Source organism: Frigidibacter sp. SD6-1 (genome assembly GCF_030143255.1).
Classification (GTDB): Bacteria; Pseudomonadota; Alphaproteobacteria; order Rhodobacterales; family Rhodobacteraceae; genus TMP-24.
Genome location: NZ_JARJNR010000001.1, coordinates 391,092 through 504,630 on the forward strand (window position 1 = coordinate 391,092; position 113,539 = coordinate 504,630).

At 65.4% G+C, this 113,539-nt stretch carries 108 protein-coding genes and 1 tRNA gene (1 of these 109 running past the window's edge); 62 read left to right on the top strand and 47 right to left on the bottom strand.

Going from position 1 to position 113,539, the window contains the following annotated elements:
• Positions 1–844, top strand: partial view of a carboxypeptidase M32 gene (locus tag P0645_RS01900; RefSeq protein WP_284162859.1) — the 3' portion only. It extends 629 nt beyond the left edge of the window; the window shows 844 of its 1,473 coding nt (coding positions 630–1,473); its start codon lies off the left edge, out of view; it ends in the stop codon at positions 842–844.
• Positions 841–2,022: an MFS transporter gene (locus P0645_RS01905; protein WP_284162860.1), complete on the top strand. Its 1,182-nt coding sequence runs from the start codon at positions 841–843 to the stop codon at positions 2,020–2,022. The genes P0645_RS01900 and P0645_RS01905 overlap by 4 nt, the downstream gene beginning before the upstream one ends.
• Here the strand turns inward: P0645_RS01905 and P0645_RS01910 are convergent.
• Positions 2,019–2,807: an enoyl-CoA hydratase gene (locus P0645_RS01910; protein ID WP_284162861.1), complete on the bottom strand. Its 789-nt coding sequence runs from the start codon at positions 2,805–2,807 to the stop codon at positions 2,019–2,021. The genes P0645_RS01905 and P0645_RS01910 overlap by 4 nt on opposite strands.
• Before the next feature lie 70 nt (positions 2,808–2,877).
• Here P0645_RS01910 and P0645_RS01915 point away from each other — a divergent pair, with 70 nt between their 5' ends.
• Positions 2,878–3,333, top strand: a complete 456-nt coding sequence (locus tag P0645_RS01915; RefSeq protein ID WP_284162862.1) for a PaaI family thioesterase — start codon at positions 2,878–2,880, stop codon at positions 3,331–3,333.
• Between the two features lie 89 nt (positions 3,334–3,422).
• Here P0645_RS01915 and P0645_RS01920 read toward each other — a convergent pair whose 3' ends face one another.
• Positions 3,423–3,647, bottom strand: coding sequence for a hypothetical protein (locus P0645_RS01920; protein ID WP_284162863.1), 225 nt, complete (start codon positions 3,645–3,647; stop codon positions 3,423–3,425).
• A 285-nt stretch (positions 3,648–3,932) separates the two neighbouring features.
• Between P0645_RS01920 and rplM the strand changes: the two genes are divergently transcribed.
• Positions 3,933–4,397, top strand: a complete 465-nt coding sequence (gene rplM, locus P0645_RS01925; protein ID WP_284162864.1) for a 50S ribosomal protein L13 — start codon at positions 3,933–3,935, stop codon at positions 4,395–4,397.
• A gap of 2 nt (positions 4,398–4,399) precedes the next feature.
• Positions 4,400–4,888 carry a 30S ribosomal protein S9 gene (gene rpsI / locus P0645_RS01930; RefSeq protein ID WP_267634619.1) on the top strand — a complete coding sequence of 163 codons (489 nt, stop codon included), beginning with the start codon at positions 4,400–4,402 and terminating at the stop codon, positions 4,886–4,888.
• Positions 4,889–4,952: 64 nt separating this feature from the next.
• Here the strand turns inward: rpsI and P0645_RS01935 are convergent, their stop codons facing one another.
• Positions 4,953–5,762: a PhzF family phenazine biosynthesis protein gene (locus P0645_RS01935; RefSeq protein WP_284162865.1), complete on the bottom strand. Its 810-nt coding sequence runs from the start codon at positions 5,760–5,762 to the stop codon at positions 4,953–4,955.
• A 103-nt stretch (positions 5,763–5,865) separates the two neighbouring features.
• Positions 5,866–6,078, bottom strand: a complete 213-nt coding sequence (locus P0645_RS01940) for a DUF1127 domain-containing protein (RefSeq protein ID WP_284162866.1) — start codon at positions 6,076–6,078, stop codon at positions 5,866–5,868.
• A 110-nt stretch (positions 6,079–6,188) separates the two neighbouring features.
• On the opposite strand from P0645_RS01940, the gene P0645_RS01945 reads away from it, so the two are divergent.
• From P0645_RS01945 to prfB, 11 genes are all read left to right on the top strand, one after another.
• Complete coding sequence (locus tag P0645_RS01945; RefSeq protein WP_284162867.1) at positions 6,189–7,601, top strand: aminotransferase-like domain-containing protein; 1,413 nt, start codon at positions 6,189–6,191, stop codon at positions 7,599–7,601.
• 173 nt (positions 7,602–7,774) lie between these two features.
• Positions 7,775–8,668 (top strand): ABC transporter permease, encoded by an 894-nt coding sequence (locus tag P0645_RS01950; protein WP_284162868.1) that lies wholly within the window; start codon positions 7,775–7,777, stop codon positions 8,666–8,668.
• Entirely contained in the window at positions 8,665–9,477 is an 813-nt protein-coding gene (locus P0645_RS01955; RefSeq protein ID WP_284162869.1) for an ABC transporter permease, read from the top strand. The genes P0645_RS01950 and P0645_RS01955 overlap by 4 nt, the downstream gene beginning before the upstream one ends.
• An 11-nt stretch (positions 9,478–9,488) precedes the next feature.
• Positions 9,489–10,565 carry an ABC transporter ATP-binding protein gene (locus P0645_RS01960; RefSeq protein WP_284163360.1) on the top strand — a complete coding sequence of 359 codons (1,077 nt, stop codon included), beginning with the start codon at positions 9,489–9,491 and terminating at the stop codon, positions 10,563–10,565.
• Positions 10,566–10,732: 167 nt separating this feature from the next.
• Positions 10,733–12,478 (top strand): arginine--tRNA ligase, encoded by a 1,746-nt coding sequence (gene argS, locus P0645_RS01965; protein WP_284162870.1) that lies wholly within the window; start codon positions 10,733–10,735, stop codon positions 12,476–12,478.
• 69 nt (positions 12,479–12,547) lie between these two features.
• Complete coding sequence (locus P0645_RS01970) at positions 12,548–13,579, top strand: SPOR domain-containing protein (RefSeq protein WP_284162871.1); 1,032 nt, start codon at positions 12,548–12,550, stop codon at positions 13,577–13,579.
• Positions 13,576–14,592: a glycoside hydrolase family 3 N-terminal domain-containing protein gene (locus P0645_RS01975; protein ID WP_502854205.1), complete on the top strand. Its 1,017-nt coding sequence runs from the start codon at positions 13,576–13,578 to the stop codon at positions 14,590–14,592. Before P0645_RS01970 ends, P0645_RS01975 begins: the two co-directional genes overlap by 4 nt.
• A 7-nt stretch (positions 14,593–14,599) precedes the next feature.
• A complete protein-coding gene (locus tag P0645_RS01980; RefSeq protein WP_284162873.1) occupies positions 14,600–15,388 on the top strand; it encodes a segregation and condensation protein A in 789 nt (262 codons plus the stop codon).
• 86 nt (positions 15,389–15,474) lie between these two features.
• Positions 15,475–16,053, top strand: coding sequence for an SMC-Scp complex subunit ScpB (scpB, locus tag P0645_RS01985; RefSeq protein WP_284163361.1), 579 nt, complete (start codon positions 15,475–15,477; stop codon positions 16,051–16,053).
• 3 nt (positions 16,054–16,056) lie between these two features.
• Complete coding sequence (locus tag P0645_RS01990) at positions 16,057–16,245, top strand: hypothetical protein (RefSeq protein ID WP_284162874.1); 189 nt, start codon at positions 16,057–16,059, stop codon at positions 16,243–16,245.
• A gap of 81 nt (positions 16,246–16,326) precedes the next feature.
• Positions 16,327–17,454: a peptide chain release factor 2 gene (gene prfB / locus P0645_RS01995; protein WP_284162875.1), complete on the top strand. Its 1,128-nt coding sequence runs from the start codon at positions 16,327–16,329 to the stop codon at positions 17,452–17,454.
• A 113-nt stretch (positions 17,455–17,567) separates the two neighbouring features.
• On the opposite strand, the gene P0645_RS02000 is transcribed toward prfB, so the two are convergent.
• Genes P0645_RS02000 through P0645_RS02015 form a run of 4 tightly spaced genes read right to left on the bottom strand, consistent with a single transcriptional unit; the run spans position 17,568 to position 20,890 of the window.
• Positions 17,568–18,701 carry a Gfo/Idh/MocA family protein gene (locus P0645_RS02000; RefSeq protein ID WP_284162876.1) on the bottom strand — a complete coding sequence of 378 codons (1,134 nt, stop codon included), beginning with the start codon at positions 18,699–18,701 and terminating at the stop codon, positions 17,568–17,570.
• Positions 18,698–19,498, bottom strand: coding sequence for a 3-methyl-2-oxobutanoate hydroxymethyltransferase (locus P0645_RS02005; protein WP_284162877.1), 801 nt, complete (start codon positions 19,496–19,498; stop codon positions 18,698–18,700). Before P0645_RS02005 ends, P0645_RS02000 begins: the two co-directional genes overlap by 4 nt.
• Positions 19,498–19,812, bottom strand: coding sequence for a MocE family 2Fe-2S type ferredoxin (locus P0645_RS02010; RefSeq protein WP_284162878.1), 315 nt, complete (start codon positions 19,810–19,812; stop codon positions 19,498–19,500). Before P0645_RS02010 ends, P0645_RS02005 begins: the two co-directional genes overlap by 1 nt.
• A gap of 7 nt (positions 19,813–19,819) precedes the next feature.
• Positions 19,820–20,890 (bottom strand): fatty acid desaturase family protein, encoded by a 1,071-nt coding sequence (locus tag P0645_RS02015; protein WP_284162879.1) that lies wholly within the window; start codon positions 20,888–20,890, stop codon positions 19,820–19,822.
• 132 nt (positions 20,891–21,022) lie between these two features.
• On the opposite strand from P0645_RS02015, the gene P0645_RS02020 reads away from it, so the two are divergent.
• The 11 genes from P0645_RS02020 to P0645_RS02070 all read left to right on the top strand — a co-directional run bounded on the left by P0645_RS02020 (position 21,023) and on the right by P0645_RS02070 (position 33,459).
• Complete coding sequence (locus P0645_RS02020) at positions 21,023–22,054, top strand: LacI family DNA-binding transcriptional regulator (protein ID WP_284162880.1); 1,032 nt, start codon at positions 21,023–21,025, stop codon at positions 22,052–22,054.
• Between the two features lie 142 nt (positions 22,055–22,196).
• Entirely contained in the window at positions 22,197–23,015 is an 819-nt protein-coding gene (locus tag P0645_RS02025; RefSeq protein WP_284162881.1) for a TIM barrel protein, read from the top strand.
• 84 nt (positions 23,016–23,099) lie between these two features.
• Positions 23,100–24,041: a sugar ABC transporter substrate-binding protein gene (locus P0645_RS02030; protein WP_284162882.1), complete on the top strand. Its 942-nt coding sequence runs from the start codon at positions 23,100–23,102 to the stop codon at positions 24,039–24,041.
• Between the two features lie 92 nt (positions 24,042–24,133).
• On the top strand, positions 24,134–25,246 hold the full coding sequence (locus P0645_RS02035) for an ABC transporter permease (RefSeq protein WP_284162883.1): 1,113 nt from the start codon (positions 24,134–24,136) through the stop codon (positions 25,244–25,246).
• Positions 25,247–25,250: 4 nt separating this feature from the next.
• Entirely contained in the window at positions 25,251–26,018 is a 768-nt protein-coding gene (locus tag P0645_RS02040; RefSeq protein WP_284162884.1) for an ATP-binding cassette domain-containing protein, read from the top strand.
• An 82-nt stretch (positions 26,019–26,100) separates the two neighbouring features.
• Positions 26,101–27,108, top strand: coding sequence for an inositol 2-dehydrogenase (gene iolG / locus P0645_RS02045; protein WP_284162885.1), 1,008 nt, complete (start codon positions 26,101–26,103; stop codon positions 27,106–27,108).
• A complete protein-coding gene (locus tag P0645_RS02050; protein ID WP_284162886.1) occupies positions 27,105–29,003 on the top strand; it encodes a bifunctional 5-dehydro-2-deoxygluconokinase/5-dehydro-2-deoxyphosphogluconate aldolase in 1,899 nt (632 codons plus the stop codon). The genes iolG and P0645_RS02050 overlap by 4 nt, the downstream gene beginning before the upstream one ends.
• Positions 29,000–30,823: a 3D-(3,5/4)-trihydroxycyclohexane-1,2-dione acylhydrolase (decyclizing) gene (gene iolD / locus P0645_RS02055; RefSeq protein WP_284162887.1), complete on the top strand. Its 1,824-nt coding sequence runs from the start codon at positions 29,000–29,002 to the stop codon at positions 30,821–30,823. The genes P0645_RS02050 and iolD overlap by 4 nt, the downstream gene beginning before the upstream one ends.
• A 9-nt stretch (positions 30,824–30,832) precedes the next feature.
• Positions 30,833–31,726, top strand: coding sequence for a myo-inosose-2 dehydratase (gene iolE / locus P0645_RS02060; RefSeq protein ID WP_284162888.1), 894 nt, complete (start codon positions 30,833–30,835; stop codon positions 31,724–31,726).
• A 70-nt stretch (positions 31,727–31,796) separates the two neighbouring features.
• On the top strand, positions 31,797–32,606 hold the full coding sequence (gene iolB, locus P0645_RS02065) for a 5-deoxy-glucuronate isomerase (RefSeq protein WP_284162890.1): 810 nt from the start codon (positions 31,797–31,799) through the stop codon (positions 32,604–32,606).
• A 73-nt stretch (positions 32,607–32,679) separates the two neighbouring features.
• Entirely contained in the window at positions 32,680–33,459 is a 780-nt protein-coding gene (locus P0645_RS02070; RefSeq protein WP_284162891.1) for a DUF2189 domain-containing protein, read from the top strand.
• Positions 33,460–33,520: 61 nt separating this feature from the next.
• Here the strand turns inward: P0645_RS02070 and P0645_RS02075 are convergent, their stop codons facing one another.
• From P0645_RS02075 to P0645_RS02090, 4 genes are all read right to left on the bottom strand, one after another.
• Positions 33,521–34,021: a bactofilin family protein gene (locus tag P0645_RS02075; protein ID WP_284162893.1), complete on the bottom strand. Its 501-nt coding sequence runs from the start codon at positions 34,019–34,021 to the stop codon at positions 33,521–33,523.
• On the bottom strand, positions 34,011–35,336 hold the full coding sequence (locus P0645_RS02080; protein ID WP_284162894.1) for a M23 family metallopeptidase: 1,326 nt from the start codon (positions 35,334–35,336) through the stop codon (positions 34,011–34,013). The genes P0645_RS02075 and P0645_RS02080 overlap by 11 nt, the downstream gene beginning before the upstream one ends.
• A gap of 154 nt (positions 35,337–35,490) precedes the next feature.
• Positions 35,491–36,318: a ferritin-like domain-containing protein gene (locus P0645_RS02085; RefSeq protein ID WP_284162895.1), complete on the bottom strand. Its 828-nt coding sequence runs from the start codon at positions 36,316–36,318 to the stop codon at positions 35,491–35,493.
• A gap of 4 nt (positions 36,319–36,322) precedes the next feature.
• The gene (locus tag P0645_RS02090; protein WP_284162896.1) at positions 36,323–36,784 is read right to left on the bottom strand and encodes a peroxiredoxin; all 462 of its coding nucleotides are present in this window, start codon (positions 36,782–36,784) and stop codon (positions 36,323–36,325) included.
• A gap of 104 nt (positions 36,785–36,888) precedes the next feature.
• Between P0645_RS02090 and P0645_RS02095 the strand changes: the two genes are divergently transcribed.
• From P0645_RS02095 to uvrA, 6 genes are all read left to right on the top strand, one after another.
• Positions 36,889–40,254: a YhdP family protein gene (locus P0645_RS02095; protein WP_284162897.1), complete on the top strand. Its 3,366-nt coding sequence runs from the start codon at positions 36,889–36,891 to the stop codon at positions 40,252–40,254.
• 4 nt (positions 40,255–40,258) lie between these two features.
• Entirely contained in the window at positions 40,259–41,311 is a 1,053-nt protein-coding gene (gene queA, locus P0645_RS02100; protein WP_284162898.1) for a tRNA preQ1(34) S-adenosylmethionine ribosyltransferase-isomerase QueA, read from the top strand.
• Between the two features lie 88 nt (positions 41,312–41,399).
• Positions 41,400–42,650 carry an MFS transporter gene (locus P0645_RS02105; protein ID WP_284162899.1) on the top strand — a complete coding sequence of 417 codons (1,251 nt, stop codon included), beginning with the start codon at positions 41,400–41,402 and terminating at the stop codon, positions 42,648–42,650.
• A gap of 55 nt (positions 42,651–42,705) precedes the next feature.
• On the top strand, positions 42,706–43,275 hold the full coding sequence (locus P0645_RS02110; protein ID WP_284162900.1) for a DUF924 family protein: 570 nt from the start codon (positions 42,706–42,708) through the stop codon (positions 43,273–43,275).
• Between the two features lie 100 nt (positions 43,276–43,375).
• Positions 43,376–44,767 (top strand): dihydrolipoyl dehydrogenase, encoded by a 1,392-nt coding sequence (gene lpdA, locus P0645_RS02115; RefSeq protein WP_284162901.1) that lies wholly within the window; start codon positions 43,376–43,378, stop codon positions 44,765–44,767.
• Between the two features lie 341 nt (positions 44,768–45,108).
• Positions 45,109–47,967 (top strand): excinuclease ABC subunit UvrA, encoded by a 2,859-nt coding sequence (gene uvrA / locus P0645_RS02120; protein ID WP_284162902.1) that lies wholly within the window; start codon positions 45,109–45,111, stop codon positions 47,965–47,967.
• Between the two features lie 97 nt (positions 47,968–48,064).
• Here uvrA and P0645_RS02125 read toward each other — a convergent pair whose 3' ends face one another.
• The 4 genes from P0645_RS02125 to P0645_RS02140 form a co-directional block, all read right to left on the bottom strand.
• Positions 48,065–48,274 (bottom strand): YgaP family membrane protein, encoded by a 210-nt coding sequence (locus P0645_RS02125; protein WP_284162903.1) that lies wholly within the window; start codon positions 48,272–48,274, stop codon positions 48,065–48,067.
• An 81-nt stretch (positions 48,275–48,355) separates the two neighbouring features.
• Positions 48,356–49,027 carry a Crp/Fnr family transcriptional regulator gene (locus tag P0645_RS02130; protein ID WP_284162904.1) on the bottom strand — a complete coding sequence of 224 codons (672 nt, stop codon included), beginning with the start codon at positions 49,025–49,027 and terminating at the stop codon, positions 48,356–48,358.
• Entirely contained in the window at positions 49,020–49,370 is a 351-nt protein-coding gene (locus tag P0645_RS02135) for an excinuclease ABC subunit A (RefSeq protein WP_284162905.1), read from the bottom strand. Before P0645_RS02135 ends, P0645_RS02130 begins: the two co-directional genes overlap by 8 nt.
• Before the next feature lie 188 nt (positions 49,371–49,558).
• A complete protein-coding gene (locus P0645_RS02140) occupies positions 49,559–50,194 on the bottom strand; it encodes a VPLPA-CTERM sorting domain-containing protein (protein WP_284162906.1) in 636 nt (211 codons plus the stop codon).
• 464 nt (positions 50,195–50,658) lie between these two features.
• On the opposite strand from P0645_RS02140, the gene P0645_RS02145 reads away from it, so the two are divergent.
• Positions 50,659–51,276: a VPLPA-CTERM sorting domain-containing protein gene (locus tag P0645_RS02145; protein WP_284162907.1), complete on the top strand. Its 618-nt coding sequence runs from the start codon at positions 50,659–50,661 to the stop codon at positions 51,274–51,276.
• Positions 51,277–51,329: 53 nt separating this feature from the next.
• The gene (locus tag P0645_RS02150; protein ID WP_284162908.1) at positions 51,330–51,974 is read left to right on the top strand and encodes a VPLPA-CTERM sorting domain-containing protein; all 645 of its coding nucleotides are present in this window, start codon (positions 51,330–51,332) and stop codon (positions 51,972–51,974) included.
• A 30-nt stretch (positions 51,975–52,004) separates the two neighbouring features.
• On the opposite strand, the gene P0645_RS02155 is transcribed toward P0645_RS02150, so the two are convergent.
• The gene (locus P0645_RS02155; RefSeq protein WP_284162909.1) at positions 52,005–53,504 is read right to left on the bottom strand and encodes a CoA-acylating methylmalonate-semialdehyde dehydrogenase; all 1,500 of its coding nucleotides are present in this window, start codon (positions 53,502–53,504) and stop codon (positions 52,005–52,007) included.
• 165 nt (positions 53,505–53,669) lie between these two features.
• Between P0645_RS02155 and P0645_RS02160 the strand changes: the two genes are divergently transcribed.
• The 3 genes from P0645_RS02160 (at position 53,670) to coaD (ending at position 55,633) form a co-directional block, all read left to right on the top strand.
• Entirely contained in the window at positions 53,670–54,557 is an 888-nt protein-coding gene (locus P0645_RS02160) for a LysR family transcriptional regulator (protein ID WP_284162910.1), read from the top strand.
• A gap of 63 nt (positions 54,558–54,620) precedes the next feature.
• Positions 54,621–55,055, top strand: coding sequence for a CBS domain-containing protein (locus P0645_RS02165; protein ID WP_284162911.1), 435 nt, complete (start codon positions 54,621–54,623; stop codon positions 55,053–55,055).
• A 71-nt stretch (positions 55,056–55,126) separates the two neighbouring features.
• Positions 55,127–55,633: a pantetheine-phosphate adenylyltransferase gene (gene coaD, locus P0645_RS02170; RefSeq protein ID WP_284162912.1), complete on the top strand. Its 507-nt coding sequence runs from the start codon at positions 55,127–55,129 to the stop codon at positions 55,631–55,633.
• Here the strand turns inward: coaD and P0645_RS02175 are convergent.
• The 4 genes from P0645_RS02175 to gap (P0645_RS02190) form a co-directional block, all read right to left on the bottom strand.
• Positions 55,620–56,528, bottom strand: coding sequence for an endonuclease/exonuclease/phosphatase family protein (locus tag P0645_RS02175; protein WP_284162913.1), 909 nt, complete (start codon positions 56,526–56,528; stop codon positions 55,620–55,622). The two genes, coaD and P0645_RS02175, sit on opposite strands and share 14 nt — an antisense overlap.
• A gap of 52 nt (positions 56,529–56,580) precedes the next feature.
• Positions 56,581–57,582 (bottom strand): type I glyceraldehyde-3-phosphate dehydrogenase, encoded by a 1,002-nt coding sequence (gene gap / locus P0645_RS02180; protein WP_284162914.1) that lies wholly within the window; start codon positions 57,580–57,582, stop codon positions 56,581–56,583.
• 100 nt (positions 57,583–57,682) lie between these two features.
• Positions 57,683–57,826: a glyceraldehyde-3-phosphate dehydrogenase gene (locus P0645_RS02185; RefSeq protein WP_284162915.1), complete on the bottom strand. Its 144-nt coding sequence runs from the start codon at positions 57,824–57,826 to the stop codon at positions 57,683–57,685.
• Positions 57,827–57,859: 33 nt separating this feature from the next.
• Positions 57,860–58,864 (bottom strand): type I glyceraldehyde-3-phosphate dehydrogenase, encoded by a 1,005-nt coding sequence (gene gap / locus P0645_RS02190; RefSeq protein WP_284162916.1) that lies wholly within the window; start codon positions 58,862–58,864, stop codon positions 57,860–57,862.
• Between the two features lie 252 nt (positions 58,865–59,116).
• Between gap (P0645_RS02190) and P0645_RS02195 the strand changes: the two genes are divergently transcribed.
• On the top strand, positions 59,117–60,076 hold the full coding sequence (locus P0645_RS02195; RefSeq protein WP_284162917.1) for a DUF808 domain-containing protein: 960 nt from the start codon (positions 59,117–59,119) through the stop codon (positions 60,074–60,076).
• Between the two features lie 248 nt (positions 60,077–60,324).
• On the opposite strand, the gene tkt is transcribed toward P0645_RS02195, so the two are convergent.
• Positions 60,325–62,343 carry a transketolase gene (gene tkt, locus P0645_RS02200; RefSeq protein ID WP_284162918.1) on the bottom strand — a complete coding sequence of 673 codons (2,019 nt, stop codon included), beginning with the start codon at positions 62,341–62,343 and terminating at the stop codon, positions 60,325–60,327.
• 200 nt (positions 62,344–62,543) lie between these two features.
• On the opposite strand from tkt, the gene P0645_RS02205 reads away from it, so the two are divergent.
• Positions 62,544–63,029, top strand: a complete 486-nt coding sequence (locus P0645_RS02205) for a hypothetical protein (RefSeq protein ID WP_284162919.1) — start codon at positions 62,544–62,546, stop codon at positions 63,027–63,029.
• A complete protein-coding gene (locus tag P0645_RS02210; protein ID WP_284162920.1) occupies positions 63,029–63,412 on the top strand; it encodes a cell division protein ZapA in 384 nt (127 codons plus the stop codon). The genes P0645_RS02205 and P0645_RS02210 overlap by 1 nt, the downstream gene beginning before the upstream one ends.
• Positions 63,413–63,519: 107 nt before the next feature.
• On the opposite strand, the gene grxD is transcribed toward P0645_RS02210, so the two are convergent.
• The 4 genes from grxD to P0645_RS02230 all read right to left on the bottom strand — a co-directional run bounded on the left by grxD (position 63,520) and on the right by P0645_RS02230 (position 67,878).
• Positions 63,520–63,888 (bottom strand): Grx4 family monothiol glutaredoxin, encoded by a 369-nt coding sequence (gene grxD, locus P0645_RS02215; protein ID WP_284162921.1) that lies wholly within the window; start codon positions 63,886–63,888, stop codon positions 63,520–63,522.
• Positions 63,889–63,891: 3 nt separating this feature from the next.
• The gene (locus P0645_RS02220) at positions 63,892–64,134 is read right to left on the bottom strand and encodes a BolA/IbaG family iron-sulfur metabolism protein (RefSeq protein ID WP_284162922.1); all 243 of its coding nucleotides are present in this window, start codon (positions 64,132–64,134) and stop codon (positions 63,892–63,894) included.
• A gap of 171 nt (positions 64,135–64,305) precedes the next feature.
• On the bottom strand, positions 64,306–66,465 hold the full coding sequence (purL, locus tag P0645_RS02225; protein WP_284162923.1) for a phosphoribosylformylglycinamidine synthase subunit PurL: 2,160 nt from the start codon (positions 66,463–66,465) through the stop codon (positions 64,306–64,308).
• Positions 66,466–66,972: 507 nt separating this feature from the next.
• The gene (locus tag P0645_RS02230; protein WP_284162924.1) at positions 66,973–67,878 is read right to left on the bottom strand and encodes a LysR family transcriptional regulator; all 906 of its coding nucleotides are present in this window, start codon (positions 67,876–67,878) and stop codon (positions 66,973–66,975) included.
• Positions 67,879–68,077: 199 nt separating this feature from the next.
• Here P0645_RS02230 and P0645_RS02235 point away from each other — a divergent pair, with 199 nt between their 5' ends.
• The 12 genes from P0645_RS02235 to P0645_RS02290 all read left to right on the top strand — a co-directional run bounded on the left by P0645_RS02235 (position 68,078) and on the right by P0645_RS02290 (position 82,172).
• Positions 68,078–71,491, top strand: a complete 3,414-nt coding sequence (locus P0645_RS02235) for an indolepyruvate ferredoxin oxidoreductase family protein (protein WP_502854192.1) — start codon at positions 68,078–68,080, stop codon at positions 71,489–71,491.
• Positions 71,492–71,627: 136 nt separating this feature from the next.
• On the top strand, positions 71,628–72,440 hold the full coding sequence (locus P0645_RS02240; RefSeq protein ID WP_284162926.1) for a glutamate racemase: 813 nt from the start codon (positions 71,628–71,630) through the stop codon (positions 72,438–72,440).
• Between the two features lie 111 nt (positions 72,441–72,551).
• Positions 72,552–73,181 (top strand): hypothetical protein, encoded by a 630-nt coding sequence (locus tag P0645_RS02245; RefSeq protein WP_284162927.1) that lies wholly within the window; start codon positions 72,552–72,554, stop codon positions 73,179–73,181.
• Positions 73,182–73,255: 74 nt separating this feature from the next.
• On the top strand, positions 73,256–74,284 hold the full coding sequence (gene argC, locus P0645_RS02250) for an N-acetyl-gamma-glutamyl-phosphate reductase (RefSeq protein ID WP_284162928.1): 1,029 nt from the start codon (positions 73,256–73,258) through the stop codon (positions 74,282–74,284).
• Positions 74,281–74,745, top strand: a complete 465-nt coding sequence (gene ccmE / locus P0645_RS02255; protein ID WP_284162929.1) for a cytochrome c maturation protein CcmE — start codon at positions 74,281–74,283, stop codon at positions 74,743–74,745. The genes argC and ccmE overlap by 4 nt, the downstream gene beginning before the upstream one ends.
• 42 nt (positions 74,746–74,787) lie before the next feature.
• On the top strand, positions 74,788–75,399 hold the full coding sequence (locus tag P0645_RS02260; protein WP_284162930.1) for a holin-associated N-acetylmuramidase: 612 nt from the start codon (positions 74,788–74,790) through the stop codon (positions 75,397–75,399).
• Positions 75,390–75,881: a holin family protein gene (locus tag P0645_RS02265; protein WP_284162931.1), complete on the top strand. Its 492-nt coding sequence runs from the start codon at positions 75,390–75,392 to the stop codon at positions 75,879–75,881. The genes P0645_RS02260 and P0645_RS02265 overlap by 10 nt, the downstream gene beginning before the upstream one ends.
• Before the next feature lie 136 nt (positions 75,882–76,017).
• A complete protein-coding gene (locus P0645_RS02270) occupies positions 76,018–77,973 on the top strand; it encodes a heme lyase CcmF/NrfE family subunit (protein ID WP_284162932.1) in 1,956 nt (651 codons plus the stop codon).
• Positions 77,974–77,975: 2 nt separating this feature from the next.
• Positions 77,976–78,425, top strand: coding sequence for a cytochrome c-type biogenesis protein (locus P0645_RS02275; protein ID WP_284162933.1), 450 nt, complete (start codon positions 77,976–77,978; stop codon positions 78,423–78,425).
• Positions 78,426–78,516: 91 nt separating this feature from the next.
• Entirely contained in the window at positions 78,517–79,290 is a 774-nt protein-coding gene (locus tag P0645_RS02280; RefSeq protein ID WP_284162934.1) for an enoyl-CoA hydratase-related protein, read from the top strand.
• A 223-nt stretch (positions 79,291–79,513) separates the two neighbouring features.
• Complete coding sequence (locus P0645_RS02285; protein ID WP_284162935.1) at positions 79,514–81,439, top strand: elongation factor G; 1,926 nt, start codon at positions 79,514–79,516, stop codon at positions 81,437–81,439.
• 202 nt (positions 81,440–81,641) lie between these two features.
• Positions 81,642–82,172, top strand: coding sequence for a DUF2087 domain-containing protein (locus P0645_RS02290; RefSeq protein ID WP_284162936.1), 531 nt, complete (start codon positions 81,642–81,644; stop codon positions 82,170–82,172).
• A gap of 167 nt (positions 82,173–82,339) precedes the next feature.
• Here P0645_RS02290 and P0645_RS02295 read toward each other — a convergent pair whose 3' ends face one another.
• The 3 genes from P0645_RS02295 to gltX all read right to left on the bottom strand — a co-directional run bounded on the left by P0645_RS02295 (position 82,340) and on the right by gltX (position 86,818).
• Positions 82,340–83,770 (bottom strand): alanine/glycine:cation symporter family protein, encoded by a 1,431-nt coding sequence (locus P0645_RS02295; RefSeq protein WP_284162937.1) that lies wholly within the window; start codon positions 83,768–83,770, stop codon positions 82,340–82,342.
• Positions 83,771–84,081: 311 nt separating this feature from the next.
• Entirely contained in the window at positions 84,082–85,374 is a 1,293-nt protein-coding gene (locus P0645_RS02300) for a citrate synthase (RefSeq protein ID WP_284162938.1), read from the bottom strand.
• Positions 85,375–85,417: 43 nt separating this feature from the next.
• The gene (gene gltX, locus P0645_RS02305) at positions 85,418–86,818 is read right to left on the bottom strand and encodes a glutamate--tRNA ligase (protein ID WP_284162939.1); all 1,401 of its coding nucleotides are present in this window, start codon (positions 86,816–86,818) and stop codon (positions 85,418–85,420) included.
• Positions 86,819–86,896: 78 nt separating this feature from the next.
• Here gltX and P0645_RS02310 point away from each other — a divergent pair, with 78 nt between their 5' ends.
• Positions 86,897–88,966, top strand: a complete 2,070-nt coding sequence (locus P0645_RS02310; RefSeq protein WP_284162940.1) for a ComEC/Rec2 family competence protein — start codon at positions 86,897–86,899, stop codon at positions 88,964–88,966.
• 2 nt (positions 88,967–88,968) lie between these two features.
• Here P0645_RS02310 and P0645_RS02315 read toward each other — a convergent pair whose 3' ends face one another.
• The 3 genes from P0645_RS02315 to P0645_RS02325 are packed head-to-tail and all read right to left on the bottom strand — an operon-like array spanning position 88,969 to position 91,227.
• Positions 88,969–89,604 carry a uracil-DNA glycosylase gene (locus P0645_RS02315; protein ID WP_284162941.1) on the bottom strand — a complete coding sequence of 212 codons (636 nt, stop codon included), beginning with the start codon at positions 89,602–89,604 and terminating at the stop codon, positions 88,969–88,971.
• A gap of 4 nt (positions 89,605–89,608) precedes the next feature.
• Positions 89,609–90,625 (bottom strand): anthranilate phosphoribosyltransferase, encoded by a 1,017-nt coding sequence (trpD, locus tag P0645_RS02320; RefSeq protein ID WP_284162943.1) that lies wholly within the window; start codon positions 90,623–90,625, stop codon positions 89,609–89,611.
• Positions 90,622–91,227, bottom strand: coding sequence for an anthranilate synthase component II (locus P0645_RS02325; protein ID WP_284162944.1), 606 nt, complete (start codon positions 91,225–91,227; stop codon positions 90,622–90,624). The genes trpD and P0645_RS02325 overlap by 4 nt, the downstream gene beginning before the upstream one ends.
• A 178-nt stretch (positions 91,228–91,405) precedes the next feature.
• On the opposite strand from P0645_RS02325, the gene P0645_RS02330 reads away from it, so the two are divergent.
• The gene (locus P0645_RS02330; RefSeq protein WP_284162945.1) at positions 91,406–93,325 is read left to right on the top strand and encodes a divergent polysaccharide deacetylase family protein; all 1,920 of its coding nucleotides are present in this window, start codon (positions 91,406–91,408) and stop codon (positions 93,323–93,325) included.
• A gap of 15 nt (positions 93,326–93,340) precedes the next feature.
• Here the strand turns inward: P0645_RS02330 and trpE are convergent, their stop codons facing one another.
• The 11 genes from trpE to fabI all read right to left on the bottom strand — a co-directional run bounded on the left by trpE (position 93,341) and on the right by fabI (position 102,152).
• On the bottom strand, positions 93,341–94,852 hold the full coding sequence (gene trpE, locus P0645_RS02335) for an anthranilate synthase component I (protein ID WP_284162946.1): 1,512 nt from the start codon (positions 94,850–94,852) through the stop codon (positions 93,341–93,343).
• Between the two features lie 8 nt (positions 94,853–94,860).
• Positions 94,861–96,711 carry a peptidyl-prolyl cis-trans isomerase gene (locus tag P0645_RS02340; RefSeq protein ID WP_284162947.1) on the bottom strand — a complete coding sequence of 617 codons (1,851 nt, stop codon included), beginning with the start codon at positions 96,709–96,711 and terminating at the stop codon, positions 94,861–94,863.
• A gap of 181 nt (positions 96,712–96,892) precedes the next feature.
• Positions 96,893–98,071, bottom strand: coding sequence for an aminotransferase (locus P0645_RS02345; protein ID WP_284162948.1), 1,179 nt, complete (start codon positions 98,069–98,071; stop codon positions 96,893–96,895).
• A gap of 154 nt (positions 98,072–98,225) precedes the next feature.
• Positions 98,226–98,450, bottom strand: coding sequence for a hypothetical protein (locus P0645_RS02350; protein ID WP_284162949.1), 225 nt, complete (start codon positions 98,448–98,450; stop codon positions 98,226–98,228).
• A gap of 2 nt (positions 98,451–98,452) precedes the next feature.
• Positions 98,453–99,133, bottom strand: a complete 681-nt coding sequence (locus P0645_RS02355) for an imm11 family protein (protein WP_284162950.1) — start codon at positions 99,131–99,133, stop codon at positions 98,453–98,455.
• On the bottom strand, positions 99,118–99,378 hold the full coding sequence (locus tag P0645_RS02360; protein ID WP_284162951.1) for a hypothetical protein: 261 nt from the start codon (positions 99,376–99,378) through the stop codon (positions 99,118–99,120). The genes P0645_RS02355 and P0645_RS02360 overlap by 16 nt, the downstream gene beginning before the upstream one ends.
• Before the next feature lie 2 nt (positions 99,379–99,380).
• Entirely contained in the window at positions 99,381–100,058 is a 678-nt protein-coding gene (locus P0645_RS02365) for an imm11 family protein (protein ID WP_284162952.1), read from the bottom strand.
• 66 nt (positions 100,059–100,124) lie between these two features.
• Positions 100,125–100,301: a hypothetical protein gene (locus P0645_RS02370; RefSeq protein WP_284162953.1), complete on the bottom strand. Its 177-nt coding sequence runs from the start codon at positions 100,299–100,301 to the stop codon at positions 100,125–100,127.
• Between the two features lie 2 nt (positions 100,302–100,303).
• The gene (locus tag P0645_RS02375; protein WP_284162954.1) at positions 100,304–100,813 is read right to left on the bottom strand and encodes a DUF2127 domain-containing protein; all 510 of its coding nucleotides are present in this window, start codon (positions 100,811–100,813) and stop codon (positions 100,304–100,306) included.
• 6 nt (positions 100,814–100,819) lie between these two features.
• Positions 100,820–101,326, bottom strand: coding sequence for a xanthine phosphoribosyltransferase (gene gpt / locus P0645_RS02380; RefSeq protein WP_284162955.1), 507 nt, complete (start codon positions 101,324–101,326; stop codon positions 100,820–100,822).
• Between the two features lies 1 nt (position 101,327).
• Positions 101,328–102,152 (bottom strand): enoyl-ACP reductase FabI, encoded by an 825-nt coding sequence (fabI, locus tag P0645_RS02385; RefSeq protein ID WP_284162956.1) that lies wholly within the window; start codon positions 102,150–102,152, stop codon positions 101,328–101,330.
• 108 nt (positions 102,153–102,260) lie between these two features.
• Between fabI and pdxH the strand changes: the two genes are divergently transcribed.
• From pdxH to P0645_RS02420, 7 genes are all read left to right on the top strand, one after another.
• Positions 102,261–102,872: a pyridoxamine 5'-phosphate oxidase gene (gene pdxH, locus P0645_RS02390; RefSeq protein WP_284162957.1), complete on the top strand. Its 612-nt coding sequence runs from the start codon at positions 102,261–102,263 to the stop codon at positions 102,870–102,872.
• A gap of 77 nt (positions 102,873–102,949) precedes the next feature.
• Positions 102,950–103,483: a cold-shock protein gene (locus P0645_RS02395; protein WP_284162958.1), complete on the top strand. Its 534-nt coding sequence runs from the start codon at positions 102,950–102,952 to the stop codon at positions 103,481–103,483.
• Positions 103,453–103,953, top strand: a complete 501-nt coding sequence (locus tag P0645_RS02400) for a DUF192 domain-containing protein (protein WP_284162959.1) — start codon at positions 103,453–103,455, stop codon at positions 103,951–103,953. The genes P0645_RS02395 and P0645_RS02400 overlap by 31 nt, the downstream gene beginning before the upstream one ends.
• A gap of 89 nt (positions 103,954–104,042) precedes the next feature.
• A tRNA-Pro gene (locus P0645_RS02405) sits at positions 104,043–104,119 on the top strand.
• A 506-nt stretch (positions 104,120–104,625) separates the two neighbouring features.
• Positions 104,626–108,309: a vitamin B12-dependent ribonucleotide reductase gene (locus tag P0645_RS02410; protein ID WP_284162960.1), complete on the top strand. Its 3,684-nt coding sequence runs from the start codon at positions 104,626–104,628 to the stop codon at positions 108,307–108,309.
• 340 nt (positions 108,310–108,649) lie between these two features.
• On the top strand, positions 108,650–108,880 hold the full coding sequence (locus P0645_RS02415; protein ID WP_284162961.1) for an EF-hand domain-containing protein: 231 nt from the start codon (positions 108,650–108,652) through the stop codon (positions 108,878–108,880).
• A gap of 248 nt (positions 108,881–109,128) precedes the next feature.
• Positions 109,129–109,362: an EF-hand domain-containing protein gene (locus tag P0645_RS02420; RefSeq protein WP_284162962.1), complete on the top strand. Its 234-nt coding sequence runs from the start codon at positions 109,129–109,131 to the stop codon at positions 109,360–109,362.
• Positions 109,363–109,407: 45 nt separating this feature from the next.
• Here P0645_RS02420 and ilvN read toward each other — a convergent pair whose 3' ends face one another.
• From ilvN to P0645_RS02440, 4 genes are all read right to left on the bottom strand, one after another.
• The gene (ilvN, locus tag P0645_RS02425; RefSeq protein ID WP_284162963.1) at positions 109,408–109,968 is read right to left on the bottom strand and encodes an acetolactate synthase small subunit; all 561 of its coding nucleotides are present in this window, start codon (positions 109,966–109,968) and stop codon (positions 109,408–109,410) included.
• Positions 109,969–110,071: 103 nt separating this feature from the next.
• Positions 110,072–111,826, bottom strand: a complete 1,755-nt coding sequence (locus P0645_RS02430) for an acetolactate synthase 3 large subunit (RefSeq protein WP_284162964.1) — start codon at positions 111,824–111,826, stop codon at positions 110,072–110,074.
• A 289-nt stretch (positions 111,827–112,115) separates the two neighbouring features.
• Positions 112,116–113,030 (bottom strand): calcium/sodium antiporter, encoded by a 915-nt coding sequence (locus tag P0645_RS02435; RefSeq protein WP_284162965.1) that lies wholly within the window; start codon positions 113,028–113,030, stop codon positions 112,116–112,118.
• A gap of 142 nt (positions 113,031–113,172) precedes the next feature.
• Positions 113,173–113,526, bottom strand: coding sequence for a winged helix-turn-helix transcriptional regulator (locus tag P0645_RS02440; RefSeq protein ID WP_284162966.1), 354 nt, complete (start codon positions 113,524–113,526; stop codon positions 113,173–113,175).
• Between the last annotated feature and the right edge of the window lie 13 nt (positions 113,527–113,539).

The window sequence follows — 113,539 nt, forward strand, 5'->3', positions numbered from 1 at the left end:
CTTCGCCTATGACTGGTCGCGCGGGCGGCTCGATCTGGCGGTCCATCCCTTCTCGTCGGGGTCCGGCAACGATGTCCGCATCACCACCCGCGTGGCCGAGCGTGACCCGTTCAACTGCCTCTATTCGACGATCCACGAGGTGGGCCACGCCTGCTACGAGCTTGGCATCGACCAGGCGTATCTTCTGACCCCGCTTGGCCAGGGCGTGTCGATGGGGGTCCACGAAAGCCAAAGCCGGATCTACGAAAATCAGCTTGCCCGGTCCCGCGCCTTCACCGGCTGGCTCTTCGGGCGGATGCGTGACCGGTTCGGCGGCTTCGGCATAGACGATCCGGACGCCTTCTATGCGACGGTCAACAAGGTTCACAAAGGCTATATCCGCACCGAAGCCGACGAGGTGCAGTACAACCTTCACATCATGCTGCGCTTCGATCTGGAGCGCGACCTGATCGCCGGGCGCCTTGCCGTCTGCGACCTCGAGGCGGCATGGAACAGCCGCTTCGAGGCCGATTTCGGTTATGCGGTCGACAGGCCGTCGAACGGCATGTTGCAGGATGTTCACTGGTCGGGCGGCCTTTTCGGTTATTTCCCCACCTATTCGCTTGGCAATCTCTATGCGGGCTGCCTGCATCAAGCCTTGCGCGCGGCGGTGCCCGGCCTTGATGCAAGTCTCGCCAAAGGCGATGCTCGCCCCGCGACCGACTGGCTTCTGGCCAATCTCCAGCGCCATGGCGGGCTGCGCACGCCGCGCGAGACGATCGCCCATACCTGCGGGTTCGAGCCGTCGGCCGAACCGCTTCTGGACTATCTCGAAGAGAAATTCCGCGCGATCTACCGGTTGTGAGCGGGGTCAGGACGGCGGTCGGGCTTCTGGCCGTCGGCCAGACCCTGACATATGGCGGGGTCTATTACGCCTTCCCCGCGATCCTGCCGGATCTGGAGGCGGCGACCGGCTGGTCGAAGGCCTCCCTGGCGCTTGGCCCGACGCTGGCGATGCTCCTCATGGCGATCTTCACGCCCCTGACCGGGCGGCTGGTCGACCGCGGTCTCGGCGGCGAGATGCTGGCCTTCCTGCCGGTGCCCGCCGCCTTCGCCATCGCGCTGATGGGCTTTGCCGCAACGCCCGCGCACTGGCTGATCCTGTGGGCAATCGTCGGGATCACCCAGGCCGGGTGCCTCTACGAGACCTGTTTCGCCTTCCTGACCCGCAGGCTCGGGGCAGAGGCGCGTCCCGCCATCGTTCGCGTCACGCTGATCGCGGGCTTTTCCGGCACGCTCTCTTTCCCGCTCGGCCATTGGCTCGCCAATGCCTTCGGGCCGACCGGGGCACTCATTGGATTTGCCAGCCTGATGATCCTCGTTGCCGTCCCGGCGAACCTGTTCGGCGCGCGTATCCTGCGCGCCTCGACCGTGCTTGCGGGCGCCGAGCGTTCGCCCGCGCCGCCCGGCATGGTGCGCATCGCTTTGCGGAACCCCGCCTTCTGGATGATCGGTGCGATCCTCAGCCTCGCCTATCTGAACCACGGGGTCCTGATCACCTATGTTCGAGAGCTCTTTTCCTCGCGCGGGGCGAGCGACGGGATGGTGACGCTTGCCGCCGCGATGATCGGCCCAAGCCAGGTGCTGGGCCGCCTGCTTCTGATGCTGAACGAGGCACGCGTTGCCAACCGGCCCGCCACATTCGCGGCGCTTGGCGGGCTGGTGATGGCGGCGCTGGCGCTGTGGCTTGCAGGGGTCGCGCCGATGGCGATCTTCCTTGTGGCGCTGTCGCAGGGCGCCGGCATCGGCATCATCTCGATCCTGCGCCCGGTGCTCATTGCCGAACATCTTGGCCGCGAGGGATTCGGTGCGATTTCCGGCGCCATAGCCATCGGGCCGATCCTTGCCTCCGCCGCCGGTCCCATGATCGGTGCCTGGCTTCTGGGGGCGGGTGGTCCGGGGCTGGTGATCGCCGCCTGTGCAGGCCTGCCCTTGGCGGCGATCGGCCTTTGGGCTGCGACGCGACCCCGGCCGTTCGGCTAAGCCCAATCCGGCGGGCGCTTTTCGAGGAAGGCGGCAATCCCCTCGTCTGTATCGCGCCAGAGCATGTTCTCGACCATGACCGCGCCCGCATGTTGATAGGCCTCGGCGAGCGGAAGGCCGATCTGATCGTAGAAGGCACGCTTGCCGATCTTGACCGCCGCGGAAAGCTTGCCCGCGATCTTCGCGGCCAGCGCCTCGACCTCAGCACCCAAGGCCCCGGGCGGGACCACCCGGTTCACCAGCCCGACCTCTGCCGCTCGGGCGGCGGGAATGAAATCCCCCGTCGTCAGCATCTCGAACGCCACCTTGCGCGGCACATTTCGGGAAAGCGCCACCATCGGGGTGGAGCAGAAAAGCCCGATATTTACGCCATTGACCCCGAACCGCGTACCCTCGGCGGCGATGGCGAGATCGCAGGAGGCGACGAGCTGGCAGCCCGCGGCGGTGGCGATGCCCTGAACCTCGGCGATTACCGGTTGGGGCAGGGCGGGGATCATCTGCATCACCTCGGCGCAGCGGGCGAAGAGGCTTTCGAAATAGGCGCGTCCCCTGTCGGGCGCCGCCCGGCCTGCCTGCATTTCCTTCAGGTCATGGCCGGCGCAGAAGGCCTTGCCGTTCGCGCGCAGGATCACGACCCGCGCGGTCCTGTCGGTCATCAGCGCCTGGAACTCTGCCTTCAGCGCCGCAAGCATCGCGTCCGACAAGGCATTCAGGCTGCCCGGTGCGTTCAGGGTCAGGATGGCAACCGGCCCGTCGTTCCGGCGCAAAAGGATCGGTTCGCTCATCTTGTCATTTCCACCGGTTCGGGAAAGTCTGGCTTAGGGAACTCTAGGGCCAGACGCGCGGGGAGGGAAGATGCCGACGATTGCCGAGACCGTGATGAGCGAGGCCGACCTTGCCGCCTTCATCGAGCGCGAGTTCCCGCAGGTGCGCGGCGATTTTGCGGTCGAGCGGTTGACGCAGGACGGGGTCGTCATCCGTCTGAAGGTGGGCGAGCGGCATTTGCGGCCGGGCGGAACCATCTCGGGGCCGTCGATCTTCGGGCTGGCCGATGTTGCGGTCTATCTCGCACTTCTCGCCCGGATCGGGCCGGTGGCGCTCGCGGTGACCACCAGTGCAAGCGTCGATTTCCTCAGAAAACCCGAAGCCGGGCGCGATCTGATCGCCGAGGCGCGGCTTTTGAAGCTGGGGCGGGTGCTTGTCGTTGGCGATGTGCTGATCCGGTCGGAGGGCAGCGAGGCGCCGGTCGCGCGGGCGTCGATGACCTATTCGATCCCGCCCGAACGCCCGCAAGCGTTGCCCTCGGCCTGAAGGCGACCGAAATCTTGAAAGATTTCGCACCGGAACCTTTGAAAGGTTCCGACCCGGATTTCGCGCCGAAATCCGGCTGGCCTGCCCCCTCAGGTCACGAACCCGTCGCCGCCGCAGGTTGCGCAGCGCGTGGTCTTGGTGCCGAAACAGCCGCCGCAGCGTTCGAACTTGGCCCTGCCGTATACGTCGGTGCCCATCAGCACCTGGCCCTTGCCGGCGCAGATCCGGCAGGGCGCGCGCCCGAAACCATGGCAGCGGTTGCAGCGCCGCTTGACGGGTTGGGTCTTGTCGCTCTTGGATCCGGTGGGCGGCATGCGCGATCGGTCGGGCTGGTGGACATCTGTAGGGAAGGAGACCACAAGCCTGGCCTTCTGTCACGCCTTGGGCGCCTGCACGGACCATTCGTCCGGCCCTGATGTGGCTCCTGCGCATCGTGGAAATTGGGGTAAAATAATACCTATTTTTTAATGCATTGAAATTGCTATATTAAATAAAGGAGCGCGCCCTTGACCGGCGGGCAGAGATCGGGGAAAAGCCCCCATCCGAATTCCGGGCGGCCTCGCAGCCGCCTGAAAGATCCCGAACTCGAAGGGCTGACAATGAAGACCTATACCGCAAAACCGGCGGAGATCGAGAAGAAGTGGATCCTGATCGATGCCGAAGGCGTCGTTCTGGGCCGCCTCGCGACGATCGTCGCCAACCGTCTGCGTGGCAAGCACAAGGCCACCTTCACCCCCCATATGGACATGGGTGACAATGTCATCGTCATCAACGCCGACAAGGTGCAGATGACCGGCAACAAGCGTGCCGACAAGCGCTACTACTGGCACACCGGCTATCCGGGCGGCATCAAGTTCCGCACCGCCGAGCAGGTGCTGGAAGGCAACCATCCCGAGCGCGTGGTGACTAAGGCCGTCGAGCGGATGATCACCCGCAACCGCCTTGGCCGCCAGCAGATGACCCACCTGCGTGTCTACGCCGGTGCCGCCCATCCGCACGAGGCGCAGAACCCCGAAGTCCTCGACGTCAAGTCGATGAACCCGAAGAACACCCGGAGCGCATGAAGATGGCCGACGAAATCAAGTCCCTCGACGATCTGAAAGCCGCCGTCTCGACCGCCGCGCCCGCCGCCGCCGAAGCCGCGCCCCGCGCGCCGCAGCGCGACAAGCTCGGCCGCTCCTATGCCACCGGCAAGCGCAAGGACGCGGTCGCCCGCGTCTGGATCAAGCCGGGCTCCGGCAAGGTCATGGTCAACGGCAAGGACATCAACAGCTACTTCGCGCGTCCCGTGCTGCAGATGATCCTGCGCCAGCCCTTCCAGATCACCAATGTGGAAGGCCAGTTCGACGTCTATGCGACCGTCGCGGGCGGCGGTCTTTCGGGCCAGGCCGGTGCGGTCAAGCACGGCATCTCGAAAGCGCTGCAGCTTTATGAACCCTCGCTTCGCGGCGCGCTGAAGGCGGCAGGCTTCCTGACCCGCGACAGCCGCGTCGTCGAGCGGAAGAAGTACGGCAAGGCCAAGGCCCGCCGCAGCTTCCAGTTCTCGAAGCGCTGATCCGGTCTTTCGGACCTCAGGACAGACGGCCGCAAGCGATTGCGGCCGTTTCCTTTTGCGCGGGTCAGCCCGGAAAGATCTGCGCCTTCATGAAGGTCACCGCCCTGCCGCTCAGGATCACGCGGTCCTGCGTGACACGCACGCCGATCTCGCCGCCGCGGCGGGAGGCCTGAAAGGCGGTCAGGTCGTTGCGCCCCAGCCGCTCCGCCCAGAAGGGCGCGAGGCTGGCGTGGGTCGATCCGGTGACCGGGTCTTCGTCGATGCCGCCGCCGGGGCAGAAATAGCGCGAGGTGAAATCGACCGGTTCGCCCGTCTGCGTCGTGCCGCCCGCCGCGGTGATGCAAAGACCAGTCTCGCCCGTTTCTGCGATCACCTGCAGGGGCGGCTGAAAGGCAGAGACCGCCTCGGGGCTTTCGATCTCGACGAACCAGTTCTCGAAGTTCCGTACCGCGCGCCGCCAGCCGCCTGGGAAGATGCGCCGGAAAAGCTCTGGCGGTTCGGCGGGCGCAGGGTCGAGGCGGGGCAGATCGAGCGCATAGCGTCCGTCGGGCAGGCGCGAGACGGTCAGCGCGCCGACCTTCTGCGTTGCGAATCGCATCGCGCCCTCGGCGCCGTATGCAGAGGCAAGGACATGCGCGGCGGCGAGCGTCGCATGGCCGCAGAAGGCCGCCTCGTGGCTGGGGGTGAACCAGCGGATATCGTAGGCGCCATCGCGCCCGACCACGAACGCCGTCTCGGACAAAGCATTCTCGGCGGCGATGGCCTGCATCAGGCGCACCTCCAACGGCCGGTCGAGGATCAGGACGGCGGCGGGATTGCCCGTAAAGGGGCGGCTTGCGAAGGCGTCGACCTGATACATTGTGAAGCTTTGCATGAGACCTCGCGGGCGCAGTCGGGCAAAAAAAGGCCGGGCAGGGCCCGGCCGAGGAAGAGGCTTTCGCTCTGGGGTTAGCGAAGCCTGTGGGGCGGGCCGACGGTCAGTCTCTCCAGAAGGGCCTGATGCCCTCGTCATGGGCGCGGTGGGCGTCGAGGCCAATATCGCGCAGCAGATGATCGTCGAGCACCAGAAGGGCGCGGCGGCTTTGGCGGCGGGTGCGCCAGAGGGTGACAATCGCCTTTGCCGTTGCAACGAGGCCGGTCTGCCGGCCGGAAGCGATCGGGCGGAGGGCTTGTTTGCTGAGGCTGGTCATGTCATCACCTATTGTATTGATACAAATCTGTCATATCGACATTGAAACACTACAATTCCGTGCTACAATGTGCCAGAGAAACATTGTGACCATGACAATCAGGGATCGTGATGAGCAAGATCTGGCGTCCAGACCTGACACAATTCGACGGGCCGAAGTACCTGGCACTGTGCCATGCGCTGCGCGATGCGGTGCGCTCGGGCGCGCTGCCCGAAGGCGCGCGCCTGCCGCCGGTGCGTGAACTGGCCTGGGCCTTGTCGATCACGCCCGGCACGGTGGCCCGGGCCTATCAGATCGTCACGCAGGAGGGGCTTTTGGAGGCGACGGTCGGGCGCGGCACCTTCGTCGCCGCGCGCGCGCCGCGCCTCGGCCCCACCCAGCCGATCTTTGAGGAGATCGAGGCCGAACGGTTGGGATTGAGCGCGAGCAACCTGATCGACCTGCGCTCTCCCCAGTTGCCCGAAGTCGGGCAGACAGCGGCTATTTCGGCGATCCTGGTGCAGATTGCCGGGCAGATGGGGCAGGATCATCTGGAATACCCCTCATTGCGCCGCGACGTTCCCTTGCGCATGGCCTATGCCGACTGGCTGGGCGATCAGGCACTGGGGCCCTTCACCGAGGAAGAGATTGCGCTGACGCTCGGCGGGCAGAACGCGCTTGGCATCACCCTGCAATGCTGCCTCAGGGGTGAACGGCCCCATATCTATTGCGAGGAACTGGCCTATGCCGGTTTCCGCCGCGCGGCGCGCCTGAACCGGGCCGAGGTCGTCCCCGTCACGCTGGACGAAGAGGGGATGGTGCCCGAGGCGCTGGACGCCGCCTGCCGCCGTTATGGCGGGCGCATTGTATGTATCACTCCCGAGGCGCAGAACCCGACGACCGCCCGGATGAGCCTGGCGCGACGGGCAGAGATCGTGCGTGTGGCCCGCCGCCACGACCTGCAGATCGTCGAGGATAATTGCTATTCGGTCGCTTCCGCCAGCGGCCCGGCCCTGCGCGCGCTTGCCCCGGAGCGGACCTGGCATATCACCAGCCTGTCGAAAAGCGTCTCGGCCGGTCTGCGCTTCGGCGCGGTCATCTGCCCGACGGGCTTGGGCGAGGCGGCGCGTCTGGCCGCCCAGCACAGCTATTTCGGGCTGCCGCGCCCGGTCTCCGACATCGCCTATGCGCTTTTCCGGTCGGGCGAGGCCGCGCGGCTTCGCGACCGTGTCCAGGCCACGTTCGCGCGCAGGCAAGAGATCGCGGTGAATCTGCTCGGACGCCATGAACTGCGCTGGCAACCCGGCCTCAGCTTTCTGTGGCTGCCGATGCCGCGGGGCTGGCGCGCCTCGACCTTCGCGCGCGAGGCGGAGGCGAACGGCATCCTGATCCGGTCGGCCGACGAATATGCGCTGGTGGATGGTCGGGCCCCGAATGCGGTGAGAATCGCGCTTGCGGGCGCGATAGCGGAAGCCGATTTTACTGCGGCCATCACCCGCCTGGCGCAGCTTCTCGACAGTCCGCCTGACGATCTTCCTGTCTGAAGTCTTTGAAATCGCACGGGAAACCCGGCTCTCTCGAAGCTTCGAAATAAAATGATCAAATTTTTTGCCTCGCGTTCCTGCCTGTGCTAAGACGCTTCCCACATCGCGCGACCTGTGCGATCAAGGGGAGAGAATGTCGGCCGTGAACGGCCGCCGCCCGCAGGGATGGGGATATGGAACAACGATCAAACTGGGGGCGCCTGACCCGCTCGCCCGCCTTCAACGGCTATGCGCTGATCAGCCCGACGGCGCTTTATGCACTGCTGCTTCTGGCCGCACCGCTTGCCACCGTCGTCTATCTGTCGTTCCAGACCGACGGCTCCGGCGTGCGCGAAGTCATCCATCAGTTCACGCTGAAGAACTATATCGAGGCCTGGACCGATCCGATCTACCGGGCGATCATGCTGCGCTCGCTTTTCGTCTCGTTCATGGTGACGCTCGCGACCGTGGTGCTGGCTTTCCCGGTCGCCTATTTCGTCTCGTTCCATGTGGCGCCGAACAGGAAATCGCTCTGGCTCTTCCTCATCACCATCCCGTTCTGGACCTCGTACCTCGTGCGGGTGTTCCTGTGGAAAGTGATCCTTGGCTATAACGGCGTGGTCAATTCGGGGCTGAAGTCGATCGGCCTGATCGACGATCCGCTGACCTGGATCAACGTCAATGTCGGCGCGATCGTCGTCACGCTTGCGCATGCCTACGCGCCCTTCGCGATCCTGCCAATCTTCGTGGCGCTGGAAAAGATCGACCGTTCCCTGCTGGAGGCAGGCCGCGATCTGGGCGAAAGCGCCTTGATGACCTTCTGGCGCGTGACGCTGCCGCTCGCGGTTCCGGGCGTCGTGGGCGCGGTCCTGATCGTCTTCATCCCGACGGTGGGCGATTACGTAACGCCCGACATCATCGGCGGCGGCAAGATCCCCCTGATTGCCAACGTCATCCAGAAACAGCTCCTCGCCATCGACAACATGCCGCTTGGCTCAGCCGTCGCCGTCTCGGCCATGCTGATCGTCGGCGTGATCTCGGCCGTCTTCGTTCTGGCGAACGCGCGCTTCCTGAGGGTGAAGAAATGAAATCGCAAGGTAACGGTCTGAGGCTCTACGCCATCCTCTATCTCGCGTTCCTTTACGCGCCGATCTTCCTTCTGCCGATTTTTTCTTTCAATGACGGCACGATCATCGCCTTCCCGCTGAAAGGCTTCACTACCAAATGGTTTGCCCTGATGGCCGAGAAGGGGCAGCTGCATCAGGCGGTGATCAATTCGCTGATCGTGGCGGGCTCGACGGCGATCCTTGCCACCACGCTCGCGATCTTCGCCGCCCGCGCCTCGACGCGGTTCGAATTCAGGGGCAAGGGCGCGATCATGGCCATGATCATGCTGCCGCTCGTCCTGCCCGAGATCATCGTCGCCATGGCGATCCTGGTGATCCTCTTGCAGATGGGCGTTGGCCTCGGCCTCACCACGATCATCCTCGGCCATACGCTGATCTGCACGCCCTTCGCGATCGCCATCCTGTCGGCGGCCTTCCAGAGCCTCGACAAATCACTGGAAGAGGCGGCCTACGACCTCGGCGAAGGCAAGTTCTCCACCTTCCGGCTGATCATCCTGCCTCTGGTGCTTCCTGGCATCATCTCGTCCCTTCTGATCTCCTTCACGATCTCGATGGACGAATTCATCTTGGCCGCCTTCATTGGCGGCACCTCGCCGACGCTGCCGGTCTATATCTACTCGCAGCTTCGTTTCCCCAAGGAAATCCCGGTGATCATGGCCGTCGCGACCTGTCTCGTGGCCGTGTCCATCGTGCTTCTCATCATCGCTGAATATTTCCGCCGCCGTGGTGTCGCCAAGACCGGTGGCAAGGATTCCGGAGGCTTCCTGTGAGCAAAGACGCTATGATCCACCTGCAAGATGTCCAGAAATACTACGGCGATTATCATGCGCTGAGGGGCATCAACTGCGACATCAAGGCGGGCGAGTTCTTCTCGCTTCTCGGGCCGTCGGGCTGTGGCAAGACCACGCTCCTGCGCACGATCGCCGGGTTCGAGGATATCACCTCGGGCGTCGTGATGATCGACGGCAAGCATATGGAGGGCGTGCCCGCCAACAAGCGGCCGACCAACATGGTGTTTCAGTCCTATGCGATCTTCCCGCATCTGACGGTCGAGCAGAACGTGGGCTTCGGCCTGCGCCGCGATCCGCGCCCCAAGGCCGAAAAGGACAGGGCGGTGGCCGAGGCGCTGGAAATGGTCGGCCTCAAGGGCTTCGGGGCGCGCGCGGCGCATGCGCTCTCGGGCGGCCAGCGCCAGCGCGTGGCGCTTGCCCGCGCGCTGATCCTCAAGCCGAAGGTCCTGCTCCTCGACGAGCCGCTCTCGGCGCTCGACAAGAAGATGCGCGAGAACATGCAGGTCGAACTGATCAGGCTGCAGCGTCAGGTGGGCATCACCTTCATCCTGGTGACGCACGACCAGGAAGAGGCGCTCGTCATGTCCGACCGGATCGCGGTGATGTTCGAGGGCGAGATCGCCCAGCTCGCCGATCCCGAGACGCTCTACCGCCTGCCCAATTCGCGCCGGGTGGCGGATTTCATCGGCCATATGAACTTCCTGCCCGCGAAGGTCGCGGGCGAAGCGAACGGCGAGATTGACGTGGATGTGCAGGGCCTCGGCCGTTGCCATATCTCGGCCCGGCAGGCGCCGGGCGGCAACCGCGGCGAGGAACCGTCGGTGGGCTTCCGGCCCGAGACGCTGACCCTTCTCTATGATGGCCAGACCGCGACGGACCGCGAGGCGACCGGACTGATCGAGGAAGTCGTCTATTACGGCGACATGACCTATTACGACGTCAAGCTTGATGGCGTCGACGCGCCCGCGCGACTGTCGATGCGCAACGTGCCCGGTCGCCCGGTGCTCGACCGCGGCGCGAAGGCCCGCGTTGCCTGGAGCCCCTCGGCACTGGTGCTGTTCCGCTAGAAACTTCAATGCCTCCGGCGGAGGTATTTGGGCCAAGATGAATCATGTGCTTTCATCTTGGCATAAATACCTCGGGGGGCGAGGGGGGCAGCGCCCCCCTTCTTTCTTGCTGCCATTGACGCCATCGGGCCGCTCTGGCATCCCCGCTTTGATCAAAGGGGAAAGTGATGAACCTGTTTTCCGATATCCGTGCGCTGGTGATCGAGAGCCTCGCGGCGCTGACTGCCGAAGGTGCGTTGCCCGCCGGTCTGGATTTCACGGCCGTCGCGGTCGAGCCGCCACGCGATGCGGCGCATGGCGACATGGCGACCAATGCCGCGATGGTGCTGGCGAAGCCTGCGGCGCTTCAGCCCCGCGCGATCGCCGAGGCGCTCGCGGTGAAGCTTGCCGCCGATCCGCGCGTGACGCTGGCCGAGGTTGCGGGCCCGGGTTTCCTGAACCTGCGACTCGCACCCACCGTCTGGCAGGGGCTGGTGCGCAAGGTTCTGCAGTCGGGAAAGGATTATGGCCGGTCCGACCTGGGGCGCGGCGCCCGGGTGAATGTCGAATTCGTCTCGGCCAACCCCACGGGGCCGATGCATGTGGGCCATGTCAGGGGCGCGGTCTTCGGCGATGCGCTCGCCTCGCTTCTGGCCTTCGCGGGCCACGAGGTCACGCGGGAATATTACATCAACGACGGCGGCGCGCAGGTCGATGTGCTGGCGCGCTCGGCCTATGAGCGCTATCGCGAGGCGCATGGGCTGGAGCCGGAAATCCGTGAAGGGCTTTATCCGGGCGACTATCTCATCCCGGTCGGCGAGGCGCTGAAGGAAAAGTACGGCGATACGCTTCTCGACAAGGGCGAGCAATATTGGCTGGCCGACGTCCGTGAATTCGCGACCGAACGGATGATGGCGATGATCCGCGAGGATCTGGCCTCGCTGGGCGTGAAGATGGACGTCTATTCCTCGGAAAAGGCGCTTTACGGCACCGGCAAGATCGAAAGTGCGATCCAGACTTTGCGCGACATGGGCCTGATCTACGAGGGCGTGCTCGAGCCGCCGAAGGGCAAGCTGCCCGAGGACTGGGAAGAGCGCGAACAGACCCTCTTCCGCTCGACCGCGCATGGCGACGATGTCGACCGGCCGGTGCAGAAGTCGGACGGAAGCTGGACCTATTTCGCCCCCGACATCGCCTATCACTACGACAAGGTCACGCGCGGCTTCGATCAGCTGATCGACGTCCTCGGCGCCGACCATGGCGGCTATGTGAAGCGGCTGAAGGCCGTGGTGTCCGCGCTGTCGAATGGCCGCGTGCCGCTGGAAGTGAAGCTCATCCAGCTGGTGAAGCTCTACAAGAACGGCGAGCCCTTCAAGATGTCGAAGCGGGCGGGGACGTTCGTGACGCTGCGCGATGTCGTCGAACAGGCAGGCGCCGATGTGACGCGTTTCGTGATGCTCACCCGCAAGAACGACGCGCCCTTGGATTTCGATTTCGACAAGGTTCTGGAACAGTCGAAGGACAATCCGGTCTTCTATGTCCAATATGCCCATGCGCGCGTGTCGTCGGTCCTGCGCAAGGCCGCCGAGGCCGGGATCGCGGCCGACGATGCGACGCTGATCGCGGCCGATCTGTCGCTGAACGGCCACGAGGCGGAACTGGCGCTGGCGAAGAAAATGGCCGAATGGCCGCGTCTTGTGGAGATCGCCGCCAAGGGACAGGAGCCGCATCGCGTGGCCTTCTATCTTTATGAACTCGCGTCCGAGCTGCATTCGCTGTGGAACCGCGGCAATGACGATACGTCGCTCCGCTTCGTGCAGGAGGGCGATGCCGCGCTCAGCCAGTCGAAAATCGCGCTGGCGCGGGCGGCGGGCGTTGTCATTTCGGCGGGTCTTGCTATCTTGGGCGTCAAGCCGGTCGAGGAAATGCGCTGATCACATGGCGCCCGCCGGCGGAGCAGGGCGGTTCCGTTGCGGCGGGGCGCGCCGGATGACAGGACGGCGATGACGGTCTGGCAGGAAGACGAGGTCTATCCCGAGGTGCCCGAGGCCTATGGCGCGGCTGCGGCCGTACCGGGCCGCGCGGGGGCATGGGCGCGGGCGGTGGGCGGGCTGGTTTCCGTCGCGCTGATCGCCGGTGTGGTCGTCTGGGGCTACAAGCTTGCGCAACGCCAGATCCATGGCGTGCCCCTGATCGCCGCGCCCGAAGGACCGGCGCGGGTGGCGCCGGACAATCCGGGCGGCGAACTTGCCGACCATCAGGGACTTGCCGTGAATATGATCGCCGCCGAAGGCGAGGCGGAGGCCGCGGCCGACCTTCTGGTGCTCGCGCCGCGCGCGGCCACGCTGAGCGACGAAGATACCGCGTCGGATGCGCTGCAGGTCACTGCCGGCTCGCCGCTTGCGCCGCTCGCCGCTATGCCCGGGCCGAATATCGGTACTGTCCGGCCGAGCCCCTCGCTCGAAGCGGCCACGGCGGCGCCCGAGGGATTGAAACTTCCGCTGCCCGAGGAGGCGGCCGAGCCGCTCGACGCGCCGGAACTGGAGATGGTCGAGGCCGGATCGGTCGAGGTCGCCTCGATCGAGGCGGCGCTGATGGAAGCCAATGCTTTCGAGCCGCTGGAGGAGGTTGCGTCCGAGGCGATCGACGCGTCGGTGCCGGGCGTTTCCACCTCTCTCATCCCGGTCGCGAAGCCTGCGGGGCTTATGCCGATGCGGCCCGAGGTTGTGCTTGTCTCCGCCGCCGCCGACCGCCCGGTCGAGGATGTCGCCCCCGCCGCTATCGCTGTGGGGACGACGCTTGCCCAGATCGGCGACTATCCGTCCGAGGCCGAGGCAAAGGCCGCCTGGACCGCCGAGGTTGCGCGGTTCGGCGCGCTCTTCACCGGCAAGGCGCGGGTGATCGAACCGGCGACACGCGGGCAGGAGACCTTCTACCGGCTGCGTGTCATGGGCTTTGCCGATCGGGACGAGGCGCGCCGTTTCTGTGCCGCGCTGAACGCCGACGGTCGCTGCGTCGCTGTCACCGTGCGCTGATGGCCGCCGCTCCGCTTGCCGTGATCTTCGGTTGCGAGGGGCCGGTGCTTGGCGCCGCCGAGGCCGCCTTTTTTCGCGAGACCGATCCCCTTGGCTTCATCCTTTTCGCCCGCAATGTGGAAGACCCCGAGCAGCTGCGCCGCCTGACGGGTGACCTGCGCGCCACGGTAGGTCGCGATGCGCCGGTGCTGGTCGATCAGGAGGGCGGGCGGGTCCAGCGGCTGCGCGCGCCGCACTGGCGCGAATGGCTGCCGCCACTCGATCAGGTCGAGCAGTCCGACCCCGAGCGCATGGAACGCGGCATCTGGATACGCTACCGGCTGATCGCCGAGGAACTGCGTGCGGTCGGGATCGACGCCGATTGCGCGCCCTCGGGCGATATCGCCTGGCCCGAGACCCATCCGTTCCTGAAGAACCGCTGTTTCGGCTATGACGCGGACACGGTCGCCCGGGCCGCTCGGGCGGCCGCCGACGGCCTTCTCGCTGGCGGCGTCCTTCCGGTAATGAAGCATATGCCGGGCCATGGCCGAACCGTGGTGGACAGCCACCACGACCTGCCGGTCGCCGCCGCGCCTGTGGACGAGTTGACGCGGACCGACTTCGCGCCCTTCCGGGCGCTTGCCGACCTGCCGATGGGCATGACCGCCCATATCATGGTGCCGGCCTGCGACCCCGACCACCCCTCGACCCAGTCGCCGCGCATGGTCCGCGTCATCCGCGAGGATATCGGTTTTCGGGGTCTTCTTCTCAGCGACGATCTGAACATGGAAGCGCTGACGGGTACGCTTGCCGACCGAACGAGCGCGGCCCTCGCCGCGGGCTGCGACGTCGCGCTGCATTGCAAGGGCGACATGGCGCAGATGATCGAGGTCGCCGGTGCCGCCCGCCCGCTGGACGCGGGCGGACCGGCGCGCGCCAAGGCGGCGCTCGCCCGCCGCGCGACGCCCGACCCCATTGACGAAAGTGCGCTCATGGCCGAACTTCGGACGATCCTCGCCCCGACCGGAAGCTGACGCACGCATGTCCGACCCGAGCCTCTTTCAGGAAGACCCCGTGTCGGTCGGCGAGCGGCTGGCGGCCGAGGCACTGATCGTCGATGTCGACGGGTTCGAGGGACCGCTCGACCTTCTTCTGACACTCTCGCGCACCCAGAAAGTCGATCTGCGCCGGATTTCTGTCCTGCAGCTGGCCGAGCAGTACTTGGCCTTCGTCGACAAGGCCAAGGCGCTCAGGATCGAATTGGCCGCGGATTATCTCGTGATGGCGGCCTGGCTCGCCTTCCTGAAGTCGCGCCTTCTCCTGCCGCCCGACCCGAACGAGGACGGCCCGACCGGAGAGGAACTGGCCGCCCACCTGGCCTTCCAGCTGGAACGGCTGGGTGCCATGCGCGAAGCCGCCGCCCGGCTTATGGCCCGCGACCAGTTGGGGCGCGATTTCTTCGCGCGCGGCCTGACCGAGGATGTCACCCGCGTCCGCCGCACCCAGTATAGCGCGACGCTTCTCGACCTGATGCAGGCCTATGCCCGCATCCGCACCCGCGACGAGTTCCGCCCCTTCGCCTTCGACCGCACCCATGTCTTCACCATGGAACAGGCGCTTGACCGGATGCGGGGGCTCATTGGTTATGCGGGCGACTGGACCGATCTCATGGGCTATCTGCCCGACGGCTGGGCGCATGATCCCCTCCGCCGCCGCTCCGCCACCGCCGCGACCTTTGCGGCGTCACTGGAACTCGCCAAGCAGGGGCAGATCGAGTTAAGACAGGCCGAGACCTTCGCGCCCATCACCCTTCGCCGGAAAAGCCATTGACCGACGCCGCCACACCAGACCGCCAGAAAGAAGCGCCCGAGGAACAGAGCCTCTTCGAGGCGCCGCCGATTGCCGAACAGGAACGGATGGTCGAGGCGATCCTCTTTGCCACCGCCGAGCCGGTGACGGTCGCCGACCTCGCGCAGCGCATGCCGCATGGCTGCGATCCGGCCGAGGCCCTGGTTCACCTGAGAAAGCGCTATGAGGGCAGGGGTGTGAATGTCGCCCGCGTGGGCGATGCCTGGGCGATCCGCACCGCGCCCGACCTTGGGTTCCTCATGCAGAAGGAAGTGGTCGAGACGCGGAAACTGTCGCGGGCTGCGATCGAGACCCTGGCGATCATCGCCTATCACCAGCCCGCCACCCGCGCCGAGATCGAGGAAATCCGCGGCGTCGCCGTCAGCCGGGGCACGATCGACCAGCTTCTGGAACTGGACTGGATCCGCCTTGGCCGCCGCCGGATGACGCCGGGCCGCCCGGTGACCTTCGTCGTCACGCCGCGTTTCCTCGATCATTTCGGCCTTGAATCCGCCCGCGACCTGCCGGGGCTGAAGGAATTGCGCGCGGCGGGGCTTCTCGACAACCGGCCGATGCCCGGCACGACCTCTCTTGGCGAGGAAGACGAGGGCGAGATGGCGGGCCAGACCGAACTGTTTGAGGACTGATAAATGGACCGCGCGATAGGCATGCTGATCCGGGCGACGATGAACACGGTCCTTCGTCATCTGCCGCGTTGGCTCGCCCGGCGCGGCGGCGATGAGACGAGCGCGGAGGGCCGTGCCCGCATCCGCACCAACGAACGCGACATGGCCAAGAAGATGCGTATGGTCCGCAGGCTGACGCGCTGGCTGCGCTGATCCCCGGCTGGCCCCGACCGCGCCCTTGTCCGGCACCGCCTGCTCCTGTATCAGGCGCAGCGGACGGCTGAGAGGACGAAGATGCGCGCGGAAACCCAGAACATCGTGGAAGCGATCCGGAAGTCGCTGACGCTTCTCGGCCAGCGCATGGATTGGGAAACCGCCCCCCACCGGCTGGAAGAATTCAACGCGATGATCGAGGATGGCAACCTCTGGTCCGACCCTGCGCGCGCCCAGAAGCTGATGCGCGACCGGCAGATGCTGATGGACAAGGTCGAGACCTATCGCAAGATCGACCGCGAGCTGACCGACAATGTCGAACTGATCGAACTGGGCGAGATGGAGGGCGATCAGGAAATCGTTTCCGAGGCCGAGAAAAGCCTGAAAGAGCTGCGTGAATTTTCCGCGGCGAAGGAACTTGAGGCTTTGCTGGATGGCGAGGCCGACGGCAATGACACGTTCCTCGAGATCAACGCGGGCGCTGGCGGCACGGAAAGCTGTGACTGGGCCTCGATGCTTGCGCGCATGTATGTGCGTTGGGCGGAAAAGAAGGGTTACAAGGTCGAGATGCAGTCCGAGACGGCAGGCGAGGAGGCGGGCATCCGCTCGGTCTCCTACAAGGTGTCCGGGCCGAACGCCTATGGCTGGCTGAAATCGGAATCGGGCGTCCATCGCCTTGTCCGCATCTCGCCCTACGACAGTGCGGCGCGGCGGCATACGTCCTTCTCTTCGGTCTGGGTTTATCCGGTGGTTGACGAGAATATCGAGATCAACATTCCCGACAGCGATATCCGCATCGACACCTATCGTTCGTCGGGTGCGGGCGGACAGCACGTCAACACCACCGACTCGGCGGTCAGGATCACCCACCTGCCCACCAATATCGTCGTGACCTCCTCGATGAAGTCCCAGCACCAGAACCGCGAGATTGCGATGAACGCGCTCAGATCAAGGCTCTATCAGCTGGAACTGGACAAGCGGAACGCCGCGATCACGGCGGCGCACGAGAACAAGGGCGATGCGGGCTGGGGCAACCAGATCCGGTCTTACGTGCTGCAGCCCTACCAGATGGTGAAGGACCTGCGCACCGGGCACGAGACGTCGGACACCCAGGGCGTGCTCGACGGCGATCTCGACGGGTTCATGGCGGCGACGCTGGCCATGGATGTCGCGGGCAAGAGCCGGGCCGAGGCGCAGGGCGAGGAATAGGGCGGAGAAGGGCGAGGGGCGCTGCCCCTCGCGCTCCCCGGAGTATTTGGTCAAAGAAGAAGATGCTTGTGTTTCTTCTTTGACCAAATACTCCCGCCGGAGGCGTCCCACCTTCACGCTTCGCCCGCGCTGAAGGTCTTGCGAACGCCCGTTGCAGCGGCCTCGGCGATGCCATGGATGATCCGCTCGATCTTCACACCTTCGCTGAAGTCCGGCCAGGCGGTTGCATCGCCCGCGATGGTCTGGATCAGCCCGGCGGCCTCGATCACCTTCAGATCGTTGAAGCCGATCTGGTGGCCGGGGGCAGGGGTGAAGGCGCCGAAGGGCGGATGGGCCGGGCCGGTCAGGAGGGTGCGGAAGCCCGCCTCTGACGCCTCGCCCTCATTCACATAAAGCTTCAGCTCGTTCATCCGTTCCTGGGCGAAGGCGATCATGCCTTTCGTGCCATGCACCTCGAAATCCAACCGGTTCTTTCTTCCCCACGCCGAGCGCGACGTGCAAAGCGAGCCCTGCGCGCCGGAGGCGAAGCGCAGGATGGCGGTCGCCGTATCCTCGTTTTCCACCGCCGCCCGGCCCCCGCCGGGCAGGGGACGGGTCTGGTGGATGATCTGGGCGTCGGCGATCAGGCTGTCGACCGGGCCCATGAGGAGGAGCATCATCGAGACGAGATGGCAGCCGAGATCGCCAAGGGCGCCAAGGCCCGCATCGGCCTTGCGGGCGCGCCAGGTCCATTCGAGGGTCGGGTCGGCCTGATAATCCTCGTCGACCCAGCCGCGGAAATGCACCGGGCGGCCGATCCGGCCCGCCTTCACCAGCCACACGGCATGCTGGACGGCGGGGTTGCGGATGTAATTGTAGCCCAGAAGCGTGGCGCGGCCGGCCTTGCGCGCGGCATCGGCCATCGCCTCGGCATCGGCAAGGGTGAGCGCCATGGGCTTTTCGCACCAGACATGCTTGCCGGCCTGCAGCGCGGCGACGGCGATCTCGCGATGCAGGCCGTTCGGGGTCGTGATCGAAACCACATCGACGGCCGGGTCGGTGACAAGCGCCCGCCAGTCGCCGGTCGCGCGGGCAAAGCCGAACTGGCGGGCCATCGCCTGCGCCTTGTCGGAAGGCGTGTCGCACAGAAGCTCCAGCTGCACGGGCGGCAGGTCGCCCATCACCCGGCCAGCATTGGCCCAGGCGATCGCGTGGCTCTTGCCCATGAAGCCGGTGCCGATCAGGCCGACGCCGATTGCGCCCGTCATGTTGCCTCTCCCTTAAGCCAGTCGCGGAAGGCCTCGACGACCTCGGGCTCGCTGTCCACCAGATGCTGGGGCGCGGGATAGAGCCCGTCATGCACCTCCGCCGCGAAGCGCCGCATCGCGTCGGTCCGGATCGCCTGCAGCCGGTCCTGTTCGGCGGCGAGGTTTGCGTAGAGCTTTGCATGGCGCGGCACATGGCCCCGGTTCTGGCCGAGCACATCGTCGGCAAAGAGATATTGCGCATGGCCCGCCGAACCCGCCCCCATCGAGATGAGGAAGAGCGAGGTCTTTTCGGCGATGGCCCGCGTGATCGCATGGGGCACCACCTCGATCTCGGCGGCGAAGGCGCCTGCCTCCTCCAGCGCGCGGACCTGGCGCCACACCATTTGCGCGGTCTCGAACGTCTTGCCCACGGCCCGGAAACCGCCGGTCCAGGTGCGTTTCGACGGGATGAGGCCGACATGGCCGCAGACCGCTATTCCATGATCGGCAAGCGCGCGGACCGTGGCAAGCGAGCCCGAGCAATAGACTGCATCCGCCCCGTGTTTCATCAGCGGGAAAGCCCATTTCAGGAAATCCTCCGTTCCGCCGATCTCGAAATAGTTCTCACCGGGGAAGGCGAAAGCGTTCGGCGCTGCCTCACGGAATCGGCGGTCGAAGATCATCGCGGGCGGGACGGACAGAAGTTCAAGCCCCGCCTCGGCGGCGGCCGCCGCCTCTTCAAGCGTTTCGACGCGCAGCATCGCATATTGGTGCTTGCCGCGCTGGCCGAGCAGGTCATGGACGGTGGGCGGGGCCATCACGACACCTTGATCTGGACGCGGCCGCCTTCGACCCTTGTCGGGTATGTGGCGAGGTTGACGCAGACCGGCGCGCGTTTCGCTTCGCCGGTGCGGTAGTCGAACTGGCCGTTGTGCTTGGGGCATTCGATCACATGATCCATCACCAGCCCTTCGGCGAGATGCACCTGTTCATGGGTGCAAAGCCCGTCGGTGCAGAAGAATTCGCCATCCGGGCTGTGGTAGATGGCATAGGTGCGGCCCGCGTGATCGAAGCGGATCACATCCTCCTCGTCGATCTCGTCGGTGGCGCAGGCGTCGATCCAGTCGGTCATCTTGTCCTCATTCAGCGGGCTGGCCCGAGGCCAGGTGAAGCTCTTCCCGGTAGGGCCGGGCTGTGGCGGGCAGGGCACGCTTGAGGAACAGCTCCTCGCCGCGCAACTGGCGCATCAGGACGGGCAGCATCTCGCGGTAGCCCGCCCAGATAGAGGGCGTGGGCACGGGCAGGTCGCCCCTGATGCGTTCGTGCAGGTCCGGCAGCCGGTGATAGGGCACCATCGGGAACATGTGATGTTCGATATGATAGTTCATGTTCCAGTAGATGAAGCGGCTGATCGGGTTCATGTAGACGGTGCGGCTGTTCAGCCGGTGGTCGATGACATTGTCGGCCAAGCCGCCATGCTGCAGCAGGCCGGTCATCACATGATGCCAGGCGCCGTACAGGCGGGGCAGTCCGATGACCATCAGCGGCAGGATCGAGCCCGTCCAGAGCGCAAGCGCAATGGTGGCGGCGTAGATGAGGACCCAGACACGGGCCACGGCCACGACCTTCGGCCGGTCGCTTTCGGGGATGAAGGTCGCCTCCTCGGGGGCGAGCCGGCCCGAGGCGTTCAGCAGCATGCGGCGCCAGCCCGCCCAGGCATCGGCGAGACCGAAGAAGTTCGACAGGAGCCTGAGTGCGGCGGGCGGGCGCATCACCGCGATTTCGGGGTCGCGGCCGACAATGATCGTGTCGGTGTGGTGGCGGGCATGGCTCCAGCGCCAGGTCACCGGATTGCGGACGATCATGAAGCTTGCAATGTGATAGACGGCGTTGTTCATCCACGCCGTGCGGAAGGCCGTGCCGTGACCGCATTCATGCCAGCGAGAATCGGAGGCAGAGCCGTACAGAACGCCGTAGGCGAGCCAGAAGGGCGCCGACCACAGGCTGGGCCAGAGCCAGGTGCCGAGGCCCGCAAACAGGATCATCGCGCCGTAAAGAACTGCCGTGTCGCGGATCGCAGGCCCATCCTCGCGCGCCATGAGCGCCTTCATCTCCTTGCGCGGAATATCGGAATGATACCAGTCGGCGGCGGCCAGCCCCGCCGCCACCGCGCGTTCGGCATCCGGGCCGATCAGGCTGTAGTTTCTCATGGCGCTCCCCCGGCCGTTCGAGTCGCGGGAAGGATAGGGGCAGTCGGGACAGTCGCCTATTGCCGGGCTTGTCATTACATCAAAAGCCGTCAAACTATGATGTGGATTGTGATGTAAAACTTGCAGGGCGACATGGCGAAGCGACCGACGATACAGGATCTGGCGGCCGCCTCGGGGGTCAGCGCGGCGACCGTGGACCGGGTGCTGAACGGCCGCCTGAAAGTGCGCGAGGAAACCGCGCGCCGTGTCTATGAGGCCGCCCGCGCCATCGGCTATCACGCCGCGCCGCTTCTGGCACAGCGATTGCAGCCCGACCTGCCGCGGGTGCGCTTCGGCTTTGTGCTGCACAAGGAACGGCAGGCCTTCTATCAGGCCTTTCATCAACAGATCCAGAAGGCGGTCGAACAGGCGACCGGCGTCAGGGGCGAGGTGATCATCCAATATGCCGCCTCGCAGGCGCCGGGCGATTTCGCGAAGCTGATGGCGGGGATGAAGGGCCGCGCGGACGTGGTCGGCGCGACGGCGGTCACGCATCACGAGGTAACGGCGGCGGTCGAGGAACTGACGCAAGCAGGCATTCCCTGTTTCGCGCTTCTGAACGATTTCGCGCAAGGCGTGCGACAGAACTATGTGGGCTTGAACAATCTGAGGGTTGGCCGCATCGCCGCCTCGATGCTGGCGACGGCGGTGCACCGGCCGGGAAAGCTGGCGGTTTTCGTCGGGGGGTATCGCTGGCACGGGCACGAACTGCGCGAGACCGGCTTTCGCAGCTATATCCGCGAGCTGGCGCCGCAATTCACCATCCTCGACACTCTGGTGAACCTCGAAACGCGGCAACTGACCTACGAGGCGACGCTCGACCTTCTGGGCCGCCATCCCGACCTGAGCGGCATCTATCTGGCGGGCGGCGGCATGGAGGGCGCGATTGCCGCGCTGCGCGAGGCGCGGGCACCAGGCGAGGTGGCGCTGGTGGTCAATGAGCTGACACCGGAATCGCGCAGCGCGCTGCAGGATCGCTATGTGGCGATGGTGATCTCGACTCCGCTGGAGAAGCTCTGCCGGGAGATCGTCGCGCTCATGATTCAGGCGGTCCAGAATGGCAGCACGGGCATCCCCGGCCAGCATTTCCTGCAGCCCGAACTTTATATTCCCGAGTCGGTATGATGACTTGATTGCATCATTGTCTGGCGTCATTTCACGTCATACATGATGTGAAATACCTCCCCAGCGGTTGACCCGACTCACGCCGCGGGCACAGGGTCTGCGCGGCGAGGGCGGCTTCACACTGCGGCAAGAGGGGGCGGCGATGGTCCAGTTTGCGATCAATCACATGACGGTGGCGCGGATGGGCTTCGAGGGCCTTCTGACGCTGGCTCGCGATCTTGGGCTGGCCGGGGTCGAGCTGCGCAACGATCTGCCGGGACCGTTGTTCGACGGGCTTGGACCCGAAGAGGCGGGGGCGCGGATCAGGGGCGCGGGCCTGAGGCTTCTGGCGCTGGCCGAGGTCAAGCGCTTCAACGATTGGTCGCCTGACAAGGCGGGCGAGGCGCTTTCGTTGATCCGCATCGCGAAGGCCGCCGGGGCCGAGGCGGTCAGCCTCATTCCCCGCAACGACAATCAGGGCATGGGCAACGGCGAGCGGCAGGCGAACCTGCGGCTCGCGCTGCGCGAGCTGAAACCGATGCTCGAGGACCATGACCTGATCGGCATGGTCGAACCTCTGGGCTTTCCGATCTGCGCTTTGCGCCACAAGGCCGAGGCGGTGGAGGCGATCGAAGCGCTTGGCGCCACGGGCCGCTTTCGGCTGGTGCATGACACGTTCCACCATTTCCTTGCAGGTGGCGGGCCGATCTACCCGGACCATACCGGGATCATCCATATCTCCGGCGTCACCGCGCCTGCGGTCGCGGCGGAAGAGATGCAGGATGCCCACCGGGTGCTGATCGACGGGCACGACCGGCTGGGCAATGTCGAACAGATCGCGGCCTTCGAGGCGGCGGGCTGGCGCGGGCCGGTCTCGTTCGAGGCATTCGCAACCGAGGTTCATGCGCTGGCCGACCCGGGCGCGGCGCTTCACGCATCCATGAAATTCATCGGTCAGGCGTTGGCGCAAATTGCCGCCTGACCGGCGAGTGACGGGCCCCGCAGAGGGCCTTCCGGTGCAGATTTCATATCAGGGCGTGCCGGACGCCGCTATGGGAGGAAGAAGATGAGAAAAACCATTCTGATTGCCGGGTTCGCGACGTTGATGGGGACGACGGCCATGGCCGAAACGGTCGGCGTTTCTATGGCGCTCTTTGACGACAACTTCCTGACGGTCCTCAGGAACGGCATCCAGAAATACGCCGACGAACAGGGCGTGACGGTGCAGATCGAGGATGCGCAGAACGACGTAGCCAAGCAGCTTGACCAGATCAACAATTTCATCGCCTCGGGCGTGAATGCGATCATCGTCAACCCGGTCGATACGTCGGCCACGCAGGCCATGTCCGATGCGGCGGCGGCGGCGGGCGTGCCGCTCGTCTATGTGAACCGCCAGCCGATCAACCTCGACTCGCTTCCCGACAACCAGGCCTTCGTCGCCTCGAACGAGGTGGATTCGGGGACGCTCGAAACCATCGCGCTCTGCGACAACTGGGCAGCCGAGGGCAAGTCCGAGGTCAATGTCTATGTCATGCAGGGCGAACTGTCGAACCAGGCGGCCGTCCAGCGGACCCAGGACATCTATGATGTGATCGAGGCGGGCAAGTGCAAGGTGAAGGTCAATGTCATCGACCAGCAGACCGCCAACTGGAGCCGCGATCAGGCGCAGAACCTGATGACCAACTGGCTGTCGACCGGCACGGCGTTCGACGGCGTGATCGCCAACAACGACGAGATGGCGATCGGCGCCATTCAGGCGATGAAGGCGGCGGGGATCGACATGGCCGCGGTTCAGGTCGGCGGTGTCGATGCGACGCAGGATGCGCTGGCCGCCATGCAGGCCGGCGATCTCGACGTGACCGTGTTCCAGAACGCCGCGGCGCAAGGGTCGGGTTCGCTCAACGCCGCCGTGGCTCTCGCCAAGGGCGAGGCGGTCGATCAGACGGTGTGGGTGCCCTTCGAACTGGTGACCCCGGCAAATGTCGCCGACTATCTGAGCAAGAACTGATCCGGGTGTCCGGAACGGGCGGGGCGGCCGGTCGGCCGCCCTTTCCCCCTGCCGCAAGGCCGGGATGAGAGGAACAGACGAAAGGGGAAGCGGTGGCACAGACGACCCACGGGCTTGGAGGTCTGAAATATGACCCCACCAAGCGAACGCGCGCGGCGGAATGGAACGTGTTCTTCGCGCTCTTGCTGATCGTCTTCATCTTCGAGGTCCTGAACCGGCTGAACGGGTCGAGCTTTCTGTTCAACATGCGCGACAATGTCGACGCGATCTTCAACAAGCAGCGGCTCGACATCATGATCCTGCAGGTGGCGATCACCGGCATCATCGCCATCGGCGTGACGCAGGTGATCATCCTTGGCGGGATCGACCTTTCCTCCGGCTCGCTCGTCGGCGCGACGGCGATGATCGTGATGAGCTTTGCCCAGACCGCGCTGGTGAATGGCAATCCCAATCCCAAGGCGATCTTCGGCGACTGGGCGATGGACCTGCCGGTGATCGTGCCGATTGTCGTCGGCATGGGCTGCGGCGTGCTTGCGGGGGTCGTGAACGGCCTGTTGATCGCCTATACCCGCATTCCGCCCTTCATTGCGACGCTCGGCATGATGGTGACGGCGCGCGGTGTCGCGCGCTGGTGGTCGAACGGCCAGCCGGTGTCCTTTCCGACCGAAAGCTACAGCCATCTGTCGAACGGCGATATCCTCGGTACCCTGACCTTCGGGGCGCTGCCCTGGCCGGGCCAGAACCCGGCAGTGGTCTTCGTCGTGCTGGCGATCCTTTTTCATGTGCTGATGACGCGCACCGTCTATGGCAAGCGCAGCTATGCCATCGGCTCGAACGAGGCGGCGGCGCGGATGTCGGGGATCAATGTCGATCGCCACAAGGTGCTGGTCTACACGATCGCCGGATGCCTCGCGGCCGTGGCGGCGATCCTTCTGACGTCGAAGAACCTGACGGCGCAGGCCGGCATGGGGGTGATGTACGAACTGGACGCCATCGCCATGGCGGTGATCGGCGGCATATCGCTTTCGGGCGGGCGCGGCTCGATCCTCGGGACCGTGCTGGGGGCGATGATCTTTTCGACGATCATCTCGGGTTTCACCTCGATCCGGCTCGATGCCTATTACCAGGAGATGGTGAAGGGCGCGATCATCGTGGCGGCGGTCGTTCTTGACCAGTGGCGCCAGCGGCAGCGGGCGAGGGGGTAAGGCCATGAGTGATATCGTTCTTGAAACGCGCGGCCTGACCAAGCGCTACGGTGGCGTCCACGCGCTGGAGGACGCCGATTTCATCCTGCGCGCGGGCGAACATGTGGCGGTTGTCGGCGACAATGGCGCGGGCAAATCCACCTTCGTGCGGCAGGTGACGGCGGTCGAGCAGAAGACGTCGGGCCAGATATTCTTCGACGGGCGCGAGGTGGAGTTCGCCGACCCGCTCGCCGCCCGCGAGGCAGGGATCGAGACGGTGTTCCAGACGCTGGCGCTGGCCGATGACCTCGACGTGCCCTCGAACCTGTTCCTCGGGCGCGAGCTGTTCAAATGGCGCTTCGGCCCCTTCTCCTGGCTCGACCGCAAGGCGATGCGCGACCGGACGCTGGAGGCGCTGAAAACGACGGCGGTGAAGATCCCCAATGTCGACAATCCGATCCGCAACATGTCGGGCGGCCAGCGCCAGTGCGTCTCGATTGCGCGGACAGCGGCCTTTGCCTCGAAGCTGGTGATCATGGACGAGCCGACAGCGGCGCTTGGCGTGCAGGAAACCGCGCAGGTCGAGAATATCATCCGGGGGCTGAAGGAACGCGGAATTCCGATGATCCTGATCAGCCATAACCTGCGCCAGGTCTTCGACCTAGTGGACCGGATCGTCGTGTTCCGGCGCGGCCGGATCGTCGCCTCGCTGAACCGCGACGAGACCGACGGCAATGACATCGTCAGCTACATCACCGGGGTGAAGGGCGGGGCCGATGTGGCCGACGCTTAGGGCAGGCACTTGAATCGTGGCCCCCGCCCGGGGGCGGCCGGTTACCGGAAAATCGGGCATGGAACCCGAAAGGAGAGAAAAGATGACTGTGAGGTTCGGGCTTTTGGGGGCCGGGCGCATCGGGCGGGTGCATGCGAAGGCAATCTCGGCGGACGCGAAGGCGCGACTCGTCGCGGTGGCCGATGCTCTGCCCGAGGCGGCAGCGGCGGTCGCGGGGCAATATGGCTGCGACATCCGCACGATCGAGGAGATCGAAGGCGCTGCGGACGTGGATGCGGTGGTGATCTGCACGCCGACCACGACCCATGCCGACCTGATCGAGCGTTTCGCGCGGGCCGGAAAGGCGATCTTTTGTGAGAAGCCGGTCGATCTGTCGCTGGCGCGCGTCCGCGACTGCCTTAGGGTGGTCGAGGCGACGGGCGCGCGGCTGATGGTCGGCTTCAATCGCCGGTTCGACCCGCATTTCCGCGCCGTGCGCGCCGCCATCGACGAGGGCCGGATCGGCGCGGTCGAGATGGTGACGATCACCTCGCGCGACCCCGGGCCGCCGCCGCTCGCCTATATCGCCCGGTCGGGGGGCATCTTCCGCGACATGACGATCCATGATTTCGACATGGCGCGGTTTCTTCTGGGCGAGGAGGTCGAGACGGTGCAGGCCTCGGCCTCGGTGCTTGTCGACAAGGCCATCGGCGCGGCGGGGGATTTCGACAGCGTGTCGGTGATCTTGCGCACCGCATCGGGCAGGCAGTGCCTGATCTCCAATTCCCGCCGCGCGACCTATGGTTACGATCAACGGATCGAGGTGCATGGCTCGCTGGGCGTGGCATCTGCGGAAAACCAGCGGCCCGTGTCCATCGAAATTGCCTCAGCTTCGGGCTATAACCGTCCGCCACTGCACGATTTCTTCATGACGCGCTATACCGAGGCCTATGCGGCCGAGATCGCGACCTTCATCGCCGGGATCACCGAGGGCGCGGCGATCAGCCCCTCGGGCGAGGACGGGATGCAGGCGCTGGCGCTGGCCGATGCGGCGCTGATATCGGCGACCGAGGGCCGGACCGTCCGTGTCGCGGAAGTGCTTTCGCAGTGAAAAGGCTGGATCTGATCACCATCGGCCGCGCGTCGGTCGATCTTTATGGCGCGCAGGTGGGCGGGCGGCTGGAGGACATGGCGTCGTTCCAGAAATATATCGGCGGCTCGCCGACGAACATCGCGGCGGGAACGGCGCGGCTGGGGCTGAAATCGGCGCTGATCACCCGGGTGGGCGACGAGCATATGGGCCGCTTCATCCGCGAGGAACTGGCGCGCGAAGGGGTCGATGTGCGGGGGGTGACGACCGACCCGGAACGGCTGACGGCGCTGGTGCTGCTGGGCATCCGCGACGACAAGCAGTTTCCGCTGATCTTCTATCGCGAGAATTGCGCCGACATGGCGCTCTGCGAGGATGATATCGACGAGGGGCTGATCGCCGAGGCGCGCTGCCTCGTGGTGACGGGCACGCATCTGTCACACCCCAGGACCGAGGCCGCGGTCGTGAAGGCGCTGGCGCTGGCCAGGAAGCATGGCTGCCAGACCGCGCTCGACATCGATTATCGGCCTAACCTCTGGGGGCTCGCGGGCCATGGCGCGGGCGAGGCGCGGTTCATCGAAAGCGCGCGGGTGACGGAGAAGCTGCAGGGGCACCTGAAGATCTTCGATCTAATCGTTGGAACGGAAGAGGAATTTCATATCGCTGGCGGGGCGACCGATACGCTTGCGGCCTTGGCAAGGGTCCGGGAGATTTCTTCCGCGACGCTTGTCTGCAAGCGCGGGCCGATGGGGGCCGCCGCCTTCGAAGGCCGGATCCCGCCGAGCCTTGACGACGGCATCACCGGCCCGGGCTTTCCGATCGAGGTCTTCAACGTGCTGGGCGCGGGCGACGGCTTCATGTCGGGCCTCTTGAAGGGCTGGCTGGACGGCGCGGATTGGCGGACGGCGCTGACCTATGCGAACGCCTGCGGCGCCTTCGCCGTCAGCCGGCATGGCTGCACGCCGGCCTATCCGAGCTGGGAGGAATTGCAGTTCTTCCTCAAGCGTGGCGTGAAGGAGAGCGCGCTCAGGAAGGATGCGGCGCTGGAACAGATCCATTGGTCGACGAACCGGTCGGGCGACTGGTCCACGATGCGGGTCTTTGCCTTCGACCATCGCGCGCAGCTGGAGGAGCTGCCGGGCGCCGATGCGATTAAGATCAGCCGTTTCAAGGAATTGTGCCTGGACGCTGCGCAAGCTGTGGCCGGGGGGCAGCCCGGATATGGCGTGCTGTGTGACAGCCGCCTTGGCCGTTCGGCCCTGCATAAATCCGCCGGGACCGGCCTGTGGATCGGCCGGCCGGTGGAATGGCCGGGGTCGCGGCCACTGACGCTGGAACCCGAGATCGGACCGGACTTCGGCGGGCTGAACGAATGGCCGCTGGGCCATGTGGTGAAGGTCCTGTGCTTCTGTCACCCCGACGACGATGCGGCCATGCGCGCCGGGCAGGAGGAGGTGCTGCAGCGGCTTTTCGCAGCAACGCGGCGCAACCGTCTGGAATTCCTTCTGGAAGTGATCCCGTCGAAGGTCGGCCCGGTTGCGGATGACACGGTCGCCCGGCTGATCCGGCGGTTCTACGAGATCGGCATCTTCCCCGACTGGTGGAAGCTGGAACCGATGCGCTCGGACGCTGCCTGGGCCGCGACGGTCCGCGCAATCGAGGACAACGATGCCCATACGCGCGGGATCGTGGTTCTGGGGCTGGGCCAGTCCGAGGCGGACCTCGGCGAAAGCTTCCGGCTGGCGGCGCGCTATCCGCTGGTCAAGGGCTTTGCCGTCGGGCGGACGATCTTTGCCGAGGCCGCGCGGGCCTGGATGGCGGGCGAGATCGGCGATGGGGCGGCGGTCGAGATGATGACGGCCAATTTCCGCCGCCTGTGCGGCGTCTGGGATGCGGCGAGAGGAGAGACAGAATGAAAACGATCCGGTTGACCGCCGCCCAGGCCATGGTGAAATGGCTGTCCGCCCAGAAGGGCCCGGATGGCGCGCGCTTCATCGAGGGTATCTGGGCGATCTTTGGCCATGGCAATGTGGCGGGGATCGGCGAGGCCTTGCAGGCGGCGGGCGACAGCTTTCCGACCTGGCGAGGCCACAACGAACAGACGATGGCGCATGCGGCGATTGCCTATGCGAAGGCCGCGAAGCGGCGCCGGGCGATGGCGGTCACGACCTCGATCGGGCCGGGGGCGCTCAATCTGGTGACGGCGGCGGCGGTCGCGCATGTGAACCGGCTGCCGGTCCTGTTGCTGCCGGGCGATGTGTTCGCGAACCGGGGGCCGGATCCGGTTCTGCAGCAGATCGAGGATTTCGGCGACGGGACGGTCAGCGCGAACGATTGCTTCAAGGCGGTCAGCCGCTATTTCGACCGGATCACCCGGCCCGAGCAGATCATGACCGCCTTGCCGCGCGCCTTCCGGGTGATGACCGACCCGGCCGACTGCGGGCCGGTGACGCTGGCCTTCTGCCAGGATGTGCAGGCCGAGGCCCATGACTATCCCGCAAGCTTCTTCGAGGAGCGGGTCTGGACGATCCGGCGGCCGGAGCCGGACCGGGAGGAACTGGCTGCGGCCATCGCGGCGCTGCGGGCGGCGAAGGCGCCGGTGATCGTCGCGGGCGGCGGGGTGATCTATTCGGACGCGGAGGTGGAGCTGGCGGCCTTTGCCTCGGCCCACGGCATTCCGGTCGTCGAGACGCAGGGCGGCAAGTCGGCGCTCGCTCATGACCATCCGCTGAACTTCGGGCCGGTCGGCGTGACCGGGGGCGCGGCGGCGAATGCGGTCTGCGCGGCGGCCGATCTGGTGATCGGGCTGGGCACGCGGTTTCAGGATTTCACCACGGGCTCCTGGGCCCTGTTCAAGAACCCCGCGCGGCGGATCCTTTCGGTGAATGTGCAGCCCTATGACGCGGCCAAGCATGGTGCGATTTCGCTGGTCTGTGACGCAAAGATCGCTCTGCAAGCCTTTGGAAAGACGATAGGATCGCAGAAATGGAAAAGTGACGCCGGCCTGCGCGGCGACTGGGCGCAGGCGACGGCGGCGGCAAAGGCCGCGCCGGCGCAGGGCAATGCGCTGCCGACGGATGCGCAGGTGATCGGGGCCGTGCAGCGAACGGCGGCGCCGGAAACGGTGATCATGGGGGCCGCCGGCACCATGCCGGGCGAATTGCACAAGATCTGGGATGCGGCGCCCGGCGGCTATCACATGGAATACGGCTTTTCCTGCATGGGCTACGAGATCGCGGGCGCGATGGGGATCAAGATGGCGCGGCCGGAGGCGGACGTCATCTGCATGGTCGGCGACGGCAGCTACATGATGGCCAATTCCGAACTGGCGACCGCCGTGATGATGGGCATTCCCTTCACCGTGGTGATCACCGACAACCGCGGCTTTGGCTGCATCAACCGTCTGCAGCAGGGCACCGGGGGTGTGCCGTTCAACAATCTTCTGGACGACAGCCGCCATGTGACGCCCTCTGCCATCGATTTCACCGCCCATGCGGGGTCGATGGGGGCGAAGTCGGTAAAGGTAAGCGATATCAATGAACTGGAACGGGAACTTCGGGCAGCGAAGGGCACCGGCCGGCCGGTGGTGATCGTGATCGACACCGATCCGGCGCCATCGACGGCGGCGGGGGGCCATTGGTGGGATGTGGCGGTGCCGGAAGTATCGGACCGCGCCGAAGTGCGCGCGGCCCGGGCGACATATGAAGCGGCGCTGACGGCGCGTCGCGGGAACTGAGAGGCGAGAATGATCCTGTTTGGCACCAACCCGATTGCCTGGTCGAACGACGACGACCCCACCATCGGCGGGCATATCAGTCTGGAACACTGTCTGGACGATTGCGTGAGGATCGGTTTCGATGGCATTGAAAAAGGCAACAAATTCCCGAAGGATGCCGAGGGCCTGAAGGCGGTCCTTGAACCGCGCGGGCTGCGTTTCGTCTCGGGCTGGCATTCGCTCAACCTGCTTGTGAACGATATCGAGACCGAGAAGCGGGCGATGCAGCCTTTCCTTGATCTTCTGAAGGCGATGGGCAGCACGGTCATCATCACCTGCGAGACGTCGAACTCGGTCCATGGCAATGACGCGGTCGCGGTGAACAACCGGCCGAAGCTGCGCGAGGATCAGTGGCCGGGCTTCTGCACCGGGGTCGAGGCGCTGGCGGCTTATGCGGCGGCGCAGGGGATCACGCTTGTCTATCATCCCCATATGGGCACGGTGATCGAGACAGACGCCGAGGTCGACCGGCTGATGGCCGGAACGGGGCCCCAGACGCATCTGCTGCTAGATACCGGCCATTGCACCTTTGCGGGCGGCGACCCGTTGGCGCTCGCGCAGCGGCACATGGGGCGGGTCCGGCATATCCATGCCAAGAATGTGCGGCCCGAGGTGATGCGGCAGGTGCGGGAGGGGGGGCTGTCGTTCCTGGAAGGGGTGCGGCGCGGGGTCTTTACCGTGCCGGGCGATCCGGGCGGCTGTGTCGATTTCATGCCCGTCCTGAAAGTGGCGGCCGAGCATGGCTATCAGGGCTGGCTGGTGATCGAGGCGGAACAGGATCCGCTGAAGGCCGATCCTCTGAAATATCAGATGATGGGACTGGCCTGCCTGAAGCATTTTGCGGGCCGCACGGGTCTGATCTGAGGCGGAGGCCGGGGGGCTGTCTGCCCCCCGGGCCCCCCGAGAGTATTTCGGGACAGAAAGTGAGGGTGACATGAGGCTTTTGCGCGAGCCTAGCGGGTCGAGCGGCAAGGTCCACGACATCACACCGGCAGGCGCGGGCTGGGGCTATGTCGGGTTCGGGCTCTACCGGCTGGCGGCGGGCGAGACGGCGGCGGAGGCGACGGGCGGGCGCGAGGCGATCCTCGTGCTGGTCGAGGGCAAGGCCGAGCTTTGGGCGGGAGCCCAGGCCTTTGGCCTGATGGGCGCGCGGATGGACCCGTTCGAGCGGACGCCGCCGCATTGCCTGTATGTGCCGCCCGGCAGCGACTGGCGGGCCGTGGCGGCGACCGGTTGCACGCTTGCGGTCTGTACGGCGCCTGCGAAAGGCGGCAGGCCCGCGCGGCGGCTTGGGCCGGAGGGGATCGAACTGACCCCGCGCGGGGTGGGGACCAACCAGCGCTTCATCAACAATATCGCGATGGAGGGGCGCGACGTGGCCGACAGCCTTCTGGTGACCGAAGTCTTCACGCCGGCCGGGCACTGGTCCTCCTACCCGCCGCACCGCCATGACGAGGACGATTTTCCGCGCATGACCTATCTGGAGGAGACCTACTATCACCGGCTGAAGCCTGCGCAGGGGTTCGGCATCCAGCGGGTCTATACCGAGGACGGCAGCCTCGATGAGACGATGACGGTTCATGACCATGATGTGGTGCTGGTGCCGAAGGGGCATCATCCCTGCGGGGCGCCTTATGGCTATGAGATGTATTATCTCAACGTCATGGCCGGGCCGCGCCGGGCCTGGCGGTTCGCGAACGATCCCGCCCATGGCTGGATCGCAGAGCGCGACAGTGCCAGCTGAGACATCGCCAAGGGTCTTGCCCGCGCGGGTCGCTGGCCGTAGCGTCGGTTTTAGGACGCGCAGGGGAGGACATATGAGCGAACCGGACACGGGCGGCGACGCCCTGCCGGAGGCGCGTTCCGTGGGCATGGGCGTGATCGGCGCCGCCCTTGGTGCGGGCTTCCGGGATTTTCGCAAGGCGCCCGCATTCGGGCTGTTCTTCAGCGCCGTCTATGTGCTGGGCGGCTGGCTCCTGCTTGCGGTCGCGAGCGCGGCGGGGCGGGAATGGTGGCTCATTCCGGTGGTGGCGGGTTTCCCGCTTCTGGGCCCGTTCACAGCCGTCGGGCTTTATGAGGTGAGCCGAAGGATCGAGGCGGGCGAGCCTCTGGGCTGGCCGGGCGTGCTCGCCACCATCTTCCGGCAGAAGGACCGGCAATTGCCGTCGATGACGGCGGTGATCCTGGTGCTGTTTCTGTTCTGGATATTCGTCGCCCATACGATGTTCGCGCTGTTCCTCGGGCTGACGCCCGCCTCGGTGACGGCGGGGGCGGGGCCGATCGACTTTCTTCTGCAGGGCAAGGGGCCCTTGATGCTGCTGATCGGCACGCTGGTCGGGGCGGGGTTCGCGGGCGTCCTTTTCGGGATTGTGCTTGTGGGCCTGCCGGTCCTTCTGGACCGCGAGGTCGATTTCATCTCGGCCATCATCCTCAGCTTTCAGGCGGCTGTCCTGAATTTCTGGCCGATGCTCGCCTGGGGCCTGACGATCACTTTGCTGCTGGTCCTGGGGATGGCGCCCCTGTTCCTTGGGCTGCTGATCGTATTGCCTGTGCTTGGCCATGCAAGCTGGCATATGTACCGGGCGCTGACGGAGTAGACCCCCAACGAAAAAGGGCACCGCCCCCGCAGTGCCCTCAAGAGACGCTCGTGTCTCGCCGTTATTCGACGGGCTGTGCCGCGCCTGGCTGGGCCGCGATCTGTTTGACGCCGCCGGTGCCGATCGGGTCGTCCTGACGCTGCACCGAGCCTTCGAAATGCGCGCCGGATTCGATGGCGATGGTCTTGTGGATGATGTCGCCCTCGACGCGTGCGGTCGAGGTGAGGCGGACCTTGAGGCCCCTGACCCGGCCGACGACCCGGCCATTGACCACCACATCATCGGCGACGATCTCGCCCTTGATCGTGGCGCTTTCGCCCACGGTCAGGAGGTGGGCGCGGATGTCGCCCTCGACAGTGCCCTCGATCTGGATATCGCCGGTGGTCTTGATATTGCCGGTCACCACCAGATCGGTCGAGAGGATCGAGGGTGCGGGCTTTGCCTTGGGCGCCGAGGGGGTCGAGAAATCGTAGGCGGGTCTGGTCACCGGAAGGCTCTCGGCTTTGGGTTTTTCTGCATCGGCCTTGGGGCCGGGTTCATTGATCTTGCTTCTAGAAAACATTGGTCGCTGCCTTGATGAAGGACATGGGGTTTACAGCGGAGCCGGACACCCGCACTTCATAGTGAAGATGGGTGCCGGTCGAGCGTCCGGTATTCCCCATATCACCGATCCTGTCGCCGCGCGAGACCTTTTGACCCTTCTCGACCCGGACCTTGGAGAGATGGCCGTAGCGGGTGACGAACCCGTAGGGATGGCGGATCTCGACCATGTTGCCATATCCGTTTTCCCAGCCTGCATGCGTCACGACGCCATCGGCCGTCGCATAGATCGGCGATCCATGTGCGCCCGCGAGATCGATCCCCTCATGCGCGCGGCCCCAGCGGCGGCCGAACCCGGACGTATAGCGGAAGGAGGTCTTGAGCGGCATCGCGAGCGGCGTCTTGTCGACCGCGATCCGGTAGAGGTTGAGATTGTCGAGCCCTTCGAAGATCGCCCTCGCGCGTTCGTAGTCGGCCTTCGCCTCGGGGCTGGCGTCGACGGGAGGCTCGATGGGCATCAGGGGGCCAAGCGGGCCGCCCTGGCCGGAATAGCCGCTGCGGACCGAATCGATGAGGCTGGCCGGGTCGATGCCGACCGAGGTGAAGACCTTGTCGAGCGGCTCCATCGATATCGTCACGGCATCTTCGAGCTGGGCGAAAATCTCGTCGTGACGTTCTTCCATCAGCTTCATCTCGTAGGCGATATCGTCGGCCTCTGCCTTGGCGCTGACGGCGCTGACCGCCATGCTGTCACGTTCCTCCGCTGTCTGGTCGAGAGCGGCGGTGAGGAAGGAAAGCGTGCTGGCCATTTCTTCCGGCGAAGAGGCGCGCTGGGCCTTGCTCGTGTCGCCATTCAGGCTTGCGAGTTGCGTTTCGGCTTCCTGTCGTGCCTCGACCGCGTCGTGAAGTGCGGTCTGGATCAGGCCGATGCCGGTTTCCAGTTCGCGCCTCTGTTCCTCGGAGGCCAGCAGCGCCGATTGCATCCGCGAGACCTGTTCAAGCGCAGTGGTGAACCGTTCCTGGGCGGCGATCGCTTCGGCGGCGCGCTGGTCGCGTTCCTTCGACAGCGTATTGAGGCGCGATTCATATTCGAGATTGGCAAGCCGCGCCCGCTCGCGTGCGTCCCCGGACCCGATCGAGTCGATCATGATGATGGCGGTGGCGAGGATCGCCCAGACGACAACCACCGCCGAGGAGGCGAAGATCAGCGCCTGGGTCCAGGGCCGGATGCGGATGAACCGCGTGCCCTGATCGGATTTCAGGAACAGGCGCTGTTCCGGCAGGCGCCGTTCCAGCGCCGCCGACAGGCGGTGAAGAGAAACCGGTATCACGCTCATTGTCCCGTTTGGCAGCTTTGCAGAAACATCGTCCCATTCCCCAACAGTCCGACTGCACTGGGTTAGCAACCGATGCGCGCTGTCGCAAACCTTTTCCCCGGCGGCCTGGTCGAAGGCGCCGCATTTCAGCGGCATCTTGCCGACGGACGCCGCGTCAGGGGGTGGTTTCGGGCAGGTCGCGCTCGGCGAGCGGCCAGTAGAAGTCGGGCGGCAGACCGGCCTCGGCGCGCTTTTCCTCGTTGAAAGGGGGCTTCAGGGCGCCGTGGAAGTAGCGGCGGACGAGGCTGTGGAACGCATCCTTCGGGTCGAGCCCCTCGCGCCCGCAGAGCCAGTTGAACCATTTCGAGCCATAGGCGACATGGCCGACCTCTTCGGCATAGATCACCTCAAGCGCGGCGACTGCCTGCGTTTCCTCCGCCTTGCGGAAGATCTCGATCATGCCGGGGGTGACGTCCAGCCCGCGCGCCTCCAGCACCATCGGCACCACGGCGAGGCGGCCCTTGAGGTCATCGATGGTGTCCTCAGCCGCGCGCCACATTCCCGCATGGGCGGGCAGGGCGCCGTAATGGCTGCCCATCCGTTCGAGGCAATCGCAGATCAGGTTGAAGTGGTTGGATTCCTCGTCTGCCGCCTTCACCCAGTCGTCGAAGAAGCCGGGTGGCATGCCCTGATCGGTGAAACGCGCCACGATATCCCAGTGCAGATCGACCGCATTGAGTTCGATATGGGCAAGCGCGTGGAGAAGCGCGATGCGGCCCTGGGGCGAGCCGGGGCGGCGGCGCGGCACATCCTTCGGCGGCAGAAGTTCCGGCCGGTCGGGACGGGCAGGGCGCAGGGGCGGGGTGGCATGGCCGACGGGCAGGGCTTCACCCGCCGCCCGGGCGGCGAACCAGTCAGCCGCATGGCGGCGCGACAAGGCGCATTTCGCCCGTCCGTCTGCCGTGGTCAGAACCTCGACCGCGCGCTGTGCCAGCGTCTGCATCGGATCAGAGTGCCCGGGCGGCGGCAAGAACCTCGTCGGCGTGGCCCGCGACCTTGACCTTTGGCCAGATGGCGGCGATCCGGCCATCGCGGCCGATCAGGAAGGTGGCGCGTTCGATGCCCATGTAAGTCCGGCCATACATGCTCTTCTCGCCCCAGACGCCATAGCGTTCGCAGGTGTCGCCCGCCTCGTCGGATGCAAGGATGATCCCGAGCCCATGCTTGCGGCAGAACTTGTCATGCGCCTTCACGCTGTCTTTCGACACACCGATCACCACCGTGTCGGCGGCGGCGAATTCGGGCGCGAGGCGGGTGAAATCGATCGCCTCGGTGGTGCAGCCGGGCGTGTCGTCCTTGGGATAGAAATACAGAACGACCTTCCGGCCCGCGAAGTCCGCCAATGCGACGGTGCCACCGCCGTCGCGCGGCAGCGAGAAGCTGGGGGCGGGGGAACCGATCTCGGGCATCACAGCAATCCTTTGCCAATGGATGAGACTTTGCGTTTTAATGTGCCGGGCGAAAAGATAAAGGGACCGGCAGCCGGGTCTTTCCGGCCTGAGGTCCGGGCAGGATGGACGAAAAACGACAGGAGCGCGAGGAGGTGGCGGCGGAGGAAGCTCCGCGGCGGCGCGGACATTTGCGCTTCTGGGCCACGCTCGGCCTGTCGCTCTGGGCCATCGTCGCGGTTCTGGTAGGGCTTGGCCTCTCCGGGCGCAGCATTCCGCTGCCGAAGGTTCTGGTCTCGTCGATCGAGGCGCGCGCCAACCGGGCGCTCGACGGGCAGGCGCAGCTTCGGATCGGCGATGGCGATCTGGTGGTCACCGAGGGGTTCGTGCCGCAGGTGCGGCTCGGGAATGTCACGCTGATCTCGGCGCGCGGCCAGCGGCTGGCGCTGATCTCCGACCTGAGGACCGGGCTTGATCGCGATGCGCTTCTGTCCGGCCGCCTGCAACCGTCGCGGATAAGGATCAATGGCGCGCGGATCGCGGTTCGGCGGCTGGCGGACGGCACGTTCGATGTGGCGCCGGGGGCTGCGAACCTTGGCGGGCAGGCCGTCGCGCCCGCCGACCTGATCGACACGCTCGACGCGGCCTTCGCGGGGGCCGCACTCGCGCGGCTTGAGGATGTGACGGTCGAACATGTGAACATCCTCTTCGATGACCGCCGGGCCGAACAGGTCTGGACGGTGAACGATGGCAAGCTGACGCTTCGCCAGGCAGAGAAGGGGCTGGTTGCAAATCTCGCCTTCGCTCTGTCTGGTCAGGCAGCAACGTCGCTCGGGGCGATTGAGGACCGGAGCAGTGCGGACGCCAAGGCCGAAGCGCGGGCGGAGATGGAGCTGACGACCGACCGTGCATCGGCGGCGGCGACCCTTGATGTCCGCCTGAGCGGCATCTCGGCCCGCGATCTCGGGCGGCAGGTGCCGGCCCTTGCCTGGCTCGGCGCGCTCGATGCGCCGATGTCGGGGACGCTCGGTACCGGTTTTGACGAGGAGGGCGATCTCAGGCCGCTCGACGTGCGTCTCGCGGTCGGTGCCGGTGCCTTGCAGCCGACCCCCGATACCGCGCCGGTCGCGTTCCGGGGGGCAACGCTTGACCTGACCTACGATCCGGCGCGCTACCGGCTCAGCCTCAACGACCTCAGGATCGACGGGAGTGTCCTTCAGGCGCGCCTCGGTGGCAGCGCCTGGCTGAAAGGGATAGAGGATGGCTGGCCCGAGGCGATGGTCGCGCAGATCCGGCTTGATGATCTGCGCGCCGATCCGGAGGGTGTCTTCGCCGATCCCGTCTCGATCAGTCAGGGGGCGGCGGACCTGAAACTGACCTTCGACCCGTTCCGCCTGACCATAGGCCAGCTGGCGCTCAGCGACGGCGACCGGCGGATCGCGGGCAAGGGGGAGGTGTCGGCCGAGGAGGATGGCTGGGCCGTCGCCTTCGATGTCGGCATCAACGCCATCGCCACCGAAAAGCTTCTGGCGCTATGGCCGCTTGGCGCCGTGCCGAAGACCCGGGTCTGGCTGGCCGAGAATGTCGCCGCGGGCGATCTGTACGACGTGAAGGCGGCACTGCGCCTGCGCCCCGGGACCGAGCCGCGCTTTGCGCTCGATTACCGGTTCCGCGAGGCGGAGGTGCGCTTCATGCGTACCCTGCCGCCGATCGTCAGCGGCGCGGGCTATGCGACGATCAGCGACAATGCCTATGTGCTGGTGGTGGAGGAGGGGCGTGTCCATGCGCCCGCGGGCGGCGACCTTGATATTGCCGGGTCGGTCCTGGAAGTCCCAGATATCAGGCTGAAACCCACCCCGATAGAAATCACGCTGAAAAGCCAGAGCACGATCACGGCGGCCCTGTCGGTGCTGGACGAACCGCCGCTCAGCCTGATGTCGAAGGCCGGCCAGCCGGTCGATCTGGCCGAGGGGCGTGCGGAGCTGACGTCGGTGCTGAAATTCGTGCCGAAGCCGAAATTGCTGGTGGCCGATGTCGCGTTCGACGTCTCGGGGACATTGCGCGACGTCCGCTCGGATCGGGTGGTTCCCGGCCACATGTTGGAGGGCGAGGCTCTGACCATCGCTGCCGACAATGAAGGGATGCGTATCGGAGGCGCGGCCCGGTACGATGGCATTCCTATCGAAGGCCAATGGGCACAGAGGTTTGGACCGGAGGCGAAGGGCCGTTCCGAGGTCGACGGCAGGATCGCCATCAGCCCCGACACGCTGAAACGTCTGTCGATCGTTCTGCCCGATGGCGCGGTGAAGGGCGAGGGTTGGGGCACATTTCACCTCGATCTGGCAAAGGACGCTGCGACCGTGTTCCGGCTCGACAGCGATCTTGCCGGGCTCACCCTCGCAATCCCCGAGGTCGGCTGGTCGAAGTCCGCCAAGACACGGGGCGAATTGAAGACATCGGGTGCGCTGAGCAAGCCGGTCCGGGTTGACGCATTCTCGCTCGACGCGGGTGGGCTGAAGGCTGCGGGCATGATCACGCTCGGCGCCGACGGCGGTTTCGAGACGGCGCGTTTTGCGCAGGTGACGCTTGGCGACTGGTTTAGCGGCGATGTGACGTTGACGGGCCGTGGGGCGGGCAAGTCGGTGGGGCTGACGGTGGCGGGCGGCAGCGCGGACATGCGCCGCGCGACTTTCGGGGGCGGAGGTGGCGCGCGAGGCGACCGCCCGCCGCTTGAGATCGCGCTCGATCAGCTGCGGATCAGTTCGGGCCTGGCGATCACCGGCTTCACAGGCAGCTTTACAGCCGGGGGAGCCGGCCTGTCGGGCACATTCGCGGGGCTCGTGAACGGCCGCGCGCCGATCACCGGCGAGGTGGTGCCCGATCCGGGCGGCCGTTCGGCCTTTCGTGTCCGGTCGGATGACGCCGGACGGGCCATGGCGGCCGCAGGCATCTATGAAAGCGGCCGGGGCGGGCGGCTGGAACTGACGCTCAGGCCGGTCGGCGCGGCGGGCAGTTATGACGGGGCGCTGGGCATCCGCAATATCCGCGTCGTCGGCGCCCCGGCGCTGGCGGGGCTTCTGAACGCGATCTCTGTCGTGGGGCTGATATCCGAACTGCAGGGCGACGGCATCACCTTTACCGATGTCGCGGGCCGCTTCCGCCTGACGCCCGAGGCCATCGAGATACAGGAGGGCTCCGCCATCGGCCCCTCGCTCGGTGTCTCGGCGGCGGGGCTTTACTGGTCGGGCGAGGGGCGGTTCGACCTGCAGGGCGTCATCTCGCCGCTTTACCTCGTGAACGGCATCGGCCAGATCTTCTCGCGCCAGCGTGACGGGCTCTTCGGCTTCAACTATACGCTCACCGGCACGCGCGAATCGTTCACCGTCGGGGTCAATCCCCTGTCGATCCTGACGCCGGGCATGTTCCGCAATCTGTTCCGCAAGGCGCCGCCGAGCCTGCCGGGGACTGTTCCAGAAAGCCCGGGCGGCTGAGCGCATGAAACTATCGGATTTCGACTTCGACCTGCCCGAGGGGCTGATCGCCACGCGCCCCGCGCGGCCGCGCACATCGGCGCGGCTTCTTCTTGCCGAAGGGGACGCGATCGCCGACCGCCATGTGCGCGATCTGGTCGATATCCTGCGGCCCGGTGACCGGCTGGTGCTGAATGACACGCGCGTGATCCCGGCGCGCCTGACGGGCGAGCGGCGCCGGGCGACGGGGCAGGGCGAGGCGGTGGCGAAGATCGAGGTGACGCTTCTGGAGCCGCGCCCGCAGGGACACTGGGCGGCGCTGGCCAAGCCTCTGCGCAAACTGAAGGAAGGCGAGGATATCCGATTTTCCAGCACCCTCTCGGCGCGGGTCGAGGCGATTGCCGAGGGGCAGATGGAAATTGCCTTCAACCTGAGCGGCGCCGATTTCGACGCGGCGCTGGCGGAAGCGGGCGACATGCCCTTGCCGCCCTATATCGCCGCGCTGCGGGCGCCCGACGCGCAGGACCGCGCGGACTACCAGACGGTCTGGGCGCGCAACGCGGGTGCGGTGGCGGCCCCCACGGCATCCTTGCATTTCGATGACGAGCTGCTCGCGGCGCTGACCGCGAAGGGCGTGGCCTTCACCCATGTCACGCTCCATGTCGGCGCGGGTACCTTTCTGCCGGTGAAGGTCGAGGATGTGACGACGCATCGGATGCATGCCGAATGGGGCGAGGTGACCGAAGAGGCCGCCGCGGCGATCAACGCAACGCGGGCGGCCGGTGGGCGGATCATTCCGGTTGGCACCACTGCGCTGAGGCTGATCGAGAGTGCGGCGCGGTCCGGCCGGGTCGAACCATGGCGAGGTCCCACCGACATCTTCATCTACCCCGGCTTCGCCTTTCAGATCACCGACGGGCTGATGACCAATTTCCACCTGCCGAAATCGACGCTGCTGATGCTGGTCTCGGCGCTCACGGGACAGGAGCGCATCCGGCGCATCTATGCCCACGCCGTCGCCTCGGGCTATCGTTTCTTTTCCTACGGGGACGCGTCGCTGCTTCTGCCCGACGGTTGACGAAAACCGCTGCCGCCCGGTCGCCTTTCTGCTGGCCAAGCGCGAAATCCTCCCGCACCATTCACCCGAACTTCGAAAGATCCGCCTGATGTTCTTCGTCCTGCGCAATTCCTGGGCCCTGCTGTTGGGCGTGATGCTTCTGATGCTCGGCAACGGGTTGCAGGGCACGCTTCTCGGCATCCGCGGCAAGATCGAAGGATTCACGCCGCTGGAAATGTCCTACGTGATGTCGGGCTATTTCGTCGGTTTCCTCTTCGGCTCGCGCATGACGCCCGAGATGATCCGCCGCGTCGGCCATGTGCGGGTCTTCGCGGCGCTGGGGTCTGTGATCTCGGCGGCGCTGATCCTCTACCCCGTGGCACCGCACTGGATTGCCTGGGTCCTGCTGCGGATTGCGATCGGCTTTTCCTTCTGCGGCGTCTATATCACCGCCGAAAGCTGGCTGAACGCCTCGACCACGAACGAGACGCGCGGCCAGGCGCTTTCGGCCTACATGATCATGCAGATGATCGGGATCATCGCCGCGCAGGCGCTATTGAATTTCCGCGATCCGGGCGGGTTCGACCTTTTCGTGATCTCCTCGGTCCTCGTCTCGATCGCCTTCACGCCGATCCTGTTGTCGGCCAGTCAGGCGCCCTCGTTCGAGCGGATCGAGCCCCTCTCGATCAAGCGGCTGTTCGTGACCTCTCCGCTGGGCTGCGTCGGCATGTTCCTGATGGGTGGCGTCTTTGCCGCCCAGTTCGGCATGTCGGCGGTCTGGGGCTCGGAAGTGGGGCTTTCTGTCCGCAATATCTCGATCTTCATCGGCTCAATCTATGTGGGCGGGCTGGTGCTGCAATATCCGATCGGCTGGGCGTCGGACCGGATCGACCGGCGCCAGCTGATCCTCGGGCTCGCGGTCGTGGGCGCAGCGGTCGCCTTCGCAGGCATGGTGCTGCCCTGGACGCTGACGGTCCTCGTCGGCATTGGCTTCATCTGGGGCGGCATCTCGAACCCGCTTTATTCGTTGCTTGTGGCTTACGTGAACGACTATCTCGACGGGTCGGAAATGGCGGGTGCATCGGCGGGGCTGATGTTCATCAACGGCCTTGGCGCGATCGGCGGGCCGCCGGTGATCGGCTGGTTCATGGGGCAGGCGGGGCCGAAGGGTTATTTCCTGTTCGTGGCGCTCCTTTTCGTCATGATGGCGCTCTATTCGCTGTGGCGGATGACCCGCCGCGCCGTCCATGTCGAGGCGCGCGGCCGCTTCCGCACGCTCGCGCCGACGGCCGGGGCCGTTGCGGTCGAGGCGGCGGTCGAGGCGGCGGCCGTACCGGAGCCGCAGGACGAGGCGCGCTGAGCGCTGGCATTCCTGCGCCAAACCTGCGAGGCTTTCCCGAAAGGGAGGAGAGCCGATGGCATTGCAGAAGGATGTCCTGCGTTTCTGGCTTGAGGAGGTCGGACCCGACGGCTGGTATACCGCCGTCCCCGAGGTCGATGCCGCCATCACCGCGCGGTTCGGGGCGCTTTGGGAGGAGTTGCGGGGCGGGGCGCACCAGATCTGGGGCGAAAGTGCAGATGGCGCGCTCGCCTATCTGATCGTCGCCGACCAGTTTCCGCGCAACATGTTCCGTGGCCGCCCGGAGGCTTTCGCGACGGATGACCTGGCCCGGCAGATGGCGCGGCGCGCGGTCGCCTCCGGCCAGGACCTGACGGTGCAGGAACCTGAGCGGGTCTTCTTCTACATGCCCTTCGAACATTCCGAGGCGCTGGCCGACCAGGAGTGGGCCGTGGCGCTTCTGGAGGCACGGATCGGCCCCCTGAGCAATTATTCGCTGCACGCGCGTGCCCACCGCGAGGTCATCCGCCGGTTCGGCCGCTTCCCGTTCCGCAATGTCGCCCTGTCGCGCGGCTCGACACCCGGGGAGGAGGCATTCCTGACCCAGGGCGGCTATGGCGCCATCGTCCGGGAACTGGGCGGATAGCTATGCGTAGGGCGCAGATCAGCCCGCAATGCTGCGCAAGTTGATCGGAATCGAAAAATAGTTTAATGCCAAACTACTTTTTCTGAGGGAGGAAAGTGACGTGGCCCAGAGCTTTGATGCCATCGTGATCGGCGCCGGTCCCGGCGGTTATGTGGCAGCGATCCGTGCAGCCCAGCTTGGCCAGAAGGTGGCCATCGTCGAACGCGAACATCTGGGCGGCATCTGCCTGAACTGGGGCTGCATCCCCACGAAGGCGCTTCTGCGCTCGGCCGAGGTCTTTCACCTCATGCACCGCGCCAAGGAATTCGGCCTGAAAGCCGACGGGATCGGTTACGATCTTGACGCCGTCGTCGCCCGGTCGCGCGGCGTGGCCAAACAGCTGTCGGGCGGCATCGGCCATCTGATGAAGAAGAACAAGGTCACGGTCTTCATGGGCGCCGCGACCCTGCCGAAAAAGGGCACGGTCAGCGTCAGGACCGACAAGGGGACCGAGGAACTGACGGCGAAGGCCATCATCCTCGCCACTGGCGCCCGCGCCCGCGAACTGCCGGGGCTGGAAGCCGACGGCGATCTCGTCTGGACCTACAAGCATGCGCTGCAACCGAAGCGCATGCCGAAGAAACTGCTGGTCATCGGCTCGGGCGCCATCGGCATCGAATTCGCCTCGTTCTTCAATACACTCGGCGCTGACACCACTGTGGTCGAGGTGTTGGACCGGGTGCTGCCGGTCGAGGACGCGGAAATCTCGGCCTTCGCCAAGAAGAGCTTCGTGAAACAGGGGATGAAGATCCTCGAAAAGACCACGGTGAAGAAGCTCGACCGCGCGCCCGGCAAGGTCACTGCCCATCTGGAATCGAACGGCCAGACCACCACGCAGGAGTTCGATACGGTCATTTCCGCGGTCGGTATCGTCGGAAATGTCGAAAACCTCGGGCTGGAGGCTCTGGGCGTCAAGATCGACCGCACCCATGTGGTGACCGATGAGTTCTGCCGGACCGGGGTCGAGGGGCTCTATGCCATCGGCGATATTGCCGGGGCACCCTGGCTTGCCCACAAGGCGAGCCACGAGGGCGTGATGGTCGCCGAACTGATCGCGGGTAAGCATCCCCATCCGATCAAGCCGAACTCGATCGCGGGCTGCACCTACTGCCATCCTCAGGTCGCCTCGGTCGGCCTGACAGAGGCGAAGGCGAAGGAGGCGGGCCATGAGATCAGGGTCGGCCGCTTCCCCTTCATCGGCAACGGCAAGGCGATCGCTCTGGGCGAGGCCGAGGGCCTGATCAAAACCGTCTTCGACGCCAAGACCGGCGAGTTGCTGGGTGCCCATATGGTCGGCGCCGAAGTGACCGAACTGATCCAGGGCTATGTCGTCGGCCGCAGCCTCGAGACCACCGAGGGCGAGCTGATGGAAACCGTCTTCCCGCATCCGACGCTGAGCGAGATGATGCATGAGGCGGTGCTCGACGCCTACGGCCGGGCGCTCCATATCTGAGGGAAGGCGGGGGGCTCTGCCCCCCGGGCCTTCGGCCTCCCCCCGAGGTATTTCCGCCAAGATGAAAGAGCGGCACCCCGTCTCGGGCGGCCTCAGCCGGGGAGACGGGGTGCTTTCACCTTGGGCGGTCATCGGCGCCTCCGCCTGTACCGCGGAGCAACCTTCGCCCGTCAGGGTTCACAATTCCTTTCATCTTGGTCGAAATACCTCGGGGGTGTGGGGGCAGAGCCCCCACCGGGTCCGCCGCGCACGCGGCGGATGTTCGCTTTAAGTTCTCGATTTCCGGTTGGAGACTCAGCTCCTTTACACTATCTGTTAATCGGTTGACCCCGGGGACGGATATGGCCGAGCAGAAATTCATCGAAGTGCGCGGGGCGCGCGAGCATAACCTCAAGAATGTCGATGTGGAGATTCCGCGCGACCGGCTGACCGTGATCACCGGGCTTTCGGGGTCGGGCAAGTCCTCTCTCGCTTTCGACACGATCTATGCCGAGGGCCAGCGGCGCTATGTCGAAAGCCTGAGCGCCTATGCGCGCCAATTCCTCGACATGATGGGCAAGCCCGATGTCGACCATATCTCGGGCCTCAGTCCCGCGATTTCGATCGAGCAGAAGACGACATCGAAGAACCCCCGTTCGACCGTCGGCACGGTCACGGAAATCTACGACTACCTGCGTCTTCTCTTCGCCCGCGTCGGCGTGCCCTACAGCCCCGCGACCGGCAAGCCGATTACCGCCCAGCAGGTGCAGGACATGGTCGATCAGATCATGGCGCTGCCCGAAGGCACGCGCGGCTATCTGATGGCGCCCGTGGTGCGCGACCGGAAGGGCGAATATCGCAAGGAATTCCTCGACTGGCGCAAGCAGGGCTTCCAGCGGGTCAAGGTGAACGGCCAGTTTTTCGAACTGGAAGAACCGCCGACGCTCGACAAGAAGTTCCGCCAGGATATCGACGTGGTCGTCGACCGGATCGTGGTGCGCGAGGGGCTGGAGACGCGGTTGGCGGACTCATTCCGCACCGCGCTGAACCTCGCCGACGGCATTGCGGTTCTGGAAACGGCGCCGGCCGAGGGCGAACCCGAACGCATCACCTTCAGCGAGAAATTCGCCTGCCCGGTTTCGGGCTTCACCATCCCGGAAATCGAACCGCGGCTTTTCTCCTTCAACGCGCCGTTTGGTGCCTGTCCGTCTTGCGACGGGCTCGGCGTGGAACTTTTCTTCGACGAAAGGCTCGTGGTGCCCGACGTCACGCTGAAACTGAAGGACGGTGCCCTCGCCCCCTGGTCCAAGACCAAGACCCCCTATTTCCTGCAGACCATCGATGCGATGGCCCGCCATTACGGGTTCGACGCGAAGAAGCCATGGAAAGACCTGCCTGAAAAGGTCAGGAACATCTTCCTCTATGGCTCCGACGGAGAGGAGATCGCCTTCCGCTTCGACGAGGGTGGGCGCGTCTATGAGGTGACGCGCACCTTCGAAGGGGTGATTCCCAACCTCGAACGACGCTACCGCGAAACCGACAGTGCCTGGAGCCGCGAGGATATGGAGCGGTTCCAGAACAACCGACCCTGCGGCACCTGCGGCGGGCATCGTCTCCGCCCCGAGGCTTTGGCAGTGAAGATAGCCGATCTGCATGTGGGCGAGGTGGTGCAAATGTCGATCCGCGAGGCCTATGCCTGGATCGACACGGTGCCTGCGCGTCTGACCGGGCAGCAGAATGAAATCGCCCGGCTGATCCTGAAGGAAATCCGCGAACGGCTCGGGTTCCTGAACAATGTGGGCCTTGAATATCTGACGCTGTCGCGCGCGGCGGGGACGCTATCGGGCGGCGAGAGCCAGCGCATCCGCCTCGCTTCGCAGATCGGCTCGGGCCTTACGGGCGTGCTTTATGTGCTGGACGAGCCCTCCATCGGCCTGCACCAGCGCGACAATGACCGGCTGCTGACGACGCTCAAGAACCTCCGCGATCAGGGCAATACCGTGCTGGTCGTCGAGCACGACGAGGAAGCGATCCGCGAGGCCGACTATGTGCTGGACATCGGCCCCGGGGCAGGCGTCCATGGCGGCCAGATCATCGCGCGCGGCACACCGGGCGAGATTGCGAGCGATCCGGCCTCGATCACCGGGCAGTATCTGTCGGGCAAACGCGAGATCGCGGTGCCGAAGGCAAGGCGCGAGGGCAACGGCAAGAAGCTGACGGTGGTGAAAGCCACGGGAAACAACCTCAAGGAAGTCACCGCCGACTTCCCCCTGGGCAAGTTCGTCTGTGTGACCGGCGTGTCAGGCGGCGGCAAGTCGACCCTGACCATCGAGACGCTTTACAAGAATGCCGCGCTGAAACTGAATGGCGCGCATGAGACGCCGGCGCCCTGCGAGACGATCAAGGGGTTCGAGCATCTCGACAAGGTCATCGACATCGACCAGCGCCCGATCGGCCGCACGCCGCGATCAAACCCCGCGACCTATACCGGCGCCTTCACCCCGATCCGCGACTGGTTCGCGGGCCTGCCGGAAGCCAAGGCGCGCGGCTACCAGCCGGGGCGGTTCAGCTTCAACGTCAAGGGCGGGCGCTGCGAGGCCTGTCAGGGCGACGGGCTGATCAAGATCGAGATGCATTTCCTGCCGGACGTCTATGTGACCTGCGAGACCTGCAAGGGCCATCGCTATAACCGCGAGACGCTGGAGATCCATTTCAAGGGCAAGTCGATTGCCGATGTGCTGGACATGACGGTCGAGGATGCGCAGGACTTCTTCAAGGCGGTGCCCGCGATCCGCGAGAAGATGGATGCTTTGTGCCGCGTGGGCCTTGGCTATATCAAGGTCGGCCAGCAGGCGACCACGCTTTCGGGCGGCGAGGCGCAGCGGGTCAAGCTGTCGAAGGAACTCAGCCGTCGCTCGACCGGCCGCACGCTCTATATCCTCGACGAGCCGACGACGGGGCTGCATTTCGAGGATGTGAGGAAGCTTCTGGAGGTGCTGCACGAACTGGTCGAACAGGGCAACACGGTCGTGGTGATCGAACATAACCTCGACGTGATCAAGACCGCCGACTGGATCATCGACATTGGCCCCGAGGGCGGTGACGGCGGCGGCCGGATCGTCGCAACCGGCACGCCGGAAGAGGTGGCAAAGGTCGCCGCAAGCCACACCGGCCGCTATCTGGCGCCGATGCTCAAGCCGCGGCGCATGGCGGCGGAGTAGCGCCCCCATCTGCGGCCCGGGCACCGCAAAAGTCTTTGAAGACTTTTGCCAAGGATTTTCGAGAATCCTTGGCCCGCGCCCTTTGCCGTGCGGTGCGTCAGGTCTGCTTCAGCGGGCAGGTGTTCAGGCCGAGCAGGGAATAGAGCGGACAGGTCCTCATGAGCCCGGTCGCAAGCGCCACGATCCCCAGCACCAGCGGAACCCAGCGCCAGCCGAAGCCCGGCGCGAAGAACCAAAGGGCGATCAGGGCGACGCCCAGAAGAATGCGGATCGCGCGGTCCGCTGTGCCGACGTTGGTCTTGAACATCAGTGCCTCCATCCAGTGTGTCTGTCGGAGGCGATTATCGGTCAAAGCCGGGTATCTGTCGGTGATAAGGTCACCGACCTGTCAGTCGACCGCTGCGGCAAGGCGCCGCAGGGTGGCGATGTCCGTAATCCGGACCAGGCCGCGTTCGGTCGTCACGAGGCCCTGGCGCGCCAAGGTTTCCAGCCGCCGCGAGACCACTTCGCGGGCCGAGCCGATGGCTGTGGCCAGTTCCTGATGGGTGCTGCGGACCAGATCGCCCTCGGCGCGGGACAGGAGCGCCTCGGCAAGCCGCGCCTCGATCCTGAGGAACGCCACACGTTCAAGCACCTGCATCATTGATTGCATCCGTTGCGCGAAGGCGGAAAAGACGAAGCCGCGGAAGGGGGCCGATGCCGCCATGAGGGCCAGAAATCGCTCTCTCGGGACGATGATGGCGCGCAGATCAGTGACCGCGATCGCCTCGCCCGAATAATCCTCGCCGCCCAGAAGCCCCAATGTGGTCTGCACGCAGCTTCCGCCCGGTTCGACCGGATAGAGCAAGATCTCGCGGCCGTTCGGGCCGGTCAGGAAGACTTCGATCCGGCCATCAAGCAGCATGAGGAAGCCGCGCGCGCTGTCGCCCGGGTGGAAGAGGATCGTCCCCTTTCCGATAGCCGTGACCGGCAGGTCGGCGAGCGCGTCGCGGCTTTCCTTGTCGAGGCCGCTCAGGAAGGCGGCCTGTCTGATCCAAGGATGGCCGCCGGGCTCAGTCAAGGATCGCGTCGATGGCATTGAGGACGGTCACGACGCTATAGGTCGCCTCGTCCACCACCATCACCCGGTTCCCGACGATCACATAGCGCTGGCCGGGGTCCAGCGGCGGCAGGCCGTAGCGGTCGGGATAGCGGATGCGGTGATAGTCTTCATCGCCGACGTAATCGCCCCGGTCCCAGTGGCGCACGCCTTTCTTGGCGAGACCGGGCGGTACACAGGGCACGGCTTTTTTCGCAAGGCCGGGCGGGCACTGGCCCTTTTCGGCCAGGGCACCCTCGGCAGAAAGCGTCAGGAGCAGGAGTGCGCTGCTGGCGGCCGTCAGGACAAATCGTTTCGTTAACACTTGGAACTCCCGAACTGTGGCAGTTGGCCCTGTCAAATCTTCAATACAGCAGCGAACGATCCGGTTCCATGGTCCCGCTCGGACCGGACCGTGACGCCATGAAAGTCGGCGAAACTCTGCCGCTTTGTCGACTGCCGCAAAGGAAAAGGGCGGGTCCGAGACCCGCCCCTGTCCAGATTTCTTGCGTTTCAGGCCGCCCTGCGCCGCCGCGCCGCGAGGCCAAGGCCCCCGAGTGCGCCGATCAGCAGAACACCGGCCGCCGGGACAGGTACCGGGCTCGGCCCGTATTTGGTCGAACCGCCGCCAGTCAGGCCCTGCACGTGGATCATTGCCGAGGGATTCGAACCGCTGCCGCTGCCGAAGAACAGGTTCGACAATTGCGCGCCGACCAGCGTGAATGCTGAAGATTCGCCGACATTCAGACGAAGCGCCCCGTTGCCCTTGTTCGAAGTGGCCCAGTTCACGACGAGGTCCCACGGGTTGTACGGGCCGATGCCGCCGCCCAGCGTGAAGCTCGACACCTGAACACCGCCGGTCCATAGCACGCTGATGCCCGCGGTCGAACCATTGTACATCATCTGCAGCGCGGTATCGAACGCCCCCGAACCACCGACGATGCTCGTGTTGGTGAAGACCATGTCGACATTGTTGCCGTTCTGAGTGGCAGTCAGCGTCGCGAGCGTCGTCTGACCGAGATTCGTGCCGGTGATATATTGATCGAAGTTGATTGTCAGGGCAGACGCGCCGGAGGCAGCAAGTCCCAAAGTAAGACCCGTGATTGCGCCCGCTACCCGCGCGCGCAGGGTCTTGATGAAACCGAACATGATGGTTCCTTTCGCACCAAATGGCTTTGGATGGTCCCCACCGCCCAAGCCGAAAACGATCCGCCATAAAATCAGCGGGAGTGCCTTATTAATGCCACTTTTGCGCCATTTCGAAAACAGAAACCCCGTGTCGCGCTGCCCGTGTCCCGAGGCGCGGAAAAACTGAAACAATAATAATATTAATCAGTCATTGATATAATATGCGGAACAGTAATGTCGGTCGGCCCCTTATGCGGTAGGTCCGGAGCGTCACAAGCACTGATTCGCGACCGAGGAAGACCGGCGCTCATATGCTTCAAGCCGATGGTCCGATCCGCTCTGCACGGCGGAGGAAAAGCCACAAGACCTGGTCTGAAACCTCATTGGCGCCACGGAATCTTCCTTAACAGGACGTAAAGTCCGGGCAGTCTGATCCTTGGTGCTCTCCGCCCCGCGGAGGGATTCGAATTGGTGGTAGAGAGATCATGGCCAACCTTCCGACGATCGCTCGCGCGATGGCTGTTGCGGCTGCAGTGACGCTGATGAGCGGTGCTGCAAGCCTTGCCGCGACCATCCAGGCGACCTTCAACCTGTCCGGTCCCGCCTATGCGGTCGACCCGGGCCTGCAGATCGGCACGAGCACGACGAGCGGTTCCTTCACGCTGAACCTCTCGCTGGGGCAGTCGCAGGTGATCAACCTCTTTGACATCTGGTCGATGGAAAATCAGGTCAATGCCGACGATCTGACACCACGCGCGCTGTTTGCCGATTTTACGCTGGCCGGGACAGGCGCCACCGGCACGGCAATGGGCCTCGTAAACGGCTCGATTTCTGCGCCGTTCCAGTGGGGCAACATCAACTGGATGGCCCCGGTGATCCTGCAGGCACAGGGCGGCAATCAGGTGGTGATCTCGCTGACGAGTGCGATCTTCGGCTTCGCCAGCGGTACGCTCGCCTCCGGCAATCAGCCGTTTAGCAACGGTCATGTCCTTGCTGTCGTCTCCTACATTCCCGCCCCGGTGCCGCTGCCCGCCGCCGGGCTGATGCTTGTCGGCGCCCTAGGCGGTATCGTCGTGGTAAGACGGCGGCGGTCGAAGGTCTGAGGTTCCGGATACTATTGCCCGTAGCGGGCGCGATTGGTTTAGAGGATTGGGAAATGCACCTTGATACCGCGAAGTCCGTCGCTCTGGGCGTCTATTTCGCGCTCTTTGCCGGCGCAGCCGAGGCAGCGACGATCAATGCGACATTCTCACTCTCTGGCTCAGCCTTCAGCAATCCGGGCCTTGAGGTCGAGACCAGCGCCGGTTCGGGCAGCTTTTCTGTGACGCTTGCACAAGGGCAAAGCCAGACGCTGAACCTGTTCAGCCTTTGGACAGAAGAGCCTACCGTGGATCCGGACGACCTTGTTGCACGGCAGATCTCGGCGGCATTCTCGCTGACGAACTACACTGCATCCGGCACGGTGAATGGCACGACGGTCGGCACTTCACTCTTCGGCGTGCTTCAGTGGGGGCAACTCAACTGGTCAGCACCTTTGACCCTGAACTACGGCAACGGTGGCCAGCTTCAGATAACGCTCAGCAATGGTCCATTCAACCTTGGCTTCCTCGGCCTCGCGACCGGGGCATTGAACGGTTTGAACGTGACTGCGACCATCACCAATCTGGTCGAACCCGCGCCCGTCCCGCTGCCGGCGTCCGGGCTGGCGCTGCTGGTCGGCCTTGGGTGCGTACCACTCGTTCGCCGCCGCCGCACGATCCAGACCGCGCTCAGGTCGGGAAAGGAAAAAGCCGGGCGATGATGCCCGGCTTTCTGCTGTCTGGGACCCTGATCAGTCCATCTGCTTGAAGTTGAAGGCGGCGCCTTCCTTGATACCGGACGGCCAGCGCGACGTGATGGTCTTCGTGCGCGTGTAAAAGCGGAAGGCATCGGGCCCGTGCTGGTTCAGATCGCCGAAGGCCGATTTCTTCCAGCCGCCGAACGTGTGATAAGCCAGCGGCACCGGGATCGGGACGTTGATGCCGATCATGCCCACGTTCACCCGGTTCGCGAAGTCGCGCGCCGTGTCGCCGTCGCGGGTGAAGATCGCGGTGCCGTTGCCATATTCATGGTCCATGGCATGGCCGAGCGCCTCTTCGTAGGTCTTGCAGCGCACGGTCGAAAGAACCGGCCCGAAGATCTCCTTCTTGTAGATGTCCATGTCGGTGGTGACATGGTCGAAAAGGTGGGGGCCGACGAAGAAGCCGTTCTCGTAGCCCTGCAGGCTGAAGTTCCGGCCATCGACGACGAGCTTCGCACCCTGCTGCACGCCGCTTTCGACGAGTTTCAGGATGTTGGCCTTGGCGGCGGCAGTGACCACGGGGCCGTAATCCACGTCATTGCCGGCGGTGTAGGGGGCGACCTTCAGCTTCTCGATGCGCGGGATGAGCTTCTGGATCAGCGCATCGGCGGTCTTGTCGCCCACGGGCAACGCAACCGAGATCGCCATGCAACGCTCGCCCGCCGCGCCATAGCCTGCACCGACCAGCGCATCGGCCGCCTGATCCATGTCGGCGTCGGGCATGATGATCATGTGGTTCTTCGCGCCGCCGAAGCACTGGACGCGCTTGCCGTTCGAACAGCCGCGGCCGTAGATGTACTCGGCGATCGGGGTCGAGCCGACGAAGCCGATGGCGCCAATCTCGGGGTTGTCGAGGATCGCGTCGACGGCTTCCTTGTCACCGTTGATCACCTGCAGCACGCCGTCGGGCAGACCCGCTTCCTGCATCAGCTCGGCCAGCATCAGCGGCACGGACGGATCGCGCTCCGAGGGCTTCAGGATAAAGGCATTGCCGCAGGCAAGAGCGGGGCCCATCTTCCACATCGGGATCATGGCCGGGAAGTTGAAGGGCGTGATGCCCGCCGCCACGCCGACCGGCTGGCGCATCGAATACATGTCGATGCCGGGGCCCGCGCTGTCGGTGAATTCGCCTTTCAGCATCTGGGGCGCGCCGATGCAGAATTCCATGACCTCAAGCCCGCGCTGGATGTCGCCCTTCGCGTCGGGGATGGTCTTGCCATGCTCGGACGACAGCGCCTCGGCCAGCTTGTCCATGTCGCGGTTGAGAAGCCGGACGAATTCCATCATCACCCGCGCCCGGCGCTGGGGATTGGTGGCGCCCCATTTCACCTGGGCTTTCGCGGCGTCGGCGGTGGCCGCATCCAGTTCGGCCCTGGTGGCCAGCGCGACGCGGGCCTGAACCTCGCCGGTTGCCGGGTTGAAGACATCGGCGAAGCGGCCCGAAGTGCCCTTCACATGCTTGCCGTTGATCCAGTGACCGATCTCTTTCATCGGAATCCTCCCTGAGTAGCTGGCGCCAGAATAGCCTTGCGGAAATGCTGGCGACAGAGGAAAGAATTCAAAGGAGCTTTGCGTTCTTGCAAAGTAAGCCTCGTCGTCGCACTTCGTGCGCTCCTCGGGGCGACCGACGAGAAACGAAGTGCACGAGGAGGTGCCATGGACTGGGACGATCTTCGCATATTCCTCGCCGTGGCGCGGGCTGAGAGCCTGTCGGCCGCCGGACGACAGCTGAAGATCGACCCGGCCACGGTCGGGCGGCGCATCTCGCGGCTGGAGGAAACCATCGGCGCGCGTCTGTTTGTGAAATCCCCTCAAGGCTATGCGCTGACTGAAGAAGGTGCGCGGCTCATGCCGCATGCCGAACGGGCAGAGGGCGCCTTCGACGGTGCGACGGAGGCACTCAGGGGGCCGGAGGGCCTGTCGGGCCAGATCCGCATCGGCGCGCCGGACGGCTGTGCCAACTATCTGCTGCCGCAGGTCCTTGCCCGGATCTGCGATGAAAACCCGGGGCTGGAGGTGCAGATCGTGGCGCTGCCGCGCGTCTTCAACCTGTCGAAGCGCGAGGCCGACATGGCGATTTCCGTCTCGGCGCCGACGGCAGGGCGCCTGTCAGTCCAGAAGATCACCGACTACCGCCTGCATCTCGCCGCGTCCAAGAACTATCTGGCGCGCACTGGTCCGATCCGGACCCGCGACGACCTGAAGGGGCGGCGGATCATCGGCTATATCCCCGACATGATCTTCGACAAGGAGCTGGACTATCTGGCGGAGATCGGGGCCGAGTCAGTGCCGCTGGCTTCCAATTCCGTTTCCGTCCAGTTCAACTGGGTCAGGGCAGGCGCCGGCGTGGCAATCGTGCATGATTTCGCCGTGCCGACGGCGCCGGAGGTCACGCGGCTCCTCACCGACGAGTTTTCGCTCGTGCGATCCTTCTACCTCATCCGCCATCTAGACGACCGCCGCTCGGACCGGTTGAACCGGTTCGCCGAGGCGCTGGTCGGCGGTTTGCGGCGGGAGGTCGCGCGGCTTGAAGCGCTGACTTGACAGAGGCCCCTTTCCCGGATGACCCTGAGGTTGAAAAGCGCTTTGCAATGAGGAGGTTCGCCCATGCAGGTCCACCAGATACTCCGCTCGAAGCCTCAAGGCGCGGTGATCACGGTGCAGCCCGGGACGAGCGTCGCGGATGCGGCGCGTTTGCTGGCAGAGCGGCGGATCGGCGCGGTGATCGTCTCGTCCGACGGCAAGGCGCCGCTCGGCATCCTGTCGGAGCGTGACATCGTGCGTGATGTGGGCCGTCGCGGCGGGGCCTGCCTGACCGACAAGGTTGATGCGATGATGACCCGCAATATCGTGAGCTGCACCCCCGATGACAGCACCGACAGCGTGCTGGAGAAGATGACGGCCGGGCGCTTCCGCCACATGCCGGTGCTCGCGGATGGCAAGATGGTCGGCATCATCTCGATCGGCGACGTTGTGGCCGCGCGGCTTTCGGAACTGGCGATGGAGAAGGATGCGCTGGCCGGGATGATCATGGGCAATTGATGCCGCAGCGCAGCGGGGGCTTGCTTTTCCCCGCGCAATAATGTTGCGTGCCGGCCAAAAGGGAGGTCCCCATGCGCATCGGCCTTTATCCCGGCACGTTCGACCCGATCACGCTGGGCCATACCGACATCATCCAGCGCGCGATGGCGCTCGTGGACCGGCTGGTGATCGGCGTCGCGATCAACCGCGACAAGGGGCCGCTCTTCTCGCTTGAGGAGCGTGTTGCGATGGTCGAGGCGGAGTGCGCCGCGATCATTGCGAAGACCGGCGGCGAGATCGTCGTGCATCCGTTCGAGAACCTGCTCATCGATTGCGCACGCGATGTGGGCGCGACGGTCATCGTGCGCGGGCTGAGGGCGGTCGCGGATTTCGAATATGAATTCCAGATGGTCGGGATGAACCGGGCGATGGACGACACGGTCGAGACCGTCTTTCTGATGGCCGATGCCCGCAGGCAGGCGATCGCCTCGAAACTCGTCAAGGAAATCGCGCGGCTGGGTGGCGACGTATCGCGCTTTGTCACGCCGCCGGTGAGGGAGGCGCTGGTCGCGCGCCTGGGCCAGCCTAAGGCAAGGTGATGTCGGCCACGACGGGATAATGGTCCGAAGGCCATTGCCCGCTGAACTTCTGTCTGAGGATCACGGGCGGACCCGCGAAGGTCGCGCCGTTCGCGAGTGCGATATGGTCGATCGCGGAGAAGAGATTGATCCCTCGATTGAAGTGATAGGATGCGCCTTTGGTTTGCGCGAAGGCCAGCCCCTGCGCCTCGAAAGCGGTGATGATGGCTGACCCCGCCCGCTCGTTCAGATCGCCGATGAGGATGACCGGTTCTCCCTCTGCGAGCCAGGTCGCAAGCCGTTCGCGCACCAGCGCGGCAGACCGGCGGCGGTTTTCGCGGCTGGAATAATCGAAATGCAGGTTCAGGACGATGAACGGTGTACCGCCTGCCTTCGGAGCAAACCGCGCCCAGGAGGCAAAGGCGGGGTAGGAGCCGTCGAAGGTGCGGGAATAGATCACCTCCGGGGTTTCGGAGAAGAAGAACCAGCCCTGATCCAGAAGCGACAGCCGGTTGGTCCGGTAGAAAATCGGCTGGGTCGAGGGGAAGCGGCGCCAATCGCCGGTCGCCGCCGCGCGGTAGCCGGGGTTTTCGGCCAGCAGGTAGTCGCGCGCCAGATTGATAGATCCGTCATCGCCGCGCGAAAAGCTCTCCATCTCCTGATAGGCGACGATATCAGCGTCGAGCGCGCGGAAGGCCGCGCCGAAAGCGCCCTTCCGCGCCTCCCATCCTGCGACCGACCAGGGGCCATCCTCGGCAGTCAGTACGATGTAGTGGGCATTATGGGTCGCAACCCGCAAGCTTCCCGGCGGTGGCGCGGGCAAAGGTGTCAGGCCGGAATTCTTCCATTGCGCCGCGCAGGCGATGAGCAGAAGGCCTACAAGGCCGAACCCCAGAAGACGGAATGCGCGTTTCATGCGCCGAGCCTAGCGATTTCGCTGGCCGCGGGGCAGGGGTCGCGCATCACATTCAGATGAGCCGCCCCATCGCGACGGCCGTATCCGCCATCCGGTTCGAGAAGCCCCATTCATTGTCATACCAGGAGAGGATCGAACAGAAGGTCTCGTCCATCACCTTGGTCTGGTCCATGTGGAAGATCGAGGAATGCGGGTCGTGGTTGAAGTCCGACGAGACATTCTTGAACATCGTATAGCCGAGGATGCCCTTCAGCGGCCCTTCCGCCGCCGCCTTGATCGCGGCATTGATTTCTTCGACGCTCGTGGCGCGTTTTGCAAGGAACTTCAGGTCGACGACGCTGACGTTCGGCGTCGGCACCCGGATTGCGAAGCCGTCGAGCCTGCCTTTCAGTTCCGGCAGCACCAGCCCCACGGCCTTGGCAGCCCCGGTCGAGGTCGGGATCATGGAAAGCGCCGCGGCGCGGGCGCGGTAGAGGTCCTTGTGCATCGTGTCGAGCGTCGGCTGGTCGCCGGTATAGGAGTGGATGGTGGTCATCATCCCCTTCTCGATGCCGATAGCCTCGTTCAGCACCTTGGCGACCGGCGAAAGGCAGTTCGTGGTGCAGGAGGCGTTCGAGACGACGATGTCGTCTTTCGTCAGCGTCCCGTGGTTCACGCCATAGACGATGGTCTTGTCCGCGCCCTCACCGGGGGCAGAGATCAGCACGCGCTTGGAGCCGTTTTCGAGATGGGCCGCGCATTTTTCCTTCGAGGTGAAGATGCCCGTGCATTCCATCACCACGTCAACATGGCTCCACGGCAAGTCTGCGGGGTTCCTGATGGCAGTAACCACCATCGGGCCGCGGCCGACGTCGATGGTGGTCTCGCTCGTCGTCACCTCTGCCGGGAAGCGGCCATGGACAGAATCGAACCGCAACAGGTGGGCGTTGGTCTCGACCGGGCCGAGATCGTTGATCGCCACCACCTCGATATCCTTGCGCCCGCTCTCGATGATGCCGCGCAGCACATTGCGCCCGATGCGGCCAAACCCGTTGATCGCCACTTTGACTGCCATCTCCGCCTCCTGTCGCCCGGGCGCATGCATGCACCGTTACCGCTAACATCAAATAATCTGCGAAAGGTCAATCGCCGACTTCAGGGTCAGCCTGCCACAATCAGCGCCAGAAGGCGATCCAGTCGATGAAGACAAGGAGTTTGCGTGCGAGAAAGAAGCTGGCCGCCCCCTGGTTGAGGAGACGGTCGGCCAGAAGGGCGAGGATGACGAGGAGGGCGAGCGCAAGCGCGAGGCGATTCGTCATGCTGACTGACAGGGCGCGGGGCGCCCGGGCTCCTTACTGCAGGAGCCGCCCCATCGCGCCGGCCACATCGGCCATCCGGCAGGAGAAGCCCCATTCATTGTCGTACCAGGCCAGCACCCGCACGGTGCGGCCGCCCACGACCTTGGTCTGGTCGGGCGCGAAGATAGAGCTATAGGGCGTGTGGTTGAAGTCAACGGAAACCTTGGGCTCCGGATCATAGGCCATGACCATGCCCATGTAGCCTGCGGCCGCTTCCCTTACGATTTCGTTGACGTCGGCGACCGTCACGTCCTTGCCCGCGACGAAGGTCAGATCGACGGCCGAGACATTGGGCGTCGGCACCCGGATCGCGGTCCCGTCAAGCTTGCCCGCCAGTTCCGGCAGCACCTCGCCAAGCGCCTTGGCCGCACCGGTCGAGGTCGGGATCATCGCCATCGCGGCGGCGCGGGCGCGGTAAAGGTCCTTGTGGCGGCGGTCGAGCGTCGGCTGGTCGCCGGTATAGGAATGGATCGTGGTCATGATGCCAGATTCAATGCCGATCGCGTCGTTCAGTACCTTGGCGAGCGGCGCGAGACAGTTCGTAGTGCAGGAGCCGTTCGAAACCACCAGATGGTCGGCCTTCAGCTCGCGATGGTTCACGCCATAGACCACGGTCTTGTCGGCGCGCTTGGCCGGGGCAGAGACCAGAACCCGCTTCGCGCCGCGTGTCAGGTGGACGGCGGCCTTGTCGCGATCGTTGAACTTGCCGGTGCATTCCAGGACGACATCGACGCCTTCCCAGTCCAGCTCATCCGGATTGTAGGTCGACATGACCTCGATCGGACCGCGGCCAAGGTCCATCGAATTGCCCGAGACCTTCACCGGTCCGCCGAAGCGGCCATGCACCGAATCATATTTCAGAAGATGCGCGTTGGTCTCGATCGGGCCGGTGGCGTTGATCTTGACGACCTGGACATCGTTGCGCGCCGCCTCCGCGATATGGGCGAGCGTGCAGCGGCCGATGCGGCCGAAACCGTTGATGCCGATGGTGACGGTCATGTCTGTCTCCGGAGTGCGGGCGCGCGCCTGCGGCAGCCCGCGCGCGGATTTGGGAAATTGCGCTGTTTTTACACGTATCACCGGATCAGAGAAACCCGAAAGTGGATATTTTTCAGCATGTTAGCGAAAACATCGGCTGTTAGCGGCACCATCGGCGACAATTTCCGGAAAGTGATGCCGACTGTTGTCGCCCTCAGGGCTTGCGATCGGCTCGTTACCCGCTACCTATCTGGAAAGCGCGAAAGGATGGGCATGAGCGGACTTCTGGCACTTCTCGACGATGTGGCGGCGATTGCCAAGGTGGCGGCCTCCTCGCTTGACGATGTGGCGGCAGCGGCCGGGAAGGCCGGGGCCAAGGCTGCGGGCGTGGTGATCGACGACACGGCGGTCACGCCGAAATATGTGCATGGCTTCGAGGCCGAGCGCGAATTGCCGATCATCGGTCGGATCGCTCTTGGCTCGTTGAAGAACAAGCTCTTGATCCTCCTGCCTGCAGCGCTCCTGCTCAACAGCTTCGCACCCTGGGCGGTGACGCCTCTTCTGGCACTCGGCGGCGCATACCTCTGTTTCGAAGGCGCGGAGAAGATCTTTCATGTGCTCTTCCCGCATGGCGACGATGCGGTCGAACAGGATTTCGACGTGAAGGACCCCGCGCATCTCGAAGAGGAAAAGGTGCGCGGCGCGATCAAGACCGATTTCATCCTGTCGGCCGAGATCATGACCATCGCGCTTGCCGCGATACCCGCAAGCTCGGTCTGGATGCAGGGCGCTACGCTTGCGCTAGTGGGGGCCGGGATCACGGTCGCCGTCTATGGCGCGGTGGCGCTTATCGTGAAGATGGACGATGTCGGCCTGTTCATGGCGCGGCGGGGCCGGTTTGCATCGACGCGCGCCGTCGGACGCGGGCTGGTGATCGCGATGCCGAGGGTGATGACCTTCTTGTCCAGCGTGGGCACGGCGGCGATGCTCTGGGTCGGCGGTTCGATCGTAATCCATGGGCTTGAGGAAAGAGGCTGGACCTGGATCGGCCATCACTTCCATGACTGGGCGGCGGCGGTGGGCCATGCTGCACCCAGGGTCGAGGGGCTAGCCGAATGGCTGACCAAAGCCACGCTCGATGGGCTGTTCGGGCTCGCGCTTGGCCTGTTGCTCATTCCGGTGGCGACCCGCGCCATCGGTCCCCTGATCGCGCGCCTGGCCCGCAGGGCTTGATCGGCCGGGCTTGATCCGCCGGGCGTGATCCGCCGGGCGTGATCCGATTGCGCGCCCGTGTCCGGGCGCAAGCGATCTCTCGCGCCCCGGCCCCGGGGCCGGGGCACTCAGGGGCCTCCGGCGGGGATACTTTCAAACGGAAGGGCACGGGATGACACCTGCCCTCTTCCGTTTGAAAATATCCCGCGGGGGGTCCGGGGGGCGCGAAGCCCCCCGGCGGGTCGGCCCGCACGAAGGGCGGGCCGAAATCAGAGAAGTGCCCGCACTTTCGCCGCGATGGCCTCCGGCGTGATGCCGAACTTTTCGTAAAGCACCTCTGCCGGGGCCGAGGCGCCGAAACCCTCCATGCCGACAAACGCCGCTTTCTTCTCGCTTCCGCGCTCGCCCAGAAGCCAGCGGTCCCATGGCTGGCGCACGGCCGCCTCGACCGCGACGCGCACCGGACCGGCGGGCAGGACCCGTCTGCGGTAGCTCTCCGGCTGGGCCGCAAACAGTTCCATCGACGGCATCGAGACGACGCGGGTGCCGATGCCTTCGGCCTCCAGGATCGCGCGGGCCTTCATGGCAATCTCGACTTCCGAGCCCGTGGCCAGCAGGATCGCACGGCGCTTGCCCGTCGCCTCGGCCAGGACATAGGCGCCCTGCGCCGTCAGGTTCTTGGCCGTGAAGCTGGTGCGCAGCGTCGGCAGGTTCTGGCGCGACAGCGCGAGAACCGAGGGCGTCTTGTCGGTCGTCAGCGCCAGTTCCCAGGCCTCGGCCGTCTCGACCAGATCGGCGGGCCGGAAGGTCCAGGTGTTGGGCGTCGCGCGGCAGATCGCCAGATGTTCGACCGGCTGGTGGGTCGGGCCGTCTTCGCCGAGGCCGATGGAATCGTGGGTCATCACATAGACCGCCGGAACCCCCATCAGCGCCGACAGGCGCATGGCGCCGCGCGCATAATCGGTGAAGCACAGGAACGTGCCGCCATAGGCGCGGACCCCGCCATGCAGCGCCATGCCGTTCATCGCCGCCGCCATGCCATGTTCGCGAATGCCGTAATGGACATGGCGGCCCTTGCGGTTCTCGGGCGTGAAGATGCCGAGATCGGCGGTCTTGGTCAGGTTCGAACCGGTCAGGTCGGCAGACCCGCCGATGGTTTCCGGCATCACCGGATTGACGGCGGCGAGCACCATTTCCGAGGCTTTGCGGGTCGCGACCTTGGGCGCCTTCTCGGCGGCGTCCTTCTTCACCGCGCGGATGGCGGCGGCGAGTTTCTTCGGGGCCGCGCCCGACATCTGTCGTTCGAATTCGGCGCGTTTCCCGGCGGGCAGGGTGGCTATACGGGCCTCCCAATCCTTCCGGGCGGCAGTACCGCGGGCGCCGATCGCGCGCCATGCCTTCAGGATGCCCTCGGGCACGACGAAAGCCTCATGGTCCCAACCGTAGATCGCTTTCGTCGCCTTGATCTCGTCGGGCCCAAGCGGCGAGCCATGCGCGCCCGCCGTATCCTGCTTTGTGGGGCTGCCGAAGCCGATATGGGTCTTGCAGTCGACCAGCACCGGGCGGTCGGATGCCTTGGCCTCGGTCAGCGCCCGGTCGATATCCGCCGGATCGTGGCCGTCGCAGCTGAGGACCTTCCAGCCCGCCGCGGCGAAGCGCGCGCGCTGGTCGGTGATGTCCGACATCGAGACCGGACCGTCGATCGAGATATTGTTATTGTCCCACAGGACGATCAGCTTCGAGAGCTTCTGCATGCCCGCAAGGCCGATCGCCTCGTGGCTGATGCCTTCCATCAGGCAGCCGTCACCGGCGATGACCCAGGTATGATGGTCGACGATCTTCGCGCCGAACCGGGCGCGCAGGCTTTCCTCGGCCATGGCAAAACCGACGGCATTCGATATACCCTGGCCCAGCGGTCCGGTCGTCGTCTCGACGCCCGCCACATGGCCATATTCCGGGTGGCCGGCGGTGATCGCGCCCCACTGGCGGAAGTTCTTCACCTGCTCGAGCGTCACGTCTTCGTAACCGGTCAGGTGCAGAAGCGCGTAGATCAGCATCGAGCCATGACCGGCCGACAGGATGAACCGGTCGCGGTCGGCCCATCTGGGCTGGCTCGCGTCGAACTTGAGATGTTTCTCGAAAAGCACCGTCGCCACGTCGGCCATGCCCATCGGCATGCCGGGATGACCTGAATTGGCGGCCTGGACCGCATCCATGGCCAAAGCGCGGATGGCGCAGGCCTTGGCCCAGTGATCTGCATGCTGCGAGCGGAGCGTGGCGATGTCCAAGGCGGGCTTCCTTTGGCTGAGGGCGGATTTGCGCGCTTGATATGGGCGGGGAGGGGCAAGATCAAGCGCGGCGCCCCCGTCTGAGCTAAGTCACTGGCCAAAAAGGGGGGCGTCGCGGAAGATCATTGGCTAATATCGGCGGGACATGGGGCGCGCGGCGATTCGGTAAAGCGCGGCGGCCGGACCGACAGGGTAGGACAATGAGCGACATTGCCGAGTTCGAACGACGTATTCTCTATGCGCTGGAGCGGATCGGTGCCGGACTGGACCGGATGGGCGACGGCGCTGGCGCCTCTGCCGCGGTCGCTTCGATCGACGTCGATGTGCTGCGGGCGGAACTGGAGGCGGAGCGGGCGACCAATGCCCAGTTGACCGAACGCGTCCGCGCGATCAAGGAGCGGCAGGAGACGCTGGTTTCGGGACTTGAACGCAAGGTGGCGCGGCTGAGCGAACAGCTTGGTCAGCTCGAGGCCGAGCTGGGGCGTCAACGGCAGCTGAACGGGGATCTGGCGGCGCTGACCCGCAAGCTGTCGGATGCCGCGCGTGAGGGCGGGGCGGATGCAGGTCTGATCAACGAGGCGCTGGCCGCCGAGGTCGAGGCGCTCAGGGCCGAGCGGGCGGGCGAGATGGCGGAGATGGCCGATATCCTTGCCGAACTGAAACCTCTGATCGGGGAGATGGCCTGATGCCGGACGTGCGGATCGTGATCGGGGGGCGGGAATTCGACGTCTCCTGCCAGCCGGGGGAGGACCATTTCCTGCGCGCGGCGGCAAAGCTTCTGGACAATGAGGCGCAATCGCTGGTGAGCCAGATCGGACGGCTGCCCGAGGCACGGATGCTGTTGATGGCGGGGCTGATGCTCGCTGACAAGACCGCGGGGCTGGAAGATCAGCTGCGCGCCGCCGAGGATCGGGCGGCGCTGGCCGAGCGGGTGGCGAGCGATGCGCGGACCCAGGTCGAGCGGGTCGAGGTGCCGGTCATGCCGCAGCCGGTGCTCGACACGATGGCCGAGATCGCCGCGCGGGCGGAGGCGCTTGCGGACCAGATCGAGGAGCGCGTCGCGGGCTGATGCGGCGTGCCCCCTCGGGCGCGTCCCGCCCGCCCGCCCCCGCGCCCTCGGGGGCACGAAAAAGGCGCCCCTCGGGGCGCCTTTTTGATCGGGCGGCGAAGTTGCGCTCAGGCGTTGGCTTCGCGGATCTTCTCGGCGGCGCCCTTGTTATAACCGACGCCCTTCTGGTCGAAGAGCTGGTCAAGCTCGCCCGACAGCGTCATCTCGGTGACGATATCGCAGCCGCCGACGAATTCGCCCTTCACGTAAAGCTGCGGGATGGTCGGCCAGTCGGAGAAATCCTTGATCCCCTGGCGGATGTCGGCATCGGAGAGCACGTCCACATCGACATAATCGACGCCGAGATAGTTCAGGACCCCCGCCACGCGGCTGGAAAAGCCGCACTGCGGCATGGCCTTGGTGCCCTTCATGTAAAGCACGACGTCGTTCTTCCCGATCGTGTCGCGTATCTGGTCGAGGGCGGTTGCGGTGGTCATCATCTACTCCGGTGCTTTTGTGGTGAGGGCCAACGCATGCAGTTCGCCATGCGCGCCGTCCATCTTGCCTTTCAGCGCGGCATAGACCGCGCGCTGCTGCTGGACGCGGTTCTGGCCGCGGAAGCTTTCGTCAATCACCTCGGCCGCCCAATGGTTGCCGTCCCCGGCGAGGTCGGTGATCGTGATCTTCGCCCTGGGCAAGGCGGCCCGGATCAGGTCCTCGATATCCTGTGCTTCCATCGGCATGGGCCGTCCTCGCTGCTTCGGGTGTCAATGTAAGCTGCCCGCCCCATGCCCGCAAGGCCGCGCGGGCGGGTGGGTCGCATGCCTCCGGCGGGGATATTTGATCCACAGTGAAAACGAATGTGTCTTCATTCTGGTCCAAATATCCCGGGGTGCGGGGCAGCGCCCCGCTCCTCAGGCGACCGCCGTCTCGAAGGCCGTCCGGTAAAGCGCCGAGAGGGCCGCCAGCGGTGCAGACCCACCGCCAAGCGCGACGGTGCTGCCGCCGAAGCGACCGACGAGGCTGGCCGCGACGCCTGCGGCGCGGGCAGAAATGAGGAGGCGCTCTGCGGCGTCGGGGGCGCAGGCGGCCAGATAGCGGGCCTGATCCTCGCCGAAAAGCTGACCTGTGTCGCCCGCGTCCAGCCTGACGCCGATGCCCGCACCCTCGGCCATCTCGAAGGCGGCAAGCGCAAGGCCGCCGTCGGCGAGGTCCGACGCGGCTTTCACCAGCTTGCGGTTGGCGCGCAGGAAGTCGCCGTTCTTCCGTTCGAGCGCCAGATCGACAGGCGGCGCATCGCCATCCTCGCGGCCGAAGGCTTCGCAAAGCAGCGCCGACTGGCCGAGGTGACCTGCGGTCTCGCCGATGAGCACCGCGACATCGCCCTCCTCCGGGCGGCCGGCGATCAGGTCGTCAAGCGTCGCCAGAAGCCCCACCGCGCCTATCGTGGGCGTGGGCAGGATGCCCTTGCCGTCGGTTTCGTTGTAAAGTGAGACGTTTCCTGACACGATGGGGAAGTCGAGCGTGCGGCAGGCCTCGCCGATGCCCTTGATGGCGCCGACGAACTGGCCCATGATCTCGGGCTTTTCGGGGTTGCCGAAATTGAGGTTGTCGGTCGCGGCCAGCGGCGTGGCCCCCACGGCGGTCAGGTTGCGCCAGGCTTCGGCCACCGCCTGCTTGCCGCCCTCATAGGGGTTCGCTTTCACATAGCGCGGCGTCACGTCCGAGGTGAAGGCAAGCGCTTTCGGCGTGCCATGGACGCGGACGACGCCCGCGCCAAGGCCCGGCGTGCGGACCGTATCGGCCATCACCTGCGTGTCATATTGTTCATAGACCCAGGTCTTCGCCGCATAGTTGGGCGAGCCGATGAGGGCTTTCAGCGCGTCGATCGGGTCGATCGCCGGAACCGGGGCCATTGCGGCCGGGGCCGGGGTCTCGACCCAGGGCCGGTCGTACTCCGGTGCGCTGGAGGACAGTTTGGACAAGGGCAGGTCGGCCTTCACCTCGCCACCATGCAGGATCAGGAATCGGTCCTCGGGGATCGTCTCGCCGACGATGGCGAAGTCGAGGTCCCACTTTTCGAAGATCGCCCGCGCGACGGCTTCCTTTTCCGGCTTCAGGACCATGAGCATCCGCTCCTGGCTTTCACTGAGCATCATTTCGTAGGCACTCATGTGCGCCTCGCGCTGCGGCACATGGTCGAGCGTCAGCTTGATGCCGAGGCCGCCCTTGTCGCCCATCTCGACCGCCGAACAGGTCAGGCCTGCCGCGCCCATGTCCTGGATGGAGATCACGCTGTCCGAGGCCATGAGTTCGAGGCAGGCTTCCAGGAGGCGCTTTTCGGTGAAGGGGTCGCCGACCTGTACGGTGGGGCGCTTTTCCTCGATCGTGTCGTCGAACTCGGCCGAGGCCATGGTCGCGCCGCCGACGCCGTCGCGGCCGGTCTTGGCGCCGAGATAGACGACCGGCATGCCGACGCCCGAGGCCGCCGAGTAGAAGATCTTGTCGGCATCCGCGAGACCCGCCGCGAAGGCGTTCACCAGACAGTTGCCATTGTAGCTGGCGTGAAAGCGGACCTCGCCGCCGACGTTCGGCACGCCGAACGCGTTGCCGTAGCCGCCGATCCCTTCGACCACGCCCTTCACCAGATGCGCGGTCTTGGGGTGCGAGGGCAGGCCGAAGGACAGGGCGTCCATCGCCGCGATGGGCCGCGCGCCCATGGTGAAGACGTCGCGCAGGATGCCGCCGACGCCGGTCGCCGCGCCCTGGTGCGGCTCGATATAGGAAGGGTGGTTGTGGCTCTCCATCTTGAAGACCACGGCCTGCCCGTCGCCGATATCCACGACACCCGCATTCTCGCCCGGGCCGCAAATGACCTGCGGGCCGGTTGTGTGCAGTGTGCGCAGCCATTTCTTCGAGGATTTGTAGGAACAATGTTCGTTCCACATGGCCGAGAAGATGCCAAGCTCGGTGAAGCTCGGCTCGCGCCCGATGATCTCCAGGATCCGCTCATATTCGTCGGGCTTCAGCCCGTGCGCGGCCACAAGCTCGGCGGTGATCACGGGGTCGGTCATCGGCATTCCTCTCCTCGGGATGATGCGGCGCCTCATAAGGTATGGGCGCGGGCAGGGAAAGGGGTGGTGGCGGGTCGCGGGGAAGGGCCGGAATATTTTTCGCGGGCTTTGTCGAAATTCGCCAGGGTCGCGCGTCCCAGGGTCGCGCGTCCCTATTTCGTACGAACATGGAGGAGCGACTGACCTTTCCGCGCGGCCAAAGCCGCTCTTGCCGATAGCAGCCCGGCGATTGACCTGCCTTCTGTTCGCAGCACGCAGCATCATTGTTCAAGCGCCTGCCGGAACTGCCGAACGATGCAGCAGGTGCAGACTGGCCAGCGAACAGCCAAAAAAAAGGCCGAGACAAGCTCGGCCCAAGTCCAACAGGGAGGTATGAACGGGGGGAGTTGCCTCGACCGCCGCCCATGAGCGTCATCTAGTGCCCGGGAATTCAGCGTTCAAGGAAAATCATGCTGCAGATGCAACATGGCCGTCATGCGTTGCGCGCATGCCTCACTTTCCGGCCTCTCAGGCAGCTTCCTCGCGCAGCTGGCGCTTGCGGTAGCTTGCGATCTCTTCCGAGACGAAATCGCGGAAGGCCGCGACGCGCTTGGATTGCCTGAGTTCCTCGGGGTAGGCGAGGAAGACCGGCACCTCTTCGCTTTCCACGTCCGGCAGGACCCGGACGAGATGCGGGAAGTCGGCGGTCAGATAATCGGGCAGAACCCCGATGCCGAGATGGTTCAGCACCGCCTGCAGCACGCCGAAGTAATTGTTCACCGTCAGCGTCGAGCGGATTTCATATTCCATCAGCCGCTGCACGAGGTCGGCGCCCGCCGCAACCTGCGGCGTATTGGGGTTTTGCGCGATCAGCCTGTGGGCGGAAATCTCTGACATCCGCTGCGGCGTTCCGTTCATCGACAGGTATTCCGGCGTTGCATAAAGCCGCATGCGGATGTTCATCAGCCGCCGCCGGATCAGGTCGGCCTGGCTGGGTTCCTTCATGCGGATGGCCACATCCGCCTCGCGCATCGGCAGGTCGAGGACGCGCTCTTCCAGCATCAGCTCGATCTTCAGGTCGGGATATTTCGCGTAAAGCTTCGGCAGGCGCGGCGCGAGCCAGAGCGTACCGAAACCCGTGGTCGTGGTGACCCTGAGGACGCCGAACACCTCTTCCTCGCTGTCGCGGATACGCGCGGCGGCGGCCTCGAGCCGGTTGTTCATCGACTTGGTCGCCTCGAACAGGAGTTCGCCCTGTTCGGTCAGAATCAGTCCGCGCGCATGGCGGTGGAAAAGCGTGGTGTCGAGGCTTTCCTCAAGCGCCCGAACCTGGCGGCTGACAGCCGACTGGCTGAGGTGCAGGACATCGCCCGCATGGGTCAGCGACCCCGCGTCCGCGACTGCATGAAATATCCTGAGCTTGTCCCAGTCCATCCGCTTCGATCCGTTCGTATTCCCGCCCGCCCGCCGCATTTTCTGACTGCGGATGGTGGAAGGTGCGATTGCCCGCACTGATAGCCCGAAAGCAGATAGTCACCAAAGCCAAATATGGAAAGGGTCTGACAAATCTCTTTATTGGTCAGCAATTATGACCTATACTGACGAAGCCAGCAGCATCGCCGGGGAGGCCAGGATGACGCGCCAGGACATTTCGCTTTCCGACAAGTTCGACCTTTCCAAATCTCCCGTATTGATGAACGGCACTCAGGCTCTGGTACGGCTGATGCTGATGCAGAAGGCCCGCGACCGGGCGGCGGGACTGAACACGGCGGGCTATGTCACCGGTTATCGCGGATCGCCCCTTGGCGCGGTCGACCTGCAGATGGGGCGCGAGGAGAAGCGGCTGAAGGAGGCCGATGTGCTCTTTCAGCCCGGCCTGAACGAGGATCTGGCCGCGACAGCGGTCTGGGGCACGCAGCAGGCCGAGATGCGCGGCGAGGGCAAGTATGACGGGGTCTTCGCCCTTTGGTATGGCAAGGGGCCCGGGGTGGACCGGTCGGGCGATGTGATGCGGCATGCCAACATGGCCGGAACCTCGCCCCATGGCGGGGTCATCATGGCGATGGGGGACGATCACACGGGTGAAAGCTCGACCGTGCTGCACCAGTCGGACTGGGCGATGGTCGACGCCTATATTCCGGTGGTTTCTCCCGCCGGGGTGCAGGAAATCCTCGATTACGGGCTTTATGCCTGGGCTTTGTCGCGCTTTGCCGGTGTCTGGGTCGGCCTGAAGACGATGAAGGACACGGTCGAGGCGACGTCGGTCGTCGATGGCGACCCGTTTCGGCTGTCCTTCGTCAACCCGGATTTCCCGATGCCCGAAGGCGGGCTGAATATCCGTGTCGGCGACACGCCGGTCGCGCAAGAAGCCCGCATGATCGACTACAAGCGCTTCGCTGCCGAGGCTTTCGCGCGGGCGAACCGCATCGACAAACGGGTCTGGGGCCGGTCGGGCGCCAAGATCGGCTTCGTGGCGGCGGGCAAGAACTGGCTCGACCTTACCCACGCGCTTGATCTCTTGGGGATCGACGCGGGAGAAGCCGAGCGGCTGGGAATCACCACCTACAAGGTCGGCCAGACCTTCCCGCTCGACATGACCTCGTTCCACGAATGGGCCGAAGGGCTGGACCTGATCGTGGTGGTCGAGGAAAAGCGCAAGCTTCTGGAAGTGCAGATCAAGGAAGCGATCTTCGACGACCGCCGGGGCCGCCGCGTCTATGGCTGGTACAAGGGCGGCGCGGGCGGCATGCATAGGGAAGAGCTGTTCCCGACCCGCTATGCGCTTGACCCGATCATGATCGCCGAAAAGATCGGCGGCATCCTGATCGAGGAGGGGCGCGGCACCGACGAGGTGAAGAAGGGCCTCGCCGCGATCGCAGAGGCGCAGCGCGCCGACAATGCCCCCGAGATCATCGCGCGCAAGCCCTGGTTCTGTTCGGGCTGTCCGCACAATTCCTCGACCCGCCTGCCCGAGGGCAGCCGCGCCTATGCGGGGATCGGCTGCCACTACATGGTGCAGTGGATGGACCGCGACACGGTCGGCTTCACGCAGATGGGCGGCGAGGGCGCGAACTGGGTGGGCGAGGCGCCGTTCTCGAAACGCGGCCATGTTTTCCAGAACCTCGGCGACGGCACCTACAACCATTCCGGTTCGCTCGCCATCCGCGCGGCTTTGGCGGCGGGGACGACCATCACCTACAAGATCCTCTACAATGACGCGGTCGCCATGACCGGAGGCCAGAAGGCTGAAGGTGACCTGAGCGCCCCGCAGATCGCGCGCGAGCTTCTGGCGATGGGCGTGAAACATGTAGCGCTGGTCTATGATCCGAAAGAGGCGGTCGAGCTTTCAGACTTCCCGCCCGGAATCGAAGTGCATCTGCGCGACGATCTGATGACGGTTCAGGAGAAATATCGCGAGATCAAGGGCGTATCGGCCATTCTTTACGTCCAGACCTGCGCCGCCGAAAAGCGCCGACGGCGCAAGAAGGGCACCTTTCCCGATCCCGACCGGCGGGTCTTCATCAACACCGATGTCTGCGAGGGCTGCGGCGATTGCTCGGTCCAATCGAACTGTGTCTCGATCGTGCCGGTCGAGACCGAACTCGGCACCAAGCGCGCCATCGATCAGTCGTCCTGCAACAAGGATTTCTCCTGCCTCAAGGGTTTCTGCCCCTCTTTCGTGACCGTTGCTGGCGGCACGGTCCGCAAGGCAGGCGCCAAGGGTTTCCGTCTGCCCGACCTGCCCGAACCGGTGCTTCCCGCCATCCGGGGCACGCACAACACCGTGCTGACCGGGGTTGGCGGCACCGGCGTGGTGACAGTCGGCGCGGTTCTGGCGATGGCTGCCCACCTCGACGGCAAGGGGGCCGGCATGATGGAAATGGCGGGCCTCGCCCAGAAGGGTGGCGCGGTTCATATCCACCTGAGGATCGCCGAGCAACCTTCTGATATTTCGGCAATCCGCGTCGCAACAGGCGAGGCCGACTGCGTGATTGGCGGCGATCTGGTGGTGACGGCGGGGGCCAAGACGCTCGGCCTCATGACCGAAGGGCGGACGGGCGCGGTGGTGAATGGCCATGAGATCGTCACCGGCGATTTCACCAGGAACCGCGACTTCAAGCTGCCCGCCGACCGGCTGCGCCTGTCGCTGGAGGCGCGGCTGAGGGAGGGTGTCAGTTTCTTCGATGCCTCGACGCTTGCCGAAAAGCTTCTCGGCGACTCGATCTATTCCAACATGATCGTGCTTGGCGCCGCCTGGCAACGCGGGCTCCTGCCCCTGTCGCGTCAGGCGATCCTGCGGGCGGTGGAACTGAACGGCGCTGCCGTGAAGGGCAACCAAAGCGCCTTTGAAATCGGTCGCTGGGCGGCGGTCGATCCGGCAGCGGTTGCCGAGGTTACGCTCGAACAGTCAAACAAGCCTCTGACTCTGAAAGAGAAAATCGAAGATCGTGCGCGACGCCTGACCGAGTATCAGGACGCAGCCTACGCGGAAAGGTACCGCCGCCTGGTGGCCTCGGCGCCCGAAGCGCTGAAGGCGGCGGTTGCCGAGAATTTCTACAAGCTCCTCGCCTACAAGGATGAATATGAGGTGGCGCGGCTGCATCTGACGAGCGCCGATCGGGCGCGCGCGATCTTTGACGGCGATCTGAAGCTGTCGTTTCACCTGGCGCCGCCGCTTCTCGGTGGCAAGGGGCCCGAGGGACGACCGAAGAAGCGCGAATTCGGCGCCTGGATGCTGCCGGTCTTCAGGCTTCTCGCGCGGATGAAGCGGTTACGCGGTACGGCGTTCGACCCGTTCGGGCGCACCGCGGAGCGGCGGACGGAACGGGCGCTGATTGCCCAGTACGAGGAAGACATGGTGTTCGCTTTCTCCCGATTGTCGCCGACGACCGAGGCGCCCGCGCTGGCGCTCGCCGGTCTGCCGCAGGATATCCGCGGTTATGGCCCGGTGAAGGAAGCCTCGGTGAAGATGGCCGCAGCGCGGCGCGAGGAGTTGCTGACGGTGATCCGCGCGGGCGGCGCGCCCACCCGGCAGGCGGCGGAATAGGCCGCTCATCGCTGGGCGTAGCCCCGCACCGGCGATGAGCCGCGTCAGCCCGCGAAGAGCGGCCGCAATGCTGCCCAGGCTTGGGATGGATTTCCCGCGCATGCCTGCTATGACACTGGGAATGACAGGAGGCAGCATGGCGGTTGGCATATTCGATTCCGGTCTTGGCGGGCTGACCGTCTATCAGGCGGTTGTCGAACGGCTGCCCGACGTGCCCTTTGTCTACTATGGCGACAATGCCCATGCGCCCTATGGTGTGCGCGATTCCGATGATATCTTCCGGCTGACCTGCGCGGGGGTGGAACGGCTCTGGGCAGAGGGCTGCGATCTGGTGATCCTCGCCTGCAACACCGCCTCCGCCGCCGCGCTGAAACGGATGCAGGAAACCTGGGTGCCCGAGGGCAAGCGGGTACTCGGCGTCTTCGTGCCGCTGATCGAGGCCTTGACCGAACGTCAGTGGGGCGACAATTCGCCGCCGCGCGAGGTGGCCGTTAAGCATGTGGCCCTTTTCGCGACACCGGCGACAGTCGCGAGCCGCGCCTTCCAGCGCGAACTGGCCTTCCGCGCCATCGGCGTCGATGTCGAGGCGCAGCCCTGCGGCGGTGTCGTCGATGCGATCGAACAGGGGGACGAGATCCTCGCCGAGGCGCTGGTGCGCTCCCATGTCGAGGCGCTGAAGCGACGGATGCCGAACCCCGAGGCGGCGATCCTCGGCTGCACACATTACCCATTGATGCAGAAGACTTTTCAGGAAGCGCTCGGCCCCTCGGTCCGGGTCTTTTCGCAGGCCGGTCTGGTGGCCGAAAGCCTTGCCGACTACCTTGCTCGACGTCCGGAGTTCACCGGTGCCGGGACTGAGGCGAAGCTCTTGACGACGGGTGATCCGCGCGCCGTCTCCGACCGCGCGACGCAGTTCCTGAAACGTCGGATCGCCTTCGAAGCGGCCTGAACGCCGCCGCATTTTTGCTCATATTCGCCCGCGCGCATGCATGATCTTGCCATGCTGCGGCCCCTATTCGCCCCTAGTTTGCAAGGAACAAACGGCGAAGCAGGGACCTGAATGACCATTCGGATGGTCATACGCGGGGCGGTCCGCGCGGTTTTGGGAGTTGCCTTGGGCAGCGCCCTCTTTGTGGCTGCCCATGCGGCACCCGTCTTCGATGTCCGTTTCGGCAGCATCAACCTGGCGCTGGACATGCCCGAGCCGACGGTCAGGAAACCGCGGCTCAGCAAGGTCGTCTCGCTCAGCGGCAGTGCGCCCGCGCCGACGGTGAAGCGCCTTCTGATCCCGGGCCTGTCCGACGGTCGATGGCGGCATGCCTTTTCCTTCTCGGGCCTCTTCGGCTATTCGGCCTACCGGACGCTGAATGCGCGTATGAGCCTGAGCGAGGTCGAGGCTTTCACAGTCCTGACCGGGCAGGGCGGCGGGTCGTTCCTTGCGGCCTACCGGGCGCCCGCGGGCGATTTCGGCCTGGCGCTGCGCGTCCATGCAAACGGGGTGGTGCGGATCGCGTTCGACTATCCCGCCCGGCCCGAGATGCGGGCGGGCAGCGGGCTCCTGCCGGTGAACGGGATCGCCTACACGCCGACGCCGGTGCCTTTGCCGCCTGCGGCCGTCCTGATGCTCGGGGCGCTTCTGCCGCTTGCCGTCTCGGCCCGCCGCAGGCGGCGGCGTGCGCAGCGCGCCTGAGGCCATCCGGACAATTTTGCGATTGAATCTCACCGCCCGGCCCGGCATCACGCGCTGAGCACAGGGAGGCGGCCATGGCCAAGCGAATCGCCATTCTCGGAGCATCCGGATACACCGGGGCCGAACTGGTGCGCCTGATCGCCACCCATCCGGGGCTGGAGGTCGCGGCGCTCTCGGCTGACCGCAAGGCGGGCATGGCGATGGCCGAGGTCTTTCCCTTCCTCGCCCATCTGAAGCTGCCGGTCCTGCAAAAGATCGAAGAGATCGACTTTTCCGGGATTGATCTCTGTTTCTGCGCGCTGCCGCACGCGACCAGTCAGGCGGTCATCGCCCAATTGCCGCGCGATCTGAAGGTGGTCGATCTGTCGGCCGATTTCCGGCTGCGCGATCCGGCCGCTTACGAAAAGTGGTATGGCAAGCCGCATGCGGCAGTCGAATTGCAGAAAGAGGCCGTCTACGGCCTGACCGAATTCTACCGCGACGAGATCTGCGCCGCGCGGCTTGTGGCAGGCACCGGCTGCAATGCCGCGACCGGGCAATATGCGATCCGGCCGCTGATCGAGGCGGGCGTGATCGACCTTGACGAGATCATCCTCGACCTCAAGGCGGGGGTCAGCGGCGCGGGCCGGTCGCTGAAGGAAAACCTGCTGCATGCCGAACTGTCGGGCGGCACCCATCCCTATTCGGCGGGCGGCGCCCATCGGCATCTGGGCGAATTCGATCAGGAGTTTTCAAAGGTCGCGGGTCGCCCCGTCCATATCCAGTTCACGCCGCACCTCATGCCCTTCAACCGGGGCATCCTCGCGACCGTCTATGTCCGGGGCGATGCGGCGGCGATCCACAAGGCGCTGGCCGACCGCTATGCGGATGAACCGTTCCTGCATGTCCTACCCACGGGCCAACTGCCCTCGACCCGCTCGATCGCAGGGTCGAACTTCGTGCACCTCGGCGTTGTGGGCGACCGGTTGCCGGGGCGGGCGATCGTGGTGGCAGCGCTTGACAACCTGACCAAGGGCTCTTCGGGCCAGGCGATCCAGAACGCGAACCTTATGCTTGGCCTTCCCGAGACCGAAGGGCTGATGCTGGCGCCGGTGTTTCCATGAGAAGCCTGAAGAAAACCCGCCGGATACAGGTGATCCTCCTCGCCTTCGCCGCGCTGATCGGCGCGACGGCGCTGGTCGGTTACGGCTTCAGGGACGGGATCAACTTCTTCTATTCTCCGACACAGGTCGCCGAGAAGGCACCGTCCGACGGCGAAATCTTCCGTCTGGGCGGGCTGGTTAAGGAAGGCTCGATCCTGCCGGGCGAGGGTGTGCATTTCACCTTCACCATCACTGACACGAACGCCGACGTGCTGGTGGCCTATGTGGGCGACAATCCCCGGCCCGATCTCTTCGGCGAAGGGCAGGGGACGGTGGCGACCGGGCGCATGGAGGACGGGGTTTTCCAGGCGACCGAGCTTCTGGCCAAGCATGACGAGACCTACATGCCGAAGGAAGTGATCGATTCTCTGAAAGAGCAGGGCGTCTACGTCGATCCGAACGCTGCGCCTGCCACGAATTAACCTTTCGGCGCGAGCCTTCCCCGGCGTTTCTCGGGGAAGGACATGCAGACAGTCCAGGACATTGCCAAGGCCATCGTTGCTCGCGAGGGCGGCTATGTGAACGATCCCGATGATCCGGGCGGGGCGACCAAGCATGGCGTGACGCTGGCGACGCTCAAGCGCCTTGGGCGCGACCTGAACGGCGACGGCAGGGTGAGCGAGGCCGATGTGCAAGCGCTGACCGAGGCGGTGGCGGCTGAGATTTTCGTCGATCACTATTTTACCCGACCCGGCCTCGAGGCGCTGCCGGAGGCGCTGCAGCCATCGATCTTCGACATGTATGTCAATGCGGGTGCCAATGCGGTGAAGCTGTTGCAGCGGCTTCTGAACGATCTCGGCCATGCGCTGAAGGTCGACGGGTTGATGGGCCCCGCGACCGCGACCGCTGCGGCCGCAGCCGCCGCGCCCGATCCGCTTCTGCTGGCCGATGCCTACGGGATCGCGCGGCGCAACTACTACTACCGTCTGGCGGACCAGCGTCCGGCAAGCCGCAAATATGCCCGGCGCAAGGATGGCGGCAAGGGCGGCTGGATCGTGCGGGCCGAGGAATTCATCTCGCCGCGCTTTCATCTGACGGACGCCGAGCATCGGGAAAGGACGAAAGCATGGGGCTGATCGGCAGGGCTTTGGGCGGCCCCGGCGGGGCGGCGGCACTCGGGCGGGCTGCGGCCGGTGTTGCCGAGGTCTTCACGCCCAACGCCACCCGCAAGATGGAGGCCGCACACGAGGCCTATATGGCGGCGATCGACGAGCATGGGGCGGAGTTTCAATATGCGATGCCGGGCGTCTTCGACCGGTTCGTGAACGGGCTGAACCGCCTGCCGCGCCCCTTCCTTGCCTTCGGCACGCTCGGCCTCTTCGCCTATGCGATGGTCGATCCAGACGGGTTTTCGCGCCGCATGGTCGGCCTGAATTTCGTGCCGGAACCGCTCTGGTGGCTGTTGGCCGCGATCGTGGGCTTCTATTTCGGCGCGCGCGAGGCGCATTATTTTCGGATGAAGGCGCCCGCGCCGCAACCGGCGCCGAAACCAGCCAAGCCGCGCGCCAGCGAGGAGAATGCCGCGCTCAGGGAACTGCAGCGCCGCCGCGACCGCTAGGCTCGTCGAAGGTCTTCGACCACTCCTCGCACGCCGCCCGCACCGACGAGCCACGAAGTGGCCGAGGAGGCCGGGCGGCGGGATGACGCAGCGCCGCCCCATTTCCCTTTCGGGGCCAACCGTCTAAAGTCGGGCCATGATCACCGAGCTTGGCCATTTCTGTCTCATCCTCGCCTTTGCCACGGCGGCCCTTCAGGCCGTGCTGCCGCTTCTGGGCGCCGAGACCGGGCGGCTGCGCTGGATGGCACTCGGCCCGCCGCTCGCCACCCTGCAGGTCGCGCTGATCGCCGCCGCCTTTGCGGCCCTTGTCCATGCGTTCGTGACCTCGGATTTTTCGCTGAAGGTCGTCTACGAAAACTCCCATACGGCGAAACCGTTGATTTACAAGGTCGCCGGAACCTGGGGCAACCATGAAGGCTCGATGCTTCTGTGGGTGCTGATCCTCGCGCTCTTCGGCGCCTGCGCGGGCTGGTTCGGGGCCGGTCTGCCGCCAGCGCTGCGTGCACGCGTCCTGTCGGTTCAGGCGATGATCGGCCTCTCGTTCCTCGCCTTCATCCTCTTCACCTCGAACCCGTTCCTCAGGCTCGCCTCGCCGCCCTTCGACGGGCGCGACCTCAATCCGCTTCTGCAAGATGTGGGCCTCGCCCTCCATCCGCCCTTCCTCTATCTCGGCTATGTCGGCCTCTCGATGGCCTTCTCCTTCGCCATGGCGGCGCTGATCGAAGGCCGGGTCGATGCGGCCTGGGCGCGCTGGGTCCGGCCCTGGACGCTTGCCGCCTGGATATTCCTGACGATCGGCATCGCGCTCGGGTCCTGGTGGGCCTATTACGAGCTGGGCTGGGGCGGGTTCTGGTTCTGGGACCCGGTCGAGAATGCCTCGCTCATGCCCTGGCTCTTCGCGGGCGCGCTGCTTCATTCCGCCATCGTGGTCGAAAAGCGCGAAGTTCTGAAGGCCTGGACCATCCTCTTGGCAATCCTCGCCTTCGGCTTTTCGCTGATTGGCACCTTCCTAGTGCGCTCGGGCGTCATCACCTCGGTCCATGCTTTCGCCAATGACCCCGAACGCGGGGTGTTCATCCTGATGATCCTCGGGGTGTTCATCGGCGGCGGGCTGACGCTTTTTGCGCTCCGCGCCGACCGGATGCAGGCGCGCGGCGCCTTCGCGCTTGTCAGCCGAGAGGGCGCGCTGGTTCTCAACAACATCCTCTTGGCGGTCGCGGCCTTCGTCGTCTTCATCGGCACGATCTGGCCCCTGGTGGCCGAGGCGGCTTTCGCCCGGAAACTCTCGGTCGGCGCGCCCTTCTTCGATGCGGCCTTCACGCCGCTGATGGTGATCCTCGCCATTGCGCTGCCCCTCGGCGCCATCCTGCCCTGGAAGCGTGGGCGGCTGACCGGCGCGGCCCGGACGCTTGCCGCCGCGGCGCTGCTCGCCCTAGCGTTCATGGCGCTTGCCTTTGCCGTGAACAGCGGCCGCTCGGCCCTCGCGCCCGTCGGTGTCCTCCTCGGGGTCTGGCTGATCGCGGGCGCCTGCATCGACCTGTGGCTGCGCGCGGGCCGCACGCAAGCGCGCCTCGCCCGCCTGCCGCGCGCCGACTGGGGCCGGGGCCTTGCCCATTCAGGGCTCGGCGTCACCTTCATCGGCATCGCCTGCCTGACCGGATGGAGCATCGAGGACATCCGCACCGTGAAAGTCGGCGAAAGCTTCCCGCTCGGCGCCTATCAGGTGGTGCTGGAGGCTGTCGAAGAGGGCGAGGGGCCGAATTACCTCACCACGATGGCGACCATGCGGGTGATGAAGGGCGGAGCGGAGGTTGCGGTCCTTCATCCCGAGAAGCGGGTCTATCCCGTCGCGGCCATGCCGACGACCGAAGCCGCGATCGCGAACGGGTTCCGCGATGACATCTACCTCGTGCTCGGCGACCCGCAGGCGGATGGCAGCTGGGCGGTCAGAAGCTATGTGAAGGCCTTCGCCAACTGGATATGGACCGGGGCGCTGATGATGGCCCTTGGCGGCGCACTAAGTCTCAGCGACCGGCGGCTGCGCGTGGGCGCGGGTGCGCGGCGCCAGCCGCTTGCCCAGCCGGCGGAATGACCATGCGCCAGCTTGTCCTCCTCGTCTTCCTGGCATTCGCTTCGCCCGCGCTGGCCGTCCAGCCCGGCGAAGTCCTCGCCGATCCGGCGCTGGAGGCGCGCGCCCGGGCCCTGTCGGAGGGGCTGCGTTGCCCCGTCTGCCAGGGAGAGACAATCGACGAATCGAATGCCCCCATCGCGCGCGACATGCGACTAGTCTTGCGCGAAAGGCTGGTGGCGGGCGACAGCGATGAGGCGGCGGTGGCCTATCTCACCGACCGTTACGGAGAATTCATCCTCTTCCGCCCGCGCGCGACCGGGGCGAACCTTGTCCTATGGCTCGCACCTCCTTTCCTGCTGCTTTCGGCGCTGGCAGGGGCAGGTCTCTATGTGCGCCGCTCGCGCGCGGCCGAAAGGTCGGGTCCGCTGAGCGAGGCGGAAGAAGCGCGGCTTGCCGAGATTCTGAAAGACTGAGGTTCCACGCTTTGCCGCAACGTCAGACAGCGCGCGCGCTTTCCGACTGCGTGCCGAGCGCCTAGCATCGGCGCGACCAACGGAGGCGAGCATGAGTGACAGCGTGATCTATGACCTGCAGCACGGCATTGCCACGCTGCGGCTGAACCGGCCCGACGTCATGAATGCGCTGAACCGCGATCTGCGGCTTCAGTTGCGTGCCGCGCTCGCGCGCGCCGAGGGCGAGGCGCGCGTCATCGTCCTGACCGGCACGGGAAAGGCCTTCTGTTCCGGTCAGGACCTCGCCGATGCCGGAACCCCCGGCGCGGTGGATTTCGAGGCGGTTCTCAGGGACGAATATGAACCCCTCCTGAAGGCGATCTATCACTGCCCGCTGCCGACCATCGCCGCCGTCAATGGCGCTGCCGCCGGGGCAGGGGCGAACCTGGCGCTGGCGGCGGATGTGGTCATCGCGGCGGAAAGTGCAAGCTTCATCCAGGCCTTCACCCGGATCGGCCTTCTGCCGGACGCGGGCGGCACCTATTGGTTGCCGCGCCAGGTAGGGTTCGCCCGCGCCATGGGGGCGATGCTCTTCGCCGACAAGATCGGCGCGCGGCAGGCCGCCGACTGGGGCATGATCTGGGAGGCGGTGCCGGACGAGGGCTTTGAGGCTCATTGGCGGGCCCGTGCCGCCCAGTTGGCGGCGGGGCCGGGCCTTGCCTACCGGGCGGTGAAAGAGGCGCTGCGTGCAAGCTATGCCAATGATCTGAACGCTCAGCTGGCGCTGGAGGCGCGGCTGCAGGGCACCTGCGGGCAGAGTGCAGATTTCCTCGAAGGGGTCACTGCCTTTCTCGAAAAGCGCGCGCCGCGGTTCGAAGGGCGCTGAGGGGCTCCGCCCCTCCCCCGGACAAGTCCGGGGTTCACCCCGGAGTATTTCAGGACAGAAAGTGTAGCCGCCCGGTTTCGTCCGCGACGGGCACGGGAAAACGCGGCCTTGACCGGTCCGGTTTCGGGGCAGAGAGTGAAAGGCAGGGCGGATCGGCCCGATGGCACGCGGGTCGCGGCATTTCGCCGGCGCCTCCCGCTCGTGCCGGAAGGGAGCGATCATCATGCGGCTCATCACAGTCATGGGGCCCTCGCAGTCGGGCAAGACCGAGCTCGTGAAGCAGATGGCCCAGCTGGACGGCCATCCGCCGAAGGTGGAACAGGCGGGGCATCTTTCCCTGTCGCGCTTCACCTTCATGGGCGAGCCCTGGTGCGCAATCGACCTCGCGGGCGGCCCCGAATATGCGCGCATGGTCGGTCAGTCACTTCTGGCCTCCGACGCCGCCGTCCTCTGCGTCGCGCCTGACCCGAACGAGGCGGTGCTGGCCGCGCCCTATCTGCGCGCCATCGAAGCCTCAGGCACGCCCTGTCTGATCTTCATCAACCGGATGGACGCGCCGAAGGGCCAGATCCGCGACGTGGTGTCCGAGCTGCAGGCCTATACGTCGCACGCCATCGTGCTGCGCCAGATCCCGATCCGCGAGGGCGGCCAGATCGTCGGCGCGGTCGACCTGATTTCCGAGCGCGCCTGGCGCTACCGCGAGGGCCTGCCCTCGGTTCTGGTCGAGATGCCCGCCTCGGAGACCGAGCGCGAGCAGGAGGCGCGCACAGCACTTCTGGAACATATGTCGGAATATGACGATCACCTGCTGGAGGAACTGATCGAGGATCACGAGCCGGCCAAGGGCGCGCTTTTCGAGATTGCCCGGCGCGAGACCCAGGAAAGCGTGATCCTGCCCTGTTTCCTCGGCGCGGCGAGCCATGCCAATGGCGTGACGCGGCTGATGAAGGCCTTGCGGCACGAGGCACCCGGGGTCGAGGCGCTGCGCGACCGGCTTGGCGCGGGCGAGGCGCTTGCGGTTGGTTTTCATGCCCAGAACCGCAAGCATCTGGGCAAATGCACCTTCCTGCGCGCCCTTGGCGATGGCGTGGCGCAGGGCGCGGCGCTTGGCGGCTCCACCATCGGCGGCCTGTCGGAGCTGGGCGGCAAGTCCGGCCATGACCGGCTTGCCCCTGGCGATGTTGCGATTTCGGTGAAGGCCGACCATCTGAATGCCGGGCGGGTCTATACGGCGTCGGGCGCTGCGCCCGCTCCTGACTGGGCGGCCAGCGCGCCGCCCGCAATGGCGCGGCTGCTGACGCCCGCGCATGAGAAGGACGACGCGCGCCTCTCCGCCGCGCTGGCGAAGCTCGGCGAGACCGACCCGGGCCTGACAATCGCCCAGGACGAGGCGACCGGCCATGCGGTCGTGCGCCTGCAGGGGCCAATGCATCTGCGCGCCGTCGTGACGCAATTGTCGGACGGGTTCGGGGTGGATGTCGATCCCCATGTCCCGGCGCCGAGCTACCGCGAGACGATTTCTGCGCGCGTCGAGGAAAACTACCGCCACCGCAAGCAATCGGGCGGGGCGGGCCAGTTCGCCGATGTGGCAATGACCGTGGCGCCCCAGGCGCGCGGCGCGGGCTTCGCCTTCACCGAGGTGGTGAAGGGTGGCGCGGTGCCGAGGAACTATATCCCTTCGGTCGAGGAGGGCGCGCGCGATGCCCTGGTCAAGGGGCCGCTCGGCTTTCCGGTCATTGATGTCGCGGTCACCCTGACCGACGGCAAGCATCATGCCGTCGACAGTTCCGACTTCGCCTTCCGCACCGCCGGACGGCAGGGGGTGAAGGAGGCGCTCGCCAAGGCCGGGCCGGTGCTGCTGCAGCCCGTGGACCGGGTGGAGATCCATATCCCCTCGATCTACGCGGGGTCCATGGTCTCGCTCATCTCCTCTCTGAAGGGTCAGGTCCTCGGTTTCGACCGCGATCCCGCCTGCCGGGGCTGGGACATCTTCCGCGCGCTGCTACCGGCGGCGGCCGAAGAGGAACTGGTCACCGCGCTCGGCTCGGCCACCCAGGGCACGGCGTGGCATGAAGCAGGCTTCGATCATTATGAGGAGCTTTACGGGCGCGAGGCCGAGCGGATTTCCAAAGAACATGCGGAGGCCTGACGCGCCACAGGCTTGACCGCAAAAGCCGACCGGCGCTATCAAGGCGCCGGTCCGCAGTTCACCAAGGCGTTGCCGATCCGGCCCGGCCGGAATGCTAAACCTGCATCTCTTGAGCGAGGCGTTTCTTTCACACGCTCTCACCGTCAAGCGGCGACCGGCGGACTTTCCCCCGAAAGCGGAGCGTACCGAAAGGACGTAACCCATGGCCCGTGACGCCATTTCCCTGTCGATCCCCGATCTGTCGGACTTCGCCAAACGCCTGCGCCGCGACCTTCAGGGCGCGGGACAGGTGCCTTTCCATCTCGGCCTTCTCAACATGCTCGCCCGCGCAGCGGGGCTCGGCAATTACCAGCATCTGCGCGCAGCGCCTGCCGCTGGCGCCCCCGCCGCCCCGCCCCAATTGGACGCAAGGCGCCTGGCGAAGGCGCTGCGTCTCTTCGACGGTCAGGGCCGGCTCACCCGCTGGCCCAACCGGACATCGCTTCAGAACCTATGTCTCTGGGTGCTCTGGTCGCATCTTCCGGCCCGGCAGGTGATGAGCGAAGCCGACGTGAATCAGCTGATGGACCGCTGGCATCTTTTCGGCGACCGCGCCATCCTGCGCCGCTCGCTCATCGGCCACGGGCTGGCTGAACGCACCGCCGACGGGCGCGAATACCGAAGGATCGAACGCGCCCCGACAGCCGAAGCACTCGCCCTTCTGCGCAGCATTTCCAGCCATCGGGACGACTGACCGGCCTTCTTCCGTTTGCAAATATCCCGGAGGGGGTCCGGGGGAGGCAGCGCCTCCCCCGGCGGATCGGCCGGGCGCAGCCCGGACGAAATCCCGCTTCCGCTCCGGGCCAGCCTTGGCGCAGTCCGGCGGCAAGGGGCCGCCCGGGACAGGCGGCCCTCGCAGCGTCATTTCCAGTGGCGGGCATCCCAGGCCTCGCGATCGATATCGAGGTCGGGGAAGGTCGCGGGATCGAATACCGGCCGGTCGACACCGCTCCTGAGCTGGCGTTCATAGTCGCGCACCACCCGCATCGCGGTCGGGAACAGCATCAGGATCGCCACTAGGTTCACCAGCGCCAGCACGCCCATCAGCGGGTCGGAGAAGAAGAAGACCGAGGTTGCGTTCGGCGCAACCGCCCCCAGGAACACCAGCCCCAGGATGACCGCCCTGAGCACGAGGACCGCCTCTTTCGACCGGGTCACGACCGCAAGCGCATTCTCGCCGAGATAGACATTGTAGATGATCGACGAGAAGGCAAAGAGCAGGATCGCGGCCGTCAGCCCGTAACGCGACCATTCGCCGTAGTGATCGGCCAGCGCATGCTGGGTCAGCACCACGCCGTCGATCCCTTCGGCGCCGGCGACGTAGCTGTCGCTCAGAAGAATGATGAAGGCCGTGCAGGAGCAGATGACGATCGTGTCGATGAAGACCGAGAAGGACTGGGTGATCCCCTGGCTCATCGGATGACGCACGGTTGCGGTCGCGGCGACGTTCGGGGCAGAGCCGAGGCCCGCTTCGTTCGAGAAGAGACCGCGCCGGAGCCCCTGGGCAATGGCTGCCCCCATGCCGCCTGCAATGGCCGGTTCGTAGCCGAAGGCGGCCGAGACGATGCGGCTGATCACCCCCGGCACTTCGGTGATGTTGATCAAGATCGCCCCGATCGCCAGTGCCAGATAACCAAGCGCCATGACCGGCACGATCACGTCGGCGGCCTTGGCGATGCGCCTGATGCCGCCGAAGATCACCAGCGCCGTGACGATGGTCAGAATGGTGCCGGTCACATAGCGGCTGACGCCAAGCGACCCTTCGACCGCACCCGCGACGGTATTGCCCTGGAAGGCGTTGAACCCGAGGCCGAAGGCCGCCAGCAGGCAGATCGCATAGACGACCGCGAGCCAGTTGTACTCCTTGCCGAGCCCGTGGCGGATATAGTCCGCCGGGCCGCCCCGGAAGATGCTCTCGCCTGCGCTGCGCTTGAAGACCTGGGCCAGCGTGCATTCGACAAGGCTCGTGGCCATGCCGACCAGGGCGATGCACCACATCCAGAAGACCGCGCCGGGGCCGCCGACGCTGATCGCCACCGCCACCCCGGCGATATTGCCGCCGCCGACCCGGCCGCCGACCGAGACGAGAAGCGCCTCGCGCGCGCTGATCGCGTTCGGATCGGCGGTCTGGTTCTTGCCCGACAGGACGCTGAACATCCGGATGAAGTAGCGAAACTGCACGAGGCCCGACATGATCGTGATGAACACGCCGAACACGACGAGGATGGGGATGAGTGCCCAGCCCCAGGTCAGGCTATCGATATAGCCGAAGAACGATTTCAGGAATTCCAACTGTCCCTCCCTAGCGATGCGCGGATTGATCCGCTGCCCTGGCGGCGGATGCCTGCCAGCGTGCCCTATGCTAGGAGGCTGATTGCCCGAAAAGAAGCAGGAAAACCGGCGTTTTGTGGTGAAATCCGATACAATAAGCAGCGGACCTCAGGTCAACTCGACGGAAGAACGCGCCGAAACGCCAGTGCCGCCCCGATGCCGGGGTGCCGCTGCCCTTGGAAGGCCCGTCCGTCAGGGATGCGCCGCAGGTCCCGCCACCGGTCACTGCCGGTTTCGGGGCCTGACGCACGGCTGCGCGGTCGGGCGTTGCCTCAGCGTCCGCCGACCTCGACATAATCGCGCCGGGTCGGGCCGACATACAATTGCCGCGGGCGGCCGATCTTCTGGGTCGGATCGCCGATCATCTCCTTCCACTGCGAAATCCAGCCGATGGTGCGCGAGATCGCGAAGATCGGCGTGAACATCGAGGTGGGGAAACCCATCGCCTCAAGGATGATGCCCGAATAGAAATCGACGTTGGGGTAAAGCTTCTTGGCGATGAAATAGTCGTCTTCCAGCGCGATCCGTTCCAGCTCCTTCGCCACCTGCAACAACGGGTTGTTGTGGACACCGAGCAGCTCCAGCACCTCGTCGGCGCTTTCCTTCATCACCTTGGCGCGCGGATCGAAGTTCTTGTAGACCCGGTGACCGAAACCCATAAGCCGGAAGCCAGAGGTCTTGTCCTTGGCCTTGGCGATGTATTCGGGAATGCGGTCGACGGTGCCGATTTCCTTCAGCATCTCGAGACAGGCCTGGTTGGCGCCGCCATGCGCTGGCCCCCAGAGGCAGGCGATGCCCGCCGCGATGCAGGCGAACGGATTGGCGCCCGAAGAGCCCGCCAGACGCACGGTCGAGGTCGAGGCATTCTGCTCATGATCGGCATGCAGCATCATGATCCGGTCCATCGCCCGTTCGAGTTCCGGCTGGACGACATAATCCTCGCAGGGCACGGCAAAGCACATATGCAGGAAGTTCCCCGCATAGGAGTGCGAGTTCTTCGGGTAAACGAACGGCTGGCCGATCGAATATTTGTAGGCCATCGCGGCGATCGTGGGCAGCTTGGCGATCATGCGGATCGCTGCCACTTCGCGCTGCCAGGGATCGTTGATGTCGAGACTGTCGTGATAGAAGGCCGACATCGCGCCGACGACGCCCACCATCGTCGCCATCGGATGGCTGTCGCGGCGGAAACCGCGGAAGAAATTGTGCATCTGCTCGTGCACCATCGTGTGACGGGTCACGCGCAGTTCGAAATCCTTCATCTGCGCTTCCGTCGGCAGTTCGCCGTAAAGCAGCAGGTAGCAGACTTCGAGGTGATGGGACTTGTCGGCGAGTTGCTCGATCGGATAGCCGCGATAAAGCAGTTCGCCCAGATCACCGTCGATATAGGTGATCGCGCTGTCGCAGGCCGCCGTCGAGGTGAAACCCGGATCGTAGGTGAAAACGTCCCCTTCGGCATAGAGCTTGCGGATGTCGATCACGTCCGGCCCGACGGTCGGTTTCAGGATCGGGAGCTCGAGTGTCTTGTCGCCGAAGCTCAGCGTCGCCTTGGTTCTGTCGGCCATTCTCTTATCCCCTTGGTTCGGGCGCCCGTCCGGTGAGGGCCGGTCAGGCTGCCGCATCCATCAACCGGGCGAGCGTTTCCTCCCGCCCCAGTACAAGCATCATGTCGAAGACCGACGGCGTGGCCGTTCGTCCGGCGAGCGCGGCGCGCAGGGGGGCGGCAAGCTTGCCCAGGCCCAACCCGTGCGCCTCGGCCACGCGGGCCACGGCAGTCTCGAGTTCTTCGCGTTCCCAGCTAGCATTTCGCAGCTGCGGCGTCAATTCTTGCAGTATACCACGGGATACCGGATCGAGTGCCTTTGCTGCCGCCTCGTCCGGCGCGATCGGCCGGGATTGCAGGATGAAATGTGCCTTTTCAATGAGTTGACCAAAAGTCTTGGCCCGGTCCTTCAGGCAGTAAAGACCGCGTGACATCAGGTCGTGCTGCGTCTCGGTCAGGCCCGGCTGGCCAGACACCGCCAGAAATGCCTCAATTTCAGGCAGCAATGCTGCATCTGCACTGGCGGCGATATGCTGGCCCGAGATATTTTCCAGTTTCTTGAAATCGAGCCGCGAGGGCGAGCGGCCGATTCCATCCAGATCGAACCAGTCCCGCGCCTGATCGTCGGTGAAGAACTCGTCGTCGCCATGGCTCCAGCCGAGACGGCAGAGGTAGTTGCGCATGGCCGACGCCGGGTAACCCATCGCCTGGTAATCATGCAGGCCGACCGCGCCATGACGCTTCGACAGTTTCTTGCCGTCCGGCCCGTGAATGAGCGGGATATGGGCCCAGACCGGCACCGGCCAGTCCATCGCCTTGTAGATCTGGGTCTGCCGCGCGGCGTTGGTCAAATGGTCGTCCCCACGGATCACATGCGTAACGCCCATGTCGTGATCATCGACAACGACCGCCAGCATGTAGGTGGGTGTACCATCGGCGCGTAAACAAACCATATCATCGAGCTGGTCGTTGCCGAAGGTCACATCGCCCTGCACGCGGTCCTCGATCACCGTCTGGCCCTCGCGCGGCGCCTTCAGGCGGATGACATAGGGCATGTCGGGAAAGGTCGAGGGATCGGCGTCACGCCAGGGGCTCTGGAACAGGGTCGAGCGGCCTTCGGCCCGCGCGGCCTCGCGGAAGGCCTCGATTTCCTCTTGCGAGCAGAAGCATTTGTAGGCCGAACCGCGCGCCAGCATCTCGCGCGCCACTTCGGCATGGCGGTCCTTGCGGTCGAACTGGCTGACCACCTCGCCGTCCCAGTCGAGACCGAGCCAGCTGAGGCCCTTCAGGATCGCCTCGGTCGCCTCGGGGGTCGAGCGTTCGCGGTCGGTATCCTCGATCCGCAGCAGGAACCTGCCGCCCCGGCCGCGCGCGTAAAGCCAGTTGAAGAGCGCGGTCCGCGCCCCGCCGATATGCAGATAGCCGGTCGGAGAGGGGGCAAAGCGGGTGACGACGGGGGAGGACATGGAAACGTTAACCTTTCGGAAACCAGAATGAGGAAATCCTGACCGCAGCGTTCTAGGCAATCGAAGGAAGCGAGACAAGTGCGGCACCTTTGGCAGGGACTGTCGGGCTGGCTCGCGTCACCGCTCGTGGCGCTCGTGGCGCGGCGCGGCACGCTCTTGCCCTGGGCGCCGGTCTTTCTGTCGGTGGGCATCGGGTTCTATTTCGCGCTGAGAGCGGAGCCGACGGGGCCGGTTGTCGCCGTGGCCCTGGGCCTTGCCCTTCTTCTCTGGGCAGGGGGGCTCTTCGGGCCCGACCTCGGCCGGTCCCCGGCCTTCGCCATAGCCCTCATCGCCGGAGGCTTCGTCCTTGCGGTGGCGCGCGCCCATCTGGTTGCCGCGCCGGTCCTGCCTTTCCGCTATTACGGCCCGGTCGAGGGGCGGGTCGTCGATATCGACCGCTCCTTCTCGGACCAGATCCGTATCACGCTCGACGAGGTTCGCCTGAATGATGTTGCCACTAGAAAGACGCCTGCGCGGGTGCGGGTGGCGCTGCATGGCGACCAGATGGGGTTCGTGCCCGAGCCGGGCCTGATCGTCATGGTCACCGCCCATCTGTCGCCCCCGGACGGGCCCGTGGCGCCCGGGGGCTTCGATTTCCAGCGCCTCGCCTGGTTTTCGGGCCTCGGCGCCGTCGGTTATGCCCGCAGCCCGCCAATGGTGGTCGAGCGGCCCGAGGGACATGGTTCGCTCGCCGCTTTCCGGCTGCGCATGCGTTTGTCGGCGGCGATGCAGGCGGGGCGCGAGGGGCAGGCGATGGCTTTTGCCTCTGCACTGATGACCGGTGACCGGTCGGGCGTGACCGCCGAGACGAACGATGCGCTGCGCGCCTCGAACCTCTCGCACATGGTGTCGATCTCGGGCCTGCACATGGGGCTTCTGACCGGCTTCGTGTTCGCGCTTTTCCGCTACGGGCTCGCCCTGGTGCCGGTCCTCGGCCTCAGGACCGACGGCAAGAAGATCGCCGCTGTCGCGGCGCTTGGGGCCGCGACCTTCTATCTGTTCCTTGCGGGGCCCGAGGTCGCCACCCGCCGCGCCTATGTGATGGCGGCAGTGATGCTTGTCGCCGTGCTTTTCGACCGGCGGGCGATCTCGCTCCGCTCGCTCGCCATCGCGGCGCTCATCTGTCTGGTGCTGGAACCCGAAAGCCTGACCGAGCCCGGTTTCCAGATGTCCTTTGGCGCAACGGCGGCGCTGATCGCGGGGTTCGAGCAATGGACGAAGTACCAGCACCATGTGCCCGCGGCCCTGAGGCCCGGGCTTGTGATGGTCTTGTCCTCGCTTCTTGCCGGGACGGCGACCGCGCCGATTGCGGCGGCGCATTTCAACCGGATCGCGGAATATGGGCTTCTGGCGAATCTCCTGACCGTGCCGGTGATGGGCACCGTGGTGATGCCTGCCGGTGTCATCGCGGCGCTTCTCGCGCCTTTCGGGCTGGCGGGTCCCGCAATTTGGGTGATGGAGAAGGGCTCGGCCTTCATCCTTTGGGTCGCGACGTGGGTGGCCGGAATGAAGGGCGCGGTGGTGACGGTGCCGACGCCGCCCGACATCGTCCTGCCGCTTCTGGGCTTCTTCGGCGCGGCGCTTATGATCGGTGGCGCGCGCTGGGTCAGGGCAGGGGGCGCGGGCGGGGTGGTGCTGGCGCTTCTCCTCTGGGGCGGGGCGGAGCGGCCGGACCTGCTGATCTCCGGCGACGGGACGCTTGTCGGGTTGATGACGGCGGAGGGGCGCGCTTTGTCGAAGGACAAGGGCGCGGGGTTCGTCGCCAAGAGCTGGCTTGAGGATGACGGCGATGCGGCCGACCAGCCGACGGCGGCCAAACGCGCGGCTTTCACGGGCAAGAAGGGCGCGCTTCAGGCCGCGTTCGCCGACCTGCGGCTTTTGGTCTTCGCGGGCAAGGGATCGGCGGTTCGGGCAGCCGATGCCTGCGCGGCGGGGACGCTTGTCGTCCTCAGCGAGGATTGGGGTGGGGCGGGCGGGGACTGCGCGCTGTTCGACCGGCGCAAGCTGAGGGAAAGCGGTGCGCTGGCGCTGTACCGCGAGGCGGACGGGCTGCGCATCCTCTCGGCGAAGGACTGGGCGGGCGACCGGCTGTGGAACCGCCGCAGGTAACCTCAGGCCCAGCGGATCGGCGCTTCGCCCCGCTCGACGAGCCAGCGATTGATCCGGCTGAACGGGCGGGAGCCGAAGAAACCGCGCCGGGCGGAGAGCGGTGAGGGGTGAGCGCTTTCGAGGATCAGGTGATCACTCGGCGCGATATGCCGCGCCAGAGCCTGCGCGTGGCCACCCCAGAGGAGGAAGGCCGTCGGCCTTTGCGAGACGCGCGCCAGCACCTCCTCTGCCAGCCTTTGCCAGCCGAGGCGGGCATGGCCGCCCGCCTCGCCCGCAGGCACGCTGAGGCAGGTGTTGAGAAGCAACACCCCCTGGTGCGCCCAGAAACGCAGATCGCCGCTTTCGGGTCGGGTGCCGATGTCGGCCTCCATCTCCTTGAAAATATTGGAAAGCGAGCGGGGCAGGGGGCGGACGTCCGGCTCGACCGAAAAGGCCAGGCCATGGGCGTGGCCCGGTGTGGGATAGGGGTCCTGACCGAGGATCACGACCCGCACTGCTGCGGGCGGTATCAGCGCCAGCGCGGCGAAGCGCTGGTGCTCGGGCGGCAGGATCGGGCGCGGATCGGCGGCGATGGCCGCGGCGAGACCGGGCCAGTCGCGGCTGAAGAAGGGCAGATCGGCCCAGGCGGGCGGGATCATCCCCTCAGGCCGCCGAGGTGATGCGGGCAAGCGCCGCGATCTTTTCCTTCGCGGCCCCGTTATCGATGCTGTCTGCCGCAAGTCCCACGCCGTCTGAGAGCTTGCTCACCCGGCCCGCGACCATCAGCGCGGCGGCGGCGTTCAGCAGAACCGCATCGCGGTAGGCCCCGCCCTCGCCATCGAGCAGCGCGCGGAAGGCGACCGCATTCTCTTCGGGCGTGCCGCCCATGATCGCCTCGAACGGATGGCTTGCAAGACCCGCATCGGCGGGCGTGACCTCGAACTCGGTGACGCGGCCACCATCGAGTGCCGCGACGAAGGTCGGCCCGGCGATGGAAAGCTCGTCGGTGCCGTCGGAGCCGTGCACCAGCCAGGCCCTTTCCGAGCCAAGCGCGCCCAGCACTTCGGCCATCGGCCTTATCCAGGCACGGGCAAAGGCACCGGTCAACTGACGCTTCACCCCGGCGGGGTTGGTGAGCGGGCCGAGAAGGTTGAAGACGGTGCGCGTGCCGAGTTCGGCCCGCGTCGGCATCACATGGCGGATCGCCGGATGGTGCATTGGCGCCATCATGAAGGCGATGCCCGCCTCGGAGAGCGCCTGTTCAACGACCTCCGGCCCGACCATCACGTTGACGCCAAGCTGGGTCAGCGCATCCGCCGCGCCGGACTTGGAAGAAAGATTGCGGTTGCCGTGCTTGGCCACCACCTGACCGGTGCCCGCCACAACGAAGGCGGTCGCGGTCGAGATGTTCAGCGTGCCCTTGCCGTCGCCGCCGGTGCCGACGATATCCATCGCACCTTCGGGCGCCCGGACCGCATGGCATTTCGAGCGCATCACATGGGCGGCCGCGGCAATCTCCTCGACCGTCTCGCCGCGTGTGCGCAGCGCCATCAGAAGGCCGCCCATCTGGCTTGGCGTCGCGGCACCTTCGAAAAGCGCCTCGAACGCCGTCTCCGCCTCGGCCCGCGTCAGCGGCCGGTCCGCGGCGATGCCGATCAGCGGGCGCAGATCGGCGCTCATGCCGCTGCCCCTGAAGCCGCATCAAGCGGCACTCCGGCGCTTTCCAGGAAGCTCCGCAGCATCTGGTGGCCATGTTCGGAGGCGATGCTTTCGGGGTGGAACTGCACGCCCTCGATCGGCAGGTCGCGGTGCCTCAGCCCCATGATCGTGCCATCCTCAAGCCAGGCCGTGACCTCAAGACAATCCGGCAGGCTCTCGCGCTCGACGATCAGCGAGTGATAGCGCGTGGCCTCGAAGGGCGAGGGCAGGCCGCGGAACATGCCCTGGCCGGAATGGTGCATCGTGCCCATCTTGCCATGCACGATCTCATGGCAGCGCACGACCCGGCCGCCGAACGCTTCGCCGATGGTCTGATGGCCGAGGCAGACGCCCAGAAGCGGCGTGCGCGTCTCGGCGGCAGCGGCGGTCAGCGCAAGGCAAATGCCCGCCTGCGCTGGATCGCAGGGCCCGGGCGACAGCACGATCGCGTCAGCCTTCATCGCCATCGCTTCCTGCACATCCAGCGCATCATTGCGCCTCACGACGACATTCGCCCCGATCTCGCCGAAATAATGCACGAGATTATAGGTGAAACTGTCGTAATTATCGATGAGCAGAAGCATCGCGTGTCCTTTCAGCGGCGCTTGGGCAGGAAATGGACGACCGTCACATTCTGGGTGAACCCCGGCGCATGTCGGGCTATACATGAGGGAAGCCGTATCCCGGGGTCAAGGGCGGGTCGTCACGATCCGGCCGGGGATGGGGAAGAAAAGAGCCGAGGCAGAGGCACCGGAGGTCAGGGTGAGCAGAAGCTATGTCGCCGGAAGCGTGACGGGGGTCGTCCTGTCGCTTGTGGGCTTTGGCGTGATCTCGACGGTCGCGGCGCCGCCGCCGGGGCACCGGGATCACACAGAGCCGCCTGAGGAGACCGCCACTCAGGCGCCGACTTCCGCGGCGCCCTCGGCCGTTGTGCCAGCGTCCCCCAAGGCTGATGCCCCCAAGATCAATGCCCCCGATGCCGAGGCCGCTTTGACTGAGGCCGTCGTGACAGAGGACGAAGCGCCAGCAGCGACCGAAAGCGGCACTGCGGATACGCCGCAGGCAGCGATCCTCGATGTACCCGAAGGGTCGGAGTTCGACGTGGCAAAGGGCGATACGGCCGCCGCCCTGCCCGAGGCCGAGCCAGCACCCGAGGTGGCGGCGGATCAGGCTGCCGATGCGCCGACCGCAGAGCCTGCGCCCGCGCTTGCCGAAACCGCGCCGCCCGCTGCGCCCGACAGCGGGCCGGTTGCGACGCTGAACAGCGATCAGGCCGCGACGGAGGCAGTCACGCCCGATCTGCCGGATGCGGACGCGCCCGTTGCGGAACCGGCCGCAGCGGCCGCGCTTGAGGCGCCCGAGGGTTCGGCACATGCTTCGGGAGCGGGGCAGGAGGGCGGACCACCCGCGCCCGGCCAGTCGGTCGACATCGCGCTGGCCGAGCCGGTTTCCGAGCCCCAGACAGCGGGGCAAAGCCCCGCTGCGCCGGTCGGGGACACGGCCGTGGAGCCTCTGCCAGAACCGGCCCCCGAAGTCCCTGCATCCGAACCGCCTGCCGCTGAAGAACCGGCTGTTGCCGCTGAGACCTCGCCAGATGCGACGGTGGCCGAAGCGGCGCCCGTGCCGGAGCCGGTGACGGAGCCAGCCGCTGAAACACTACCTGAGACGGTTACCGAACCTGCGCCGGAGGCAGCGGCGCAGACAGCGACGGAGGCGGAGGCGGAGGCGGAGGTGCAGGCGGAAGAGCCTGCTTCCCAGCCCGAGGCAGCGCCTGAGGCCCTGCCGGAAGAGAGCGGCAAGCCGAAGATCCTGACGCTCGATCCCGCCACCGTGCCAGAGGGGCAGGGGACAGCCGCGCTGGGTCGCGAGGTGCCGGGCGTGAAGATCCTGAAGCGACCGGGGTCCGAGGGTGCCGCGCCGGACCAGCCCGCCGGGCTGGTGCCAGAGGCCGAGGCAGTGCCAGATGCGACAGCGGAGGCGGTCCCGGACGACGGCTTACCGCCCTTGCGGGCTTTCGCGGCGGCCTTTGAAAACCCCGACGCGCGTCCCGCCCTTGCGGTGGTCATCCTCGACGTGGGCGCTGCCGCAGGCGGGCTTGACCCTTCGGCGCTGACCGCCCTGCCGTTCGCGGCGACTGTGGCCGTCGATCCGCTGGCGGCGGATGCGGCAGAGCGCGAGGCGGCGCTGCGGGCGGCCGGTGCGGAAGTTGCGATTCTTGCGGGCGACCTGCCGCAGGGCGCCACGCCCGCCGACATGGAAGTGGCCTATCAAAGCTATGTGCAGGCCCTGCCACAGTCCGTCGCCCTGATCGGACTGCCGGGTGCGTCTTTCCAGAAGCAAAGCCTGGATGCCCAGCATATGGCGGCGCTCTTGGCCGCGGATGGGCGCGGCTTCATCACCTTCGCCCAGGGCCTGAACGCCGCCCGCCGTGCCGCGGAAAAGGCCGGCGCGCCCGTGGCCTCGGTCGACCGTCTTGTCACGGCGGAGGATGCGAAGGGTGGCGCACTGGCGCGCGAGCTGGACAAGCTTGCCTTCATCGCCGCGCAGAAAGGATCTGCGGTGATCGCGCTTCCCTCGACGGCAGAAGCGATCACCGGCCTGATCGCCTGGAGCGGCAGCAATGCCGCGCGATCGGTGGCGCTGGCGCCGGTTTCGGCACTGATGACCGCGAACGGCGGCTAGGCGCCGCCCTTCGCCTCAGCCGTTGCCGCGCCGGATGAAGAGGCCCGCGTCTTCGGCCGCGCGCTTCAGCGCCTTGGATTTGTTCACGGTTTCCTGGAATTCCGCCTCGGGGTCGCTGTCATAGACGACGCCGCCGCCCGCCTGGATATAGAGCTTCTCGTCCTTCACCACAGCGGTGCGCAGCGCGATGCACATGTCCATCTCGCCGTTGGCGGCGAAATAGCCGACGCCGCCGCCATAGATGCCGCGCTTTTCGGGTTCCAGCTCGTCGATGATCTCCATTGCCCGCACCTTGGGCGCGCCCGAGACGGTGCCTGCGGGCAGGCCCGCGAGCAGCGCCGACAGGGCGTCATGGTCAGGGCCAAGCTCACCCACCACGTTCGAGACGATATGCATGACATGGCTGTAGCGTTCGATGATGAACTTCTCGGTCGGATGAACCGTACCGACCTTCGCCACCCGGCCCACATCGTTGCGCCCGAGATCGAGCAGCATCAGATGTTCCGCCAGTTCCTTCTTGTCGGCCAGAAGATCGGCCTCATGCGCGCGATCCTCTTCCGGCGTGCGGCCGCGTGGCCGGGTGCCGGCAATCGGGCGGATCGTCACCTCGCCGTCGCGGACGCGCACAAGGATCTCGGGTGAACAGCCGACGATATGGAAGCTGCCGAAATTGAAGAAGGTCAGGAAGGGCGAGGGGTTCGTCCGCCTGACCGAGCGGTAGAAGGCGAAGGGCGGCAGCTTGAAGTCGGCCGTCCAGCGCTGCGAGGGCACGACCTGAAAGATGTCGCCCGCGCGGATGTACTCTTTCGCCTTCTCGACCGCCGCCCGATAGCCCTCGGGCGTGAAGTTCGACTTCATCTCTCCCAGATGCGCCGCATCGCCGAGCGCCCGCGTCTCGCCCGCAGGCGCGCGTTCCAGATCGCGCACCGCATCCATCACCCGCTCTGCCGCCTGTGCGTAAGCGGCGCGCGCCGTCAGACCAGAACCGGCCCAGGCGGGCGAGCAGACGGTGACTTCGCCCTTCACCCCGTCCAGAACGGCCACCACGGTAGGCCGCATCAGGACGGCATCGGGTACGCCGATCGGATCGGGATTGACGTTCGGCAGATGCTCGACCAGCCGGATCATGTCATAGCCGAGATAGCCGAAAAGCCCCGCCGCGATGGCGGGAATGCCCTCGGGCATCTCCATCCGGCTTTCAGCAATCAGCGCGCGCAGCGTTTCCAGCGGATGGCCCGCGAGCGGCTCGAACGCATCTTGATCGAACCGGGCCTGCCGGTTGATCCGGCTTTGCTCGCCCCGGCACTCCCAGATCACGTCGGGCTTGAGGCCCACGACCGAGTAACGCCCGCGCACCTCGCCGCCGGTCACCGATTCCAGCATGAAGCTCATCGGTCCGGCATCGGCGAGCTTCAGCATCAGCGAAACCGGCGTGTCCAGATCGGCCGCAAGGCGGGCATGGACCAGCTGGTTCTCGCCGCGCGCCCAGCCCGCCTCGAAGGCCTCGTATGTAGGAAAAAGCGCCAAGGTCGGTCCTATTGCATCTGCGCGTTCACGGCGGCGACGGCCGCCTGGTCGAGGCTCAGCCCGGCATTCGCCTGCAGGGTGCGGGCGAACTGTTCGAAGACGTCACGCGCGAGCGACTGGCTGAGCGTCGCCTCGGTCTGGGCGCGTCTGGCCGCCACCGCAGCGTCAGCCGGATCGGCCGGAGTGACGGCGTTGAGCGTGACGAGGAAAACCCGGCCCGCCGCCTCGACCACCCGGCTTTCGCCTGCAACCATCGCAAAGATCGCCTGTCCGACCTCCGGCACTGCATCGGGCACGAACTCATTGCGCGCGAACCTGTCGTCACGCGTAGTGACAAGACCCAGCGCCTCGAGCGTCACGCCGTTCTGCAGTTGCGCAAGGTCCTCGCCCGCGAGCGCCACAAGCGCTGCATGGGTCTGGTCGGCCGTCCAGTCGGCGGCGACCTTCTCGCGCACCTCGTCGAGCGGGCGGAGCGCGGGGGGGGCGATGTCGTCAAGGCGGATGGCGAAGATCCCGCCATCCTCGAGCCCCACCAGCGTCGGGAAGCTCTCGGTTGTCACCTGCGCCGCGGCCTGGCGGAAGGTCTCGTAGGCCGCAAGACCGCCCTCGGTCTCGCTGTTGACCTCGATCTGGCCGAATTCCAGCCCCTCGTCCTTCGCGACCTCTTCCAGCGTCGCGCCGGAGGCGAGCAGATCCTCGATCGCCTCCTGACGGTCGGCGATCGCGCGCCGCGCCCGGTCCATCGCCACTTCCGAGCGGAGATCGTCGCGGGCATCCTCGAATGTGGTGATCTGCGCCGAGAGGACACCGTTCATCGCGAAAAGCGCGGGGCCGAGGTTGGTCTCGAGCGGCCCGGTGACACCCGGTTCGGTGAGGGCGAAGACGGCATCGCCCGCCGTGTCGAGGTCTTCCTTCGCGACCTCGCCCATGTCGACATCCTCGATGGTCAGGCCGCGCTCCGTCGCCAGATCCTCGAAGCTCGCCTCGCCCTTGTCGAGGCGTGCCCTGGCGGCGGCGGCTTCCTCGGCCGTGGGATAGATCAGCCGCGCGACAAGGCGGCGTTCGGGGATCACGAATTCCGATTTGCGCTCTTCGTACGCCTTCTTCAGCGTCTCTTCATCGACCTCGACCTTGTCGAGAAGATCCTCTGGCTTCAGCCATATGTAGGAAATCTGCCGGGTTTCGGGGCGCATGTAGCTCTCGCCATGGCTGTCGTACCAGCCCTTGATCTCGTCCTCGGACGGTGCGGCGATCGGCGCGGGCAGGTCGCTGGCGATGAGTTCGGCGAAAGTGTAATCGCGGGTCTCCATTTCCCAGCCGGTCAGCCGGTCGGTGAGCGCGCCCGGTGCCTTGACGCCGCCAAGGACCGCACCCTGCAGGATGGTGCGGGCGGCCTCGGCGCGCAGGGTCTTCTCGAACTCCGCCGCACTCATCCGCTGCAACTGCAGGAATTGTGCATAGAGGTCCTGGCTGAAGGCGCCGCTTGCATCCTGCAGCGCGGGCGCCGCCATCAGCTTGTCGCGCACCTGCGCATCGCCGACCGAGACACCGACGGCGTCGGCTTCGTTCTCAAGCGTCGCCGCCGTGACGAGCTGCTGCAGGACCACGCGGTCGAGCCCCATCTGCTGGGCCTGTTCGAAGGTCACCTGCTGGCCGAACTGGGCCGACAGTGCCCGCATCTCGGAATGGAGCGCGCGGGCATAATCGTTCACGGTGATCACCCGTGCGCCGACATGGCCAAGCTCGGTCTTGCCGCCCGAGAAGGAGGTCACGCCATAACCACCGAGCCCGAGCATCACCAGCGCCAGAACGGCCCAGACGACCGAATTGGCCTTTTTCCTGCGCAGGCGCGTGGACATGATCGTTGGCTCCCCTTCACTGTCACTGAGGCTGTTTAGGGCCTATGCGGGGCCCGGGCAAGGCCGCTTGGTGGCGGCGCCGCCTGTCGGGCGCGAGGCTCCTCGTCGGTCTTCGACCGCTCGTCGCGGGGCGTCCGAGCGAAGAGCGCCGAAGGCCGCGATGAGCGGCCCGGCGCTTGTGTCAGAGGCGCCAGGCGGCGAGGCGGTCGATCAGCCGGGCCACGCCGTCGGCATCGACATTGGCGAAGGCGATGCGGAACTGCCGCGCGCCGGCGGGGTCGTCCCCGGGCATGAACATCGTACCGGGCAGCATCAGGACGCCCGCCTCCGCCACCAGCCGCTTGGCCATTTCCGGCGAGGGTAGGGGATGAGGATGTTCGGCATAGGCGAAATAGGCGCCGCAGCCCAGCAGACGCCAACCGGGAAGCCGTTTGAATCCCTCGACCATCGCGGCGCGGCGGGCGAGGATTTCAGCGCGTTCGCCCGCAACCCATTGCCGCAGGTGCTGCATCCCCCAGAGTGCAGCGATCTGTCCAAGCTGGCCGGGACAGATCGCGACCGTATCAAGGAATTTCTCGATCTGGGCGAGGAAGACGCGGTCGGCGACGATGGCGCCGACCCGGTGCCCGGTCAGCCGGTAGGCCTTCGAGAAGGAATAGAGGTGGATGAAGGTTCCGCGCCAGTCTGGATCGGCGAAGACATCGTGGGGGGCGCCGGTGCGGCTGTCGAAGTCGCGATAGGTCTCGTCCACGATCAGCGCGAGCCCGCGCGCGCGGGCGAGATCGAAGAAGGCGCGGATCAGCGCGGCGGGATATTCGACCCCGCCGGGATTGTTGGGCGAGACGAGGGCGATGGCGCGGGTGCGCGGCGTGACCAGCGCCGCCGCGCGGTCCGGATCCGGCAGAAGGTCGGCGCCGGTCGGAAGCGGCACCGCACGGACGCCCGCCATGTCGAGCCACATTTTATGGTTGAAATACCAAGGCGTTGGCAGGATGACTTCATCCCCCGCGCCCGCCAGTGTCGCCAGCGCCGCGCAGAAGGCCTGGTTGCAGCCCTGGGTGATCGCGACCTCTCCCGCGGCGATATCCCCGCCATAGGCCGCCGACCACTGCGCGGCGACTTCCGCCCGCAGGTCCGGCAGGCCGAGGACGGGGCCGTAAAGATGCGCCTCGGGCTGCGACAAGGCCGCCTCGGCGATCGCCTGCCGCAGGCCCTCGGGAGGCGGATCGACCGGCGCGGCCTGGCTGACGTTGATCAGCGGCCGGTCGGGAGCGAATGTAACGCCCTCCAGCCAGCGGCGCGCCTCCATCACCGGAGGGGCGAAGGTGGCGGACATCGCAGGATTGAGCGGCAGGGTCATCGGTCCTCTCCCATGCTGGCTGAAACGCAGTTAGATACGTCCGGCGCCGTGACGGCAAGCGTCCCGTCACCGTCCCGCAAGCGTATGGCATCCGTCCCGACACCGACGGGACACCTCCGCCAGACGCCCCGATACTCAAACATCCTCATCCCGGTCAATCGAAGCGGTTTCGGCCGCTCCGGGACGGCGTCGGAAACAGCCGGTCGGAAAGGAACCTGTCGCCCCGGGCGTGGCGCGCGTAGATGCGGGCGGCGTGATCATGCCCGGCATTGCCCTTCCAGCCCGGAAAGCTTTCTGCCATCAGGTCCTGAAACCAGGGTTCGCGCTGAATCTCGATCGGGATCAGATCATGGATGGCAAGGCCATGCGTGGTAGACATTCTCAGACTTCCTTTACCTTGTACTGTTTCGGCATGCGCAGGCCCGCCTTGGCGATCTCTGCCTGCAGCGCGTCGGACATGAAGATTTGGCCGCCGGTGATCTGCTGGTCGCGCCACAGATGGGCCCCGCCGGTCACCGCCTTTGACAGGGCAATCCCGGCACAACCCGCCTTCGACTCACGGATCCTGTACAAAATCACCCCGGGGTAGATCTCCCCCCCACTCCAGCATTCCCTGTCGCTCGCCTCGGGCAGGAAGGCGTTCAGATGGCGATGGATGACCAGCCCGTGGAAATCCCTGGGGTAGACCTGGTCTTTCGGCATGCTGACCGTCATCGGCCAGAATTGATGCACCCCCGGCTCCAGCCGCTCGATGATCTCTTTCATCGCGCCGTCGACAGCCAGAATCCCCGCAGGCAGGATCCAGGAGGCGAGGTTGCGTTCGGTCTTGTCGGTGCGAAATTCCCGGGGCAATTCCTGCGGGGCGAGCAGGCCCTTGTCCTCGTCGAACTTCCTGGTGAATGCCAGCCCGCTATATTCGTCTACCTTCATGCCCTGCGCGATCTTCTCCGCGTCCGACATTTCGGTCCAGAAATAGCGCTCCCGCGCCTCGCGCCAGCCCACGAAACTTCCAAAGGGTTGATAATCACCCATCCCCGACGGTCGCATCACTGCCCATGCCATCTCAATTCTCCTCTGCTGGCGGGAAAACCGGCGCCATGATGCACGCGGGCGGCTCCGCTTCGGACAATTTCGCCAAGCTGGGCAGCCCCGACCATGCTCATATGGCGCGGGTCGTAATTATACCCCGCACTGCCCTTCCAGCCCGGAAAGCTTTCTGCCATCAGGTCCTGAAACCAGGGTTCGCGCTGAATCTGGATCGCAATCAGATCATGCGCCGACAGACCATGGTTCAAGGTATTCCCCATTCTCAGACTTCCTTGGCCTTGTAATGTTTCGGCATCCGCAGGCCCGCCTTCGCGATCTCGGCCTGCAGCAGGTCCGACATGAAGATCCCGCGACCGCTAAACCGCGATTCGCGCCACAGATGCGCCCCGCCGATCACCGCCTTCGACAGGGCGATCCCGGCATATCCCGCCTTCGATTCGCGTATCACGCTGTAGAGGATGTTCCCGGGCGTCGGCTGAAAGCTCCTCCAGGCTTCCGGGGTGCTTGCCTCGGGCAGGAAGGCTGGCAGATGGCGGCGGATCACCAACCCATAGTAATTCTTGGGATAGACCTGGTCCTTGGGCATGCTGACCTTGATCGGCCAGAAAAGATGCACCCCCGGTTCCACCCGTTCGATGATCTCCTTCATCGCCTCGTCGATGGCCAGAATGCCAAGCAGGAGCCAGGAGGCGAGGTTGCGCTCGGTCTTGTCGGTGCGAAATTCCCGCGGCAGTTCCTGCGGGGCGATGGGTCCCAGGTCACGGCTGAACTTGAGGACGAAATCCAGACTGGAAAAATGCTTCTCTATGCCCATCGCGATCTTGTCCGCTTCGGGCATCTCATTCTTGTAATAGTGCTTGAGCGCCTCGTCCCAGCCCACAAGCTCTCCGTACGGGTGATAATCACCCATCCCCGACGGTCGCATCACTGCCCATGCCATCTCATCTCTCCTCTGCTGGCGGGAAAACCGGCGCCATGATAGACGCCGGGCGACGCGCGGCAATCCTCACGCCGCCGAACCGTCCGCCGCCACCCCTGCCTGCGCCGCCCCGATCTTTCTCAGCATCTCGGCGTCGATCAGCCCGCCGATCTGGGGATGCATCCTGAGGTCGCCTTCCTTCACCACCTGGCGGAAGTTGGCGATGACGCGCCCGGTCGTGGCGCGGTCGGGACCGCGCGCCAATCTCAGGCCATCCGCCTCAAGCGGCCATATTCCCGCCCGACCAGCCAGATCATGAATGTGTCAAAACCGCAGAGCATCAGGAGATAGACCGAATGGGTGCGGGTGAACTCGATGCCCTGATAGACGACGAAGGCGGCGAGGAGCGTCATGGCGGCGGGGTAGGCCCAGCGGACCTTGCGGGCGAGAAGGCTTACCATCACGAGCTTCAGGAGCCCGTGCATCACGAGGTAGAAATAGTAGAAATTGTCGGCGGGCATCAGGGGAAGGTGCTGGGCCTGTTCGGCCAGCGTCCGCACCACGGGGTCGTCGGCGTCCTGCGTCAGGTCGTGCTGCGTCAGCCAATCGATCGAGCTTTCGACCGGCAGCTCCGGCGCCGCTGGGAACTGCGCCCGCACCCAAAGCCAGGCACCAACCGCCGCTTCGACAGTCGCGAGGCTGCCCTTGACCGCGAGCGTGGCGGTGAACAGCCGGTGCAGCAGCCCCTGAGCCCAGGCTGCGGTCTGGCGGACCATGATGGGTCAGTCTTTCCCGCGATAGGGTTCGACATATTGCAGCGCCATGTCCCAGGGGAAGAAGATCCAGGTGTCCTGGCTGACCTCTGTGATGTAAGTGTCCACCATCCCACGACCCTCGGGCTTGGCGTAGACCGTGGCGAAATGCGCCTTGGGATAGAGATTGCGCACCAGTTCCAGCGTCTTGCCGGTATCGACGAGGTCATCGACGATCAGCACGCCCTCGCCGTCGTCGCCCATGATGTCGGCCTGCGGCGCCTTGATCACGCGCGGCATCGTCTGTTCCTGATGGTTGTAGGACTTGACCGAGATCGTATCGACGACGCGGATATCGAGCTCGCGCGAGACGATCATCGCAGGCGCCATGCCGCCGCGCGTGATCGCCACGACAGCGCGCCAGGCGCCGTTGTCCGGGCCCTTGCCGTCCAGCCGCCAGGCCAGTGCGCGGGCATCGCGGTGAATCTGGTCCCAGCTGACGTGGAACCCTTTCTCGTGCGGAAGACGATCGCGCATCTCAGCCCTCCTTGCGGCCGGTGACCACGTCGATATCGGGCGCATCGACCGACTTCATGCCAACGACATGATAGCCGCAATCGACATGGTGCACCTCGCCCGTCACGCCCGAGCCGAGATCGGACAGAAGATAGAGCGCCGACTTGCCGACCTCTTCCTGATTGACATTGCGGCGCAAGGGCGAGTTCAGTTCGTTCCATTTCAGGATATAGCGGAAATCGCCGATGCCGCTTGCCGCCAGAGTCTTGATCGGCCCCGCAGAGATGGCGTTGCAGCGGATGCCGTCCTTGCCGAGGTCTTCGGCGATATAGCGCACCGAAGCCTCGAGCGCCGCCTTGGCCACCCCCATCACATTGTAATGCGGCATCACCCGTTCGGCGCCGTAGTATGTGAGGGTGAGGAGTGACCCGCCATCCGGCATCATCGCGGCGGCGCGGCGACAGACTGCGGTGAAGGAATAGACGGAAATATCCATCGTCATTCGGAAATTGTCGGGGCCAGTATCGACATAGCGGCCGCGAAGTTCGTTCTTGTCCGAAAAACCAATGGCATGGACAACGAAGTCCAGCTTGCCCCAGGCGGATTGCAAGTGGTCGAACAGACGGTCGAGCGATCCTTCGTCCGCAACGTCACATTCGACGATCTGTGTGCAGCCGATATCCGCCGCCAGCGGCTGGACGCGCTTCAGAAGCGCATCGCCTTGATAAGACAGGGCAATCTCTGCGCCTTCAGTGGCGCAGGCCTTGGCGATCCCCCAGGCGATCGACTTGTCGTTCGCAAGCCCCATGATCAGGCCGCGCTTGCCTGCCATCAGTCCGTTTGCCATATCTGTCCCCGCGCCTGATCCTTGTGGGCGAAGCTTTAGGGCAAGTTCCGGACTGCTTCAAGGGCGGGGCGGTCCGCGCCCGCCAACCGAAATCAAGAGAAGAAGACCATGGACGCAGGCGACAGAACCGGGATTTTCGCAGGCGACAATCCGTTCGCCATTGCGCGCAGCTGGCTTGCCGAAGCCGAGGGAAGCGAGCCGAACGACCCCAACGCGATCGCGCTGGCGACCGTGGACGCTGACGGGCTTCCGAACGTACGGATGGTGCTCTTGAAAGAAATCACCGATCAGGACTTCGTCTTCTACACCAACTACGGTTCCGCCAAGGCCCGCGAGATCGAGGGCGCGGGGAAAGCCGCTTTCGTCATGCATTGGAAGAGCTTGCGCCGCCAGCTTCGCGTACGCGGTGTCGTCCGGCGCGAGGAGGGCAGCGAGGCGGACGCCTACTTCGCCTCGCGCTCGCTCAAAAGCAGACTCGGCGCCTGGGCATCGAAACAATCCGAACCGCTTGCATCACGGGCCGCGTTAATGGCAGAAGTGGCGCGGGTGACTGTGAGTATGGGGGTGAATCCTCCAAGACCGCCTTTTTGGGGCGGGTTCAGATTGTGTCCGCTGGAGGTCGAGTTCTGGGCGGATGGTGCGTTTAGGCTTCATGATCGTTTCCAGTGGCGACGCGATAGGGTCGCTGACAAGTGGGACGTCAAGAGGCTCAACCCATAGTACGAGTAGAGAGGTAGAAGGTCCCGGTGCCTTTGAAGAGCAGGCCGAGGGAACAGTAGGATGGAAAGTCGTTGACGATGACGGAACAAGAAGAGGCGCACCGCGTGGTCAAGGGCCGCGTGAAGTGGTTTGACGCCTCCAAGGGCTTTGGCTTCATTATCGCCGACGAAGGGCTCGGCGATATTCTCCTGCATGCCAATGTGCTCAGGAACTTCGGTCAGGGTTCGGTCGCCGACAATGCCCATATCACCGTGAAGATTCAGCAGACCGCGCGTGGCCATCAGGCCACCGAAGTGATCGAGATCGCGCCCCCCGAAGAGGAGGAGCGCGCGCCGATCGAGGATCTGGGCATGAGCGATGCCGCCACGATCGCCGCTCTGCCGCTGGAGCCCGCGCGGGTGAAATGGTTCGACAAGGGCAAAGGCTTTGGTTTTGCAAATGTTTTCGGCCGACCTGAAGACGTGTTCATCCATATCGAGGTGCTGCGGCGATCAGGTTTTGCCGATCTCGCGCCCGGCGAGGCGGTCGGGCTGCGTGTGATCGAGGGCAAGCGCGGCCGGATGGCCGCCATGGTGACGAGTTGGGAAAGCGCCATTCGAGATCGCAAGTAGCGCTTGCGGCGCTGTGGCTGATCTGCGCCACCGAAAGGGGCGCCGCCGAAACCGCTTGTTCAGAGAGCAGGGTTGATCTGCGTTGGCCGGATGGCGGCGCCGTCTTCACGGTCGAGGTCGCCGATGACGATGCGGAGCGGCGCCTCGGACTGATGAACCGCGACCGTATGTCGGCTGGCCATGGCATGCTCTTCGTCTATGACACGCCGCGGACCGTCGCCTTCTGGATGAAGAATACCCGCATACCGCTCGACATGATTTTCGTCGGCGCCGATGGCAGGGTGCGCAAGGTGCATGAGAGTGCCGAGCCGCTCGACGAAACGCCGATACCGGGCGGCGAGGACATCCAGTTCGTGCTCGAGATCAACGGCGGCCTTGCGCGACGGCTGGGAATCACCCCCGGCGCCGAACTGCGCCATCCGGCGATTGATTCGGATGTCGCCGCCTGGGTCTGTGACGCCAAGTCCTGAGACCTGCCGGTTCGCCGCGCGGGTTTTCAACGGGCGCCGGGCACTGCGGGCTTCCCATTGCGGCGTCGACCGGCTAGAGGGATGGCAATCGGGGCGTAGCGCAGTCTGGTAGCGCGACGGTTTTGGGTACCGTAGGCCGGGGGTTCGAATCCTCTCGCCCCGACCATTCATCAGCCATCATGCGCCCTGTCCGCGCCCTCTCCGTCACAGGCCCGGCGTCCAGACTGTCATCTTTCTGCAATTGTCTTCGACTAGGCATCAAGGCGTTAACGAAGGTTGACGCCTGTGGACAAATTCAAGCATTGCCTCAGAGACCAGCGTCAAACCTCGATCATGCTTGGAAAATCCGGTTCCGCCTCGCGTCGACTGGTCTGTGCATGAATCGGCCTCGGTCGGAACCCGGCCCGTCGCGGCGGCGGGGTCAATGAAAATTTCGCCCCGGCAAGCCAAATTTCCTCGTTGACGTCCCTGCCGATTTTACGCCACTTTGTGTGGGCTGAGAGGGGCAGATACCATATCTAGTATGCCGCAACCGCGGTCGTTATGTTCGAAGCGAGTCTGGCGCGCGGTTGGTGCGGCGGGCGGCTGTTTTTCCTGACCTCGGCAAAGACGGCGCGACGCACCCTTTAGAGGAGCGGAGACGCCACAGAAAAAACTTGACCGGGGGCAGAGATGAAAATCGAACGCAAATTTACCAAGGCCGGGCAGGATGCCTATGCGGGCATCGGCTTTGCGACCACCACGTCGGAGATCCGCAATCCCGATGGCAAGATCGTTTTCCGCAACGAGGCCGTGGAAGTGCCGGAGGGCTGGAGCCAGGTCGCATCCGATGTGCTCGCCCAGAAATACTTCCGCAAGGCGGGCGTCGCGGCGCGGCTGAAGAAGGTCAAGGAAAAGGGCGTACCGGAATTCCTCTGGCGCTCGGTCCCCGATGAGGCAGCGCTTGAAAAGCTGCCGAAGGAAGAGCGGATCGTCGGCGAAACGTCGGCCAAGCAGGTCTTCGACCGTCTCGCCGGTGCCTGGGCCTACTGGGGCTGGAAGGGCGGTTATTTCACCACCGAGGCAGACGCCAGCGCCTATTTCGATGAAATGCGCTTCATGCTGGCCGAACAGATGGCCGCGCCGAACAGCCCGCAGTGGTTCAACACCGGACTCCATTGGGCCTATGGCATCGACGGGCCGAGCCAGGGCCATTTCTACGTCGATTTCAAGTCGGGCGAGCTGGTGAAGTCCAACTCCGCCTATGAACATCCCCAGCCGCATGCCTGCTTCATCCAGTCCGTCTCGGACGATCTGGTGAACGATGGCGGGATCATGGACCTCTGGGTCCGCGAGGCGCGGCTCTTCAAATATGGCTCGGGCACAGGGACCAACTTCTCCTCGCTTCGTGGCGAGGGCGAGAAACTGTCGGGCGGCGGCAAGTCCAGCGGTCTGATGGGCTTCCTGAAGATCGGCGACCGGGCGGCGGGTGCCATCAAGTCGGGCGGCACCACGCGGCGTGCCGCCAAGATGGTGATCTGCGACATGGATCACCCCGATATCGAGGCCTTCATCAACTGGAAGGTCATCGAGGAACAGAAGGTCGCCTCGCTGGTCGCCGGATCGAAGATCCATGAGCGTCAGCTGAACGAGATCTTCGCGGCGATCCGCCAGTGGGACGGATCGTCCGAAGACGCCGTCGATCCGGTGAAGAACGATGCGCTGAAGGCCGCCATTCGCGGCGCCAAGAAGGCGATGATCCCGGAAACCTATGTGAAGCGCGTGCTCGACTACGCGAAACAGGGTTTCGGCTCGATTGAATTCCCGACCTATGACACCGACTGGGATTCAGAGGCCTATGCCTCGGTCTCCGGCCAGAATTCCAACAATTCGGTCCGCGTCACCGACGCCTTCCTGAAGGCGGTCAAGGACGATGCCGACTGGGAGCTGATCCGCCGCACCGACGGCAAGATCGCCAAGACCGTGAAGGCGCGCGATCTGTGGGAACAGGTCGGCCATGCCGCCTGGGCCTGCGCCGACCCCGGCATCCAGTTCCATGACACGGTGAATGCCTGGCACACCTGCCCCGAGGACGGGGCGATCCGGGGCTCGAATCCTTGCTCGGAATACATGTTCCTCGACGATACGGCCTGTAACCTTGCCTCGATGAACCTCCTGACCTTCTACAAGGGGGCGAAGTTCGACGCCGAGGCTTATGTCCATGCAACCCGTCTCTGGACGGTTACCTTGGAAATCTCGGTCCTGATGGCGCAGTTCCCCTCGAAGGAAATCGCGCAGCGGTCTTACGATTTCCGCACGCTCGGCCTTGGCTATGCCAATATCGGCGGCCTTCTGATGAACATGGGCCTTGGCTACGATAGCGACGAGGGCCGGGCGCTTTGCGGCGCGCTGACGGCGGTGATGACCGGCGTCTCCTATGCCACCTCGGCCGAGATGGCGGGCGAGCTCGGCGCCTTCCCGTCCTACGGCAAGAACGCGGCCCACATGCTGCGGGTGATCCGCAACCACCGCAACGCGGCCTATGGCAAGACCGACGGTTACGAGGCGCTGGCGGTGAAGCCAGTCGCGCTCGACCATGCCAACTGCCCGGACAAGGCGCTGATCAAGCTGGCGAAATCCGCCTGGGACGAGGCGCTGGAGCTGGGCGAGAAGCACGGCTACCGCAATGCGCAGGCGACCGTGATCGCGCCCACGGGCACCATCGGCCTGGTGATGGACTGCGATACGACCGGGATCGAGCCCGACTTCGCACTGGTGAAGTTCAAGAAGCTCGCGGGCGGCGGCTATTTCAAGATCATCAACCGCTCGGTCCCGGCGGCGCTCGAAACCCTTGGCTATGGCTCGGCCCAGATCGAGGAGATCGTCGCCTATGCCGTCGGCCATGCCTCGCTTGGCAACTGCCCGGGCATCAACCACACCGCGCTGATCGGTCATGGCTTCGGGCCGCGAGAGATCGAGAAGATCGAGGCAGCGCTGCCTACGGCCTTCGACATCCGCTTTGTCTTCAACCAGTGGACCCTGGGCGAGGATTTCTGCACCAAGATCCTCGGCATCCCGGCCGAAAAGCTGAACGACCCGACCTTCGACATGCTGCGCCATCTGGGCTTCACCCGCGCGCAGGTCGAGGCCGCGAACGATCATGTCTGCGGGACGATGACGCTCGAAGGCGCGCCCCATCTGAAGGCCGAACATTACCCGGTCTTCGATTGTGCCAATGCCTGCGGCAAGAAGGGCAAGCGCTTCCTGTCGGTCGACAGCCACATCACAATGATGGCGGCGGCGCAGAGCTTCATCTCTGGCGCGATCTCGAAGACGATCAACATGCCCAACAATGCCACGATCGAGGAAACGCTCGCGGCTTACGAACTGTCACACTCGCTCGGCATCAAGGCCAACGCTCTCTATCGCGACGGGTCCAAACTGTCGCAACCGCTCGCATCCGCCCTCGTCGAGGATGACGAGGAGGCCGAGGAGATCCTCGCCAACGGGTCGGCCCAAGAGAAGGCAGCCGTCCTTGCCGAGAAGATCGTCGAGAAGGTGATCGTCAAGGAGGTGATCCGCAACCACCGCGAAAAGCTTCCCGAGCGCCGCAAGGGTTATACCCAGAAGGCGATCGTCGGCGGCCACAAGGTCTATCTCCGGACCGGCGAGTACAAGGACGGTTCGCTCGGCGAAATCTTCATCGACATGCACAAGGAAGGCGCGGGCTTTAGGGCGATGATGAACAACTTCGCCATCGCCGTTTCCGTGGGCCTGCAGTACGGCGTGCCGCTGGAAGAATTTGTCGACGCCTTCACCTTCACCAAGTTCGAACCGGCCGGTTTCGTGCAGGGCAACGACTCGATCAAGTCGGCGACCTCGATCCTCGACTATATCTTCCGCGAGCTGGCGGTTTCTTATCTCGACCGCACTGACCTTGCGCATGTCAAACCGCAGGGCGCGTCGTTCGACGACCTCGGCGGCGGGGCGGAGGAAGGCCAGGCGAATATCGCGGAGCCGAGTGAAAGAACGGCGTCCAAGTCCCTGGAAGTGCTGAAGCAAATCTCCTCGACCGGCTATCTTCGCAAGCGCCTGCCGCAGGATCTCGTGGTGCTGCAGGGCGGGATCGGCGCCACGGCGCTCGCGGGCGATCCGGTCGCGGTCTTGAACACGCTGATCCCCGAGACGATGCAGGGCGGCGGCGTCGTGGGCGCCACGGCGCTGGCCTCGGGCACCGTCACGATGGATGCCCGCACCAAGGCCAAGATGCAGGGCTACGAGGGCGACCCCTGCGGCGAGTGCGGCAACTACACGCTCGTGCGCAACGGCACCTGCATGAAATGCAACACCTGCGGCGGGACGTCTGGGTGTAGCTGAGGAATACCCTCCCCGGTCCCGCCGGACCGGAGAGAGGCCCCGGATCAAGTCCGGGGCGGTATCCGGGGCGGGTGCGCTCGCCCCAGACCGACGTTCAGGCCGCAGGCGAGATAACACCGAGCGGTACAACGACTGAGCCTGAACGGCGAAACTTCACGGGGCGGGGCAACCTGCCCCTTTTTCTTGTCTTTTCAACGCCGTTAGCCGTCAACAACGCGGCTGTTATTGCCTAACCGCGCGCAAAGCCCCATCTGTCAGGCAACGGCGGTCCTTGCCGAAGAGGCTGGGGATCGCCAGACTGCTGACAAGCGCCGCTGCCATGGCGCGGAAGGAGAGAGAGATGAAGAAGCTTATCGTCCTGACCTTCGGTCTCAGCCTCATGGGCTTTGCCGCGAGTGCCCAGACGACCGTCAGCGACACCGACGGCAACGGCACCTTCTCGATCGAGGAGATGACGGCGACCTATCCGGACATGACACCCGCGCTTTTCTCCGAGATCGACGTGGACGGGTCGGGCGCCATCGATGCCGACGAATTGCAGGCCGCGCGCGAGAACGGCCAGATCAACTGAGCCCGCGCGACTCGCTCATAGGATAAGCGGCTTTCCGCGGCCCCGGGGCATCACACCCCGGGGCTTTCCTTTTTCGGACCTTTCATCCTTTTCCCGCCGAGCCAAGCCCGCCCCGGCGGCGCCGTGCCGCCGTCCTGACGCCGCTTCCTCGGGCCGGTCTTGTGGAAAGGCGGGGCCGGGCGCAGACCGGTTGCCGTGACGCCACCAGTCACGGAACCGGGTATGAGACCCGCAAGAAGGAGACAGTGATGAAACGACTGACCATACCGCTTGGCCTGGCGCTTGGCCTCGGCGCGGGGCTCGCGGGCGCCCAGACAATGCCCACGGACACCGACGGCAACGGCAGCTATTCGATGGCAGAGATGCAGGCGACCTGGGCCGATCTGACCGAGGATGTCTTCAAGTCGATCGACACGGACGCGAACGGCGAGGTCGACGGTGACGAGCTGAAGGCCGCGATGGATGCGGGCGTTCTGAAGTAGGCCCAGGCGCGGGGCCCCGGACCTCCAGACCCGGGGCCTTCCGCCTCAGATGCCGCGCGACAGCGCCGCGACGCCGGTGCGGGCCACGTCGACAAGGCCGAGGGGGCGCATCAGATCGGCGAAAGCGTCGATCTTCTCGGGCGTCCCGGTGATTTCGAAGACGAAGCTTTCCAGGGTCGAATCGACGACATTGGCGCGGAATATCTCAGCGAGCCTCAAGGCCTCGATCCGCTTGTCGCCCGTCCCCGCGACCTTGAAGAGCGCCAGCTCCCGCTCGACCGATGCGCCCTCGACCGTCAGGTCATGGACGTCATGCACCGGCACAAGGCGGCCAAGCTGCGCCTTGATCTGTTCGATCACCGCGGGCGTGCCGCGCGTGACGACGGTGATGCGGCTCCGGTGCCCCTTGTGATCGACCTCGGCCACGGTCAGGCTGTCGATATTATAACCGCGCCCCGAGAAAAGCCCGATGACCCGGGCCAGAACGCCCGCCTCGTTATCCACGAGAACCGCGAGCGTATGACTTTCGATCACCTCGGCATTGGGATCGCGCAGATCGTAGGCCGAATGGCTGGTCGAGCCTTTCTTGATGTTCAGTGCGGACATGTCTTCCCTGCCTCATTCATCTTGGCAAAAATACCTCGGGGGTGGCCATTGGTGCGCCATTGGTCCGAGCGCCAATGGCGACGGGGCAGAGCCCCCGGCCGCCTCACACCAGAACCGCCCCGTCGGCCTTGATCGCCCCTTCGGTCGCGGCGTCGCCCAGAAGCATCTCGTTGTGCGGCTTGCCCGACGGGATCATCGGGAAGCAGTTCTCATGCTTCTCGACGAGGCAATCGAAGATCACCGGCCCGTCATAGGCGAGCATTTCCGCGATCGCATCGTCCAGATCCTTCGGATCGGAACATTTGATACCCTTGCAGCCGAAAGCCTCGGCCAGTTTCACGAAATCGGGCAGGCTTTCCGACCAGCTTTGCGAATAGCGCTCGCCATGCAGAAGCTGCTGCCATTGCCGCACCATGCCGAGCCGTTCGTTGTTGAGGATGAACTGCTTGACCGGCGCGCGGAACTGCACGGCCGTTCCCATCTCCTGCATGTTCATCAGCCACGAGGCCTCGCCCGCCACATTGATCACCAGCGCATCCGGATGGGCGATCTGCACGCCGATGGACGCCGGCAGGCCATAGCCCATGGTGCCGAGGCCGCCGGAGGTCATCCAGCGGTTCGGATCGTCGAAGTGCAGGAACTGCGCCGCCCACATCTGGTGCTGGCCGACCTCGGTCGTGACATAGCGCTTGCGGCCCTTGGTCAGCGCCTCCAGACGTTCAAGCGCGTATTGCGGTTTGATGATCGTGGCGGAATTCTTGTAGGTCAGGCATTTCTTCAGCTTCCACTGCTCGATCTGGCCCCACCATTTCGCCAGCCCGGGCTTGTTGACCTTGCGGCCGCGCGCCTTCCAGACGTTCAGAAGGTCTTCCAGCACATGGGCGACGTCGCCGACGATCGGGATATCGACATGGATGACCTTGTTGATCGAGGACGGGTCGATGTCGATATGGGCCTTCTTGGAATGGGGGCTGAAGTCGGCGATCCGCCCGGTGATCCGGTCATCGAAGCGGGCGCCCACGTTGATCATCAGATCGCAGCCATGCATCGCAAGATTGGCCTCGTAAAGCCCGTGCATGCCCAGCATGCCGATCCAGCCCTTGCCGGATGCCGGATAGGCGCCAAGGCCCATCAGCGTCGAGGTGACCGGAAAGCCGGTCGCATCCGCGATCTCGCGCAGAAGCTGGCTTGCCGCGGGGCCGGAGTTGATGACGCCGCCGCCGGTATAAAGGACCGGGCGCTCGGCCTGTTCCATCAGTTCGACAAGCGCGGTGATCGCCTTCAGATCGCCCTTGACGCGCGGCTGGTAATGGTCGGTCTTCGCCTCGCGCGGGGGCTTGTACTGGCCGGTGGCGAACTGCACGTCCTTGGGGATATCGACCAGAACCGGGCCGGGGCGGCCGCTGGTCGCGACATGGAAGGCCTGGTGGATGACCTCGGACAGCTTGTCTGTGTCCTTCACAAGCCAGTTATGCTTGGTGCAGGGCCGGGTGATGCCGACCGTATCGGCCTCCTGAAATCCGTCAGTGCCGATCATGAAGGTGGGCACCTGACCCGAGAGGACCACAAGCGGGATCGAATCCATCAGCGCATCGACCATGCCGGTAACCGCGTTGGTGGCGCCGGGACCCGAGGTCACGAGGACAACACCCGGCTTGCCGGTCGAGCGGGCATAGCCTTCGGCCATATGGACCGCGCCCTGTTCATGGCGCACCAGAATGTGGCGGATGTCGTTTTGCTGGAAGATCTCGTCATAGATCGGTAGGACCGCGCCACCGGGATAGCCAAAGACCACGTCCACGCCCTGATCCTTCAGCGCCTGAACCACCATCCTCGCTCCGGTCATCGCCCGTGACATTCGTTCTTCCTCCAATCACGCCTTCAGCAACAAAAAGCCCCCGAGGGTCATCGGGGGCGCATGGGAACCTGTCAGGTCTGCCGTCACCGGCCCATGCGCCAAGCCCCCCCAAGTACAAGAATCGCCACCATGGCTTTTCCCTTTCGCTGCTGTGCGGCGGACATTAGGCAGGGGGCAATCGGGCGTCAACCGGCAAAATCCGGCGTTTTGTGTCCCTGGCGTCGTTTTTTCGGCATTTTTATTGCGCAATGCGCATTATCGATGCAACAAACCGGATTTGAGACGGGCTTCAGAGCCCGATCCAGAGCGTGTAGCCGAGATAGGCAACAAGGAATGCTGCGCCCGCACCGCGGCTGACACGGTCGTGAAGATAGGAAAGCGACACCAGCGCAAGCGCCGCCGCCAGCGCAAAGGGCAGATCGAAGGCAGGGAAACGCCCGTCTACCGGCACCGGATGGATCGTCGCAGTGACGCCGAGAATGCCGAAGATGTTGAAGATGTTCGAGCCGAGCACATTGCCGAGCGCGATGGCGCTGTTACCCCGCAGGGCGGCAATCAGCGAGGTGGCAAGCTCGGGCAGCGAGGTGCCGATGGCGACGATGGTCAGGCCGATCACCGCCTCGCTGACCCCGACGGCGCGCGCCATTTCCGACGCGCTGTCGACGAGAAACCGCGCGCCCAGCATCAGGCCCGCGAGACCGCCGAGCATGGCCAGTCCGGCGAGCCAGGGGGAGGAAACTTCATGCGCGGGTTCCTCTGGCGCATGGGCGCCGCCGGCGAGGCTGCGCCAGAGATAGACGGCCAGCGCAAGGACCAGAAGCGCGCCTTCGACATGCGAGATCAGCCCGCCGAGCATCATGACCCAAAGGACGAGGGTCGCGCCGATCATGACCGCCATGTCGGCCCGGACCGAAGCGAAGGGCACCGGCACCGGCGCGATCACCGCGGAAACGCCGAGGATCAGAAGCACGTTCGCGATATTCGAACCCACCACGTTGCCGACCGCCACGTCCGGCGCGCCGCCAAGCGCGGCCTGCAGGGCGACCAGAAGCTCCGGCGTCGATGTGCCGAAGCCGACGATGGTCAGACCGATGACCATCGGCGGGATGCGGAACCTGTGCGCCAGCCCGACCGCGCCACGCACCAGAAACTCACCGCCGACGAAGAGAAGCGCGAGGCCGAGAAAGAACCAAACGAACAGCATCCGAAACTCCTTTCGCCCAGATCAAAGGGGTAGGGAGCGGGTTTGCAAGGGGAGAGGCGGGAATTATCCACGCATGCTCATCGTCGCACATGCGTGCGCTCTTCGCAGGCGACGAGAACCGAAGGGCACGAGGAGCGGCGTCTCAGGCGGCCTCTTCCACGCGCGTCGCCTTCAGCCGGTGGCCGACCGAGACGATCGCTTCGATCACCGGGCGGAATTCATGGCCGAGCTCTGTCAGTTCATATTCGACCGAGGGCGGCGAGGTCGGCATCACCCGGCGGGTGACGACGCCGTGGCTCTCCAGTTCCTTCAGCCGCTGGGTCAGGACCTTGGCCGAGATCGCGGGAATGTCGATGCGAAGCTCCGAGAACCGCCTCGGGCCCGCCGACAGATACCAGATCAGGTTCGGTGTCCAGGCGCCGCCCAGAACAGACATGCACTGGCTGATCGGGCACATGGGGTGCGGCATGCGGTTCTTGCGGACTTTGAGCGCCATTCCATCCTCCGGG

Bases quoted from the DNA above. Each gene is read 5' to 3' on its own strand.
- P0645_RS01910 (WP_284162861.1), bottom strand. From the start codon at position 2,807: ATGAGCGAACCGATCCTTTTGCGCCGGAACGACGGGCCGGTTGCCATC.
- P0645_RS01915 (WP_284162862.1), top strand. From the start codon at position 2,878: ATGCCGACGATTGCCGAGACCGTGATGAGCGAGGCCGACCTTGCCGCC.
- P0645_RS01920 (WP_284162863.1), bottom strand. From the start codon at position 3,647: ATGCCGCCCACCGGATCCAAGAGCGACAAGACCCAACCCGTCAAGCGG.
- rplM (WP_284162864.1), top strand. From the start codon at position 3,933: ATGAAGACCTATACCGCAAAACCGGCGGAGATCGAGAAGAAGTGGATC.
- rpsI (WP_267634619.1), top strand. From the start codon at position 4,400: ATGGCCGACGAAATCAAGTCCCTCGACGATCTGAAAGCCGCCGTCTCG.
- P0645_RS01935 (WP_284162865.1), bottom strand. From the start codon at position 5,762: ATGCAAAGCTTCACAATGTATCAGGTCGACGCCTTCGCAAGCCGCCCC.
- P0645_RS01940 (WP_284162866.1), bottom strand. From the start codon at position 6,078: ATGACCAGCCTCAGCAAACAAGCCCTCCGCCCGATCGCTTCCGGCCGG.
- P0645_RS01945 (WP_284162867.1), top strand. From the start codon at position 6,189: ATGAGCAAGATCTGGCGTCCAGACCTGACACAATTCGACGGGCCGAAG.
- P0645_RS01950 (WP_284162868.1), top strand. From the start codon at position 7,775: ATGGAACAACGATCAAACTGGGGGCGCCTGACCCGCTCGCCCGCCTTC.
- P0645_RS01955 (WP_284162869.1), top strand. From the start codon at position 8,665: ATGAAATCGCAAGGTAACGGTCTGAGGCTCTACGCCATCCTCTATCTC.
- P0645_RS01960 (WP_284163360.1), top strand. From the start codon at position 9,489: ATGATCCACCTGCAAGATGTCCAGAAATACTACGGCGATTATCATGCG.
- argS (WP_284162870.1), top strand. From the start codon at position 10,733: ATGAACCTGTTTTCCGATATCCGTGCGCTGGTGATCGAGAGCCTCGCG.
- P0645_RS01970 (WP_284162871.1), top strand. From the start codon at position 12,548: ATGACGGTCTGGCAGGAAGACGAGGTCTATCCCGAGGTGCCCGAGGCC.
- P0645_RS01980 (WP_284162873.1), top strand. From the start codon at position 14,600: ATGTCCGACCCGAGCCTCTTTCAGGAAGACCCCGTGTCGGTCGGCGAG.
- scpB (WP_284163361.1), top strand. From the start codon at position 15,475: ATGGTCGAGGCGATCCTCTTTGCCACCGCCGAGCCGGTGACGGTCGCC.
- P0645_RS01990 (WP_284162874.1), top strand. From the start codon at position 16,057: ATGGACCGCGCGATAGGCATGCTGATCCGGGCGACGATGAACACGGTC.
- prfB (WP_284162875.1), top strand. From the start codon at position 16,327: ATGCGCGCGGAAACCCAGAACATCGTGGAAGCGATCCGGAAGTCGCTG.
- P0645_RS02000 (WP_284162876.1), bottom strand. From the start codon at position 18,701: ATGACGGGCGCAATCGGCGTCGGCCTGATCGGCACCGGCTTCATGGGC.
- P0645_RS02005 (WP_284162877.1), bottom strand. From the start codon at position 19,498: ATGGCCCCGCCCACCGTCCATGACCTGCTCGGCCAGCGCGGCAAGCAC.
- P0645_RS02010 (WP_284162878.1), bottom strand. From the start codon at position 19,812: ATGACCGACTGGATCGACGCCTGCGCCACCGACGAGATCGACGAGGAG.
- P0645_RS02015 (WP_284162879.1), bottom strand. From the start codon at position 20,890: ATGAGAAACTACAGCCTGATCGGCCCGGATGCCGAACGCGCGGTGGCG.
- P0645_RS02020 (WP_284162880.1), top strand. From the start codon at position 21,023: ATGGCGAAGCGACCGACGATACAGGATCTGGCGGCCGCCTCGGGGGTC.
- P0645_RS02025 (WP_284162881.1), top strand. From the start codon at position 22,197: ATGGTCCAGTTTGCGATCAATCACATGACGGTGGCGCGGATGGGCTTC.
- P0645_RS02030 (WP_284162882.1), top strand. From the start codon at position 23,100: ATGAGAAAAACCATTCTGATTGCCGGGTTCGCGACGTTGATGGGGACG.
- P0645_RS02040 (WP_284162884.1), top strand. From the start codon at position 25,251: ATGAGTGATATCGTTCTTGAAACGCGCGGCCTGACCAAGCGCTACGGT.
- iolG (WP_284162885.1), top strand. From the start codon at position 26,101: ATGACTGTGAGGTTCGGGCTTTTGGGGGCCGGGCGCATCGGGCGGGTG.
- iolD (WP_284162887.1), top strand. From the start codon at position 29,000: ATGAAAACGATCCGGTTGACCGCCGCCCAGGCCATGGTGAAATGGCTG.
- iolE (WP_284162888.1), top strand. From the start codon at position 30,833: ATGATCCTGTTTGGCACCAACCCGATTGCCTGGTCGAACGACGACGAC.
- iolB (WP_284162890.1), top strand. From the start codon at position 31,797: ATGAGGCTTTTGCGCGAGCCTAGCGGGTCGAGCGGCAAGGTCCACGAC.
- P0645_RS02070 (WP_284162891.1), top strand. From the start codon at position 32,680: ATGAGCGAACCGGACACGGGCGGCGACGCCCTGCCGGAGGCGCGTTCC.
- P0645_RS02075 (WP_284162893.1), bottom strand. From the start codon at position 34,021: ATGTTTTCTAGAAGCAAGATCAATGAACCCGGCCCCAAGGCCGATGCA.
- P0645_RS02080 (WP_284162894.1), bottom strand. From the start codon at position 35,336: ATGAGCGTGATACCGGTTTCTCTTCACCGCCTGTCGGCGGCGCTGGAA.
- P0645_RS02085 (WP_284162895.1), bottom strand. From the start codon at position 36,318: ATGCAGACGCTGGCACAGCGCGCGGTCGAGGTTCTGACCACGGCAGAC.
- P0645_RS02090 (WP_284162896.1), bottom strand. From the start codon at position 36,784: ATGCCCGAGATCGGTTCCCCCGCCCCCAGCTTCTCGCTGCCGCGCGAC.
- P0645_RS02095 (WP_284162897.1), top strand. From the start codon at position 36,889: ATGGACGAAAAACGACAGGAGCGCGAGGAGGTGGCGGCGGAGGAAGCT.
- queA (WP_284162898.1), top strand. From the start codon at position 40,259: ATGAAACTATCGGATTTCGACTTCGACCTGCCCGAGGGGCTGATCGCC.
- P0645_RS02105 (WP_284162899.1), top strand. From the start codon at position 41,400: ATGTTCTTCGTCCTGCGCAATTCCTGGGCCCTGCTGTTGGGCGTGATG.
- P0645_RS02110 (WP_284162900.1), top strand. From the start codon at position 42,706: ATGGCATTGCAGAAGGATGTCCTGCGTTTCTGGCTTGAGGAGGTCGGA.
- uvrA (WP_284162902.1), top strand. From the start codon at position 45,109: ATGGCCGAGCAGAAATTCATCGAAGTGCGCGGGGCGCGCGAGCATAAC.
- P0645_RS02125 (WP_284162903.1), bottom strand. From the start codon at position 48,274: ATGTTCAAGACCAACGTCGGCACAGCGGACCGCGCGATCCGCATTCTT.
- P0645_RS02140 (WP_284162906.1), bottom strand. From the start codon at position 50,194: ATGTTCGGTTTCATCAAGACCCTGCGCGCGCGGGTAGCGGGCGCAATC.
- P0645_RS02145 (WP_284162907.1), top strand. From the start codon at position 50,659: ATGGCCAACCTTCCGACGATCGCTCGCGCGATGGCTGTTGCGGCTGCA.
- P0645_RS02150 (WP_284162908.1), top strand. From the start codon at position 51,330: ATGCACCTTGATACCGCGAAGTCCGTCGCTCTGGGCGTCTATTTCGCG.
- P0645_RS02155 (WP_284162909.1), bottom strand. From the start codon at position 53,504: ATGAAAGAGATCGGTCACTGGATCAACGGCAAGCATGTGAAGGGCACT.
- P0645_RS02160 (WP_284162910.1), top strand. From the start codon at position 53,670: ATGGACTGGGACGATCTTCGCATATTCCTCGCCGTGGCGCGGGCTGAG.
- P0645_RS02165 (WP_284162911.1), top strand. From the start codon at position 54,621: ATGCAGGTCCACCAGATACTCCGCTCGAAGCCTCAAGGCGCGGTGATC.
- coaD (WP_284162912.1), top strand. From the start codon at position 55,127: ATGCGCATCGGCCTTTATCCCGGCACGTTCGACCCGATCACGCTGGGC.
- P0645_RS02175 (WP_284162913.1), bottom strand. From the start codon at position 56,528: ATGAAACGCGCATTCCGTCTTCTGGGGTTCGGCCTTGTAGGCCTTCTG.
- gap (WP_284162914.1), bottom strand. From the start codon at position 57,582: ATGGCAGTCAAAGTGGCGATCAACGGGTTTGGCCGCATCGGGCGCAAT.
- P0645_RS02185 (WP_284162915.1), bottom strand. From the start codon at position 57,826: ATGACGAATCGCCTCGCGCTTGCGCTCGCCCTCCTCGTCATCCTCGCC.
- gap (WP_284162916.1), bottom strand. From the start codon at position 58,864: ATGACCGTCACCATCGGCATCAACGGTTTCGGCCGCATCGGCCGCTGC.
- P0645_RS02195 (WP_284162917.1), top strand. From the start codon at position 59,117: ATGAGCGGACTTCTGGCACTTCTCGACGATGTGGCGGCGATTGCCAAG.
- P0645_RS02205 (WP_284162919.1), top strand. From the start codon at position 62,544: ATGAGCGACATTGCCGAGTTCGAACGACGTATTCTCTATGCGCTGGAG.
- P0645_RS02210 (WP_284162920.1), top strand. From the start codon at position 63,029: ATGCCGGACGTGCGGATCGTGATCGGGGGGCGGGAATTCGACGTCTCC.
- grxD (WP_284162921.1), bottom strand. From the start codon at position 63,888: ATGACCACCGCAACCGCCCTCGACCAGATACGCGACACGATCGGGAAG.
- P0645_RS02220 (WP_284162922.1), bottom strand. From the start codon at position 64,134: ATGCCGATGGAAGCACAGGATATCGAGGACCTGATCCGGGCCGCCTTG.
- purL (WP_284162923.1), bottom strand. From the start codon at position 66,465: ATGACCGACCCCGTGATCACCGCCGAGCTTGTGGCCGCGCACGGGCTG.
- P0645_RS02230 (WP_284162924.1), bottom strand. From the start codon at position 67,878: ATGGACTGGGACAAGCTCAGGATATTTCATGCAGTCGCGGACGCGGGG.
- P0645_RS02235 (WP_502854192.1), top strand. From the start codon at position 68,078: ATGACGCGCCAGGACATTTCGCTTTCCGACAAGTTCGACCTTTCCAAA.
- P0645_RS02240 (WP_284162926.1), top strand. From the start codon at position 71,628: ATGGCGGTTGGCATATTCGATTCCGGTCTTGGCGGGCTGACCGTCTAT.
- P0645_RS02245 (WP_284162927.1), top strand. From the start codon at position 72,552: ATGACCATTCGGATGGTCATACGCGGGGCGGTCCGCGCGGTTTTGGGA.
- argC (WP_284162928.1), top strand. From the start codon at position 73,256: ATGGCCAAGCGAATCGCCATTCTCGGAGCATCCGGATACACCGGGGCC.
- ccmE (WP_284162929.1), top strand. From the start codon at position 74,281: ATGAGAAGCCTGAAGAAAACCCGCCGGATACAGGTGATCCTCCTCGCC.
- P0645_RS02260 (WP_284162930.1), top strand. From the start codon at position 74,788: ATGCAGACAGTCCAGGACATTGCCAAGGCCATCGTTGCTCGCGAGGGC.
- P0645_RS02265 (WP_284162931.1), top strand. From the start codon at position 75,390: ATGGGGCTGATCGGCAGGGCTTTGGGCGGCCCCGGCGGGGCGGCGGCA.
- P0645_RS02270 (WP_284162932.1), top strand. From the start codon at position 76,018: ATGATCACCGAGCTTGGCCATTTCTGTCTCATCCTCGCCTTTGCCACG.
- P0645_RS02275 (WP_284162933.1), top strand. From the start codon at position 77,976: ATGCGCCAGCTTGTCCTCCTCGTCTTCCTGGCATTCGCTTCGCCCGCG.
- P0645_RS02280 (WP_284162934.1), top strand. From the start codon at position 78,517: ATGAGTGACAGCGTGATCTATGACCTGCAGCACGGCATTGCCACGCTG.
- P0645_RS02285 (WP_284162935.1), top strand. From the start codon at position 79,514: ATGCGGCTCATCACAGTCATGGGGCCCTCGCAGTCGGGCAAGACCGAG.
- P0645_RS02290 (WP_284162936.1), top strand. From the start codon at position 81,642: ATGGCCCGTGACGCCATTTCCCTGTCGATCCCCGATCTGTCGGACTTC.
- P0645_RS02300 (WP_284162938.1), bottom strand. From the start codon at position 85,374: ATGGCCGACAGAACCAAGGCGACGCTGAGCTTCGGCGACAAGACACTC.
- gltX (WP_284162939.1), bottom strand. From the start codon at position 86,818: ATGTCCTCCCCCGTCGTCACCCGCTTTGCCCCCTCTCCGACCGGCTAT.
- P0645_RS02315 (WP_284162941.1), bottom strand. From the start codon at position 89,604: ATGATCCCGCCCGCCTGGGCCGATCTGCCCTTCTTCAGCCGCGACTGG.
- trpD (WP_284162943.1), bottom strand. From the start codon at position 90,625: ATGAGCGCCGATCTGCGCCCGCTGATCGGCATCGCCGCGGACCGGCCG.
- P0645_RS02325 (WP_284162944.1), bottom strand. From the start codon at position 91,227: ATGCTTCTGCTCATCGATAATTACGACAGTTTCACCTATAATCTCGTG.
- P0645_RS02340 (WP_284162947.1), bottom strand. From the start codon at position 96,711: ATGTCCACGCGCCTGCGCAGGAAAAAGGCCAATTCGGTCGTCTGGGCC.
- P0645_RS02345 (WP_284162948.1), bottom strand. From the start codon at position 98,071: ATGACCCTGCCGCTCAATCCTGCGATGTCCGCCACCTTCGCCCCTCCG.
- P0645_RS02350 (WP_284162949.1), bottom strand. From the start codon at position 98,450: ATGTCTACCACGCATGGCCTTGCCATCCATGATCTGATCCCGATCGAG.
- P0645_RS02355 (WP_284162950.1), bottom strand. From the start codon at position 99,133: ATGGCATGGGCAGTGATGCGACCGTCGGGGATGGGTGATTATCAACCC.
- P0645_RS02360 (WP_284162951.1), bottom strand. From the start codon at position 99,378: ATGGGGAATACCTTGAACCATGGTCTGTCGGCGCATGATCTGATTGCG.
- P0645_RS02365 (WP_284162952.1), bottom strand. From the start codon at position 100,058: ATGGCATGGGCAGTGATGCGACCGTCGGGGATGGGTGATTATCACCCG.
- P0645_RS02375 (WP_284162954.1), bottom strand. From the start codon at position 100,813: ATGGTCCGCCAGACCGCAGCCTGGGCTCAGGGGCTGCTGCACCGGCTG.
- gpt (WP_284162955.1), bottom strand. From the start codon at position 101,326: ATGCGCGATCGTCTTCCGCACGAGAAAGGGTTCCACGTCAGCTGGGAC.
- fabI (WP_284162956.1), bottom strand. From the start codon at position 102,152: ATGGCAAACGGACTGATGGCAGGCAAGCGCGGCCTGATCATGGGGCTT.
- pdxH (WP_284162957.1), top strand. From the start codon at position 102,261: ATGGACGCAGGCGACAGAACCGGGATTTTCGCAGGCGACAATCCGTTC.
- P0645_RS02395 (WP_284162958.1), top strand. From the start codon at position 102,950: ATGACGGAACAAGAAGAGGCGCACCGCGTGGTCAAGGGCCGCGTGAAG.
- P0645_RS02410 (WP_284162960.1), top strand. From the start codon at position 104,626: ATGAAAATCGAACGCAAATTTACCAAGGCCGGGCAGGATGCCTATGCG.
- P0645_RS02415 (WP_284162961.1), top strand. From the start codon at position 108,650: ATGAAGAAGCTTATCGTCCTGACCTTCGGTCTCAGCCTCATGGGCTTT.
- P0645_RS02420 (WP_284162962.1), top strand. From the start codon at position 109,129: ATGAAACGACTGACCATACCGCTTGGCCTGGCGCTTGGCCTCGGCGCG.
- ilvN (WP_284162963.1), bottom strand. From the start codon at position 109,968: ATGTCCGCACTGAACATCAAGAAAGGCTCGACCAGCCATTCGGCCTAC.
- P0645_RS02430 (WP_284162964.1), bottom strand. From the start codon at position 111,826: ATGTCACGGGCGATGACCGGAGCGAGGATGGTGGTTCAGGCGCTGAAG.
- P0645_RS02435 (WP_284162965.1), bottom strand. From the start codon at position 113,030: ATGCTGTTCGTTTGGTTCTTTCTCGGCCTCGCGCTTCTCTTCGTCGGC.
- P0645_RS02440 (WP_284162966.1), bottom strand. From the start codon at position 113,526: ATGGCGCTCAAAGTCCGCAAGAACCGCATGCCGCACCCCATGTGCCCG.